93 protein-coding genes, 3 pseudogenes and 1 riboswitch (1 of these 97 running past the window's edge) are annotated in these 115,343 nt (G+C 66.5%); of the genes and pseudogenes, 50 read left to right on the forward strand and 46 right to left on the reverse strand.

The features are described from left to right. Positions 1-685 precede the first annotated feature (685 nt). Positions 686-919 (forward strand): annotated as a pseudogene (locus ACV22V_RS06770) (ISNCY family transposase); the annotation flags it as partial. 53 nt (positions 920-972) lie between these two features. On the opposite strand, the gene ACV22V_RS06775 reads toward ACV22V_RS06770, so the two are convergent. Beyond that, complete coding sequence (locus tag ACV22V_RS06775) at positions 973-13,311, reverse strand: LWXIA domain-containing protein (protein ID WP_448013319.1); 12,339 nt, start codon at positions 13,309-13,311, stop codon at positions 973-975. A 565-nt stretch (positions 13,312-13,876) separates the two neighbouring features. Between ACV22V_RS06775 and ACV22V_RS06780 the strand changes: the two genes are divergently transcribed. From ACV22V_RS06780 to ACV22V_RS06790, 3 genes are all read left to right on the forward strand, one after another. Beyond that, positions 13,877-15,133 carry a porin gene (locus ACV22V_RS06780; RefSeq protein WP_448013320.1) on the forward strand — a complete coding sequence of 419 codons (1,257 nt, stop codon included), beginning with the start codon at positions 13,877-13,879 and terminating at the stop codon, positions 15,131-15,133. A gap of 332 nt (positions 15,134-15,465) precedes the next feature. After that, on the forward strand, positions 15,466-15,957 hold the full coding sequence (gene pal / locus ACV22V_RS06785; RefSeq protein ID WP_448013321.1) for a peptidoglycan-associated lipoprotein Pal: 492 nt from the start codon (positions 15,466-15,468) through the stop codon (positions 15,955-15,957). Positions 15,958-16,195: 238 nt separating this feature from the next. Beyond that, entirely contained in the window at positions 16,196-16,366 is a 171-nt protein-coding gene (locus tag ACV22V_RS06790) for a hypothetical protein (RefSeq protein ID WP_448013322.1), read from the forward strand. Positions 16,367-16,458: 92 nt separating this feature from the next. Here the strand turns inward: ACV22V_RS06790 and ACV22V_RS06795 are convergent, their stop codons facing one another. From ACV22V_RS06795 to ACV22V_RS06805, 3 genes are read right to left on the reverse strand one after another with little or no spacing between them, the layout of a single operon-like run. Next, positions 16,459-17,721: a c-type cytochrome gene (locus ACV22V_RS06795; RefSeq protein WP_448013323.1), complete on the reverse strand. Its 1,263-nt coding sequence runs from the start codon at positions 17,719-17,721 to the stop codon at positions 16,459-16,461. Beyond that, entirely contained in the window at positions 17,718-18,404 is a 687-nt protein-coding gene (locus ACV22V_RS06800) for a (2Fe-2S)-binding protein (protein ID WP_448013324.1), read from the reverse strand. Before ACV22V_RS06800 ends, ACV22V_RS06795 begins: the two co-directional genes overlap by 4 nt. Next, entirely contained in the window at positions 18,401-21,277 is a 2,877-nt protein-coding gene (locus tag ACV22V_RS06805) for a xanthine dehydrogenase family protein molybdopterin-binding subunit (RefSeq protein ID WP_448013325.1), read from the reverse strand. The genes ACV22V_RS06800 and ACV22V_RS06805 overlap by 4 nt, the downstream gene beginning before the upstream one ends. A 499-nt stretch (positions 21,278-21,776) precedes the next feature. Between ACV22V_RS06805 and ACV22V_RS06810 the strand changes: the two genes are divergently transcribed. The 11 genes from ACV22V_RS06810 (at position 21,777) to ACV22V_RS06860 (ending at position 32,860) form a co-directional block, all read left to right on the forward strand. After that, on the forward strand, positions 21,777-23,327 hold the full coding sequence (locus ACV22V_RS06810) for a diguanylate cyclase domain-containing protein (RefSeq protein ID WP_448013326.1): 1,551 nt from the start codon (positions 21,777-21,779) through the stop codon (positions 23,325-23,327). A 268-nt stretch (positions 23,328-23,595) separates the two neighbouring features. Continuing rightward, on the forward strand, positions 23,596-23,871 hold the full coding sequence (locus ACV22V_RS06815) for a hypothetical protein (protein WP_059525528.1): 276 nt from the start codon (positions 23,596-23,598) through the stop codon (positions 23,869-23,871). A gap of 231 nt (positions 23,872-24,102) precedes the next feature. After that, a complete protein-coding gene (locus ACV22V_RS06820) occupies positions 24,103-25,137 on the forward strand; it encodes a succinylglutamate desuccinylase/aspartoacylase family protein (protein WP_448013327.1) in 1,035 nt (344 codons plus the stop codon). A gap of 27 nt (positions 25,138-25,164) precedes the next feature. After that, entirely contained in the window at positions 25,165-25,332 is a 168-nt protein-coding gene (locus ACV22V_RS06825) for a hypothetical protein (protein WP_448013328.1), read from the forward strand. Between the two features lie 2 nt (positions 25,333-25,334). Next, entirely contained in the window at positions 25,335-25,736 is a 402-nt protein-coding gene (locus ACV22V_RS06830) for a type II toxin-antitoxin system MqsA family antitoxin (protein WP_059525531.1), read from the forward strand. Between the two features lie 299 nt (positions 25,737-26,035). Continuing rightward, positions 26,036-26,596 carry a GNAT family N-acetyltransferase gene (locus tag ACV22V_RS06835; protein WP_059525532.1) on the forward strand — a complete coding sequence of 187 codons (561 nt, stop codon included), beginning with the start codon at positions 26,036-26,038 and terminating at the stop codon, positions 26,594-26,596. Between the two features lie 63 nt (positions 26,597-26,659). Continuing rightward, complete coding sequence (locus ACV22V_RS06840; protein WP_059525535.1) at positions 26,660-27,601, forward strand: ABC transporter substrate-binding protein; 942 nt, start codon at positions 26,660-26,662, stop codon at positions 27,599-27,601. A gap of 38 nt (positions 27,602-27,639) precedes the next feature. After that, complete coding sequence (locus ACV22V_RS06845; protein WP_448013329.1) at positions 27,640-28,689, forward strand: LLM class flavin-dependent oxidoreductase; 1,050 nt, start codon at positions 27,640-27,642, stop codon at positions 28,687-28,689. Positions 28,690-28,696: 7 nt separating this feature from the next. Next, positions 28,697-30,055 (forward strand): LLM class flavin-dependent oxidoreductase, encoded by a 1,359-nt coding sequence (locus tag ACV22V_RS06850; protein ID WP_059525539.1) that lies wholly within the window; start codon positions 28,697-28,699, stop codon positions 30,053-30,055. A 59-nt stretch (positions 30,056-30,114) separates the two neighbouring features. After that, positions 30,115-31,896: an amino acid ABC transporter permease/ATP-binding protein gene (locus ACV22V_RS06855; RefSeq protein WP_448013330.1), complete on the forward strand. Its 1,782-nt coding sequence runs from the start codon at positions 30,115-30,117 to the stop codon at positions 31,894-31,896. Positions 31,897-31,930: 34 nt separating this feature from the next. Beyond that, positions 31,931-32,860: an ABC transporter substrate-binding protein gene (locus ACV22V_RS06860; protein WP_448013331.1), complete on the forward strand. Its 930-nt coding sequence runs from the start codon at positions 31,931-31,933 to the stop codon at positions 32,858-32,860. A gap of 115 nt (positions 32,861-32,975) precedes the next feature. On the opposite strand, the gene tssJ is transcribed toward ACV22V_RS06860, so the two are convergent. From tssJ to tssB, 15 genes and pseudogenes are all read right to left on the reverse strand, one after another. After that, positions 32,976-33,503, reverse strand: coding sequence for a type VI secretion system lipoprotein TssJ (gene tssJ, locus ACV22V_RS06865; protein ID WP_448013332.1), 528 nt, complete (start codon positions 33,501-33,503; stop codon positions 32,976-32,978). Positions 33,504-33,515: 12 nt separating this feature from the next. Then, positions 33,516-34,637 (reverse strand): type VI secretion system baseplate subunit TssG, encoded by a 1,122-nt coding sequence (gene tssG / locus ACV22V_RS06870; RefSeq protein ID WP_448013333.1) that lies wholly within the window; start codon positions 34,635-34,637, stop codon positions 33,516-33,518. Then, positions 34,634-36,448: a type VI secretion system baseplate subunit TssF gene (gene tssF / locus ACV22V_RS06875; protein ID WP_448013334.1), complete on the reverse strand. Its 1,815-nt coding sequence runs from the start codon at positions 36,446-36,448 to the stop codon at positions 34,634-34,636. Before tssF ends, tssG begins: the two co-directional genes overlap by 4 nt. Before the next feature lie 12 nt (positions 36,449-36,460). After that, positions 36,461-38,041 carry a type VI secretion system protein TssA gene (tssA, locus tag ACV22V_RS06880; protein WP_448013335.1) on the reverse strand — a complete coding sequence of 527 codons (1,581 nt, stop codon included), beginning with the start codon at positions 38,039-38,041 and terminating at the stop codon, positions 36,461-36,463. Then, positions 38,041-41,589: an ImcF-related family protein gene (locus ACV22V_RS06885; protein WP_448013336.1), complete on the reverse strand. Its 3,549-nt coding sequence runs from the start codon at positions 41,587-41,589 to the stop codon at positions 38,041-38,043. The genes tssA and ACV22V_RS06885 overlap by 1 nt, the downstream gene beginning before the upstream one ends. Continuing rightward, the gene (locus ACV22V_RS06890; RefSeq protein ID WP_448013337.1) at positions 41,586-42,824 is read right to left on the reverse strand and encodes a hypothetical protein; all 1,239 of its coding nucleotides are present in this window, start codon (positions 42,822-42,824) and stop codon (positions 41,586-41,588) included. Before ACV22V_RS06890 ends, ACV22V_RS06885 begins: the two co-directional genes overlap by 4 nt. A gap of 3 nt (positions 42,825-42,827) precedes the next feature. Next, on the reverse strand, positions 42,828-43,085 hold the full coding sequence (locus ACV22V_RS06895; RefSeq protein WP_448013338.1) for a PAAR domain-containing protein: 258 nt from the start codon (positions 43,083-43,085) through the stop codon (positions 42,828-42,830). Next, complete coding sequence (locus ACV22V_RS06900; RefSeq protein WP_448013339.1) at positions 43,082-43,477, reverse strand: hypothetical protein; 396 nt, start codon at positions 43,475-43,477, stop codon at positions 43,082-43,084. Before ACV22V_RS06900 ends, ACV22V_RS06895 begins: the two co-directional genes overlap by 4 nt. 387 nt (positions 43,478-43,864) lie before the next feature. After that, entirely contained in the window at positions 43,865-44,554 is a 690-nt protein-coding gene (locus ACV22V_RS06905; protein WP_448013340.1) for a hypothetical protein, read from the reverse strand. A 541-nt stretch (positions 44,555-45,095) separates the two neighbouring features. Next, the gene (locus ACV22V_RS06910; protein WP_448013341.1) at positions 45,096-45,581 is read right to left on the reverse strand and encodes a hypothetical protein; all 486 of its coding nucleotides are present in this window, start codon (positions 45,579-45,581) and stop codon (positions 45,096-45,098) included. 3 nt (positions 45,582-45,584) lie between these two features. Beyond that, a complete protein-coding gene (locus ACV22V_RS06915) occupies positions 45,585-46,538 on the reverse strand; it encodes a glycoside hydrolase family 19 protein (protein WP_448013342.1) in 954 nt (317 codons plus the stop codon). Positions 46,539-46,727: 189 nt separating this feature from the next. Further along, positions 46,728-47,678, reverse strand: coding sequence for a hypothetical protein (locus ACV22V_RS06920; protein WP_448013343.1), 951 nt, complete (start codon positions 47,676-47,678; stop codon positions 46,728-46,730). Next, positions 47,672-49,024 carry a glycoside hydrolase family 19 protein gene (locus tag ACV22V_RS06925; protein ID WP_448013344.1) on the reverse strand — a complete coding sequence of 451 codons (1,353 nt, stop codon included), beginning with the start codon at positions 49,022-49,024 and terminating at the stop codon, positions 47,672-47,674. Before ACV22V_RS06925 ends, ACV22V_RS06920 begins: the two co-directional genes overlap by 7 nt. A gap of 170 nt (positions 49,025-49,194) precedes the next feature. Continuing rightward, positions 49,195-49,461, reverse strand: a pseudogene (locus ACV22V_RS06930) (type VI secretion system contractile sheath large subunit); the annotation flags it as partial. 73 nt (positions 49,462-49,534) lie between these two features. After that, a complete protein-coding gene (gene tssB / locus ACV22V_RS06935; protein WP_059700463.1) occupies positions 49,535-50,047 on the reverse strand; it encodes a type VI secretion system contractile sheath small subunit in 513 nt (170 codons plus the stop codon). 573 nt (positions 50,048-50,620) lie between these two features. On the opposite strand from tssB, the gene tssK reads away from it, so the two are divergent. The 6 genes from tssK to tssE all read left to right on the forward strand — a co-directional run bounded on the left by tssK (position 50,621) and on the right by tssE (position 58,302). Next, positions 50,621-51,973 (forward strand): type VI secretion system baseplate subunit TssK, encoded by a 1,353-nt coding sequence (tssK, locus tag ACV22V_RS06940; protein ID WP_448013345.1) that lies wholly within the window; start codon positions 50,621-50,623, stop codon positions 51,971-51,973. Next, positions 51,970-52,710, forward strand: coding sequence for a DotU family type IV/VI secretion system protein (locus tag ACV22V_RS06945; RefSeq protein WP_448013346.1), 741 nt, complete (start codon positions 51,970-51,972; stop codon positions 52,708-52,710). Before tssK ends, ACV22V_RS06945 begins: the two co-directional genes overlap by 4 nt. Further along, entirely contained in the window at positions 52,707-54,434 is a 1,728-nt protein-coding gene (locus tag ACV22V_RS06950) for an OmpA family protein (RefSeq protein WP_448013347.1), read from the forward strand. Before ACV22V_RS06945 ends, ACV22V_RS06950 begins: the two co-directional genes overlap by 4 nt. Positions 54,435-54,528: 94 nt before the next feature. Further along, complete coding sequence (locus ACV22V_RS06955; RefSeq protein ID WP_059690140.1) at positions 54,529-55,014, forward strand: Hcp family type VI secretion system effector; 486 nt, start codon at positions 54,529-54,531, stop codon at positions 55,012-55,014. A gap of 134 nt (positions 55,015-55,148) precedes the next feature. Beyond that, positions 55,149-57,854 carry a type VI secretion system ATPase TssH gene (gene tssH / locus ACV22V_RS06960; RefSeq protein WP_448013348.1) on the forward strand — a complete coding sequence of 902 codons (2,706 nt, stop codon included), beginning with the start codon at positions 55,149-55,151 and terminating at the stop codon, positions 57,852-57,854. Positions 57,855-57,867: 13 nt separating this feature from the next. Beyond that, positions 57,868-58,302, forward strand: coding sequence for a type VI secretion system baseplate subunit TssE (gene tssE, locus ACV22V_RS06965; protein ID WP_059700474.1), 435 nt, complete (start codon positions 57,868-57,870; stop codon positions 58,300-58,302). A gap of 42 nt (positions 58,303-58,344) precedes the next feature. On the opposite strand, the pseudogene ACV22V_RS06970 reads toward tssE, so the two are convergent. Next, positions 58,345-58,446: pseudogene (locus tag ACV22V_RS06970) on the reverse strand (ABC transporter substrate-binding protein); the annotation flags it as partial. A 146-nt stretch (positions 58,447-58,592) separates the two neighbouring features. On the opposite strand from ACV22V_RS06970, the gene ACV22V_RS06975 reads away from it, so the two are divergent. The 3 genes from ACV22V_RS06975 to ACV22V_RS06985 all read left to right on the forward strand — a co-directional run bounded on the left by ACV22V_RS06975 (position 58,593) and on the right by ACV22V_RS06985 (position 61,859). After that, on the forward strand, positions 58,593-59,510 hold the full coding sequence (locus ACV22V_RS06975) for an alpha/beta hydrolase family protein (protein WP_448013349.1): 918 nt from the start codon (positions 58,593-58,595) through the stop codon (positions 59,508-59,510). Continuing rightward, positions 59,507-59,938: a MarR family winged helix-turn-helix transcriptional regulator gene (locus ACV22V_RS06980; protein WP_059690144.1), complete on the forward strand. Its 432-nt coding sequence runs from the start codon at positions 59,507-59,509 to the stop codon at positions 59,936-59,938. The genes ACV22V_RS06975 and ACV22V_RS06980 overlap by 4 nt, the downstream gene beginning before the upstream one ends. Positions 59,939-60,398: 460 nt before the next feature. Next, positions 60,399-61,859 (forward strand): sialidase family protein, encoded by a 1,461-nt coding sequence (locus ACV22V_RS06985; RefSeq protein ID WP_059525551.1) that lies wholly within the window; start codon positions 60,399-60,401, stop codon positions 61,857-61,859. Positions 61,860-61,928: 69 nt separating this feature from the next. On the opposite strand, the gene adhP is transcribed toward ACV22V_RS06985, so the two are convergent. Beyond that, on the reverse strand, positions 61,929-62,957 hold the full coding sequence (gene adhP, locus ACV22V_RS06990) for an alcohol dehydrogenase AdhP (RefSeq protein WP_059819131.1): 1,029 nt from the start codon (positions 62,955-62,957) through the stop codon (positions 61,929-61,931). Between the two features lie 460 nt (positions 62,958-63,417). On the opposite strand from adhP, the gene ACV22V_RS06995 reads away from it, so the two are divergent. The 3 genes from ACV22V_RS06995 to otsA all read left to right on the forward strand — a co-directional run bounded on the left by ACV22V_RS06995 (position 63,418) and on the right by otsA (position 69,339). Continuing rightward, on the forward strand, positions 63,418-65,445 hold the full coding sequence (locus ACV22V_RS06995; protein WP_448013350.1) for a TonB-dependent receptor: 2,028 nt from the start codon (positions 63,418-63,420) through the stop codon (positions 65,443-65,445). A gap of 372 nt (positions 65,446-65,817) precedes the next feature. Then, positions 65,818-67,455 carry a methyl-accepting chemotaxis protein gene (locus ACV22V_RS07000; protein WP_448013351.1) on the forward strand — a complete coding sequence of 546 codons (1,638 nt, stop codon included), beginning with the start codon at positions 65,818-65,820 and terminating at the stop codon, positions 67,453-67,455. Between the two features lie 477 nt (positions 67,456-67,932). Then, positions 67,933-69,339, forward strand: coding sequence for an alpha,alpha-trehalose-phosphate synthase (UDP-forming) (gene otsA / locus ACV22V_RS07005; RefSeq protein WP_059525559.1), 1,407 nt, complete (start codon positions 67,933-67,935; stop codon positions 69,337-69,339). Between the two features lie 22 nt (positions 69,340-69,361). Here the strand turns inward: otsA and ACV22V_RS07010 are convergent, their stop codons facing one another. Both ACV22V_RS07010 and ftsH read right to left on the reverse strand, forming a co-directional pair. Continuing rightward, positions 69,362-69,829 carry an OsmC family protein gene (locus tag ACV22V_RS07010; RefSeq protein ID WP_059525561.1) on the reverse strand — a complete coding sequence of 156 codons (468 nt, stop codon included), beginning with the start codon at positions 69,827-69,829 and terminating at the stop codon, positions 69,362-69,364. A gap of 125 nt (positions 69,830-69,954) precedes the next feature. Continuing rightward, positions 69,955-71,922, reverse strand: a complete 1,968-nt coding sequence (ftsH, locus tag ACV22V_RS07015) for an ATP-dependent zinc metalloprotease FtsH (RefSeq protein WP_448013352.1) — start codon at positions 71,920-71,922, stop codon at positions 69,955-69,957. Positions 71,923-72,335: 413 nt separating this feature from the next. Here ftsH and ACV22V_RS07020 point away from each other — a divergent pair, with 413 nt between their 5' ends. Further along, positions 72,336-74,000: an acid phosphatase gene (locus tag ACV22V_RS07020; RefSeq protein WP_448013353.1), complete on the forward strand. Its 1,665-nt coding sequence runs from the start codon at positions 72,336-72,338 to the stop codon at positions 73,998-74,000. 102 nt (positions 74,001-74,102) lie between these two features. On the opposite strand, the gene ACV22V_RS07025 is transcribed toward ACV22V_RS07020, so the two are convergent. Together ACV22V_RS07025 and ACV22V_RS07030 are read right to left on the reverse strand one after the other, a co-directional pair. Further along, a complete protein-coding gene (locus ACV22V_RS07025; protein ID WP_448013354.1) occupies positions 74,103-75,599 on the reverse strand; it encodes an FAD-dependent oxidoreductase in 1,497 nt (498 codons plus the stop codon). Between the two features lie 294 nt (positions 75,600-75,893). Further along, the gene (locus ACV22V_RS07030; protein ID WP_059525742.1) at positions 75,894-76,103 is read right to left on the reverse strand and encodes a hypothetical protein; all 210 of its coding nucleotides are present in this window, start codon (positions 76,101-76,103) and stop codon (positions 75,894-75,896) included. 452 nt (positions 76,104-76,555) lie between these two features. Here ACV22V_RS07030 and ACV22V_RS07035 point away from each other — a divergent pair, with 452 nt between their 5' ends. From ACV22V_RS07035 to ACV22V_RS07055, 5 genes are all read left to right on the forward strand, one after another. Beyond that, the gene (locus ACV22V_RS07035) at positions 76,556-76,972 is read left to right on the forward strand and encodes a nuclear transport factor 2 family protein (protein WP_448013355.1); all 417 of its coding nucleotides are present in this window, start codon (positions 76,556-76,558) and stop codon (positions 76,970-76,972) included. A 3-nt stretch (positions 76,973-76,975) separates the two neighbouring features. Then, positions 76,976-77,833, forward strand: a complete 858-nt coding sequence (locus tag ACV22V_RS07040) for an SDR family NAD(P)-dependent oxidoreductase (protein WP_448013356.1) — start codon at positions 76,976-76,978, stop codon at positions 77,831-77,833. Positions 77,834-77,874: 41 nt separating this feature from the next. Further along, positions 77,875-78,633, forward strand: coding sequence for an SDR family oxidoreductase (locus ACV22V_RS07045; protein WP_059525573.1), 759 nt, complete (start codon positions 77,875-77,877; stop codon positions 78,631-78,633). A 37-nt stretch (positions 78,634-78,670) separates the two neighbouring features. Then, positions 78,671-79,507, forward strand: a complete 837-nt coding sequence (locus tag ACV22V_RS07050) for an SDR family NAD(P)-dependent oxidoreductase (protein WP_059525575.1) — start codon at positions 78,671-78,673, stop codon at positions 79,505-79,507. Between the two features lie 78 nt (positions 79,508-79,585). After that, positions 79,586-80,491: an NAD-dependent epimerase/dehydratase family protein gene (locus ACV22V_RS07055; RefSeq protein WP_448013357.1), complete on the forward strand. Its 906-nt coding sequence runs from the start codon at positions 79,586-79,588 to the stop codon at positions 80,489-80,491. A 130-nt stretch (positions 80,492-80,621) separates the two neighbouring features. Here ACV22V_RS07055 and ACV22V_RS07060 read toward each other — a convergent pair whose 3' ends face one another. From ACV22V_RS07060 to ACV22V_RS07080, 5 genes are all read right to left on the reverse strand, one after another. Next, positions 80,622-82,487, reverse strand: coding sequence for a phosphoenolpyruvate carboxykinase (GTP) (locus ACV22V_RS07060; RefSeq protein ID WP_448013358.1), 1,866 nt, complete (start codon positions 82,485-82,487; stop codon positions 80,622-80,624). A gap of 524 nt (positions 82,488-83,011) precedes the next feature. Then, a complete protein-coding gene (locus tag ACV22V_RS07065; protein ID WP_059690153.1) occupies positions 83,012-83,788 on the reverse strand; it encodes a glucose 1-dehydrogenase in 777 nt (258 codons plus the stop codon). Positions 83,789-83,885: 97 nt separating this feature from the next. Continuing rightward, a complete protein-coding gene (locus tag ACV22V_RS07070) occupies positions 83,886-84,641 on the reverse strand; it encodes an SDR family NAD(P)-dependent oxidoreductase (protein WP_175909955.1) in 756 nt (251 codons plus the stop codon). Positions 84,642-84,650: 9 nt separating this feature from the next. Continuing rightward, positions 84,651-85,517 (reverse strand): SDR family NAD(P)-dependent oxidoreductase, encoded by an 867-nt coding sequence (locus ACV22V_RS07075; RefSeq protein ID WP_448013359.1) that lies wholly within the window; start codon positions 85,515-85,517, stop codon positions 84,651-84,653. A gap of 52 nt (positions 85,518-85,569) precedes the next feature. Further along, complete coding sequence (locus ACV22V_RS07080; RefSeq protein ID WP_448013360.1) at positions 85,570-86,070, reverse strand: nuclear transport factor 2 family protein; 501 nt, start codon at positions 86,068-86,070, stop codon at positions 85,570-85,572. 210 nt (positions 86,071-86,280) lie between these two features. Here ACV22V_RS07080 and ACV22V_RS07085 point away from each other — a divergent pair, with 210 nt between their 5' ends. Together ACV22V_RS07085 and ACV22V_RS07090 are read left to right on the forward strand one after the other, a co-directional pair. Next, the gene (locus tag ACV22V_RS07085) at positions 86,281-86,802 is read left to right on the forward strand and encodes a nuclear transport factor 2 family protein (RefSeq protein WP_448013361.1); all 522 of its coding nucleotides are present in this window, start codon (positions 86,281-86,283) and stop codon (positions 86,800-86,802) included. A gap of 50 nt (positions 86,803-86,852) precedes the next feature. Further along, on the forward strand, positions 86,853-87,569 hold the full coding sequence (locus ACV22V_RS07090; RefSeq protein WP_448013362.1) for an EthD domain-containing protein: 717 nt from the start codon (positions 86,853-86,855) through the stop codon (positions 87,567-87,569). Between the two features lie 53 nt (positions 87,570-87,622). Here the strand turns inward: ACV22V_RS07090 and ACV22V_RS07095 are convergent, their stop codons facing one another. Then, a complete protein-coding gene (locus tag ACV22V_RS07095) occupies positions 87,623-89,209 on the reverse strand; it encodes an isocitrate lyase (RefSeq protein ID WP_059525594.1) in 1,587 nt (528 codons plus the stop codon). Positions 89,210-89,621: 412 nt separating this feature from the next. Here ACV22V_RS07095 and ACV22V_RS07100 point away from each other — a divergent pair, with 412 nt between their 5' ends. The 4 genes from ACV22V_RS07100 (at position 89,622) to ACV22V_RS07115 (ending at position 92,186) form a co-directional block, all read left to right on the forward strand. Further along, positions 89,622-90,143, forward strand: coding sequence for a YbaK/prolyl-tRNA synthetase associated domain-containing protein (locus ACV22V_RS07100; protein WP_448013363.1), 522 nt, complete (start codon positions 89,622-89,624; stop codon positions 90,141-90,143). After that, the gene (locus tag ACV22V_RS07105; protein ID WP_448013364.1) at positions 90,140-90,778 is read left to right on the forward strand and encodes a helix-turn-helix transcriptional regulator; all 639 of its coding nucleotides are present in this window, start codon (positions 90,140-90,142) and stop codon (positions 90,776-90,778) included. Before ACV22V_RS07100 ends, ACV22V_RS07105 begins: the two co-directional genes overlap by 4 nt. Positions 90,779-90,832: 54 nt before the next feature. Next, positions 90,833-91,807, forward strand: a complete 975-nt coding sequence (locus ACV22V_RS07110) for a threo-3-hydroxy-L-aspartate ammonia-lyase (protein WP_059690160.1) — start codon at positions 90,833-90,835, stop codon at positions 91,805-91,807. A 130-nt stretch (positions 91,808-91,937) separates the two neighbouring features. After that, positions 91,938-92,186: a hypothetical protein gene (locus tag ACV22V_RS07115; RefSeq protein WP_448013365.1), complete on the forward strand. Its 249-nt coding sequence runs from the start codon at positions 91,938-91,940 to the stop codon at positions 92,184-92,186. A 45-nt stretch (positions 92,187-92,231) separates the two neighbouring features. On the opposite strand, the gene ACV22V_RS07120 is transcribed toward ACV22V_RS07115, so the two are convergent. The 5 genes from ACV22V_RS07120 to ACV22V_RS07140 are packed head-to-tail and all read right to left on the reverse strand — an operon-like array spanning position 92,232 to position 95,989. After that, positions 92,232-93,056: an SDR family NAD(P)-dependent oxidoreductase gene (locus ACV22V_RS07120; protein WP_059450361.1), complete on the reverse strand. Its 825-nt coding sequence runs from the start codon at positions 93,054-93,056 to the stop codon at positions 92,232-92,234. 1 nt (position 93,057) lies between these two features. Next, the gene (locus ACV22V_RS07125; protein ID WP_448013366.1) at positions 93,058-93,933 is read right to left on the reverse strand and encodes an SDR family NAD(P)-dependent oxidoreductase; all 876 of its coding nucleotides are present in this window, start codon (positions 93,931-93,933) and stop codon (positions 93,058-93,060) included. A gap of 42 nt (positions 93,934-93,975) precedes the next feature. Then, positions 93,976-94,968: an NADP-dependent oxidoreductase gene (locus tag ACV22V_RS07130; RefSeq protein ID WP_448013367.1), complete on the reverse strand. Its 993-nt coding sequence runs from the start codon at positions 94,966-94,968 to the stop codon at positions 93,976-93,978. Positions 94,969-95,022: 54 nt separating this feature from the next. Further along, complete coding sequence (locus tag ACV22V_RS07135) at positions 95,023-95,655, reverse strand: Dabb family protein (RefSeq protein WP_448013368.1); 633 nt, start codon at positions 95,653-95,655, stop codon at positions 95,023-95,025. Beyond that, positions 95,645-95,989: a hypothetical protein gene (locus ACV22V_RS07140; RefSeq protein ID WP_448013369.1), complete on the reverse strand. Its 345-nt coding sequence runs from the start codon at positions 95,987-95,989 to the stop codon at positions 95,645-95,647. The genes ACV22V_RS07135 and ACV22V_RS07140 overlap by 11 nt, the downstream gene beginning before the upstream one ends. 169 nt (positions 95,990-96,158) lie before the next feature. On the opposite strand from ACV22V_RS07140, the gene ACV22V_RS07145 reads away from it, so the two are divergent. Together ACV22V_RS07145 and ACV22V_RS07150 are read left to right on the forward strand one after the other, a co-directional pair. Next, a complete protein-coding gene (locus ACV22V_RS07145) occupies positions 96,159-97,202 on the forward strand; it encodes a helix-turn-helix domain-containing protein (protein ID WP_448013370.1) in 1,044 nt (347 codons plus the stop codon). A gap of 109 nt (positions 97,203-97,311) precedes the next feature. Beyond that, a riboswitch (cobalamin riboswitch) is annotated at positions 97,312-97,504 on the forward strand. Between the two features lie 316 nt (positions 97,505-97,820). Beyond that, entirely contained in the window at positions 97,821-99,749 is a 1,929-nt protein-coding gene (locus ACV22V_RS07150) for a TonB-dependent receptor domain-containing protein (RefSeq protein ID WP_059690168.1), read from the forward strand. Positions 99,750-99,783: 34 nt separating this feature from the next. Here ACV22V_RS07150 and ACV22V_RS07155 read toward each other — a convergent pair whose 3' ends face one another. Then, entirely contained in the window at positions 99,784-100,422 is a 639-nt protein-coding gene (locus tag ACV22V_RS07155; RefSeq protein WP_448013371.1) for a LysE family translocator, read from the reverse strand. A gap of 114 nt (positions 100,423-100,536) precedes the next feature. Between ACV22V_RS07155 and ACV22V_RS07160 the strand changes: the two genes are divergently transcribed. Both ACV22V_RS07160 and ACV22V_RS07165 read left to right on the forward strand, forming a co-directional pair. Further along, complete coding sequence (locus tag ACV22V_RS07160) at positions 100,537-100,998, forward strand: Lrp/AsnC family transcriptional regulator (RefSeq protein WP_059700540.1); 462 nt, start codon at positions 100,537-100,539, stop codon at positions 100,996-100,998. A 63-nt stretch (positions 100,999-101,061) separates the two neighbouring features. Then, positions 101,062-101,472 carry a VOC family protein gene (locus tag ACV22V_RS07165; protein WP_448013372.1) on the forward strand — a complete coding sequence of 137 codons (411 nt, stop codon included), beginning with the start codon at positions 101,062-101,064 and terminating at the stop codon, positions 101,470-101,472. A 12-nt stretch (positions 101,473-101,484) separates the two neighbouring features. On the opposite strand, the gene ACV22V_RS07170 is transcribed toward ACV22V_RS07165, so the two are convergent. Genes ACV22V_RS07170 through ACV22V_RS07180 form a run of 3 tightly spaced genes read right to left on the reverse strand, consistent with a single transcriptional unit; the run spans position 101,485 to position 103,304 of the window. Next, the gene (locus tag ACV22V_RS07170) at positions 101,485-101,832 is read right to left on the reverse strand and encodes a copper-binding protein (RefSeq protein ID WP_059525618.1); all 348 of its coding nucleotides are present in this window, start codon (positions 101,830-101,832) and stop codon (positions 101,485-101,487) included. Positions 101,833-101,871: 39 nt separating this feature from the next. Beyond that, positions 101,872-102,663, reverse strand: a complete 792-nt coding sequence (locus ACV22V_RS07175) for a DUF2182 domain-containing protein (protein WP_448013373.1) — start codon at positions 102,661-102,663, stop codon at positions 101,872-101,874. Then, positions 102,660-103,304 carry a DUF1326 domain-containing protein gene (locus tag ACV22V_RS07180; protein ID WP_059700548.1) on the reverse strand — a complete coding sequence of 215 codons (645 nt, stop codon included), beginning with the start codon at positions 103,302-103,304 and terminating at the stop codon, positions 102,660-102,662. The genes ACV22V_RS07175 and ACV22V_RS07180 overlap by 4 nt, the downstream gene beginning before the upstream one ends. 317 nt (positions 103,305-103,621) lie before the next feature. On the opposite strand from ACV22V_RS07180, the gene ACV22V_RS07185 reads away from it, so the two are divergent. After that, entirely contained in the window at positions 103,622-104,785 is a 1,164-nt protein-coding gene (locus ACV22V_RS07185) for an MFS transporter (protein ID WP_448013374.1), read from the forward strand. A 23-nt stretch (positions 104,786-104,808) separates the two neighbouring features. Here the strand turns inward: ACV22V_RS07185 and ACV22V_RS07190 are convergent, their stop codons facing one another. From ACV22V_RS07190 to ACV22V_RS07215, 6 genes are all read right to left on the reverse strand, one after another. After that, on the reverse strand, positions 104,809-105,057 hold the full coding sequence (locus tag ACV22V_RS07190) for a hypothetical protein (protein ID WP_059690174.1): 249 nt from the start codon (positions 105,055-105,057) through the stop codon (positions 104,809-104,811). 230 nt (positions 105,058-105,287) lie between these two features. Next, positions 105,288-105,818: an acyltransferase gene (locus ACV22V_RS07195; RefSeq protein ID WP_448013375.1), complete on the reverse strand. Its 531-nt coding sequence runs from the start codon at positions 105,816-105,818 to the stop codon at positions 105,288-105,290. A 3-nt stretch (positions 105,819-105,821) separates the two neighbouring features. Further along, positions 105,822-106,754: an electron transfer flavoprotein subunit alpha/FixB family protein gene (locus ACV22V_RS07200; protein WP_448013376.1), complete on the reverse strand. Its 933-nt coding sequence runs from the start codon at positions 106,752-106,754 to the stop codon at positions 105,822-105,824. A gap of 16 nt (positions 106,755-106,770) precedes the next feature. Beyond that, positions 106,771-107,520, reverse strand: coding sequence for an electron transfer flavoprotein subunit beta/FixA family protein (locus ACV22V_RS07205; protein ID WP_448013377.1), 750 nt, complete (start codon positions 107,518-107,520; stop codon positions 106,771-106,773). Between the two features lie 38 nt (positions 107,521-107,558). Next, positions 107,559-108,347 (reverse strand): SDR family NAD(P)-dependent oxidoreductase, encoded by a 789-nt coding sequence (locus ACV22V_RS07210; RefSeq protein ID WP_448013378.1) that lies wholly within the window; start codon positions 108,345-108,347, stop codon positions 107,559-107,561. 62 nt (positions 108,348-108,409) lie between these two features. Continuing rightward, positions 108,410-109,255, reverse strand: coding sequence for an alpha/beta fold hydrolase (locus tag ACV22V_RS07215; RefSeq protein ID WP_448013379.1), 846 nt, complete (start codon positions 109,253-109,255; stop codon positions 108,410-108,412). A 138-nt stretch (positions 109,256-109,393) separates the two neighbouring features. On the opposite strand from ACV22V_RS07215, the gene ACV22V_RS07220 reads away from it, so the two are divergent. From ACV22V_RS07220 to dmpG, 6 genes are all read left to right on the forward strand, one after another. Next, positions 109,394-110,173 (forward strand): SDR family oxidoreductase, encoded by a 780-nt coding sequence (locus ACV22V_RS07220; RefSeq protein WP_448013380.1) that lies wholly within the window; start codon positions 109,394-109,396, stop codon positions 110,171-110,173. A gap of 149 nt (positions 110,174-110,322) precedes the next feature. Further along, positions 110,323-111,888: a DUF1302 domain-containing protein gene (locus tag ACV22V_RS07225; RefSeq protein ID WP_448013381.1), complete on the forward strand. Its 1,566-nt coding sequence runs from the start codon at positions 110,323-110,325 to the stop codon at positions 111,886-111,888. Positions 111,889-111,929: 41 nt separating this feature from the next. Beyond that, positions 111,930-113,312 carry a DUF1329 domain-containing protein gene (locus ACV22V_RS07230; protein WP_059537769.1) on the forward strand — a complete coding sequence of 461 codons (1,383 nt, stop codon included), beginning with the start codon at positions 111,930-111,932 and terminating at the stop codon, positions 113,310-113,312. Between the two features lie 98 nt (positions 113,313-113,410). After that, positions 113,411-114,193: a 2-oxopent-4-enoate hydratase gene (gene dmpE / locus ACV22V_RS07235; protein ID WP_059697650.1), complete on the forward strand. Its 783-nt coding sequence runs from the start codon at positions 113,411-113,413 to the stop codon at positions 114,191-114,193. Between the two features lie 13 nt (positions 114,194-114,206). Beyond that, positions 114,207-115,106, forward strand: coding sequence for an acetaldehyde dehydrogenase (acetylating) (locus ACV22V_RS07240; RefSeq protein WP_124613932.1), 900 nt, complete (start codon positions 114,207-114,209; stop codon positions 115,104-115,106). Between the two features lie 16 nt (positions 115,107-115,122). Beyond that, on the forward strand, positions 115,123-115,343 hold the start of the coding sequence (gene dmpG, locus ACV22V_RS07245) for a 4-hydroxy-2-oxovalerate aldolase (RefSeq protein ID WP_059691330.1). The gene runs 820 nt beyond the window's last position; 221 of the gene's 1,041 nt are visible here — the first part of the coding sequence; it begins with the start codon at positions 115,123-115,125; the stop codon falls past the right edge of the window.

The following is a 115,343-nucleotide window of genomic DNA, read 5'->3' on the forward strand; positions in this document are numbered from 1 at the left end:
GAACACGCGGCAGATGCAAACAACAGTGAGCATGAAAGACAGTGAGGTGATTGGTGCTGGGCGCAAGACACGGATAGCCACAACAGTCCCGGCTGGTTGTCGCGCTTCCTCGGGTGACCGGAGCTTGTCGCAGGGCCGTAGGAAAGTGCTGTTGGTGTTGCAGGTGCTTCTGATTTAATTCTTGTCGACCACACTCCAGCCACGGATGTAAAGTGCGAAGCCGCGTCGGCTTGAGAGATAATGCAGCGCGTGTCCGCCAACCCATGCGAGCATTTCGTCGGGTGGCACATCGGGCGCGTTTGGATCGGCCGGGATGTTCGCTTCGATGGCAGACGCGAATCGGGGCTGTGTGTGTCTGGTGTTGTTGGCGTGGCGGGCTGGTTGGCATTCGAGCGAATGCAGGCGTAACACTTGCACCTGGTGCGACGGGATGGGCGAACGCCCAGTGAGGTAGTTGCGGATGGCGCGCGTGCAGCAGCGTAGGATTTCGGTGATGCAGATGATGGACGGTTTTGTTATCAACTATATTTTACATAACGTGAATTATCGATAAATTTTGTTGTAGTGGCTAAGTTGTAATGTCCGCTTCTAGCCAAGTTCAAATGTCCGCTTTTCGACTCATTGTAAGCTTGCCGGCTCCCCGTCAGATCATGGAGCTGGCGATGCACCGAACAGCTCTGGTGACATTGAACATGCGAGAACTCGACCGTCTGAAGGCCTGACGGTCCGGCAGATCGAGCGGCTGGATTCGGAGTTGGCCCAACGAGCGCTGACGATCATCCGCGATCCCTACGCGGACTTCGGCCCGACGCTGGCCTGCGAGAAACTGTACGAATCCCACGACATCCGGCTCGCCAAGGAAACGGTCAGGAGGTTGATGACGAGCGCTGGCTTGTGGCTCCCACGTCGACAGCGACCGCATATGCGCCGTGCGACGGCAAGACACCACCCGCGTTCCACCCACCCGCCCCTTCACCCGACAATCACCTGCTGCCCCGGATTGATCTCCCCCGGATTACTCGCCAGGTTCCGGTTGAGCTGCAGGATCTCGTTCAACGCGACGTTGATCCGCTGACCGTCCGACATCCGCTGCTGTTCGTCGGACGGTATGCGAGCGGCGGCAAGCAACGATCCTTCGTGAGTTTCCGCAATGGTCCACAACGAATCGCCGGCGACGACGTTCACCGTCAGCGGTGTTGGCGTCGGGCTCGGCGAACCCGTCGACGGCTGCGCGGGTGAGGACGGCGTCCCAGACGGCTGCGCATTCGGCGTCGATGACGCGGACGGACTCGGCTGAGCCGCCGGCGCCGTCGTCGCCCCGGGCGTCGGTGAGATCGAGGCCCCGGGCGTCGGCGTCGTGCTGCTGGAACCCGAAGGCGACGGCGACGGACCGGAACCAGGATGCTTGTTCTTATCGTCCGATCCCGTCAACGCCGAGATCACGCCGTACCCCTGCATGATCCCGAAGATCGCCACCGGGAACAGCGCGATGCCGGTCGGCAAGCGCGCGAGCCATGGCGTGGCATTCGGGAATTGCGTATGCAGACGCCCGGCGCCCAGCAATGCGCCGGACATCGCACCGAGCATGCCGGTCATCCCCTCGCCGAACGTATGCGCGGCCATTGCGCCGTGGATACCGCTTGCCAGGCCAACGGCCGATGTCACGTAGTCGCCGGTCGCGCTCGCGATCCGCGCCAGCTGACTGCGATTCTCCGCATTCACGCCGCGCGAACCACCCTTGTAGACGATGCCGGTAGAGATGGCGCTGATGATTCCGCCCAAGGCCTGCCCGCCGGCCAGCCCGTCGCCATGGAGGAACTTGGCGCCGTTGATCGTGATCGAGCCGCCGTACCCTCCCAGTGCGAGCAGCCGCCCGACCCGGCCAACCGAGTGCCGCGGGCTGCCATGGTGCAGCAGTTTCAGCGACGTCCCGCCGACCACGCCCTGCATCTGCGCGAGCATGTCGGCAGCGATCGCCTGCGTGTGCGTCGCGGTTTCGTCGAACGACAGCGTCCCGTCCTCGTTGAGCGCGCGCAGCTGCGCGGCGGCGGCCTTGCCTTCGTGTGCAATCTGTTCGAGCTGCGTGCCGCGCGCGGCGGCGTCGAACCCGTTCGCCTTGAGTTGCTTCTGCAGCCCGCGCACGAGGCGGTCGACGGCCCGATCGAACGCGCGCGGATCGCCGTTCTTCAGGCTGGCGACCGCGCCGTGATGCAGCGCCTGGAACACGCGACCGACCCGCAGGCCGGCGTACAGCGAATTCGTCGCGGTGCCCACGAACTCGTTGCCCGTCGCGACGAGCGCACCCGCGGCGGTCCCGCCGGTCAGCGTTGCCGTGGTCATTTCGCCGGCAATCCGCCGTCGCGACGGCGGGCGTCGGGTCGTGCCGATCGGCTCGTCGTGCACGCGCAGTGCGTGCAGCTCCGCCTGCGCGCGCTTCGCGTCGGGAATCTCGACCTTGGCGAGCTGCGCGGTCTCCCGCCGGCTTGTACCGATCGGCTTGGTGCCATCGTTGATCAGCGCGGGATCGCGCACGACCGCGCGCCAGTGTTCGGCCGGGTCCGCGGCGGATGGCTGCGCGCGCGTGGTCACGCGGTCGGGCACGCTGTCGCCGTATTGCTTCAGCCAGCGTGCGGCGAACGTGCGCGCGCCCTTCTCCGTCTTGTTGCCGGGCCCGTTGCCGTCGCCCTTCCAGTGTTCGGTCGCATGCTCGATCGTCGCCTTGCGCGCCTGGTTCAGCCACACGGTCGTGTTGCCTTCGTAGAGCTTCTTGCGCAGCGCGGCCACTTCGGCGGGCGTCATCCCTTGCGCGGCACCGATCCGCTCGACCTCCGCGAACAGCAGCTGATGCTGGTTCGCCAGCGTCTGCCGGTCGACGCGCTCGAACACGCGCGTGAGCGCATCGGCACCGTGCAGGCGATCGATGATTTCCGGCCGCGCGCGGTTCTCGACGATCAGTTTCGCGAGCGCGCCGGTCAGGTCCTGGTTGCCGATGAAGTCGGCGCCGTGCGTGCCGAGCGACAGCCCGACGTGGACCCATTCGAGCCCTTCGCGCTCGAGCACGGCGCGCAACAGCTTCTCGTGCCCAGCGCCCGGCACCGATTCGGGCACCGCGTCCCAGCCGTGAAACGTGACCATCACGTTGGGCGCCGTCGTGTCGGGATGTTCGTTCGACCACTTCTCGAGCGCCGTCATGACGCGCACGTAGTCGTGATATGCGTCGTTGGTGCCCGACTGGTAGCGGTAGTCGGTGCCGGACACGAGCGCGCGCGACGGCGCCGTTTCGAGTCGGATCGCGAAGCCGGTGCGCGCCGCCTCGTCGAGCCAGCGATTCAGATGTGCGAGATGATCGAGCGCGAGCGCCGTCCCGTCCGTGCCGGGCGCCGGATGAATCATCCCGTTCTCGCCGTCGAACACGGCGTGCTTCTGGTCGCCGAGCGCCTTCACCGCGCGCAGGAAATCCGGATCGTGCGCCTTGCCGAGCACGGCCGCGAGCAGATGCGGATCGACCACGAGCGTGACGACCGGCGTCACACCGCCGTATTGCTCGACGATCTTGCGCATCAGCGCCGGATCGTCGCTCAGCGACAGCGAACGTGCCATCGGCACCATGCGGTCCTGCAACGCTTCGCTCGAGCGCGTGAAGAAATAACGGATCCGCTGATCGGCGACGGTGGCCGCGCCCAAGCGCCGGGTGCGCGCGCGCAGCTTGCCCGGCACCGGCAGGAAGCGCGACGCCGACGTCGACACGTCGCGCCCGACATACAGCTTGTTGAGCAGCGTGCGCCACATGCCCGGGTCGACCATCACGGCCTGCGGCTCGCCCTTCAGCACGAGATTCACGTTGCCGGCGCGCTGCGCCTGCTTGTTATAGGCCTCGATCTGGTCGTGCGTCGCGAAATAGTGCTCGGTCTTCGCGGCACCGTTGCGCAGGTTGAACGCGACGACGGTCGACGACGACAGCCCGGGCTGGTACGGCTCGATCGACAGCGGCGCGGGTGCGGTGCCGCTGCGCCGCAAGCGCTGCAAGTCGTTCAGCACCTCGTTGTAACCGTGCCGCGTCCGGGCCGCGAGCGCCCTGAACGGCGCCGAATGCTGGCCACGCGCTTCCGCGTCGGTCAACTGCTCGCGCAGCGCCTTCGCGCGCGCCTCGAGCGCCGCGACACGCGTCGGCCGCGCACTCCGCATGAACGCGCGCGGCGGCAGTTGCGTGAGCAGGAAATGCACGTCCGTGCCGAACCGGTCGTTGCCGATCGGCATTTCGTCGAGCGGCACGCCCTGATGATTCGGGTTGTTGGCGTGCCGGACCGCGTCGAACCACCGCATCTCGCCGTTGCGCGCGGCGATCACGCCGACCGGATCGTCGAGCGCCTCGGCCACGGCGCCGTCCGTCCTGAACACGTAGATCACGTGCTGGTTGCCGTCGACCGCACCGTTCCGGATCGCGGTCAGCAGGTGCGGCACGCTGTTGCCGCTGAAATCGACCGCGTTGAGCGCGGATGTGCTCGACGGCAGCAAATGCGGATCGACCGGCGGCCGCGTTGCCGTGTTGCTTTCACTCCCCTGCTCCGCCTGCGTGAGCGGCCGGCGAAGCGGCACCTTCGACTGGAAAAGATCGCCGAGCGAACGGTGCGGCGGTTTCTCTGCCGCGGTGGCTTCCTTCGCCGGCCGGAAGCCGCCGATTCGATCGACGGTTTCCGGCTTGACGTCGCTGACGACGAACCGGATGCCGCGTCGCGGTGAGCGCAAGACCGGAATGCCGCCCCTGCGCCGTCGCCGGAACACTGTGCGCAGATCCTGCTCGGGAATCTCGGTATCGCCGAGCGGCGCCTTCTCGTAGTACTTCCATTCGTGGTTCGTGTTGCGCTCCGCGTAGCCGAGCACCTTGCCCGTCTCGTCTTCGACCACGTGAATCCAGCGCTGCTCTCCCTCGACGGCACGCACGGCCTGACGCGGCCGCTTGAAACCCGGTGCGTCGTGCAGTTTCGCCACGTCCGCGGCGAGCGCGGTGTCGACCGGATGCCCCGACGCGGTCACGGACCACGACGACTTGCCGTCCCGCGTCTCGATCTTCGACGCGCCGCCGAACTGCATCAGCTCGTCGTGCGCGACCGGCGACACGAAGAAATCGAACTGACGGCGCGCCGTGCGCCCGCTGCTGCCGGTCTTCACGAGCGCCTTGCGCAGCGCGCGCGGCACGCGCTTGCCGTCCAGCATCCGCACGGGGCCGAGCGCGCCGTGCTCGTCCGTCTCGAGCACCGCGACGAACGCCGGCGCCGCGTGTTCGGCGTCGGCGGCGGGCGCGTCGGTATGCGCGGTGATCAGCACGTGCGCGTTCGGGCCGAGCTGGCGCCCCAACCCGTCGAGCGTCGGCGCGCGCCGGCCGTCGACGCGCGTGAGCGTGCGCCGGCCGAGGCTGTCGAGCCACGTCGCGGCGACCGCCTGCGGATCGCTCGCTTCGGCCACCGCGGCGCCCTCCGGCACGGCCGGCGGGTTCGCATGACCGGATACGGCGGCAGGCGCCGCCGCGCCGGACGATTCGCCGGCCGTACCCGCAAGGCGGCCGGCCGCCGGCCCCGCGTGGCCGATCGTCGGCCAGGTCGGACGGCCGTCGGTCGCCCCGACCGCACGCATGCCGCCCGCGTGGACGGCCGTATAGCCTTCCGGCAAGCCCGAGCGATCGATGCCGACGAGCCGGTACGACACCTCGCCGGTCGCCGCGTCGCGGGTACGCACGACGTACATGTCGACGCCGGCCGGCTTGACCAGTTCGCCGCCATCGGGCGTGGTGATGCGCAGCGCGCGAGCCGGATCGTGGCCGAGCGCCGACAGCAGCACCACGTCGGTCGGTGCCGCCCCCTCGACCGCGGCGAGGTTCGCGGCTGCGCCGGCCGCGACGCGCTCCTGCGGCGTCAGGTCGCCTCGTGCGAACGCGGTGCCGTCCGGCAACGCGTCGGTTTGCACGTAGGCGTGGTTCCGGGGGCCGGTATGCGCGGCATCGATTGCGTGCCCGAGATCGTCGTGCGCGGCCGTCCGCGCGCCTTCCGGCAACGCGAGCCGGGCATCGGCCGCCGAACGGGCCGGTGCGTGCGTGGCGGCGGTAGCCGGTGCATCGGGCACCGTGCCGCTGAACCGGAACCAGCCGCCCTCGGGATCGAGCGCGCCGAAATCGGTGCCGCTGCCGAGTTCGATGCTGCCGTCGTGCGTCACGAATTCCACGCGCAGGTGGGTCAGCCCGGCCGCGTCGAACGCCTGCATCACCCCGTCGATCACGCGGGTCGGTTCGGGGCCGTCGAGGAAGTAGCTCGGCCAGCGCTGGCTCACCGTGCCGCCGGGTTGCGTCACGCGCGCCGCGTCGCCGATCACGCCGGGCCGGTCGGCCAGCGCGGTGCGGAACGGATGATCGAGCGTGACCGATTCGAACGTGTCGTCTGGAATCGCGGCGAAATCGTAGTCGGGATCGGCAAACGTCGGATCGGCCACGCGCGGCACCGTCGGGCGTGGCGGCGGATCGCCGAGCGGGCGCGACGCGGTACGGGCGGTCGTCGCGGCAGGCTCCGCGTCGCGGCCCGCGGGGAGCGCCGGCCGGCCCGCGCGTGCCGGATCGCCGCGGAAGCTTTGCATCGGCAGCCGATCCTTGTCGACCTGGCCGGTCAGTCGCGTGCCGCGTACCGTGGTCGAACCGTCGGGCTCGACGAGCAGGATGTCCGGCGGCGCCCAGACCGATGTCGGCCGTCCGGTCAGCTCGGACAGGCGCTGCGCGAGTGCCGCCGCGAAGGTCGTGCTGGCCGCCCGTACTTGCCCGGGCGCGATGCGCAACGGATCGTGCTTGTTCGATCCGCCGAAGCACGAATACAGCGTGACGTCCTGCCCCGGTTCGAGATGCGGCGCCACGCGCTCGGCCACCTCGTCCGGCGTGAGCGGACGGCCTTCGGGGCCCAGCATCGCGTCCGCCGATATCCCGTGGCCGAACACGACGTGATGGCCGGGCGGCGACATCAGCCCGCGCGCGCCGATCGGATGGAGCGGATCGTCGGGCGGCATCAGCAGCGTATCGGCCGGACGCAGGAACTCGGGATGTTGCGTCGCGTCGACGCCGGTCACGTCGTCGAACCCGGGCTGCAGCACCGACTGTCCATGAACCGTCGTCGTGATGACGCCGTCGTTGGCGATCCGGCGGTCCGTATAGACGCGGCTGGTCTTCGGATAGATTTTCTGCGTTTTCCCCGACAGGCCGTCGTCGGCCTCGGCTTCGGCGACCTGCTCGACGCGCGCGGCCCATTCGTCCGCCGTGAAGATCTGCCCCGGCCCGACTTCGACGAGCGGAGTCGTCTCGTAGACGGGCGGTTCGCCGGGTTCCGCATCCGGAGCGAGCCGCGGATGCGCGGGCCCGCCCGGCGTCACGCCCCGGCGTCCGGCATCGCCTTGCGGACCGCCGACGCCGCGGCGGCCGCTGTCCGAGTCCGGATCGATCTGCGCGTCGATCGGATGCACGGGCTCGACCGGTGCATCGCCATGCACGGCCGTGCGCGCCGCCGGTTCGCCACGCTGGGCGAACACCATCGGCGGATCGCTCGCGTCGGGCGCCTCGGGCAGATGCAGATAAAGCCGCGTCGCGACGTCGGGATCGTTTGCCGGCAAGATGATCTTGTCGTCGATCGGATGCAGTTCCAGCGCACCGGTGCCGCGCACGGAGTTGGACGTGATCGACGCGATCACGGGCACCTGCAGTTCGTACGCGAGCTCCTGCGCGAACGAATAACCGCCGGCGCCGAGATAGCAGCCCGTCAGCAGCACGCCATTGCCTTCCGTATAGGCCGGATCGTCGAGCAGCTTGCGCGCGAATTGCCGCGGCGAAATCGTCTTGCCGCCTTCCGTGACGGCGGCCGCGCTGTCCAGCGTCACGTCGCGCGGCGCCGTGCCGTGCGACTCGGCGATGTCGAACCCCGACACCTTCAGGAACTGGCGCGCGGTCGCATGGCCGAGCAGGTTCACGACGTTCGAACCCGGCACGGGCCGCAGTTCCAGAGGATTGATCCGGACCGGCTGCGCGCCGCCCGGCGAGAACTTCCCGTTCACGTCGGGCTCGATCTCGAAGCGCGCAAGCCGGCGGCCCGGATTGGGGAGCGCGCGCCGCCATCCGGCCGCGTCGTCGTCGCCCAGCCGGCCGAATACCGGCGCCTGGATCAGATCCGCGAATTCCTGCAGCAACTCTGGATTGGCGCCGCTGTGCGGCCCCTCCAGCGCGATCGGCGTGCCCGGCGTATAGCCTTTCCACGCCAGCTCTTCCAGCGCGTGCGTCATCTCGAGCGCGCTGGCCGACCGGCCGCTGCGCGGATTGATGATCGAACCGCGCTTCGTCAACAGGCGCCACACGTACACGCCGATCGGCACGCGCGCATCGCCCGTGGTGGCGCTGCCGCCCCACTGGTTGGATACCGGGCGCGGCGCGACGCTGCTCCAGTTGACCGGATGCGCCCCCTGGTCGATGACCGCCAGCGCCGGCGAGAACCGGTACGTACGCGGTTCGCCGCTGACCGAATGGTCCGGCACGCCGGCCTGATCGGGCGCGCCGGGCTCGATCAGGATACCGCCCGTATAGCCGGAGTCGGGGCTGCCGTCGGCCCGATAGCGCGGCGAACGCCATGCGACGAAACCGCTTGCGCCGTACACGTCCACGCCCAGCACGTTCGCGAGCAATTGCGCGAGCGGACTCACGCGCGTGCCGGCGCCGCACGCATAAAGAATGACCGGCGACTTGCCGTCCCAGCCGCTCTGGCGAATCAGCGCGGCCATGTCTTCGGCGCTCATCGCCTTGCCGGTCGCACTCGCGAAGGCGTCGGCCCATGCATGCGCGTACACGGCGAAGTAGCCGGGCGGCACCGGCATCAACGGCCGCTCGCCCGCCGGCAGCCGGTTCTCGGGCTGGCTCGGGTTGTCCGAATAGATCGCGAGGTCGGCTTCGCGGCGCGGATACGCGGCCCACTGCGTTTCGCGCATGCCGAATGGCGCGTTGATCACGTCGACGCGCCGGCCGCCCTCGTAGCGAATCAACGGCTTCTGTGGATCGAAGCCGCGTGGGTACACGACACGCAGCGTGCGGTCGTACGCATCGTTCATCGACAGCATGAACGCATCGCCGGCGTCGGTCAGCCCGACGTGGCCGACCACCGCTTCGGGCGGCACCGAGCCGTCCGCGGCGAGCGCCCCGTGATCGACCAGCGCGATCCGGTAGCGGCCGCCCGCCACGCCGTCGGCGCCGACCATCAGCGCGTCGTGATACGTCGTGTAGCGCGTCACGCCGATCGTGCCGCCTTCGTCGGGCGCAACCGCCGCCCGCGCCTTTGCATCGTCGGCCGCGTTCGCGCGCCGCTGGTCCGCCCGCGCCGCGCTCAGGTCGTCGACGATGTTGCCCTTTTCGGTCGCGGGCAGCCCGTGTTCTTCGGGGTTGCGTACGTTGCCTTCCGGGTCCTCCAGCGCGTACACGTAGTACTCGACGTCCTCGAGCCGGTTGCCGCTCTCGATGATTCCACCGACCACCTCGCTCAGCATCGCCGGATCGGCCGCCACATGCGCGGGGATCTCCCAGGACGCCGGATGCGCGCCGTTTGCCGGCATGCCGGCCCTGGCCGTCGACGCGGCGTCGCCAGCCAGCGCATCGGCGACGGCCGGCGTCGCTTCGCCGTCGGGCGCGAGCCGCGACACGATCGCGGCGTCGTCCGGCGTGCCCTGCATGCGGTGCGCGCGAAACCACGACGCGATACGCGCCCGCAGCCCCTTGTCGGCCGGCGCGACCGCGCCGCCGTCGTCGATCGGTTCGCCGAAGCTGTTCGCCTGCTCCTCCGCGTGCTGCCACGGATTGCCGATCTCGCCGACCGCGAGACGCTGGTTCGCCAGCCCGTTGCCGTACAACGTATCGACGACGTTGATCGCGACCGGCCGCGACATCGTCGTCGGCGCGGGCGTCTTCGTGATCGCGCGAATCGGCCGCTCCATCAGCGTGTGCGAGCCGAGCCCCATCTGCGCGATGCCGATGCCGAGGTTGAGCAATTGCTGCGCGCGATCGGAATCGGACATCGCGTCCCAGTTCTTGACCAGCGACACGCCCTGGTCCGCCATCTGGTAGCCACCGATCACGCCGCCCGTGACATTGAATACGCCGGCGGTCTTGCCCGTCGTCTGCGCGAGCGACTGGAACGCGTCGGCTTCCTGCGTGAAACGGCCGAGGCCTGCCACGTCGGCCGCGGCGCCGTCGCCGCGCGATGCGACCGTCAGCAGGTCGGAGACCCGCCCCGTCGTGCGCAGCAGCGACGATGCCTCCGCGAGCGACTTCGCCGCCACGCCGAGCCCGCCGCCGGCGATGCCCGCGCCGCTGCCGATCAGGCTGATCCAGTCGCCGCGCGCCTGTTCGTTGCCGAAGCCGATCGACTGGCCGTGATCGCTCAGGTTCTTCAGGTCGCCGATCGCGGCAGGCACGCCGACGGCCATGCCCGCGCCGACGGCCGTCCACGCGGCGCCGAGCATCAGGCCGCCGACCGGCGCCCCGATGCCGCTCGCGACCAGCACGACGCCGCCGGCCGCGGCAAGAATGCCGGCGCCCATTTCGAGGATGTGTTCGGCGTGCTGGTACCACTCCGTCTTGTGCGCGTCGATCGGCTGGTATTGCGAGAAGCCGCCGGACGCCGGACCGTTCGTCAGGCTTTTCGGCACGTACAGCTTGCCGTCGTCGGACAGTGCATTGTTGTGCTGATAGTCGTCGACGGAGTCGTACTTCCAGCCGCGATCGTCGATCAGCTTGTACTGGTCCGGATGCCCCTCTACCTGCACCTTGAACAGCGCGCTCGGCGCGGTGCCGGTCCCTTTCGACACGTAGTAGATCGGCACCAGCGACACGACCGCGTGGTCGCCGCCGACCTTGCGGATCTGATCGACGACGGTCTGGATCATCTGCGTCGCGGCCGAATTTCTCGCGTACAGCGACTGATTGTTAACCGCCGTGCCGCTCGGCAACTGCCCGTTGCCGACGATCAGTTGCTCGAGCATCGCCATCGACGGCACGTCGTTCCGATCGGTCGGCGTCACGCCCGGGTCGTCCGGCTGAATCCCGAGCCCGGCGCCGACGAAGTTCGTCATCTGATTGGAGCCGGTGGTGAACGTATAGGACTTGTCGTCGAAGTGCTTCTGGAAGTCGTCGAAATACGCCTTCAGCTGCTTGTCCGGATCGGCCTGGAACAGCTTGTAGCTGGCGTTGGCGGTGTCCTTGTTCTGCTTGTCCTGGGCATTCTTCGTGCCCTGGTCGTAACGCAGCTGGAAGTCGTTCGCGAAGCCCGAACGGAACCGGTCGTCGTTCTGCATCTTCGACAGCAGCGCCTTCGACAACGTCGGATCGACGCCCGACGACAGCGCCTGCCGCACGCCGTCGAACCCGTAGCCGGCGTCGCCGCCGCGCAACGTATAGATCATCGTCTTCGCGTTGCCGTTGGCGTCGAGCAGCCAGCTCGCGACGTCGTCCTCGCGATGTACGGGCGCGCCGCTCGCGGTCGGCTGCTGATCGGCGAGCCCGACCGCCGTGCTGAGGCCCTTGTAGAACTCGATGCCGTCGCCGTAAGGCTGCGGCCTGCCCGTGTTCGACTGCGTCCACTTGTTGCCGAAATCCTTCTCGACGGTATCGAGCACGACGCCCGCGAATTCGGGCGGCGCATTGGCGAGGATGTCCTGCATCCACTTGCCGGCCTTGTCGGCATTCATCCGGCCGTCGACACGTGCCTGCATGCTGGCCTGGTCCGTCGCTTGCGAATCGGGCTTCTGCATCAGCGGATCGATCTGCGAATGGATGAAGTTCGCGTTGAAATGCGGCTGGCCCGCCTGCGTCCACAGCGTCTGGCGTTCGTCCAGCGAGAACGACGCGTTCATGTTGGTCTTCAGCACCTGAAGCGCCGCGCCCGGATTGCTGCCCGGATTCTCCATCAGCCGCGCGACCTGCTGCTTCGTGTACTGCAGCCGCACCTCGGGCGCCGCCGCAAGCAGCGTCTGAATCTTCTGATAACCGGGGTTGTTCTTGTCCGCCTGCGCCTTCGCCATCGCATAGGCAAACACACCGCCCGCCTGGTTGATCTGCGCGTTCAGTGCGTTGGCGTCGGCGTCGCTCAGGCCGTCCGTGCCGACCTTGATACCCGTCAGCTTGACGAACGCCTCGGCGAGCGGATTCTGCTGGGCGAGGAGCTTCTCCTGCGGCGACAGCTTGGGATCGTTCGGATCGACGGTCACACCCGTGTCCTGCATCAGCGCGAACGTGACCGGGTCGGACTGCGCGAGCTGTTTCATCTGCGGCGACAGCGACGGATCGTCGGGATTGATCGTCGCGATCGTGCGCTTGAGCTGGCTCTCCTCGCCCAGCGCGTCGACGAGGCCGGTGTACCACATGCCGTCGTGATTCTGCTTCACCGACGCGACGACCTGCTTCTGCTCGTCGGCCGTCACGTAGGTCAGCGCGGTGTCGTCGCCGCCCGTCACGACCTTGTCGTACTGGCTCTGCGCCTGCGACAACGCCTGCGTGATGTCGGCCTCGTCGGCGCGGCGCAATCCGCCGGGCTCCTTCTGCCACGCCGCATAGTCGGCCTTCGCGTCGTTCAGGCGCAGCGTCGCGGCCGACGTGCTGTACTCGTGGCGCAATGCGGTGGTGAGCGCCGTGTAGGCGTCGTTGGCGTTCGTGTCGGCCGTGGTGGCCGCCTGGCGCAATTGCGCGCCGGCGTCGGGATCGGCGCGCCGGATGCCGCCCGGCAACGCGTTGTAGCGCTGCACGTCGGCGTTCGCGTCCTGATCCTTCTGCATCGCCACCGCGAACTGGAACGCCTTCACGTTGGTCGCCCGCTCGGGCACGGATTCGGCCGACACCGCCTTTTGCGCATCGTCGAGCACCGAGCCGAGTACCGGATCGTTCGGCGACGCATTGCGCAGATCCGATGCCACGCCCGCGATCGCCTTGTTCGTGTCGCCGCCGCCCTCCGCCGCGACGCGCATCTGGTTCTCGACCGCCGCCTGCACCGAGCCCCATGCGGCTTCGGCCTTCTTCACCTGGTTGTCGAGATCGGCCTGCGACGCGCCCTGGTCGTGCAGACGCTTGAGCGCCGCCATTTCGGCCTGCGCGAGCTGCAGCAGGCGCTGCGTCTCGGCCTGCGCGGCCGCGAGGGCCTGCTGTTCCGCCGTCTGGGCCGGCGGAGCGCTGCCGGCCCCGTTCGTCGGTGCCGGATCGTCGTCATTCTGCGGCTGCGGCACGTTCACCGGTCCGCCCCCGCCCACAGCCATCAACACCATATTCGTTCTCCCGCGGCATGCGTGACGTGCCGGCACAGCGGCAGGCGGGCCACGCGCAATAGTCCATTGTGCAGAACGGCCGCGCGTGAAAAAGTCGCGCATTACGTAGTCGCCGGCCGGGTTGCGGCGGCACGGGAAGGCGCCTGCTACGAACGCAATGAGCCCAATGCGGCGATTCGGCCCTTGCCGTTTCTGGCGGAAAATTTTGCTGGTCGCCGCGCGCGACGTCAGAAATACATGCCGCCTCCCACCGGAAACGCGGCAATGCACGACCTTGCGCGCTGCAACATCACGCGGACGGCTCCTGAAAATACCGACGCTCACGCTGAACCGCCTCGCAAATGCCGAATCCTTCCGCACACGCGATGGTTCCATTCCGTGCCGATTCGACTAAAACACCCTGCGTCGAACCGCCGCGATTCCACGCGATTTCGCAGAGGACCTTTCCTGTGCAGCGCCTTAATCGACGGTCGCGCGATCTCCAATAATGGCCGCTCGATCCGTCGGCCGGCGCGCCGACGCGACCCACCGGCGATCGGGCCGGAGACCAACGATAAAAAATCCTATGCATTCCTATAAAACCATCCAGCCCGCCAACGCGCGCGTTGCCACGCCGCATGCCGTCCGTCGCGGCCGTCGCACCGGCGCGCTCCCGGGGACCGTGCTCGCCGCCTGCGCGGCCGGCCTGATTCCGTGCGTCGCGCACGCGCAGAGCAACGTGACGCTGTACGGCCTGATCGATACGTCGATCACCTACGCGACCAACCAGCGTTCGCAAGGCGCCGGTTCGCCCGGCAGCGGCAGCGTCGGGCTGACGAGCGGCGCGTTGAACGCGTCGCGCTGGGGGCTGCGCGGCCGCGAGGATCTCGGCGGCGGGATGGCGGCGGTCTTCACGCTCGAGAACGGCTTTTCGGGCACGACGGGCAAGCTGTCGCAGAAAGGCGTCGACATGTTCGGCCGTCAGGCGTGGCTCGGCGTAAGCTCGCGCACGGCCGGCACGCTCACGTTCGGCCGCCAGTACGACCTGATCCTCGATTTCGTGACGCCGCTCGGCGCGTCGGGCCCCGGCTGGGGCGGCAACCTCGCGGTGCATCCGTACGACAACGACGACTCGAACCGCAACCTGCGCATCAACCACGCGGTGAAGTACACGAGCCCGACGTATCGCGGGCTGACGTTCGGCGCGATGTTCGGATTCTCGAACACGGCCGGCGCGTTCTCGAACAACGCCGTGTGGAGCGCGGGGCTCGGGTATGCGAACGGGCCGCTGAAGCTCGGCGCCGGCTACCTGAAGATCAGCCGCGACCGCAATGCACCGAATCCGGACGGCGCATTGAGCACGGTCGACGGCTCGGCGACGATCACGGGCGGCAACCAGCAGATCTGGGCCATGGCCGGCCGCTATGCGTTCGGCCCGCATTCGGTCGGCGCCGCGTGGTCGCATTCGGCCACCGACGGCGTGAGCGGCGTGCTTCAGGGCAGCGGCATCACCCCGCTGAAGGGCGAATCGCTCGTCTTCGACAACTTCTCGGTCGATGGCCGCTACTTCGTCACGCCGGCATTCAGCGTGGCCGCCGCGTACACGTATACGATGGGCCGTTTCGACACGCGCACGGGCCAGACGCGCCCGAAATGGAACCACGTGGTCACGCAGGCCGACTACGCGTTCTCGAAACGCACGGACGCGTATCTCGAAGCCGTCTATCAAAGCGTGAGCGGCGGCAACGGCAATCCCGCGTTCAACGCGACCGTCTGGACGATGACGCCTTCCGCCAACAGCAACCAGCTGGTGGTCGCGCTCGGGTTGCGGCACAAGTTTTGACGCCCCCGCGATGCGTGACACGCCCGCACCGGCATCGCACATCACGCATCGCCGCGCATGCCGCGGTTTCCGCGCAAGCAAGAATGCGTCCTGCGTCGTTCCCGTGTGAAAAATGAGAGAAACTGGTCACGCTGTGACATTTTTCCTAATCTAATTGCAGCGGCGCCGTGCTTCGGCGTTCCGGCCGAGACAATCTTTCATATGGCGCATCGCCGGCTTACGAAAGCGCATCGCGCACGGAAGCCGGCACTTTCGCGCCGTCTCGCCGGATGCGTGACGCGGCAGTTCGCGCGCACCACGCTTTCCTCGCAGTCAACCGCAGGAGACGCACGATGAGCAAAACGAACCGATTTGCGGTCATGGCAGCCTTCGCGCTGCTGGCGGGTTGTCACCACGCGACGAAAACGCCCGAGAATGCCGAGATGGCGCCGGCGCCATCGAGCGAAGCGGTCGCGACGGTGGCGGCCGACGATCTCAACAATCCGAACAGCCCGCTCGCGAAGCGCAGCGTCTACTTCGATTTCGACCAGTACTCCGTGAAGCCGGAATACCAGACGCTGCTGCAGGCGCACGCCGACTACCTGCGCAGCCACCCGTCGCGCCGCGTGCTGATCCAGGGCAACACCGACGAACGCGGGACGTCCGAATACAACCTCGCGCTCGGCCAACGCCGGTCGCAAGCGGTGATGGGCGCGCTGGAAACGCTGGGCGTGCAGGCCTCGCAACTCGAAGCGGTCAGCCTCGGCAAGGAAAAGCCCGTCGCGCTCGGTCACGACGAGGATTCGTGGGCGCAGAACCGCCGCGCCGATCTCGTCTATCGTTGACCGGAGGCCGCCGCGACGGCGGCATTCCGGCTACGCATCCCGTGATGTAGCGAATTTGCGGGGGCGCGCCGCGCCCCGGCGGCGTGCGCGTGCGAACGCGTGCGCCGCTCCGTTTCGCCCTGTGCCGAACGCAAAAAGCATGGAATAAACCGCCCGCCGGAAACGTTTCGTCATCGCGCGGTCGCCGGTTCACGCGAACCGCCCTGCCGCGCGGCCTTCTCGGCGAAAGGAGAGTGAAATGAGTTCCGCAAGATTGGCCGCGGTGCTGCTCGCGGCGCTGATGCTGGTGCTGTCGGCCGGATGTACGTCGTCGGGTGGCGGCATGTCGCAAGGCCCCGGCATGAGCCGGTATGGCGGCGCGGGCGGCAGCGGAGGTGGCGGTGGCGGCGGAGGGGGCGGCGGCTACTGAAGCGCCGCCGGAAAGGCTCGAGCGGGGCGTCACGCACGCGCGCAGCCGGAAGCCGGCCGCCTCGCGCGCGACGCCCCGCTTCGTCGCACGACTTACCGACGCATGGCCTTCACGTCGGCCGGCGTGACGCTCGCGGGCTGGCCGCCCCACGTCGCGCGCAGGTAATTCGCGAGCTGAGCGAGTTCGTCGTCGCTCAGCGTGTGCGCGAAACCCGGCATCGGCTGGAGGTTCTCGAAGCCGGCGAACTTCTGCTCGTCGATGCCGTCGAGCATCGCGACCAGCAGGTTGCGCGCATCGCCCTGACGCAGCGTCGAATTGCCGTTCATCGGCACCGCCACGTGCGGCTTGCCTTCGCCGTCGAAACCGTGACAGCCCGCGCACACCGCGAGATACACCGAGCGGCCGGCCGCGAGCTGCGCGGCATAGGCCGACACCGGCTTCACCGGCTGCGGCGCCGGCGGCGTATCGCCGAGCAGGTACACGGACAGCGCGCGCAGATCGTCCTTCGTCATGTACTGCGTGCTCAGATGCACGACCGGATACATTTCGCCGAACGCCGAGCCTTGCGGCGCGATGCCGACGCCGAAGAACGTCTGCAGGTCGGTGCCCGTCCAGCCGCGCGAGGCAAGGCCGGCCGGCGTGATGTCCGGCGCGGCCACGCGGCCGAGCGCGGCGCCCGCGAACGGCTTCGCGCCGTCGAGCTGCCCCGTGAACGCACGCGGCGTGTGGCATTCCGCGCAGTGGCCGAGCGCGCCCGCCAGATAGCGGCCGCGCTGCCAGTCGGCGGACCGGCCGGTCGATGCGTCGGGCAGGCTGTCCTTCAGGAACGCCATGTCCCAGAACACCATGCCGAAGCGCAGGTTGTACGGGAACTTGAGTTCGTGCGCGCGGTTTTCCTGCGCAACCGGCTTCACCGTCTTCAGGTAAGCGTACATCGCGTCGGTATCGGCGCGCGTGAGCTGCCGGTACGACGTGTACGGCATCGACGGATACAGACGCTTGCCCGGCGCCTTGCCGTCGTGCAGCGCGGCGTAGAAGTCGTCCGCGCTCCAGCCGCCGATCCCGTGATCCTTGTCGGGCGTGATGTTCGAACCGTAGAACGTGCCGAACGGCGATTCGAGCGGCGCACCGCCGGCGAACGGCGCGCCGTCCTTCGCGGTGTGGCACGCCGCGCAGTCCGCGGCCTTCACGAGATAGCGGCCGCGCGCGATCTGGTCGGCGCCGGGTGCGCCGGAAGCCGCGTTCGAAGCCGGCACGTCATGGCCGCCGCAGGCGGCGAGCAGCAGCGCGCAGGCGGCCGCGAGTGCGGGCAGGCCCGCGGCCCGCGCGGCACGATGGGCGAATGTGCGTTTCATGCGGCGTCCTTCACGAGTCCCGGCGTCGTCAAAATCACGTCTTTCACGGCTTCGTAGTAGCGGACGTAACCGGTGCAGCGGCAGATGTGCGCGTTCAGCGCGTCGGTGATCGTGCGCTCGACGTCGACCTTCGCGACCGGCTCGCGCTTCAGGCGTTCGATCAGCACCGTCGCCGCGTTGACGAAGCCCGGCGTGCAGTAGCCGCACTGGAAGCTGAAGTGCTCGAGGAACTTCTGCTGGATCGGCGACAGCTCGACCACTTCGCCGGCTTCGTTGCGCTTCGCGTGGCCTTCGATCGTGCGGATCGAACGGCCGTGGAAGAAGTGCGCGCCGGTGATGCAGGTGCGCATTTCCTCGCTCGTGCCGTCCGGCTTGTCGACGATCACGACGCACGCGTGGCAGATGCCCTGCCCGCAGCCGAGCCGCGAACCGGTGAGGCCCGCATACTCGTGCAGGAACTCGATCATCATCAGCCCTTCGGGCACCTGCATCGGGCCGACGGACTTGCCGTTGATGTTCACCGACAGCGGTTTCTGCTGAAAGCGGACGAGCGGACGCTCGACGGCGGCCGGTGCGGCAGCGGGTGCCGATGCCGGGGCGGCCGATGCCGCATTCGGCGCGGATGCGCCGGTCGCGGCCGCGCTGGCGCTCGCGGCCGACGCGGTGGTTTGGGCGGTCGTCATGCGAGCACCTCCTGAATCTTTTGCGGGGTCACCGGCAAGTCGGTGAAACGATGGCCGATCGCGTGCGCGATGCCGTTCACGATCGCGCCGACGACGGGAATCATCACCACCTCGGCGACACCCTTCGGCGGATCGGTCTCGGACAGCGGCGGCAGGATGTCGCCCGTCTGCGACCATACGGCGACGTCGGTCGCGCGCGGCAGCTGGTAGCGGTTGAAGTTCCACGTGCCGTTGCCGGGGCCGTCTTCGTAAAGCGGCAGGTATTCGTGCAGCGCATGGCCGATGCCCATCGCGAGGCCGCCCTGCAACTGGCCCGACACGAGTTGCGGCGAGATCTGGTTGCCGCACTCCATGATCGAGTGATGCGTGAGCAGCTCGACCTTGCCGGTCGCTTCGTGCACGGCCAGCTCGACGAGCGTGCCGACCGCCGTGTAGTACGTGACGGCCGCGTTGTTGCGGCTCGTCGGCGGGATGAACACGCGCTTGCGGTCCAGCACGCGATAGCCGTTCGCGGTCGGCGCCAGCGTGCCGTGCATCGCGGTCGCGCCGGCCGGCGCGGCGGTGCCCGGCATCGGGCCGTCGTCGCCGGTCTTCGGCGCGCCGACCCGCAGCGACAACCCGTCGATCGGCAGACGATCGACCGCGCCGCCCACGTCGAACTCCGCGTCGGTCCATTGCCAGCGGTTGAACACGTGCACGACGGCGCCGGTCGGCAGGCCGAGCGCATGCGCCTGCTTCGCGAGCTGCTCGAACGTCAACGGCTCCAGGCCGTCGGCGGTCAGCTTGCCGTCGACCCAGCGCGCGTCCTCGATGCGGATCGTGTACGGCGCGGCCTGGCCGCCGCCGAGACCGCGCGTCCAGATCGACATCGCGGCCGGCCACAGCCCGTAGCGGAACACCGCGCGCGCGGCTTCGCGCGTGCTGTGCGTGAAGTAGTACGCGGAGTTCGTCGCGCTCGACGGCGACGCATAGCCCGGCGACCAGCGCGGATTCGCGCTCAGCCGGTCCTGGTCGGCCTGCGACATCAGGTACGGATCGCCGCTCGTCTCGACCGGCAGATCGGGCCATTCGGTCACGGCAACACGCACCTCGGTCGCCGGGCGGCCGAGCCACTTCGCGACCGCGACGGCCTGCGACGTCGACATCCCCGTGCCGATCTCGGCCGCCGTGTGATGCAGCGACACCTTGCCGTTCTCGTCGAATTCGACCTTCGCGAACGATGCCTCGGCACCCGTGCCGAAATCCTTCTGCACGCACGCGAAGCCGACGCCGTAGCGCTTGCCCGGGTTCGCCGCCTCGAATTCGGCCTTGCGCGCCGCACGGCGCGTCCACAGCGGATGCTGCCTCGCGCGCTCCAGCACTTCGTCGACGCGCAGCGCGCCGGCGGGAATCGCGCCCTGCGTGTTCTTCATCCCCGAACGCAGCGCGTTGCGCAGGCGGAACTCGATCGGATCGAGGTTCAGTTGCGCGGCGATCTCGTCGACCGCCATCTCGGTCGCGGCCATGCTCTGCAGCGTGCCGTAGCCGCGCGCGGAGCCGGCGTCGATCGCGCGCGACGCGATCGCGACCGCAGCCAGGTCGCTCTTCGGGAAGTAGTAGATCGATTGCGCGGCCGTCGCGCCGACCATCGCCACCGACGGCGAGAAGTTCGAGCGCCCGCCGCCGTTCGCCTCGAAGTCGCCCTTGAACGACTGCATGAGGCCCGTGTTGCGATCGACCGCGATCCGGTAATGCATCTTGAACGCGTGGCGCTTCAGCGACGTCTGGAACTGCTCGTAGCGGTCGTTCGCGAACCGCACCGGGCGGCCGTCCGCGTACAGCGCGCAGACGAGGCCGTAGAACGGCACGTTGCAGTGATCCTTCGAGCCGTAGCCGACCGTGTAGCACGGATGCACGAACAGCTTCTTCACCGGGAAGCGGCATTTCGCGACCATCGCGGCCGCGTTCTCCGCCACTTCGAGCGGCGACTGCGTCGGCACGACGAGGTGCATCGACTGCGTCGCGGCGTCGTACCAGCAGTTCGCGTTGTCGGGTTCGAGCGCGGCGGTATCGACCGACTGCGTGCTGTACTCGCGATCGAACACGAGCCAGTCGGCCGACGGACGATCGAGCTCGGCGGCGATCTGGCCGGCCAGGAACATCCCCTGCTCGTCGAGCCTGCCGTGCTCCTTGCCGTCCGGCCAGACCGGCAGGTGCTTGCGCATCATGCTCGGGAAGATCGGCGCACCCTTCAGGCTCGAATAGACATCGTCGTCGTAAGCCGTCTTGCCGCCCACCCGCACGTAGCGGAACGTGCCCCACGGATCGCGCTCGAGCGGGCCCGTGATCGCGCCGTAGCGGATCACGTCGTCGCGGAACTTGAGCGCGTTCTTCGCGAAGCGGAAGCGCGCGAAGTCGTGATAGATGAGGATCGCGACCGCATGGCCGAGATACGCGGGGGTCTTGCCGGCGGGCAACAGCATGTCGTCGCCGTAGAACGTCGGGAACGCGACGCCGTCGCGTGCGAGATCGTCGGCCGTGACCACGCGGTCCGGCTTCAGTTCGTCGCCGAGCAGCGACAGGTCGAAGCCTTCGTAGATGCGGTCGGCCTGCGTGGCGCGGAGGATCAGCGCGTGCGACTGCTGCTGCGGCCAGTGCGGCATGTCGGCTGCGCGCACGTCACGGGCGAACACTTTCGAGCCCGTGACCTTCGCGATGCCGTCGATGCGGAATTGGGGGATGCCGGTGACGCTATCCCATTTGACGGGGGTGAGGAGTTTTTCTTCGAAGAGCGCCGCGAACGCGCGGCTGCCGATGGGCGCGACGTAGACCGCGACGCCCGCCAGCACGCTGGCTTTCAGAAAACCCCGCCGTGACAGGCCGTGGTTTTTCATGTGGGGGGAACCTCCTGATGCGGCTCGGACGGCGATCGGATGTCGCGGCGTTCGGAGCGGCGCGCATTCTGGCATTGTTTTCGATATATCGCCTATAGTATTTCCCGCATGAATTACTTATTGAATTTCTTATAACGAGATTCAGACGGGCTGCGGCGTCCGGTCGCGGGCGACATACGGGCGCGATTGGGCGGTGTCACGGCGGGCGCATTGATCGCCGCGCGCCGATCGCCACCATGGGCGAGCCATGTGCCGCGTGCTGAAACCGGTCCGCGAGCGGCCGCCCGAGATCGTCCCGCGGGCAACGACGCGTGCCCCGCGTCGGCGAATGCGCAAGGCCCGCGCGGCGTGGTCGACGACGACTCACCGCCGCCCCCGCACGACACGCGCGGCCGACGTTTCATGGTAATGTCGTGCGCATCCGGCTCGCCGGTCACTCCGCCACGTGCCGTGCGGGGCGGCCGGCAATGCGCCGCATCGTGTCGAGGTCAAAATAGCCATGGCAGTCAAGGCAAGCCTCCTGAATGCCGTTCTCGCCACTCCCCCCTGCGGCAATCACCGCGTGACGGCCGCGCTGCGCCCGTCGATGCTCGTCACGCTGTTCGAGGACGTGCGCCCGATGGCGCTGTCCGGCCTCGCCAGCGCGTTCGTCGCGGCGATCGCGCTGATCCGGCTGCAACAACTCTGGTGTTTCGTGTGGCTCGTCGTCGACGTCGGCCTGCTCGCCGCGCGGCTCGCGATCGCGCGCGCGTATGCCGTGCGCCGTGCCGCCGGCGACGATCGCGCCGAATACTGGGCGCTGCGCTATGCGCCCGTGTCGCTCGCCGCGTGCTTCGTGCTCGGCCTCGGCGTGATGGGCTGCGTGGAGGCGCCCGACGCCGAGCTCGGCACGCTGTCGGTGATGGTCGCGGGCGGCGTGTTCGGCGGGATCGCGTCGCGCAATTCGGCGCTGCCCCGGCTCGCGATGACCCAGGTCACGCTCGGCGTCCTGCCGATCGGCCTCGGCGCGGTGCTGGTCGACCGACCCGGCGCCTGGCTGCTGCTGCCGCCGCTCGCGATCTATCTCGCGGCCATGCGCACGGTCGTCCAGCGTCATTACCGCGTGCTGGTCGCGCTGATCGCCGCGCGCCAGCGCAACGCCGAGCTCGTCGCGCGCTTCGACGCCGCCCTCACCTACATGCCGCACGGCCTGTGCATGATCGACGGCGAGAGCCGCGTGATCGTCGCGAACCGCCGCACCGCGCAATTGTTCGGCTCGCCGCGCGAGATCATGCTCGACACGCCGCTGCCCGACGTCGTCGCGGCGCTCGGCGCGAACGCGGTGACCGATTCCGACGGCGCAGGTCTTGCCGCGCAATGCGACGTCTGGCTGAACCATGACGAACCGGTGCCGCTCGACATCACCCTCGCCGACGGCCGACAGCTGGAACTGACGCGCCATCGCGTGCCGGACGGCAACGCGGTGATCATCGTCGAGGACGTCACCACGCGCCGCCGCAGCGAGCAGCACATCCGGCACCTCGCGCGGCACGACGCGCTGACGGGTTTGCCGAACCGCCACGAACTGCATGCGCAACTCAAGCGGATGCTCGCGCACCGGCCGCGCCTGCCGAATTCCACGCTCGCCGTCATGTATCTCGACCTCGACGGCTTCAAGGCAATCAACGACCGGTTCGGCCACCAGGCCGGCGATGAAGTGCTCATGCAGGTCGCCGAGCGGCTCGGCAAGACGCTGCCGCCCGGCGAGCTGGCGGCGCGGATCGGCGGCGACGAGTTCGTCGTCGCGCTCGACGCCACCACGATGCACGCCTGCTCGCTCCTCGCCGCGCGGATCATCCGGCAGATCTCGGCGCCGTACACGTTGTCGATCGGCGAGACCGTCAGCTTCGGGATCAGCATCGGCATCGCGCTCGACGACGGGCACGGCTCCCCCGACGAACTGATCCGCCAGGCCGACAGCGCGCTGTACGACGCGAAGTCGGCCGGCAAGGGAATCTACCGCTTCTATTCGGCCGGAAGCAGCCGCGTGACGCCCGCGACCACGAGCTGAGCGCGCGCCGTTCGCGTTGACGCCGGCGGCCTCCGCGCGTCCCTTCGCTTCCCGCGATTCATTCCCGAAACGCTTCGCGTGACTCCGCGCATACGCGCAGGTGTTCCGCCGCGCGCGCCCGTGTCACGTGACGTGTTCCGTAACATCGGCCCGCGCCGCGCGTCACGTTGGCCGCAGAAGCCCGCACGATCGGGGCGGCGCGCGGTATTTCATGGCTGGCACCCTTATTGCTCCTTGACTGGGAAACAGGATGTCAGGGAGCCCAAACATGAATACCGTCGAAGTCCTCAGCCATGCGGAAGCGAGCGATCAACTGGACGTGATCGACGGCGCCTCGCTGATCCGACGGCTCGTTTCCGAGCACCGCGCGCCCGCCGCGCGTGAAGCCGCGTGCGTCGACAATCCGCCGCTGACGCTGTACGGCGCATATCGCCAGGGCGTCACCGATCACGCGGCGCGACGCGCGAATCCGTATCGCGCCGGCAGCCGTTTCTGGGCGCTGTGGGAAGAAGGCCGTATCGAAGCTGAAACCTCCGGTCGCTGACGCGATCGCGCGCGCCGGCCCCGTCGCGACAAGGGGCCGACGCGCCGCACGGCATGCGCGTGCCGGCATGCGTTTCAGCGCTGCAACGTCGCGTGCGGCTGCTCGCGTTGCGGATGTCGCGGGTTCGCACGCGGGCCGGTTGACGGCGTCCGGCATTGCCCGCACCGCGCACGCCGCGCGGCGGTCGTTTCCCGATAAGATGGCAGATTCCGTTCATCGAACGATGCCGCCATGACCGCCTCCTCCTCCCACCGAAATCCCATCCGCTGCGAAATCGATCTCGATGCGCAAGGCAAGCATGCGGGCTATCTGCGCCTGCCGCATTCCGTACATCGCTCCGCATACGGCTGGCTGCCGATCCCGATCGCGTCGATCCGCAACGGCGACGGCCCGGTCGCGCTCGTGATGGCCGGCAATCACGGCGACGAATACGAAGGCCAGATCATCGTGTCGCAGCTGATGCGCGAGATCGATCCGGAGATGGTCAGCGGGCAGTTGATCCTGCTGCCGATGGCGAACTTCCCCGCGGCCGACGCCGGCTTGCGCGTGTCGCCGCTCGACGAGGGCAACCTGAATCGCAGCTTCCCCGGCGACCCGGCCGGCACGCCGACGCAGATGATCGCGCATTACATCGAGCATGCGCTGCTGTCGCGCGCGCAGTATCTGGTCGACCTGCATTCGGGCGGCAGCTCGCTGCTGTACCAGGGCGGCAACATGCTCGCGATCGACCCGCTCGACGACGACGAGGCCGCGAAGCTCAACGGCCTGCTGGTCGCGTTCGGGCTGCCGAACGCGCTGCTGCACGCGCCGAACCCGGTGCACTCGGCATCGGCCGCGCGCCGGCAGGGCGCGATCTCGATCGTGACCGAACTCGGCGGCGCGGGGATGGCCGATCCGTCGCTGATCCGGCTCGGCCGCCACGGGCTGCTGCACTACCTCGGCCATATCGGCCTGCTGCACGGCGCGCTTGTGCCCGACGCGCCGCCGACCGTCACGCGCTTCCTGCGTGTCGACGGCGATCGTCACTTCGTCTACGCGTACGAGCGCGGGCTGTACGAACCGCTCGTCGAACTCGGCGACCAGGTGAAGGCCGGCCAGCCGGCCGCGTGGGTGCACTTCCCCGATACGCCGCTGCGCGAACCGGTGCTGCACCGCTTCAACGGCGACGGCGAAGTGGTGTGCAAGCGCGTGCCCGCGCAGGTGCGGCGCGGCGATTGCCTGTTTCAGTTGGCGGAGGCGTCGACGCCGCCGCGCGTTGGCCGATAGGCCGAGTTACCGACCCGTATCCTTTCCGTGCAGTCTGCCAAGGATGGCGGACCGCATGCGTTCGCCATTAACCAACTTGACAAATTAACTCTTTTGGTTAAGATCGCGGATGGAAATGAACGCGCCTCATTGCAAGCTGATCTGAAACTGACCGTGATCGACGACGTGCTGATCGTGTCGTTCAAGGAGCGATGAAAATGAAGTGTCCTGCGTGCGGTGGCGCGAAACTGGTCCGCGATACACGAGACATCCCTTACACATACAAGGGTCGCTCGACCGTCGTTCGCGATATAACCGGCGACTTCTGTCCGGCCTGCGGCGAATCGGTGCTGGATATCGACGAGGCAACCCGGCTCGGTGAAGCGATCGGCGAGTTCAACAAGCAAGTAAATTCGACCATCGTCGACCCGAAGTTCATCGCGAAGGTGCGCAAGAAGCTGATGCTGGATCAACGCGAGGCGGCCGAGATATTCGGTGGCGGCGTCAATGCTTTCTCGCGCTACGAAACCGGCAAGACGAACCCGCCGCTTGCCCTCGTGAAGTTGCTCAAGATTCTGGATCGTCATCCGGATCTGCTCGCGGAAGTTCGTGCAGCCTAGCCATACGCCCCTCCGGCATTGCGCATGCGACGAACCTTCGACGCGTGCGCCCCCCCACCCCACTCCCCCTGCAAGCCTTCTGACGTTCCCCGCGAAATCCTTATCGAAATTGCTTCGTTCGTCTTTGCCGGCCGCGCCGCTAACGTGTTCGAAACGGCGGCGGCACGCCGGATGCAACGCAGGAAGCACCGCGGCCGCCGTCATCACGACAACCGCGTCGCGATAACGGAGCAGACCGGACGGGCCGTGTGGCAGGCCCCCGCCAGGAACGTCCGCATCGCGCGCCCTTCGCGATGCCCATGGCCACGAACGACCGCCTCATCGACACGACACCGCTCGACGTCCGCGCCCAGCCGCTGGTCGACGCGCTGATCGACGAATACGCGACGCGCTACGACGCGTATCGCCCCGACAGCCGCGCGTCCGCACGCGACGAACTCGCGCGCTACCCGGCCGAGCTGTTCGCGCCGCCCGAAGGCGCGTTCGTGCTGCTGCTGCGCGACGGCGAAACGATCGGCGGCGGCGCATTCAAGCGCTACGACGCGCAGACCGCCGAACTCAAACGCATCTGGACCCGCGCGGACCTGCGCCGCCAGGGGCTCGCGCGCCTGATCGTCGATGCGCTCGAACTGCGCGCCGCGCAGCAGGGCTATCGACGCGTGTACCTGACCACCGGCTTTCGCCAGCCCGAAGCGTGGGCGCTGTACGACCGCACCGGCTATACGCGGCTGTTCGATTCGTCGATCGATCCGGAAGCGTATTTCCACCTGCGCTTCGGCAAGGATCTCGCCGATCCGTCGCGCACGTCGACGCTCGCCGACCTGTGGGCGCCGCTTCCCGAAGCCGTGCTGCCGCGCTGAACGCCCCGCGCCACCCGATTCCGCTCTTCCGTTCCCCAAGACACGAAACGACAGGACCCATCCATGCAACGAGCCGTACCCTTCACGCCGCGTGCGCTCCGCACGCTGGCCGCCGCGCTGATCGGCGTGACCGCGATCGCCGCGGCCGCCGCGACCTTCGACCTCAGCCCCGAGCAACGTGGCCGCCCGCGCGGTGCGGCCGATGCGGCCGTCGAGCGCGCGGTGCCCGCGTCGTTCAGGTTCGCCGAAGCCGGCACGCTGACGATCGGCGTCGCGCCGAGCCTGCCGCCGATCAGCTCGTATGCGACCGACGCGCGCACGGTGATCGGCTTCGACGCGGACGTCGGCCAGCTCGTGTCCGACAGCCTCGGCCGGAAGCTGAAGATCGTCCCGCTCGCATGGGCCGACTGGCCGCTCGCGCTCGAATCGGGGAAAGTCGACGCGGTGATCTCGAACGTCACCGTCACCGAGGAGCGCAAGCAGAAGTTCGATTTCTCGACCTACCGCAAGGACCAGGTCGGCTTCTACGTGCGCAACGACAGCAAGATCCAGTCGATCCGCGAGCCGAAGGACGTCGCGGGGCTGCGCATCGTCACCGATGCCGGCACCAACCAGGAAAAGATCCTGCTCGCGTGGGATCGCGAGAACGTCGCGCACGGCCTGAAGCCCGTGCAGGTCCAGTACTACGACGACCAGGCGATGCGCATCGTCGCCGTGCAGTCGGGCCGCGCCGATGCCGTGTTCAGCGTGAACTCGGTGCTCGCCTACCAGAGCGCGCAGCAGGGCAAGACGCGCCTCGTCGGCGCGATCAGCGGCGGCTGGCCGCGCACGGCCGACATCGCGATCGCGACGCGCCGCGGCAGCGGGCTCGCCGAGCCGCTGACGGTCGCGCTGAACGGACTGATCCGGAACGGCCGCTATCAGCAGATCCTCGACCGCTGGAACCTCGCCTCCGAAGCGATCGACCAGTCGCGCACGAATCCGCCGGGCTTGCCGAAGAGCTGAGCGCCGCCCGTCCACGCCCTCGCAGGAACGCCGACACCATGTCTTATTCGCTTTCATTGCTGGACAAAAGCCCGATCGCCGACGGCGCGACCGCCGCCGACGCGCTGCGTTTCACGACGACCCTCGCGCGCCGCGCGGAACAGCTCGGCTACGAGCGCTTCTGGGTCGCCGAGCATCACGGCGCGCCGGGCTTCGCGAGCTCCGCGCCCGAGATCGTCGTCGCGCACCTGCTCGCGCACACGTCGCGCATTCGCGTCGGTTCGGGCGGCGTGATGCTGCAGCACTACAGCCCGTTCAAGGTCGCCGAGTCGTTCAAGCTGCTCGCCGCGCTCGGGCCGGGCCGCGTCGATCTCGGCATCGGCAAGGCGCCCGGCGGATTGCCGCTGACCACGCGCGCGCTGCAGTGGTTTCACGACAAGGCGAAGAAGCCCGACTTCGCGGGCCAGCTCGCGGAACTCGACGCGTTCCTCGGCTGGGGCGTCGCCGAGGATCATCCGCTCGCCGGCGCGGTCGCGATGCCGGTACCGCCGCACGCGCCCGAACGCATCCTGCTCGGCGGCTCGCCCGACAGCGGCGCGCTCGCCGCCCGCCACGGCTGGCGCTTCTGCTACGCGGGACACTTCAACGGCGACGACGCGAACCTCGAACGCTCGCTGGCCGCGTACCGCGACGCGGGCGGCACACGCCCGATCGTCGCGCTGTACGCCGTCGCCGCGCCGACCCGCGACGAAGCCGAGCAACTGATCGGGCCGCTGAAGATCTTCAAGCTGCAATTCGCCGGCGGCCAGAGCTTCAATCTGGCGAGCGCGCAGGCCGCCGCCGAATTCGCGCGGCAGAGCGGCGCGTCCGACTACCGGATCGACGAGCTGCGCCCGACCGTGCTGGCCGATACGCCCGAACGCGTGCACCGCGCGCTCGACGCGCTGAGCCGGCGGCTCGACGTCGATGCATTCGTGATCGACTCGCCGGTGACCGACTACGCGGCGCGGCTCGCGTCGGCCGAATGGCTCGGCGGCGCGCAGTCGATCACGCCCGTGCAGGCGGCCCTCGCCGCCGAACGTTTTCCTTCCCCCGACCAGAACGCGTGACGCTCCCATGACGACCCGACGATCGATTCCCTTCGGCCTGATGCTGCAAGGCGCAGGCAGCCACATGAACGCGTGGCGGCATCCGAGCAACCCGCCGGACGCGAGCATCAACCTCGACTTCGCGATCGGCATCGCGCGCAAGGCGGAAGCCGCCGGCATCGCGTTCGCGTTCGTCGCGGACGGCCTCTACATCAACGAGAAGTCGATCCCGCACTTCCTGAACCGCTTCGAGCCGCTCACCGTGCTGTCGGCGCTCGCGGTCGCGACGAAGAAGATCGGCCTCGCGGGCACGATCTCGACGTCGTACAGCGAGCCGTTCACGGTCGCGCGCCAGCTCGCGTCGCTCGACGCGATCAGCGGCGGGCGCGCGGGCTGGAACGTCGTCACGACGCCGCTCGAAGGCACCGCGAAGAATTTCGGCAAGGCGCATCCCGATCACGAACTGCGCTACGAAATCGCCGACGAATACCTCGACGTCGTGCAGGGGCTGTGGGACAGCTGGGACGACGACGCGTTCGTGCGCGATCGCGCGAGCGGGCGCTTCTTCGATCGCGACAAGCTCCATACGCTCGATCATCACGGCCGCTTCTTCCAGGTCGCCGGCCCGCTGAACATCCAGCGCTCGCCGCAGGGGCAGCCGGTGATCTTCCAGGCCGGCTCGTCCGACACCGGCATCGGGCTCGCGGGCAAGTACGCGGACGCCGTATTCACGCATTCGCCGTCGCTCGACGAAACGGCCGCGTTCACGCGGCGCGTGAAGCAAAGCGCAGTCGAGCACGGGCGGCAGCCGGGCGACGTGAAGATCTTCCCCGGCGTCGGGCCGATCGTCGGCCGCACGGCCGCCGAGGCCGAAGACAAGTACCAGGCGATCCGCGACCTGCTGACGATCGACGAGGCGCTCGCGTATCTCGGCCGCTATTTCGATCACCACGATTTCACACAGTACGCGCTCGACGCACCGTTCCCCGAACTCGGCGATATCGGCCGCAACAGCTTCCGCTCGACCACCGACCGGATCAAGGCCGACGCGAAGCGCAAGCACCTCACGCTGCGCGAGACGGCACTCGCCGTCGCGACGCCGCGCCCGAACTTCATCGGTACGGCCGAGCACGTCGCCGACGAGCTGATCCGCTGGCACGACGCCGGAGCCGGCGACGGCTTCATCCTCGGCTTCCCGGTGCAGGCCCAGGGCGTCGACGACTTCGTCGAACTCGTGATTCCGGTGCTCGAGGCGCGCGGCCGATACCGCCGCGACCTGCCGGGCAGCACGCTGCGCGACCACCTCGGCCTGCCGCGCAAGGCGAGCCGCCACGCGGCGCCCGGCGCGGTGCGCAAACAGGGCGACGCGGCCGAAGCGCACGCCTGACGCCTGCGCGCCGCCTCGCGCGGCGCATCCGGCCAACCCGATCGAGGACCCTCACCGACATGAGCGACACGACCCATCTCGGCGGCACACTGCCGCCGCTCACTTCCGCCCCCGCCCGCGACGCCGGCACGCGCCCGCGCATCGTGCCGGCCCGGCACCGGTCGCGCACGGTCGGCACCGTGCTCGCGCTCGTGCTGATCGCGCTCGCGCTGCATTCGATTCTCGGCAACCCGCAATGGGGCTGGCCGGTGTTCGCCGAATGGTTCCTGTCGCCGCCGGTGCTGTCCGGGCTCGCGCGCACGCTGGTGCTGACGCTGCTCGGCGCGGTGTTCGGCTTCGCGCTCGGCGCGCTCGTCGCGCTGGCCCGGCTGTCGCGCTCGCGCCTGCTCGCCGCGAGCGCGTGGACGTTCGTCTGGTTGTTCCGCTCGATTCCGCTGATCGTGCTGCTGCTGATCCTGAACAATCTCGGCTACCTGTACGAACACGTGCGGCTCGGCGTGCCGTTCACCGACATCGTGTGGTTCGACACGCCGACCACCGACCTGATCAGCCCGTTCCTCGCGGCCGTGCTCGGCCTCACGCTGAACCACGCGGCGTTTTCCGCGGAAGTGATTCGCGGCGGCATTCTCGCGGTCGACCAGGGGCAGCTCGAAGCGGCCGCCGCGCTCGGCCTGCCGCGCGGCCGCCAGACCACGCGCATCGTGTTGCCGCAGGCGATGCGCGCGATCCTGCCGACCGCGTTCAACGACCTGATCACGCTCGCGAAAGGCACATCGATGGTCTACGTGCTCGCGATGCCCGAACTGTTCTACACGGTGCAGGTGATCTATCGCCGCAATCTGGAAGTGATTCCGCTGCTGATGGTCGCGACCGTCTGGTACCTGATCATCCTGACCGTGCTGTCCGCGATCCAGGTGCAGGTCGAGCGCCACTATGCGCGCGGTGCGCTGCGCAATCCGCCGCCGTCGGCGCTGACGTTCGTGCTGGCGCGCATCGGTGCGCTGCGGCGGCGTGCGGCAACGCACAGCGCAACGGCCGATGCGACGTTTCAGGGCAACGCTGACGCGCCAGTGCCGCGCACCGGCGGCGAGGTCGCCGTGCACAACGTGTCGAAGCAGTTCGGCATGCAGCGCGTGCTCGACAACGTGTCGTTCGTCGCGCCGCGCGGCAGCGTGACGGTGATCGTCGGGCCGTCCGGCTCGGGCAAGTCGACGCTGCTGCGCACGATCAACCATCTCGAACGCGTCGACGACGGCTTCATCGACATCGACGGCGAGCTGATCGGCTATCGGCGCGACGGCGACGTGCTGCACGAGCTGAAGGAGCGCGACGTGCTGAAGCGGCGCACGGCGGTCGGAATGGTGTTCCAGAACTTCAACCTGTTTCCGCACCTGACGGTGCTCGAGAACCTGATCGAGGCGCCGGTCGCCGTCGGCGGCGTCACGCGCGAGGCCGCCGAGCGCACCGCGCGCACGCTGCTCGCGCGCGTCGGCCTCGCGGACAAGGCCGATGCCTACCCGCGCCAGCTGTCCGGCGGCCAGCAGCAGCGCGTCGCGATTGCGCGGGCGCTCGCGTTGCGCCCGAAGGTGCTGCTGTTCGACGAACCGACGTCGGCGCTCGATCCCGAACTGGTCAACGAAGTGCTCGACGTGATCAAGGAGCTGGCGCGCTCGGGCACCACGCTCGTGATCGTCACGCACGAGATCGGCTTCGCGCGCGAAGTCGCGGACAACGTGCTGTTCATGGAGCGCGGCCGCATCGTCGAGTCGGGCCCGCCCGCCGTCGTGCTCGACGCGCCGGCCCATCCGCGCACGCGCGCGTTCCTGTCGCGGGTGCTCTGATGCACGCCGCTCACGACCTCCGAGGCAACCGACGATGATCGACCGACGCCAGTTCATGAGCGCCGCGCTCGCGGCCGCCGCCGGCCTCCGGTGGCACGCGGCCGACGCGGCCGCGACCGCCGATCTCGATCCGCGTCAGGCCGGCCGGATCCGTGCGTCGCGCGACGATGCGGCGATTCGCGCGGCAGGCAACTATCGCTGGGTACGCGACGGCGCGTTCACGGTTGCGATTTCGCCGCACGCACCGCCGGTGTCGACCTATGCGACCGACGCGCGCACGGTCGTGGGCGCCGATCCCGACTATGCGCAGCTCGTCGCGGACGCGCTCGGCCGCACGCTGGTGCTGGTGCCGATCGCGTGGGCCGACTGGCCGCTCGGGCTCACGTCGGGCAAGTACGACGCCGTGATCTCGAACGTCGGCGTGACCGAGAAGCGCAAGGAGAAATACGATTTCACGACCTATCGGCTCGGGCTGCACGGCTTCTACGTGCGCACCGCGAGCCCGATCGCAAAGATTGCCGAGCCGAAGGACGTCGCGGGCCTGCGCGTCATCACGGGTGCGGGCACGAGCCAGGAGCGCATCCTGCTCGAATGGAGCCGACGCAACGTCGCGCAAGGGCTGAAGGCGACCGAACTGCTCTATTTCGACGACGATGCGGCAGCCCGCGTCGCGTTGCTGTCGGGCCGCGCCGACGCCGAGCTGAACCCGAACGCGTCGCTGGCTTACGAGGCCGCGCGCGACGGCAGGATTCGTCGGGTCGGCGTCGTCAACGCGGGCTGGCCGGCGAATGCGGATGTCGCGATCGCGACGCGTCGCGGCAGCGGGCTCGCGCCGGCGCTGACGCTCGCGACGAACGCGCTGATCGGCAACGGCCGCTACGGGCAGGCGCTGGCGCGCTGGGGGTTGCAAAGCGAGGCGGTCGCGCGCGCGGAGACGAATCCGCCGGGGTTGCCGTCGTTTTGACGGTGCGGCGTCATGGCGGGCACGCCATGCGGTGCCGAACCTGTCACGGACAACGTTGCGCCCGGCCAGTTTCACGTCCGTCGTCGCCACCTGATTGCCGTTCACATGCAATTGATCACCGGGATGCATTCTCAGATGCCCCGGCAGAAAGCAGAAGCTGATCGACCAGTTCGAGCTTCAACGGCTTGTCTGCGTCGAGCTTCTTCTTCTCGATCACGACCTTCCAGTCATCGCCGCTTCCAGGGTTGCGGTAGAACGCAACGATCGCGACATACTTCGTGTCGGCCTGTATCGGCTGCGAGAGGCTCGCGGCCGCGCCCGGATTCAGGACCGTCGCCATGTTGGCCTGCAGATCCTGCACAAGCATTGTCCGATCGTTCTTCAGCAGGTCGTTGTAGGACGCGCCATCGAACATCTTGCGGTCCTTCAATTGATACACGCGCACCGCAACCGACGTCGGGCGGCCGGCGTCGTCCGGATTCAACGCCTCGCGTGCCGACAAATCGATGTTGAGCACCTTGACCTGCTTGAAGAAGACAGTGCGGTAGGCGCTCGACGAGGCATCGGAGACGGTTTGCCATGCGCCGCATGCCGACAGCAGCAGAACGGATGCAAGGGTCGAAACGGCGAAGCGGATAGTCATGGTCTTCTCTGGTCAAACATGTTGTGTCAGGTGTGGATTGGTCCCGGGCGCAGGAAACGCTTCATAGACGCCGAGCGCGATGTTGATCACGCGCTCTTCGTCGGCGGGCAGCACGGTCGTCCATCCGAGGCGCGGCGCCAGATCGGCATGTGCCGGACCGATCGTCGGTTGCGGCGCATGACGCGACGACAATTCCATGCGCAGGTGCACGTCGGCCTTGACGCCAACATACAACTGCACGAACGCCATCAACTCACGATGCAGCCACGCGCCAGGCAGGAGATCGCGGGCCCGCTGCACATCCGCCGGCCGCAGCGTCACACGCACCCCGCGACTGCGATAGGCCATCCGTTTGCCCAGCACGTAGCCGCCGCCGAGGCCCCGGCGCCTGCCCTCTTCCGATGAACCGGCAAACTGGCCGGCCGACGTCAGCGGCTGCGCTTGTCCGACGCGCATAGCCACTGGAAAGAACTCGTCGACGCGCACCTCGATACCGGGTACGGCCAGTGCGATGACGCCGGTCAGACCTTCGGGCGTGCGCGTGTGCTGGATCAGCAGCCCCAGCAGCGAGAGCAATCGCGAATCCGGCAGGCCGGCGCGCCGCGGCTTGTCGCCCCACCCGAAGCCGGCCAGGCACAGCAGGTTGCGCGAATGCGCGTCGCTGCCGCCCGGGCGGAAGCTTTCCGGGTAGCGGTATTTCTTCCACGCGCGGTACAGCAGCGTGACGTAGCGGTGATTGAACTGGTCAAGAAACGCTTCGACGACCTCATGCCCCTCCTCGCGCAACACGATCTCGTCGATCATGTGCGGCGGCATCGCCGCGTCGACACCATACAGGCCCATGAACGTCGTGCGTACGGTCGGCGGCGCATCGGGACGCTCGTCGTCAAACTCTACCGCCGAGATTTCTCCCGCCGGAAAGCCGACGCGCGGCCGCGGCCGGAAGCGCACGCGCTCATGCTCGGCCGTGTCCTGCGTGCCCAAGCCCGGCAAGTCAGGCACCCGCACCTCGAGCAGCCTGCAAAGCTGCATGAAGTTAATGCGTGGCGCGCGGGCCAGCAGCGACGCGACCAGCGGCTCGAGATTCGGCAATGCGTCCCCCAAGGGGACTTCCTGCGGGGCGTGCGGCTTCATAGCGGTGCCCGTTGCGCCTTGCTGCGCGGCCAAACGGTCCGGGCCTGCGACGGCAGGCTGATGATCGACAGCTTCGTGAACAGGTTGATCTCCGCGTATTGTGCAAAGAAGCGATGCAGCAACTCGCCGAACAGCATCACGTCACCCTCGCCCGCGAACGCATGCGAATCGAGCGTCACCTCGATCAGTACGCCGCGCTCGACCGAGCCGCCGGTTACTTCCTCGAGCAATTCCTGCGAAACCCACAGAATGCCCGCCAGCCGCCGGCGGTTCAGCTCATCGTCGGTCCAGTCATACAGCGCGAGCGCCCCGCGCAGCACTTCCGCGTTCATCATCGACAGAAAATTCGGCGCAAGATGCGACAGCACGCGCCACTGGAAGCGGTCCTCCGTCGGCGGATACAGCGGCAGCGTCGGCGACACGAGATTGCGCACGCCCGCGACGTTCGGCGTGCTGGCCGCGAGCTCGTTGAGACTGGCTTCACGCAGCCCCTTGCGCGGCAACAGGCCATTCGTTCCCGTCACGCGCAGCGACAGGCTTTCTTCCGGCAGCGTGTCCATCGTCTCCCACGCGTGTCCGCCGAGAATCACCCAGGTTTCATGCAGCCCCGACACCCCCGGTCGCACGCGCGTGTGGAAATAGCGCTCCGGCGCCTCGTGTCGCAGCATGCCGCCGCGGTGCCGGAACGTCGCGAACGGCACATATTCGTAGCGTTCGGCCGAGTCGTGGTCGAACGTCGCGATCGCGTCGACCGAATAGGTTTCGACGTGCTCGCCTTGATGGCCGGCCGGCACCACGCGATATTCGGTTTCGTGATGGTCGATCTCGATCGGCTCCGCATCCAGTTCGAACAGGTTGATCACGGGCGAGCAGAACAGTCGCACGTTCTCCGCGGTGAAGCGCTGGTCCGACGGATAGGCATGCGTCAGTACGATCTCCAGCTCGAAGCGGGTCGAACTTTCGGGCAGCTTCGCGATGTCCAGTCCGCACAGGTCGACGAACAGAAATTTCTCGCGGAACGTGAAGTATTCGAGCAGCATCTGATAGCCGGAAAAGGCCGCATCGGCCTTGGGCCACAACCGCTCTTCGGCCGAGAAACCGGCCGGCTCGATCGTCACGCCGGCGAGCGGCACCGCTTCGCCGTCGCGGACTTCCGGAATGCGCCACTGGATCGCATCGACCTGCCGCGTGAGCGCGAGATGCATCGCGAACGCGGTCGGCAGATCCGCATTCAGGTGCAGGCGCAGCCGCGACAAATCCGTTTCCTTGCGAAGTGCCGAGCCGTCCAGCGCAAAGCCAAGCCGGATCACCGACCGTCCGTCGTAACGGACGAACGGTCCGGCGTGCGTAATGGCGACCGGTTGTAGCGCGACAGCCTGCGTGGTTCGGTACAGGCACTGCACGGTTCTCGGTGCCGTGCCCTCGGCACCGGGTGCAAGCGGCACGGCAATCGGCGCGGCACGCACCGGCACGCCGGCCGGCACCACCTCGGTCTTCTGAAGCTTTTCCGCGAGCGGGATCAGTTCGACCACCGACAGCGACGGAATCATCCGCAGATAATGCGGCCAGAGCAGGCTCACGAGCCCTTCGGTGAGTTCCGGCAGTTCGTCGTCGAGCTTCTGCCGAAGCCGACCGGTCAGGAATGCAAAGCCTTCGAAAAGCCGCTCGACATAGGGGTCGCGATCGCCGACGCGATCGAGGTTGAGCAGGCGTGCGCGATCGGGATGCGCCTTCGCGAATTCCTTGCCGGACTCGCGCAGATAGCGCATTTCCGCTTCGTAGTAGCGCAGGATCGGGTCGTCGTTTTGCATTGATCTTCGTTCTTATGAGAGGGTCAGGGCGCGCGCCGGGTCCAGCACGGTCAGTTCCGCCTGCAGTTCGCCGATGCGGCGCGCAAGTGCCGGTTTGTCGGCGTCCTTGCGGTTGCTCATCGCTTTCAATGCACGAACGAGCTGTTGCTTGACCTCGAACACGAGCGCCGGCTCCCAGCGCATCAGCGGCAGCGCCCGGGATGACGTATCGAGCTCGGCAAGCAGCGCGAGCGCCGTGTCAGGACGGCCGGCATGATCGGCAACGCGCGCCATCACGAGCCGTTGCAGATAGCGGTGGCGTTCGGTCTTCATGCCCGGCAGCGCTTCGAGCCACGCGAATGCGGCCTCGACGCCTTCACGCGCGGTCGCGTCGCGCGCCTGCGCCTCGATTTCCGGCCAGTCGCCGGTGGCATCGCCCTCGCTGTCGGCCGATACGGGCAGCGGGACGACGGCCTCACCCGCTTCGAGGTCTCGCACAACCGCGTGCCGCGCGATCCATTCGAGCGTCGTGTCGTCAGCGAACGGCGTGCCGTCGTTGAACGCCAGCCGCTCGATGCCCGGCAAGCGTTCGAGGAACAGCGCGAAGTCCGCGCGCAGCAGTTCGCGCCATGTGCTGTACGGCGCACCGACGTGGTCGAGTGCGACATGCTGGAAGTACTGCAGGTCGAACCACAGGTGATTGACGCCTTCCATGAACGCGCCTTCGACGCGTTCGAGCAGTTCGTGCCACTGCTTCTGCAGCACAAGCCGTTTCATCTGCTGCCTCAGTTCGCCACGTGGTGATACGAGCCGCGTATGCGATGCTGCGTCCGCCGGCGGCACCTCGTGCAGCGTGTCCCAGCGGATGCTGCGTACGAGCCGCACCGACGGCAGGTAGCCGTTCTCCTGGCTGCGCAGCCACACCGCCATCGTGCGCGCCTGATCCAGCAAATCGCGTGTCGACGCTATCGCGCCGGACGTCGTCGACGCGGTTGTGGTTGTCGACGCAACCGTCTCGGTTTCCATGCTGCGCGGCGCTTTGCCATTGCGCTCGAAACGAGAGACGAGCGGCTGCAGGTTCGGGCGCGCTGCGTCTGGCCACGCGCCGGTGATGGCGACCAGCACATCGAGCGCGGCGAGCGCCCGCTCGAGATCGGCGGGCGCGAACTCGCCGCGACTTTCCAGCAGCTCGAGCACGCGCGCGGTGGCCAGCATTTCGAGCGCGCCCTTCTTTGCCTCGGCGCGCGCGGGCAGCACCGCTTCTCCGAACCGGTCGACGAGCGCGGCCGCCAGCTCGAGTCCGTCCGCGAAACCGGCGGGGCCGTCCTGCCGCAACCGCGCAAACGCGTGGTAGCCCGCCAGACGCAGATCCTTGCCGGTTTCCTTGAGCAGCTGTTCGCAGGATCGGACGATCAGTCCGTCATCGATACCGGAAAGCTTTTGCGTTTCTTCCCGAAGCGCGAAGAATACGTCCTCGTAGCCGGGATCGCGGCCGACCCCGCCCTCGCCGGCAAGCGGCTGCAACCATGCACTCCATGTGTCGAGCCGTGCACGCACGAGTTGCTCGGCGTCGTCGCGCGCCGGAAAGAGGCTCTTGAACAGTCCACCCAGCATTATTCGACCTCCGAAAACGTACCACGCGGCAAGGGCACCGCGGCGTGTTTCGCCGCCGCGATCATCGATGCCGGTAACGGCGGTGGATTGCTGGACGAAAGCTTCGGCCCCGATTTTGTCGAGCCTGTCACGAAGATTCGCTTCGGTAGCGTGAAGTTGCGCAACTGCAGCACGTCCAGCGGCCCCGCGCCCGTCTCGCTGCGTAGCTGCACCCTGAGCGGAATGCCTTGACTCGTATCCGGCGTCCAGGTCAGCAGATAGCGCGCGCCGTCCTGCTGCGACACCTTCGCACGCTCCAGCAGCCGGATCAGGCCGAATCGGCCCTGCGAATCCAGCGCGGTACGCAAGCCGCCCTGCTCGGTCTGCCATTCGATGTGCGACAGGTTTTCCAGCGACTGGCCCGGCCACTCGAACGGCGTCCACTCCTGCTTCTGGTTGAAGTAGTGCAATTCGCGTCCGGACAGCACGAACCGCATGTCGGTGACGCCCGGTGTCGGCACCGCCTGCAACTCATAGCGCACGCGCGCGTCGCCGGACGGGAACAGCACCGTCGAGATTCGCGTGAGCTTGTTCAGGCTGGCGAGGAAGCCCGGATCGATCGTCAGCGCGCCGTGGTCGGCGCCCTGCGCGGCCACCCACCGGTCGCCCTGCCGCTCGATGACGCCGGCCAGCTGCGTCATGACGAACTGCGTGATCACGCCGTTGTCCGGGCGCATGAAGCGCGCCATTTCGGGTAACGACGCATCGTTGTCGGAGTCGGCGAACGGATAGCGGCCGCCGAATGCCCTGTTCCAGTCGGCCAGGATCGCGGTGCGCCAGATCTCGTTCAGGCTCGCGGCGGCCGGCTGCACGACGACCTGCCACGACTGATCGAACGGCGCGCGGAACAGTTCGCCGAACCCCGACCACTGCTCGCCCAGGCTGGCGGCCAACCGGCTTGCGTAGTCGCGGCTGTCGGCGATGTCGGATGTCTTGCCCTGCAGCACCGACTGCGCAGCCAGACGCGCCATCGCGTCCGGATCGGCACCGGAAACGATCTGCGACGCCTTGAGCCGCATCGCAGTGACCCGCTCGAGGTAGCGCGCGAGACTCAGGTCTCCGGTCGCGGCGAGCTGCGCGGCGGCTTTGCCGTTGCCTGGCGAACCTGACATAAGATCACTGCCGGTCAGGCGCAAGATCGGGCCGAAAACCGTGGCAAGCGGCGCAAGCTGCGGCTGAGCCTGCTTCGACGGGTCCTTCTCGCTGCCGCCGACAAGTTGCTGCGCCTTGTTGATCAGGTTGTCGGCCAGCGACTGCGCATTCGCGCCCGTGCCGGCCTGGTAGACGACTGCGTTCATCAGCGCGACGAGCGGCGAGCGTTGCGGGTCGCCCAACAGCGTCAGCTGGTCGGCCGTGGCCGACAGCGTTGCGGCGGGTTGCCAGCGCAGGCCGTTGAGGAACAGCGCCCAGGCGCGCGCGTAGTCGTCGAAGTAACGCTGGCGCAGGTCGGTTTTCAAGGTCGACGGGGTGGCCTGGGTAGTCTTGACGTCGGATAACACCCAGTCGCCCGCAGCGTTTTGCCGCTCGCTCGCTTCGTCGATCGCCTTCGCGATCCGTTCGTCCCACGCGGCGCGCGTGAACACGCCCGGGACCGTCGCCGTCGTGTTGAACAGGCCGCGGCTGGTCGTATCGCCTAGCAGTGTCGCGAGCGACACGGGCGGATATTTGGCCTTCGCGTCGTCGAGGATCTGCTGGTACACAGCGTCGGTCGAGTTCTGGATGCCGCGCACGCCAATGACCGTCTGGCGGGTCGAAGCAACGAGGCCGAGATCCGGGGTGATTGCCGGCAATCCACCGCGGCCCAAATGGTCAGCGAAGAAGGCAATCGTGTGCTGGCGCAGGTCTTCCCAGGCGCCCGACGATAGCGGCGAGTTGCCAGGTCGCACGGGAGCCGCCGTTGCAGCGAGCTGCGGTGTCAGGAATGACGCGACAGCGCGTTCGGGCTTCGCGAGCATCAGGTAGGCCTTCAGCGTGTCGTAGGCGGCCTGTACTTGCGCATTCCCGCCGCTGGCGATCTCAGCGTCCGACAGGGACGCGAGCTGATGCAGGCGTTCCTCGAGCTTCTGACGGATCGGTGCAACGAGGATGCGGCTCGCCACGTCGGCGTAGCGGGGCCACAGTGCGTCGAGCAGCGCGCCGTCGCGGTTCAGGCCGAAACGGGTCAGCCAGGGGGCGCCGTCGCGCCGATGGACTTCGAGCGTGTCGATCTGCTTGTCGAGACGGTCCAGCGTCAACATCGCCTGGGTGCGATCCTGCGTTCCCGACAGCTTCGTGAGCGTGTCCCCGGCTGCCTGAATCGTCGCACGGTTCGTGAAGCCCGACACCATCGTACCGACGATCCACATACCGATCAGAGTCGTGGTGAGCCACGCGGCCATCGTCGACAGCGAGAAGCCGACCCGGCGGCCGTGGATCTTGCGACTGTGCTCGGCGACCATCTGCCAGATCGTTCGATGTTGCGGGCCGAGCGGCAACTCGTCGTCTTCCGGGGCGCCGGATGCCGGAGGTGCCAGTTCCCGCGCCTTGAACAACGGTGCGAACAGGACGCCATGAACCGCGTGCCGCCAGACGCGGGACTGGGCGGTTTGCAGCACCAATCTCGACAACGCGACGCGCATATCCGAAATATGCCGCGACAGCTCGGCGGGATAGCGGTCACCCGCATCCTTCGTCAAACGCACGACGCCCACGTCCGCGAGGTTGTAGGCGAGGTCGCCCAACGAAGCGTCGATCTCGTCGGCCTTGATGCACGCGTTCACCCACGTGAAGCCGATCGCTTCGTCGGGACTCGACGTTTCGTCGCCGAAATCCGTGACGTTGAGCAGATATGCGGGCGCGGCCCAATGCAGTGCGCGTGCGTGACGGGCGAGCCGCTGCGAGAGGTTGTCGGCGTCGAACGGCGCATGGGCCGTGCTGCGGTTACGCGTCACCGCGACGATCGCGTCGACCGGGCGGCGACGGCGCAGGCGGCGGATCTGGTCGAGCCATTCTGCGTCGAGCGTGTTGCTCGTTTGTTTCGCGTAGAGCAGGACGGTGTCGCCTGTGATCGCGTAGCCGGCGTCGGCGAGGCCTGGTGCCAGGCGCTTGACGAGCGGTTCGTCGCCGGCAACCAGCACCCAGCGATCCCGGTAGCGCCAGCGCCAGCCGTGACGGTCGCGCAGGTTATTACGCAGCATAGCAGCTCCGTCAACTTGTCCCGGTGATTCATCCGGATCGTATTGGTCGACGGACGTGGCGCGCTTGCTGGCGCCATATCGAGCAAACCAACGAGCAGCTCTCAGCGAGGCAATCCAAAGCAGCGCACCCTCTAAGTACTTGACCAGCAGTATCACCACCAGCAAGACCGAAAACAGGGAAAGCTCGGCGATGATCCGGGTATCGCGAGACCACCCGTAACGAGTCCCCTTCACCCATACCGCAATACCGAGCGCAAGGAAGATAATGACAACCGCGATGCCAATAAAGAGGCCTGCCCGTAAGGTTTTGTTATCGTTCTTGTTGTCGTTCATGTCTGCTTTCTGCACATAAGGGCGATGAGTCCCTCGTCTTCGCCACACAGCACCAATTGCGGGTCACCGGTGGTCTGCGCGTTCTCTGCGGCAAGGACCACGGCCAACCACGCCCCCGCGCCCGAACAGTCACCCACCGATGACTCAAGCGCAATCCATCGAGTCTCGTTCGGAAATGATGCGGCTTGCCGAACGGCACTCCCTTTGTCGCCAGTCAGACCATGCGCCCAAACCGTGCGCATACGATCGCACGAGGACCGGCCCCAACGGGCGGCAAGCTCGATAGTCCGGGCAGCAGCATCAAAAGCACCTTTGGCAGGGCGATGCAGCCATAGCCCGACCGGCATGGCCGACGACGTAACGCGTGGGTGCCCAACGAGCAGCGCAACACCCGCTTCGGCAACGCCGTCCGATAAGACGGCACTAATCGCATCGCGAAGCTCAACGGCGATCATCAGATGGGCTATGTTGACGTCTCGCTTGTCATGCCACGCGTCTGTCCGGAAGAGCGGAATCGTGTGCTCACCCGGCACGATGCCCACCTTCAACACGGCCACGCGTTTCGAAAGCACTTCCCGTAGCTGGACCTCGACAGCCTCGGATTTCAACCGGGATCGATGATGCAGTTCGATTTGAAGCTTCGTTTGCGGCGGAAGCCTCTGGAGCTGTGGCAGGAGACGGTCGATCAAGCGTTCGAGCAGCCACGTACAAACGGCGTGATGCCGGATGTGTTCAGCGAGTTCGTTGCCCGGCTGAAAATGCATCTCAGGAATGTCGAGCCAACGTGCATTGATTTCAGTATCCGCGACTGCGCCGCTTGGCCGAAGCTTCGCCGGTTCAGTTCCAGTCAGTATTCCTTCGAGCGAGTTTTCCGAATCGTCTGCGGCGAAACACCAGGCATGGCCCAGTATCGCGAGCGGCCTGCCTGCAACAGCGTGACACCGCTGCTCCGCCTCATCGCTGATGCGGTTAAACGCAATCGCCTGATTGCGACGGACATAGCCATACCCGAGCCAAGCACACAGCAGAAATGCCCACGCCATAAACGGGTAGCCCGCGAGACAGAACCCAAACCATAGTGTGTTCGTCGGCGCGCCCGCAGGCCAGAGCATGATCGCCAGCGCTGCCCCCGCGCCCATCATGAGTACGAGCAGGCTCGTCCAGACGAGCATCGACGGCTGCGGCGCGGACGGTACCGCGACTCGCGGCGGCACGCGATTGAAATCGACGGGCATCGCTTACCGAACCTGCGCCCCGGCGGAAGAAGCCACGAGGACCGCCCCACACCGCGTGTGATCGCCATCGCGCGACAGCGGCGTGGTGCCATCCTTCATCCTGCCGCTGCCTTCGACGATTTCATTGTCGCCGTGAATCGGGCACGACACTTTGTCACCGACACGGGCGGCCCGACGCCCCTTCACCTTGATGCGATCCGAGCCGGTCAGGATCTTGCCGCCGTGGCTCGTTGCGTCACCTTCATATACGAGATTTTTCATTGGGTGTTTTCCCGCGTGAATTGATGAGGTGCCAAGATGGCATTTTTAGGAGCGTAGAATTCCCCTTCACTCGGGTTTCTGACAATATGCCAAATGAGATGTCCATCACTTATCTTCATAACTGCCTTTCCATTCTTTGCACCAAAGAAAGAAGAAAAAATTACGTTTGCCGATTTTGCGGTGCCATCGATAACTCCGTCAATATTTGGGTTTGTTGCATCGTCACAGTCCATTTTTCTGCCGTTTTGCGCCACCGCACAATACTGCCCTTGAAGATTTTTACCCTGCTGCTTTATTTCAATTGAAAAAGTCATCGTGTCCGGAGAGTTATTCCAGCCCCACTCACCAACAAAGAAATCAGTAGAAGACGCACATCCGCAGGCCGAAGTCACAGAGAATATGCACCCCAAAATTAGGCCCCTCAATCTATTCATGGCGTTGACCCATTGAAATTTAGGTATCGATCTCCTCTTTTTGCCCACCCACATATCCGCCTGCTTCTTGCGGATACAGTGATGCCCCGTGAAGATTCGTCAATTGCTCCCACCGCTCTCCGTTCTTCGTCTCGATCCTCTCGATGCCAACGTTGGCCCCCGCGGGCAGAATGCCTATATGTGTGCCATTCGGTGTCTTGCGAGCGCGCAGCCCCTGCTGCGCCAGAATCGGAACCTGCCAGCTTCGGCCCGGATTTGGAGCTGCCGCCGTCCGCGCATGCAACAACGCCTCAGAGCACCGTACACCTTAAGCAAATATTTCACAGAAAATTAAGACTCGACGATTCAATTACCTGTGGAGCACGCATTCACATCTTCACAACGAATCCAGCGCTCGATAATATTTCCGTCCTTCTGACGATATCTTGACGGCACAAATCCCTTCGACAAGCCAGATTCATTCACCAATACTGAATCATCTTGCACAAGGTAGGCTCTAGTAACTTTTGATTTATCGGGCATTACATATAGATATGCCTTCTTTGAAATCACTGTACGTCCGACCCAGGCCCCCGGCTCAACTGGTGCTACATGGATAGGCGCGCCATTCCGGTTGCTAGTCAGGATCTTCTTCAGCTTAGCGGCGTCTTCGGCGTCTCCATCTCTCTGTAATTTGACAAGTAATTTGGAATAAACACTTCTGTTACCTGCACTTGGTGGATCGCACGCAAGCAGATTGTCAAATGTGGTACCTTCCGCCAGATATGCCAGTATTGGTGGCTGTGAAATTTGGTATCCATTTTTGTGTTTCGATGAATAAGCGGCGTAGATGTCGGCTGCATTAGGTGGATTATTGAAGATCGGCTCAATGTTAATGGACCACTGGTGAGGCGATTGCCACTCTCCACCACAGAGCGCATCTTGCGCCACATGCACAACGCAACCATCCTTCATGCGTACGAAGGCACATAGATACTCGGAATGCACCGACACACCGCTGGAATCAGCGAGCTCTCCTTCGGCAGAAAAATTCACGACCGAGTATTGTTTGTCTGGAGACAGACTGTTCGTGCCGGGCTCGTAAAATCTCAATCCCTCATCGAAAGGGTAAAACGTCGTTCCATCTGGCCGCTTAAAGCGAAGCGATCGGTAGGTGTCGTGCCCGCGATTGGTATACTCTAAAATACTTGCTTCACTCGACACATATACCTGGGCCTGAACGCAAGCAGACAGTACTATGAAGAACAAAAATAGGGATCTACGAATCATTTGAAGTTCTACAGCATCCCGCGAAGTTGGTTCGAATCGAATTCAATTAATTCTCCTTCAAGCAAGATCGTTCTTGAGTGACGAATACCTTGCGGGCGCCACACTGACACCGCCAACCCTTGCCATCTCTCTTGTCGGGCCATAAATTTCCAATATTTCAGATTCGTAAGCCGCATGATTATTCCTCCAAGCGCTCGGGTCTTTATAAACCAACGGGAGACGCGAGAAGAAGGTATTCAAGGCCTTGCCAATGTCGGGCCCAACATATGCTGGCCGATTTCTCATTTTTCATGATCGAGCTTAGCTCTTAATGAACACCGATTGATCTATAATCTTCCTTCGTAATTGATTGATACGCACCTGCACGTATTGATGCGTCGTTATTGCATATGAAATTATAAATCTTTCTTTCTCCTTTGTATATTGCGATGCCTGCGGAAAACGTTGGGCCTTCGTCCGTTTTAACGGTCCTGTCGTACAAATAGTATGCGTAGCCAAGCCGAGAGAATCGAATATGAGCCTCCCCGCCTCCCGCGTACGGAGCGCTGGAAAAATAAAATACACCCCTTTTTATTCCTTCGCCATCTGAAATCTGCAAATTTATTTTTCCATTGATTCCATTTCGATAGGTCAGAGTTCCATTTTCCGTCGATTGACAAAGCGATGAAACAGTCTTTTTAAGTTCACAGTTGAAGATTGCCACTTCTTTTGTGGTGCACAAACCTTCAGCGTGTGCGGCCACCATCGAAACAAAGGCAAGGACCGAAACTGAGATTGCTCGACAAACGTTCATAAATTAATCCTCCGAAAGGCCCAAGAGGGGTGCCACCTTATTGTAGCGGCGACGCCGATCCTCATAACCATTTTGTCCGCCGTTTACGATCTGCGTCACGTCGGCGACAGTTCCGTTATCAGAGGTCGAATTTAGATTTTTTCTTTCCCAAAAAACGAAGGCAGACTCAACGGCATATTCCAATCGAGACGCTACCAGATCGGGATTATTCACAAAGTCCTGCTGGTCAACGGGAAATCGTCGGTTATGCTTGTTCTGAAACGATTGATAGTCATCCTTTCCCGTAACTTGTATAAACCCGCGCCCGCGATATTTGTACCCATCACCACTATCTTCATCGCCATTCCCCATCCGGTTCGCGTATACGTAATTCGCAAGACGTTCTGGGTTATGGGAGTAATATGCCTCTTGACTCCAAAGCTTTTCCCGAAGCCGACCACGTTTGCAATCGTCGCATTTTTCGTCGTAGTACTTTTTGCCGCCCTTGCACCCGAATGTTTTTCGCATGTTCGTGGGCTTGTAGTCCAATCCTTCCTCAGAATCCCGCAAATGGCTCTCGTGTGCCGACTGCGAAATAAAATGCGCAATTCTTTTCGGTTTATTAACTCGATAAATCAAGGCATACTTATTTAGATAGGGCAAGATACTTTGATAGTATTTTGTCGAATTCGATGGCTCGACCGCTGTCAGCATGGCGAGCGTGATCAACTGACTTCCAAAGTGGAAGTTTGCGGCTAAGCCAATTGGGTGAATATGAAAAACCTCCGGCGCCGGAAAACCCGGCACCCCGGCCTTCACGTCATTCCACCATGCGAGCTTCTCGATCCGCTTCTGCTCTTCCCCATGTTGAGGCTTGGATCCCGTCTTCTTTTCCAGCTCGGCAATCAGTTGCGTCCATTTCGACGGGTTCGCCCACTCGCTCTCGTGCTTGACGATCAGTCGGGACGCGGCCTGCATCAACCACGGATATCCCCCGCGCCCGGCCTGCGCCAGCGTGCATAGTTCGTTAGCCGCCCGCTTGCCATCCCCTCATTTGGTGTTTTCCCTCGTTAATTCCAGAAAAAATTAATTACCTTCCGTAAACCACGAACGGTCCTTTTGGCGGAACCCCAACCCAAACTCCCTGCATTCCATTTCTAATTCGATTCAACACGAAGGCTCCACTGGAGACTCGGTCGGCACCCATTTCCAATAGGTAGCGCATCGCATCGGACACATTTCCTTTGAATGTAATTTTCTGATTTTTTTGGCATAACTGTAATTTCCGTTTAGACATTTTCCAGTCACCCCAATGGAATAATTAATGCCAAGATTGGCGCCGATTTTAGCAGTGCCAACAGCGGTATCGGACACATTTGATTCAATCGCATAGCACGAAAAATCACCCTTAAACAACACCGCGTCATTTTTCAGATTTGCCATCAAAAAGAAATCAGAGCTACTATTCAACGGGATCAGTTCATACCCGGTGGTTGAGAAGAGCAGTTCATTCTGTTGATCAAGCGCGACAATTTTTTGCTTGCTTGTCTCCGATGCCCCTTCAGGGCTACATCTAGCAATTCTGTACGAGCCGGCCTCAACACCCACAGCGTTTGCGCAGGATCCAGGGGGCAATCTCTTAAGCCAATTGTGGTTCGCAGTATAAATATTTAGGTTGACGGTATTAATGGAGGCCGAGACATCAAACTGATGCAGCTCTTGTCTTTGACAAATTGCGCCAACCGACCGTGTTTCTTCGACGGAGTCGTAGACATTCTTGTACAAACATTCAATATACAAAATTCCGCCAACAAACTCTATTGGCGCAAGAATCTCGTATTTATTTCGCGACCCTTCCGATTCTATTTTTAGCGCAATTCCAGATCCAATTACAGGTACTAAGCTGGATGATAGCGATGAATCATTCACGATAAGGTTATCGTATGTACCAAGTGGCTTGTCATCTTGGTAGAAAGAAACGGAATTGGCGTGCTTATTCGAAGTTATCCGCGCTTCGTATGTGTGGCCGTCGCGCGCAGAAAAGAACTTCAAAATTTCGGCGCAGGCGTCTAGTGGCAGAGTAACGGCGATAAACGTGCATACTATAAATTTCAGCATTTCACAGCCTCAAGAATCGACTTGAATCGAATTGCGAAAGAAGCAATTGCGTCGGCCTGATCAAGGCCATTAATAATCCTTCTGGCGTTGACGTAATCCTGTGCATCATCATTGACATAATCCGACAGTTTCTTGCCAGTGAATATGCCCCTTTCCATCCCGTACACAGTCGCCCACGCAGCGATTTCAGGTTCGAGCATCCGATCGGGTTCGTGAACGAGATCGACTCCGATCTGCTCTCCGATCGCCCGATAGTTATTTTTCCACGTTACCTGAACATACCCTCTTCCGCGGTAAGTGTAACCATCTCCTTGCTCTGTATTCCCGTTATCCTTTGCACGCTGCCGACGCTTTTTCGTATCAGCCAAAATAGGATCGTATTTGTTAAAGTAGCTTTCTCCTCCGCCCTCGGTCGTAGGTTCAAAATATATAAACTTTTTTACGTCCTTGTGATATTTTTTGGTCTCGAGTCTGGCTGTTCCTAGCATATAGGCAATATACGGAATATTGCACTCTTTATTTTTATACCTCTCGTAATAGTCGAAAATTCCTTGGATGAGAACCCTTAAGTTTTCCTTTGACGTGGCATCAAGTGGCTGAGTGCCACTCTCAAAAGAAACGTGTTGCTCTTCATATGTTTGCAAAAATACATCTACATTAATGCAATTGCAGTTACACTTGAAATTGCCCACTAACCCAATAGGATTGACGTGATAGACATCCGGCCCAGGGAAACCCGGTGTGCCGGCCTTGACCTTATCCCACCATGCGAGCGCCTCGATCCGCTTCTGCTCTTCCCCATGTTGAGGCTTGGATCCCGTGTGCTTCTCCAGCTCGGCGATCAGCTGCGTCCATTTCGACGGGTTCGCCCACTCGCTTTCATGCTTGACGATCAGTCGAGACGCGGCCTGCATCAACCACGGATATCCCCCGCGCCCGGCCTGCGCCAGCGTGCATAGTTCGTTAGCCGCCCGCTTGCCATCCCCTCTCGTGAACAGAGTGTCGTACACCTTGAGCATCAACGGGCTGAGATTCGAACGCGAAGCGATGTCGGCAACATTGGCGCCGCGCTCACAGTCGACCCACTTTGGGGTTGTCGCAAAGATCGTATGCGCCGGATCATGGGTATCCTCTATACACTCGAAGTCGATCCACTTGTGCGCGAATTCCCGCGTCACCCGCCCACTTGCATGATTGAAGTCACACACCCAGCCGTCGATTGGTTGACCTTGTGCATTCACGCCGTCGACGTGCCACCAGTTCACCGGGTAACCCGGATTAGGATTCGGATGCGGCTCGGGGATTCGTCGCTTCGGGTCACGCGCCAGTTCGGCGAGCGAATACACCTGAACCGCGTCCGTCTTTCTCGACTGCGGATCAGCGCCTGGAACGAACTTGTTATTCTGGGTACGTTGATACAGCACCGTGCCTGGCGCGATCCGCAGGATTGTTGGCTCGGATGGCAGGCCCAATGCCGCCCAGTCCTCTTTATGCGCTCCGTGCTCGTTGACCCATGACCGATATGGAAATCGAGTAACGACTTGTCGAGACGGTCGACCGGCTTGCTTTCCTTCGCGATCAGGTTGAGCAGCGCGTCCATGCCGCGCGCGACGCGTTCGTCGGCCGATGCCTCCGACAGCGTGTCGTTATCGCGGAACGCTTCGAGCGGACGCGCCTCGGCGACCGTCTTCAGGTTGATCTTGTTGCACAGCGCGGCGTAGACGCTGTCGTTCTCGAGCACAACGGTCTCGGCTGCCCCCTGACGGGATTCGTTCTGTTTCATTGCTTGTCCTGTCTGCGTATGTAACGCGATCTGGTTGCGGAATGCGGTAAAGGCTCGCTTGGGCCGGCCGCGTTCAGGCATGGCCTTCCGGTTGCGTCGCGGCCGTCGCGATCTGCGACAGCTCGCCGCGCAGCTTGTCAGACAGGCGCTTGTCCTTCAGGATCTTCTCGAACTCGCGGCGGAACGTGCCGTTGTCGAGCAGGTTGCTCTTCAAATCGCGCATCAGATTGCGCATCGCCAACATCGCCTGCAGTTCCGGGATCTGGCGCGCAACCTGTTCCGGCTCGAAGTCCTTCATCGAGCGGAACGACAGATTGACCGGCAATTCCGAGCCATCGCCGGCCAGGGTGTTCTCCGCGGCGATCTTGAGATCGGGCGCATAGTCCGCCAGGACCGCATCGAAGTTGTTCTTGTCGATGTTGACCTTCTTGCGCTCGGCCAGCGGCGCCTGCTCGCGGCCCGCGCTGAAGTCGCCCGCCACGAGCAGCTTCAGCGGCAGCTCGATCTTCTTCTGGGCGCCGCCCGTATGCAGATCCAAGGTAATTGAAACGCGACTTTTCGGAATTTCTCTCTGGAAGCTATCCATTTGCAATCCTTAATTGTTAATGGTCGAGCACGGCGCAGACGCACATCGCATCCGGCACGATATCGACGTGGTCGCTACCTTGCGCACGTGTGCCAAGCACCTGATGCAGGGTGTGTCCCGATCGATTATTCATCGTGTGGTCTCCGTTCGTACGGCGAAATCGAACGGGACTTATACATGGGAAACACGGCACACGTCAAAGCCTGTTGCGTATTCGCCTCGAAATAAAATCTTAATAAAACGTCAAATTACGTGTCTAATTTTTTATATTTAACGTTTATCAACATCAATTCAGACAAATCCTAGCGAAATCGCACCAGCGATCAATTATCTCGGTATTTCACATCGCAACTTATGCCCGTCAGGCAACGCCCACACCACTATCTCCAAATGGCAATAATTCCGTAATCTCAATAAGAAAAATCCAAACAAATGTGCCTTCACTGTTTTTCCGCCTCACCCACCGCCACGACTCCAATTAGTAAACCAAACTACTTGGCTATTTCACTACGCGATGAAGATCATGTATAGGCTTACGCCCTTGACCCGATAACGAACAAACAGACCATACTCATGCGGATCGATAAACCGCTGTTCCACGAGGGGCTCATCCTGACGCAGCAGCATTTCCAACAGCAGCAGCGTTGGGCCGAATTTGCGCTCCATCAATTCGCGACGGCTGCGCTCGCGCAACCGTGGGGCACACTGGGCGTCGAGGTCGACGAGGAAGCGCTGGCCACTGGCCGCATCAAGCTCACGCGACTCAAGCTTCGGTTTACGGACGGCACGCCGATCGATACGACCCTCGCCGATCCATTGCCTTCCGCGCGCGATCTGACTCAAGGCGTCCCCGCCGATCTGCAGAGCGTTGTCGTGCTCGCCGCGCTCGCACTGCCGAATGCGAACGGCAACAACTGCCGCTTCGACGAGGCCACACTCGCGCGCCCACGCCGCTCGTACCGGGAGTTCGTCAAGGTCACGGACCTGAACGGGACGGGAGAAACGGAGATCGCGGCCGAGCGCCACGCTGTGCGCCTGCTGTTCGACTTCGAGTCGCATGCGGACGACACGGTTTGCGCGATCGCACGGCTTACGCGAGGAACAAATGGCCAGTTCCAGATCGATCAGCGGTTCGTGCCGCCGTGCCTGACGCTCGGCAGTCATCCACTGCACCTTGAGCGCATCAATCGCCTGGCGGACATCCTGCATGCCAAGAGCCTCGCGCTCGGCGCGTGCCGCAGCGAGCGCATCGATCAGGTCGCCGAATACGGTGTCGCCGATGTGCAGCTCTTCTGGCTGCTTCACTGCATCCATGCCGCCTGGCCGCAACTGAGGTTGTTCGCCACCCACCCCGGCCGATCGCCGGAGCACCTGTACGCCACGCTCGCGCAACTGGCCAGCGCGCTGATGACCTTCTCGACTTCGTCTGATCTCACGGACATTCCGGCGTACGACCACGCGCGTGCCGACAAAGTGTTCACGAAGCTCGAAGCGATGATTCGCGACCTGCTCGACGCGATCATTCCGTCGCGCGTCGTGCCGATCGGCCTCACCCGCCAGAGCCCGACGACGTGGACCGGGCAGTTCCTCGACGAGCGGATCGTCGAAGACGCTGCCGACTGGTACCTGTCGGTCAATGCGCCGACACCCGCCTTCACGCTCGTCGAGCAGTTCCCGCGGCTCTGCAAGATCGGCGCGCCGGACGAAGTCGAACACATCGTCAATTCCGCGCTGCTCGGCATTCCGCTCAAGGCCGTACAGCGTGTACCGGCCGCGATTCCGGTGCGGCTCGACAACCAGTATTTCGCGCTCGATTCGAATGATCCGGCGCATGCGCGCATGCTCGCCGCGCGCGCCTGTCAGATCTACCTGCCGGCGTCCGTGCCCGACGCCTCGCTCGAACTCTACGCGGTGCTTCGCTCATGAACGCCCTGACTTCTGGCCGTAGTGAAGCGGCCCTCCCGCAGGAAGCGCCTGGCGCAGGCCGCGTGCCGGGTAGCGGTATCCGGGACCTGCTGAGCAATACGGCGCTGCTCGTCACGACGCTTGCGCCGGGCGGCCGGACGCGCGATGCGGACGAATTGCGCGAACACTGCGGACAGCTCATCAACCAATTCTCGACCGCGCTGCAGCAGCGCGGTTATCCGGACGACGTACGCAATGAGGCGCTAATCGCGCAATGCGGCTTGCTCGACGAGGTGGCGCTGCGGCATCTGCCGCTCGATGTAAGGTCCGAATGGGCCGGGAAGCCGTTGCAGGTCGAGCGCTTCGACCTGCACGATGCCGGCGAGCGCGTGTTCGACCGGCTCAAGGAGCGCATGCGAGAAACACCGCCGCAGACCGATCTGCTCGAGTGTTATTCGGCCATCCTCGGGTGCGGTTTCGTCGGCCGCTACGCCCGTGATGCGCTCGAGGGGGAAGCAAAGCGCGCGGCGCTGATCGATTCGTTGGATGCCCGGTTGAACAAGCTCCGCCCATCGTCGGACCGGCCGTTCATCACCGATCGCGCCGGCCTGCGCCTGTCCGACTGGTTCTACCGGCTGTCCCCGTGGGCGATCGCGGGTTTCGCTTGCATAGCCGCGACGATCGTCTGGGGTGCATGGGCCACGGGGCTCGACATGCAGGTTGCGCAACTCGTATCCGCAAAGGTCGCCCGGCCGTGAAATCCGACCTGCCTGTCCTGTCCGCGACATCGGCGCCGGCACCCGACCATCCTCACGAGGGGCTCGGCTACCCGTTCCGAGTGATGACCGTGTTCGCGACCGCGTCGGCGCTTGCGTTGATCTGGCTTGTGCTGCCGCTCGAGCGCGGCATGGTCTGGACGCTCACGGCGATCATCGGGCTCGTTGCCGTCGCGCTTATCGGGTGGCGCAGCCACCAGTTGTTCCGCGTGCGTGAGCAAAGCGCACACATACTAGCGGCGCTCGGTGAGGCGACCGTGGATATCCCCGTCAAACTTCGCACGCGCATGCCGTTGGTGCTCGTGACGGGCGACGGCTTGTCGGCGCTGTTCAACCGAGCTGGAGAGGCACGACATGCGCACGTCGGCGACGGCGGGATCTGGCTGCGCGTCGACCGCGTGCAGGATCTGCCACGGCTGGCCGTGGCGGTCAGGCAGTGGCGCGATGGACGCGCGCCGGACGGCGTCGTGCTGACGGTCGCGCCCGCCCTGCATACGGGAACGGACATGCTGACGCAACAACTGCGTGCCGTACGGCAGGCGTTCGCCGATGCGGCGCGCATGCTTGGCGTGAGATTGCCCGGGTATGTTGCGGTCTATCAGCGGCTTACGACCGGCCCCGCCAGTCCCGCGATACCGCAGTGGTACGGGGTGTCCTCCGCTACCCGCCTGGTGGACGCGGGCCGTTTCGAACCGGTGATCCGTGCCGCCGAGAACGAGATGCAGCACGCGGCCGGAGAACAGACCACGGCGGTTCGCACCGCGGCCCTCGCATCGATCATCGGATGGACGCAGCGGGTCGTGATCGGCGCACTGACGGATCGTCATCATCCGGCGACGCCCTCGACACTGTTCGGCGCCGGCTGGATCGACTGCGGCCCCGAGAGCGGAACGGAGAACCCTTGGGAACGTGATGTCGAGATGCAGACCCGGGTGATGCGGGCCGATGCCAGCGCCTCGCCACTGCCGTGGCCGCTGCCGCAACCGTTGATCGAGGCGATGCCTCACCGGCATTGGATATCGCCACGCATGGCGGCCATCGCTCATGCGCTCGCGTTGCTGGCGTGTGCGGCCGCTGTCGCCTTCTGGGGCGCCGCAAAAAACAACGAGGCGTTGCTGACGCGTATCAGCACCGATCTCGATCGGTATTCGATGACCCCGGCCGCGCACGATGCCGCGAAGCGCGACGCATTGAAGGTCCTCATCGCCGATCGCGACCGGCTCGACTTGTATGCGCGCACGGGTGTTCCGCTGCGCCTGTCGTTCGGCATGTACCGGGGCATGCACGTGATGCCGGCGCTGAACGACGCGATCGCCTCCTACGAACCGCCCCCCGCCCCGCCGCCGCCCGCCGTCATCACGCTGGACAGCATGTCGCTGTTCGACAGCGGCAAGTCCCGACTGAAGTCGGGCACCACGCGCGCGATGGTCGGCGCGCTCGACATGATCAAGGCGCATCCCGACAAACGGATTCTCGTCGCGGGCTACACCGACAACGTCGGCAATCCGGATAGCAACCTCAAGCTTTCGACGGCGCGCGCGCAAGCCGTGCGCGACTGGCTGATTGACGCGTCTGGTATTCCGGCCACGCAGTTCGCCATCCAGGGCTACGGCGTGACGCGGCCGATAGCGGACAACGACACGCCCGACGGGCGCGCGCGAAACCGACGCGTCGAGATCACGCTGATCCCGGACGTCGGCAAATAGAAACAGTTTTACCCCCGGAGCAAACCACTTCGGGATTCTGAGGCTCGGGGGCTGACTCCGGGTATTGGTAGTAGTACGAAAAATGGAGTGAAAGATGGCAATTCCGGCATATATGTGGCTCAAGGACGACGGTGGCGCCGACATCAAGGGATCGGTGACGGTTCAGGGCCGCGAAGGCAGCGTCGAGCTCGTCGAATTCGGTCACGGCGTGCACATCCCGACCGATGGCAACACGGGCAAGCTGACTGGGACGCGCGTACACAAACCGATCACGCTGACCAAGGAAACCGACGCGTCGACGCCGTACCTGTACAAGGCGGTAACAAGCGGCCAGACGCTGAAGTCGGTTGAGATCAAGTGGTACAAGATCGATGACGCGGGCAAGGAAAAGGAGTACTTCAACACCAAGCTCGACAACGTGAAGGTCGTCGCCGTGAATCCGGTGATGCACGACATCAAGAACCCGGACTACGAGAAGCACAACCACCTCGAGAACGTGGAGTTGCGCTACGAGACGATCACCTGGTCGTACAAGGACGGCAACATCATCCACAAGGATACGTGGAGCGAGCGTTCCTGATCCTGACCAAATGGTCGGAACCGACTGGCTCCCTGGCGGTTCCTTTGCCGGCCTGACCGATTCAGGCTGGCCTTTTTATATCCGCGGGTGGCGCGCCCAACGGCTGCCGCCGCCCCAATCCCGACCGCCCTGTCATGACTCTGCGAGACACCACTCACTTGCTCCGCCAGCTCAATCCGCACTGCGCGAAAACACTCGAGGCGGCCGCGAGCCTATGCCAGGGTCGGCTTTCGGACGAAATCACCGTCGAACACTGGCTGCTGAAGCTGATCGAGGCAGGCGACGGCGACATTTCGGCGGTCCTGCGACACTACGGGATCGACATCGATGCCGTCTGGAATGCGCTGATCGCCGCGATCGAGCACCTGCCCCGCAACCTGCGCGGCAAGCCGGCGCTTTCGCCGCAACTGGCAACGATGCTGCAGGACGCGTGGCTTCGCGCATCGCCCGAGGGTGACGATGCGTCGATCCGGTCAGGTAACCTGTTGCAAGCGATCGTCGACGCGCCGCACGTGTTGCGCGCTCAGAATGCATGGCCGCTGCTGTCGGTCAGCAGCGCACAGATTGAGCGGCTCCTGCCGCGTCTCGCGCACCGCTCCTGCGAAAGCAGGCTCGACGGACACGAAGCCGATGCCGGCGAGCCGGTCACGGCGATGTCGAACGATGCGCGTGCAGGCGCGCCCACGGCTACCGAAACGCAAGCGCCCCGACGGACGACCGAGGGCGACGCACTCGCCCGCTTCGCGATCGACCTGACCGACAAGGCCCACAACGGCCGGATCGATCCGGTGTTCGGCCGCGATCGCGAGATCCAGCAGATGGTCGACGTGCTCGCGCGGCGGCGCAAGAACAATCCGATCCTCGTCGGCGAGCCAGGCGTCGGCAAGACCGCGCTCGTCGAAGGCCTCGCGCTGCGCGTCGCAGAGGGAAGCGTGCCGAACGTGATTCGAAATGTACGCATCCTCACGCTGGACCTGGGTTTGCTGCAGGCCGGCGCCGGCGTGAAGGGCGAATTCGAGCAGCGCCTGAAGAACGTGATCGACGAAGTGCAGGCGTCGCCCGTGCCGATCCTGCTGTTCATCGACGAAGCGCACACGCTGATCGGCGCGGGCAATGCCGCCGGCGGCGCCGACGCCGCGAACCTGCTCAAGCCCGCGCTCGCGCGCGGCGAGCTGCGCACGATCGCGGCCACTACGTGGTCCGAGTACAAGGAATACTTCGAGCGCGACGCCGCGCTCGAGCGCCGTTTCCAGATGATCAAGGTCGATGAGCCCAACGACGACACAGCGTGCCTGATGCTACGAGGGCTCAAGAGCCGATACGCGACATACCATAATGTGCACATCAGGGATGAGGCGCTCGTCGCAGCGGTCAAGCTCTCGCGCCGCTACATTCCCGCGCGGCAGTTGCCGGACAAGGCGGTCGACCTGATCGATACGGCCGCCGCCCGCGTACGCATGGGTCTGGAATCCCCGCCGGCGGAGCTGCAGCGAGCACGGGCCGCGGTCTCCGCGCTGGAACTGGAAGTCGACATGCTCGAAGCCGATCAGCAAGCCGGTATCGACGGTGCGGACGCACGCCGAGCCGCGCTTGACGCAGCGCTCGCAAACGCGAAGGCAACGCTGGCTGATTTGCACGCGCGCTATGAGCAGGAGTGCAAGCTCGTTCAGGCGCTGCACGAACAACGCGACCTCGATCCATCCAAGCGCGACGACGCGTCGCTGGCGCACGCACGCCACGCGCTCGCCAGCGTGCAGGGCAAGGCGCCGTTGATCTTCGCCGACGTCGACGCCCAGGCGATCGCGCGCGTGGTCGCCGAATGGACCGGCGTACCGGTCGGCAATCTGGTCGAGGATGAACTGCGGAGCCTGCTCGCGCTCGAAGCTCAGCTCGCCACGCGCGTGGTCGCACAGGACGACGCGTTGGCTGCACTGGCCGAAAGCCTGCGTACCGCGAAAGCGGGACTCAAGAACGAGCATGCGCCGCTCGGCGTCTTCCTGCTCACCGGGCCATCGGGCGTCGGCAAGACCGAAACGGCGCTGGCTCTGGCCGACCTGCTGTTCGGTGGACAAGGTGCGCTTACGACGATCAACATGTCGGAGTACCAGGAATCGCACACGGTGTCGCAGTTGAAGGGCTCTCCGCCCGGCTACGTCGGCTATGGCCGCGGCGGGATCCTGACCGAGGCCGTGCGGCAACGCCCGTACAGCGTCGTGCTGCTCGACGAAGTCGAAAAGGCGCATCGCGACGTGCTCGACCTGTTCTATCAGGTGTTCGACCGCGGCATGATGCGTGACGGCGAAGGGCGCGAGATCGATTTCCGCAATTGCGTGATCCTGATGACGTCCAACCTCGGTAGCGTCCAGATCGACGAGGCGACTGCCGACGATGCCGAAACATCGCAAGCCGACCTGATCCGGGCCATTCATCCGCAACTCGTGTCGCACTTCCAGCCGGCTCTGCTCGCGCGCTTCCAGACACTGGTTTACCGGCCGCTCGACGTGACCGCACTCGCTTCGATCGTACGTCTGAAGCTCGCCAAGATCGCCGACCGCTTGCGCAGGCAGCATGAGGTCGAGCTCACGTGCGACGACTCGCTGATCGGCGCAATGGCCGAGCTGTGCCGTGCTCGCGAATCCGGCGCGCGCAATGTCGATGCATTCCTCAATCAGCGCATTCTGCCCGCCGTGTCCCGTGAGTTGCTGGCGCGTATGGCTGCCGGCAACACACCGGCCCGGATCTTGCTCGCGAGTTCGGCCGACGGCAACGTGACGATCGACTGCGTCGATCGCGACAACGCTGTCGTCGGCCATCCGGCGCCCGCGGCGATGATCGCATAACAGGAGCGACACCGTGCCGGCAGGCCCATCCCTTTATGACATGCTGCTCGGGCAGATCGGTGGCGAACCGCTCGATGCGTACGACGACCGAACGCTGGAATGCCTGAGCGTGCAGCAAAACGTGCGGCGCATCCTGAACACGCGCGCCGGCGCGCTCAAGCATCTGCCTGACTACGGTCTGCCGGACCTGACGAACATCTACAAGGCGCTGCCGGCGTCCGCGCACATGCTCAAGGAGCAAATGGAAGCGACGCTGCTGAAATTCGAGCCACGCATCCGTTCGATCGACGTCGAGATCCTCGAGAACGACGACCCCGGCGTGCTCGTGAGTTTCGAAATGACGTGCCATCTGAAGAAGGCCGGACTCGTTCGGTTCGGCACGTACTTCGAGCCGCCCGGGCGGATGCGGTTGGAGCGAATGCAACAGGCGAAATCCGGCAGATATTGACCGTTCCACAAATCGCGACATCACCGAAGTGTGGCCTGCTTTCAGCAAGGAGCGGCCGAGGACGCCGACGTCAATCGCGTTGCCGTTCAGGCTTTCGCCGACGGGCGTGGCCGCCTGGAAGTGCTTCCACTCAATCGTGTACGGGCCGGTCCTTCAGCACGCCGGGAACCACACCGTCCGCCGGGCTTCACGGCAAGTCGTTCGAATGATTCCTCGACAGATATTTCGTGCACGAAATAAATCCCGGACTATATTTCGCATACGAAATACCTACCCGAACGAGGACGGCCATGACGTCGGAACCTGTCGAGTTTTGCGCCGCCGACGGCTATACGCTGAGCGGCACGCTGTGGTCGCCGGACGCGCCGCCGCGCGCGCTGGTGTTGATCCATCCGGCCACCGCCGTGCCGGAGCGGCTGTACGCGGGCTTCGCGCGCTTCCTGACCGAACGCGGCTTCGCGGCGCTGACCTACAACTATCGCGGCATCGGCGCGTCACGGCCCGCGCGGCTGCGCGCGCTGCAGGCCCGCATGCGCGACTGGGTCGAGCTCGACGTCGGCGCCGCGATCGCGTGGGCGCGCAATGCGTACGCGGGGTTGCCGCTGGTGGCGGTCGGGCACAGCGTCGGCGGCCACGCGATCGGGCTGTCGGCCGGCACCGCGCACCTGCGCGCGGCCGTGCTCGTCGCCGCGCACGCGGGCAGCACGCGGCTGATTTTCCGCGCGGCCGAACGGCTGAAGGTGCGGCTGATCCTGCGCGTGCTCGGGCCGCTCGCATCCGCACTGCTCGGCTACGTGCCCGGCAAGCGGCTGGGGCTCGGTGAGGACCTCCCCGCCGGCGTGTTCCGCGAGTGGAGCCGCTGGACCACGTTGCCGCGCTACTTCTTCGACGATCCGACGCTCGGCGCAGCCGAGCGCTTCTCGAAGCAGCAGTTGCCGATTCTCGCGCTCGGCTTCGACGACGATCCGTGGGCGAATCCGCCCGCGATCGACCTGCTGGTAAGCTACCTGACCCGGGCGGCCGTCGAACGCCGCCAGATCGATCCGGACGCCGCGGGCAGCGGGCCGGTCGGACACATGGGCTTCTTCCGCAGCCGGCCAGGCACCGTGCTGTGGCCAGCAGTCGCCGACTGGCTCGCGCAGGCGCTCGACGCGCCGCGCGCCGCGGGTCGCCCGTCCCTTTCCATTGCAGCCGGGAACCGAGCTTGAGCGAAGACCGACGACTGTTTTTCCTGTTGAACATCGGCCAGCGGCGCGTGCAGCGCTGGGTCGACCGCAAGGCCGAGACCGATGCGCGCGCCAGCGCCGCGCAGGCCGGCGTGCTGTTCTGCCTCGCGAGGCAGGACGGCGCGCTGATCGGCGAAGTCGGCGCGGCGCTGCAACTGGCGCCGTCCGCGATGACGGGGCTCGCCGACCGGATGGCGAAGGCCGGCCTGCTCGCGCGGCACGCCGATTCGGACGACGGGCGGGCAACGCGCCTGTTCCTGACCGACGAAGGACACGCGGCGCTCAAGCGCGCGCGCGTGGTGCTGCGCGAGCTGAACGGCAAGCTGTGCGACGGGTTTTCCGACGAGGAACTCGACGTCGTCGCGCGCTGGCTCCACGCGTTGCAGGACCGCTTTCCGGCCGATCGCTGAACGGCGCCGGCGGTGCGCTGCATCGGCACGATGCCGCGTAATCGATAGCGATTCCGATTCGCGCTTTCGATTCGGTTTCCGAACTTTCAGGCGGCAAATTTTGCGTTCCGGATCCGCTGCTTCGGCAACGCTTTCCGGCTACGTCCTGTTACAAAAAATTGCCTGCCGCGCCGCATATCGATCGCCTACATTGCTATCCACTTCGACGCATTCGTCGTATGCACGGACTGCCTTCCCGTCGCGTCCGTATCCCGGGACGCACCCGACAAGTAACGAAAACGAACAGGTGTCTTGACCGACGTGCTGGCGGCATCCAGCACACGCGGAGTGCGATGACTGAAGCGGCTTCCTGAACGACACGATCCGACGCGTGGCACGGCATCCATTGCCGCCGCGTACCGGCGCGCGACGTGCCGCTGTTCCTTGACATCGCCGCCGCACGTGAACGAGGAGCAGTCCCATGCGACGCACGATGGTGTCCCACTCGCTTGTCACCCGCCTCACCCGCCTGTCCGCCGCGACGGCAATGGCGATGGCCGCCGCCGCGGCCGCGCATGCCGACCCCGTGGTCGTGTCCGGCCCGAGCCCGTTCGCCGCCTGCACCATCGGCGGCCCCGGCACGAACTACGTGAACGCCGAGGTCGAACCATGGCTCTCGGTCAATCCGGCGAACCCGACCAACATGATCGGCGTGTGGCAGCAGGATCGCTGGTCGAACGGCGGCGCCCACGGGCTCGTCGCCGGCTATACGTTCGACGGCGGCGCGACCTGGGCGCGCACGCCGCAACCGTTCAGCGCCTGCGCGCCGGGCGGGCTCAAGTACGAGCGCGCGTCGGATCCGTGGGTGTCGTTCGGGCCCGACGGCACCGCGTATTCGGTATCGATCTCGTTCAACCAGTCGAACAACGGCAATGCGGTCGCCGCCTCGGTGTCGACCGACGGCGGACAGACGTGGAGCAGCCCGGCCGTGCTGATCGCGAACGACGAACCGACGACGCAGTTCTTCAACGACAAGGAATCGGTGACGGCGAACCCGGTGAAGGCCGGCACGGCCTACGCGGTGTGGGACCGCCTCGAGCTGCCGAACGGCAACCCGTACGCGAACCTGCACACGCAGGCATATCGCGGGCCGACGTTCTTTTCGAAGACGGTCGACGGCGGCAAAACGTGGAGCAGAGCGAAGGTCATCGTCAACGTGCCGTCGCGTCAGCAGACGATCGGCAACCAGATCGTCGTCGACCCGAAGACCGGTACGCTCTACGACTTCTTCGACCTGATCCAGCCGCCGTTCAGCAAGGCGGCCGGCAAGGTCGCGTTCATCAAGTCGACCGACGACGGCGCGACCTGGACGAAGCCGCAGGTGATCGCCGGGCTGCAGACAGTCGGCGTGACCGATCCGAACACCGGCGAACCGGTACGCACCGGCGACATCATTCCGGAGCCCGCGATCGATCCGGCATCGGGGCAGCTGTACGTCGTCTGGCAGGACAGCCGCTTCAACGGCGGCAACTACGACGAGATCGCGCTGTCGACGTCGAAGGACGGCGGCGCGAGCTGGAGCGCACCGCTGCAAGTGAACACGCCGACCGGGCGTGCCGCGTTCAATCCGTCGGTGCGCGTCGACAATGCCGGCTCGGTGATGGTCACCTACTACGACTTCCGCGACCTGCAGGCCGGCAATACGACGACGCTGCCGACCGGGTTCTGGCGCAAGATCTCGCATGACGGCGGCACCACGTTCGCCGACGAGCGGCGCGTCGGCGGCCCGTTCGACATGAAGCTCGCGCCGAACGCGGAAGGCTTCTTCATCGGCGATTACCAGGGGCTCGACGTGCTGCCGTCGTCGTCGTTCCACCCATTCTTCGTCCAGACCAACGCGGGCAACCTGACGAACCGCACCGACGTGTTCTTCGCGCCGTGATGCGCGCATGAGCGCAACGCAGCGCTGCCGCGACGTCCCTCGCGTCGCGGCAGCGTGCCCGCATGCGCGTCAATGCATGTCGGTCAGCACGATGCGGCCGTCGACCTTCCCGTCGCGCAGCCGCGCGAATATGTCGTTGATGTTGCCGAGCCGGTCGCGATGGATATGCGCGCGCACCAGTCCGTCCGCCGCGAAATCGAGCGATTCCTGCAGATCGCGACGCGTGCCGACGATCGAGCCGCGCACCGTGATGCCGTTCAGCACGGTCGAGAAGATCGGCAACGGGAAATCGCCGGGCGGCAGGCCGTTGAGCGCGACCGTGCCGCCGCGCCGCACCATCCCGAGCGCCTGCGCGAACGCGCTGCGCGACACGGCCGTGACCAGCACGCCATGCGCCCCGCCGATCTCCTTCTGGATGACCTTCGCCGGATCGTCGGTCGACGCATCGATCGTCAGTTGTGCGCCGAGCTGGCGCGCAAGTTCGAGCTTGGCCGGCGACACGTCGATCGCCGCGACGTGCAGGCCCATCGCGCGCGCGTATTGCACAGCCACGTGGCCGAGCCCGCCGATACCGGAAATCGCGATCCACTGGCCCGGACGCGTGTCGGTGACGCGGATGCCCTTGTAGACCGTCACGCCCGCGCACAGGATCGGCGCGATCTCGTCGAACGCGACCTGCGCCGGCAGATGGCCGACATAGTCTGGATCGGCCAGCACATATTCCGCATAGCTGCCGTTGACCGAATAGCCGGTGTTCTGCTGCCCGTGACAAAGGGTTTCCCAGCCGGTGTGGCAATACTCGCAGTGACCGCATGCCGTGTAGAGCCAGGGCACGCCGACGCGGTCGCCCTCGCGCACGTGCGTGACGCCCGCGCCGACCGCCGCGACGACGCCCACGCCTTCGTGTCCGGGAATGAACGGCAGCGTCGGCTTCACGGGCCAGTCGCCGTCGGCGGCGTGCAGGTCCGTATGGCAGACGCCCGACGCCTTGATGTTGACGAGGATCTGGCCTGCGCCCGGCGTCGGGATCGGCACTTCCTCGATGCGCAACGGTTCGCCGAACGCGTGCACCACGGCCGCTTTCATGGTTTGAGTCATGCGTCGCTCCTGTCTGGTCGATGACCGCGCCAGTATCCGGGCTCGAAACCGCAACGCATTGATACGCATCAACGGGGCAGAAATCCTGCGCGGCGGCGGATTCATCGCGAGACACGGTTCCCCGCGTCGCCGGCCCCGCTGCCGGTTTGACGTACCGCCTCTGTTTTCTCGGCCATTTCGGCAGGTTGTCGGAAACCCCGTGGCCCACCGCCGTTCCGCTTGGAATTCGAAATGATATAACATATCATTTCGCGAGCTCGTCCACCTGCAGCCGTTCCATCCGGGTGGCCGGGTTACGCCGAGTCATATCCAAGCGGGTCACTGCGCGCCGCAGACGCAACAATATATCGTATCTAGACGTGACCCACATGACTCGTTTCCCGATCCGATTCCAACCGATTCACCGACCATGCGCGACCTCCCTCGTCTACCGCTTCGCCCGCTCCCGCCCGTTTCGCTGATGCTGTTCGCCGCCGTCGCGCACGCGCAAGCCGATACGCCCGCCTCGTCGACGCCGACGCATACCACGCCGCTCGCGCCGATCTTCGTGACCGCGAACCCGCTCGGCGACACCGAGCTGATCTCGCCGACCGTGCAGCTGTCCGGCGACGCGCTGACGCGCCGCCAGGCCGATTCACTCGGCGAAACGCTCGATGGCCTGCCCGGCGTGTCGACCACCACCTACGGCCCGATGGTCGGCCGCCCGATCATCCGCGGGATGGACGGCGACCGGATCCGGCTGCTGCAGAACGGCGTCGCCGCCTACGACGCGTCGTCGCTGTCGTACGACCACGCGGTGCCGCAGGATCCGCTGTCGATCGAACGCGTCGAAATCGTGCGCGGGCCGGCCGCGCTGCTGTATGGCGGCAACGCGGTCGGCGGTGTCGTCAACACGATCGACAACCGGATTCCGCGCGAGGCGATCGAAGGCGTGACGGGCGCGCTCGACGCGCGCTACGGCGGGGCCAATTCGATGCGCGCGGGCGCCGCGCAGGTCGAAGGCGGCAACGGCCGCTTCGCGTTCCATGTCGACGCATTCGACCGGGAAACGAGCAAGCTGCGCATTCCCGGCTACGCGCGCAGCAGCCAGCAACGGGCGATCGACGGCCCCGACACGCCGCAACCGTACGGCAACGTGCCGAACAGCGACGGCCGCGTGCATGGCGGCGCGCTCGGCGCGTCGTACACGTGGGCCGATGGCTTCGCGGGCCTGTCGTACAGCGGCTACGAGTCGAACTACGGCTCCGTCGCCGAGGACGACGTGCGCTTGCGGATGCGCCAGGAACGCCTCGCGCTCGCGTCCGAGGTGCGCAACCTGAGCGGCCCGTTCACGAAGCTGAAGTTCGACTTCGCGTACACCGACTATCGCCACAAGGAAGTCGACAACGGCGCGACGGCCACCACCTTTCGCAACCGCGGCTACGAGGCGCGCATCGAGGCGCGGCATCGCCGGATCGGCCCGTTCGAAGGCGCGATCGGCGTGCAGTTCGGCCAGAACACGTTCTCGGCGCTCGGCGACGAATTGCTCGTGCCGTCCACGCGCACGAACAGCGTCGCGCTGTTCGGTCTCGAGGAATGGCAGGTCGCCCCCGCGCTGAAGCTGAGCCTCGGCGGGCGCTTCGAGCACGTGAAGGTCGATCCCGATCCGGCCGGCGTCGAGAAATTCGCGCTCGCACAGCCGCGCGACTTCAATGCCGGCAGCGTATCGGCCGGCGCGCTGTTCTCGCTGACGCCCGTGTGGTCGGTCGCGGCGAACGTCGCATACACGGAACGCGCGCCGACCTTCTACGAGTTGTACTCGAACGGCCCGCACGACGCGACCGGCCAGTTCCTGATCGGCAACCCGAACGCGTCGAAGGAAAAGGCCGTGTCGACCGATCTGTCGCTGCGCTATGCAAGCGGCCCGAACCGCGGCAGCGTCGGCGTGTTCTACAACCGCTTCTCGAACTATCTGACCGAGTACAACACGGGCCGCATCGTGAACGAAGACGGCGAACCGGTCGCCCCCGGCGCCGGCGATACGCTCGACGAAGCAATCTATCGCGGCGTGCGCGCCGAATTCTACGGCGTCGAACTCGACGGCAAGTGGCGCGCGTTCTCGCGGCGCGGTCACACGGTCGACGTCGAACTGACCGCCGACTACACGCATGCACGCAACGTCGACACCGGCCAGCCGCTGCCACGCATCGCGCCGCTGCGCGCGACGCTCGCGGCCGATTATGGCTACGGCCCGTTCGGTGCGCGCGCGCAGGTCACGCACGCGTGGTCGCAGCACCGCGTGCCCGACAACGACTTTCCGACCGACGGTTACACGTCGCTCGGTGTGATGCTCACGTACAAGTTGCGTGTCGGCGCGACGCACTGGCTCGCGTACCTGCGCGGCGACAACCTGACGAACCAGGAGATCCGCTATGCGACCTCGGTCGTGCGCGGCTTCGCGCCGCAAGGCGGCCGCAGCGTGATGGCCGGCCTGCGCACGACGTTCTGATCGCCGGACGGCCCGCGGCGCCGGCCGCGGGCCGAATCGGGCGTTCCCCAACGTCCGACCGTAAATGCGCGATTCACCCGTAAATCGAGAAACATGCCAATCGGACGATTTGAGAAACCGACCGGCACTTATTAACTTTCTGCAAAAAAGTGGATATTTATATCCGCGTATGAACGCGACGATCATCGACGATTCCCGAGCGTTTCTCCGGATCGAGAACGCCCGACCGGCGGGGGATTCCAGCAAAAAAGAATAAATATCAGGGTTTTCGATGGGTAAAGAAATATCCGGCATTCCCGTTAATGACGGCACGGGCCTGCACGCGGTCGAACAATAAATTCCCATCACCAACCACTCGCACGGGGGCGCATCGTGAAAATCGCCAGAATAACCATCAAGACAAAACTGCTTGGCGGCTTCGGTTTGCTCGCCGTGGTCGTCGTGATCGTGTCGGGCATGGCGCTGAAAGCGCTGTCCGATACGAACGACGAGTTTTCCCGATACATGAACGGCGTCAACGCGCGCGCAAACTTGTCCGCGCAAATCCGTACGGCGGTCGACCGGCGCGCGATCGCCGCGCGCAACCTGGTGCTCGTGACCACGCCTGCCGACATCCAGATCGAACTGGCCGAAGTGCAGCAGGCGCACAAGGACGTGCAGGACCGTCTCGCGAAGCTGAAGGACATGATGGCGAACGCGACCGACACGACCGATCGCGCGCGCGAACTGGTCGCCGAGATCGGGCGCATCGAAGCGAGCTACGGGCCGGTTGCGCTGAATATCGTCGGGCTCGCGCAGGCCGGCAAGAAGGACGAGGCAACCGCCGATATCGACAATCGCTGCCGTCCGTTGCTCGCGCAACTGGTTCGCGCAACCGATGCGTACGCAACCTATACGCACGAGCGCGAAGTCGCGATCGCGCAGGCATTCGCGGATCGCTACGCGATCGAGCGCAATCTGCTGCTGGCCATCTGCGCAATCGCGATCGTGGTGGCGGCCGGCGGCGGCCTGTGGCTGACGCGCAGGATCACCGCACCGATCGTCGCGGCGGTCGACGTCGCGCGCACGGTGGCCAACGGCGATCTCGGCAGCCGGATCAGCGTGAGCGGCAACGACGAGACGCGCGACCTGCTCGACGCGCTGCGCACGATGAATGCGCGGCTGATCGACATCGTCGGTCGCGTGCGCGATTCATCGAACAGCATCGCGCATGCGGTGGGCGAAATCGCATCGGGCAATCTCGACCTGAGCCAGCGCACCGAGGAACAGGCTGCATCGCTGCAGGAAACCGCCGCGACGATGGAGGAATTCACGTCGACGGTGCGCCTGAACGCGGAGAACGCGCAGCAAGCGAGCACGCTCGCCGCGAACGCGTCGGACGTCGCGCTGCGCGGCAGCGCGGTGGTCGGCCGCGTGGTCGATACGATGACGGAGATCGGCCACAGCTCGTCGAAAATCGCGGACATCACCGGCATCATCGAAGGCATCGCATTCCAGACCAACATCCTCGCGCTGAACGCGGCCGTCGAGGCGGCACGCGCGGGCGAACAGGGCCGAGGCTTCGCGGTCGTCGCGAGCGAGGTGCGCAGTCTCGCGCAACGTTCGTCCACCGCCGCGAAGGAAATCAAGGAACTGATCTCGGCATCGGTACAGACGATCCAGGACGGCTCGGCGCTCGCGGGCGAAGCCGGCAAGACGATGTCGGAGGTGACGCGAGCCGTCGCGCGCGTCACCGACATCATGGGTGAAATCGCGGCCGCGTCGGCCGAACAGAGCCGCGGCATCGATCAGGTGAACCTGACGATCACGCAGATGGACGAGACGACGCAGCAGAACGCGGCACTCGTCGAACAGGCCGCGGCCGCGTCGAAATCGCTCGAGGCGCAGGGGCGCGATCTGTCGGAGACGGTGTCCGCGTTCCGGATGCCGGCCGGCGAACATGCAGTGTCGGCACGCGCACGCACGCATGCGGCCGACGGCGCATCGCGCCGGCAGGCTGCCGCCGCGTAACGCGTCACGCATCACGCGTCGCTCGAAACTCGATGCGCGGCCGCGCGGTACGCGGTCCGGCCGCGCATCACCCCCGCCTGCCGGCGACGGTCGTCGTGCTCGTTCGAACCTGAAACGCCAGGTGTCGCGCGGCACGCATTCTCTGGCGCGTCGACCACGCGCATCGCGCTCGATCGAAGCAATGTCGATCGACGCGGAATACGATCCCCTTTCTCCGGGACCGCAATTTCCGGTCCCGCCCCGTACGCGACACGGCAAGTAATGAACCGACGTGCGAATTCGCCGATCGCGGTCATGCACTTTTAAATCAGCCGAATGACGAGTATGCTTAAAAAAGCACTCCGCGTTCGAACGGCGAATCGCATGCCCTGATTCCCGTCCGCTCGTATCGCGGCCCCATCGCGCCACGCGTCGATGGCGGCGTCCGCCTCGCGCCCTGGCCGCACGAACCTTCCCCAACCATTCGCAGGAGAGCTGGTGAGCCGACTCGTCGTCGTATCCAATCGTATTGCAGATCCCCGTAAAGCCGCGGCAGGCGGGCTTGCCGTGGCCGTGAAAGACAGCCTGCAGGAATCGGGCGGCGTCTGGTTCGGGTGGAGCGGCAGGCTGCGTGGCGAAGGCGAACGCCCCGCGCACGGCGACGACGTGCAGATCCAGAATGTCGGCGGCATCCAGCTCGCGACGATCGATCTCGATCCGCAGGATTACGACGCGTATTACCTCGGCTACTCGAACAACGTGCTGTGGCCGGTGTTCCACTACCGCCTCGATCTCGCGCAGTTCGACCGCCGCTTCGCGGACGGCTACCGGCGCGTGAACCAGCTGTTCGCGCGCAAGCTGAGCACGCTGCTGCGCCCCGACGACGTCGTCTGGGTCCACGACTACCAGCTGATTCCGCTCGCCGCCGAACTGCGTGCGACGGGCTGCACGAATCCGATCGGCTTCTTCCTGCACATTCCGATGCCGCCGCCGCCGATCATGGCCGCGATCCCGGAGCACGAGTGGCTGATGCGCTCGCTGTTCGCCTACGATCTCGTCGGCTTCCAGACCGAATCGGATCTGCTTCACTTCGAGCATTACGTCGAGGCCGAAGCCGGCGCCGCGCGGCTGCCGGACGGCCGTCTGCACGCGTTCGGCCGCACGCTGTCGGCCGGTGCGTTCCCGATCGGCATCAACGTCGACGAATTCGCGGCGCTCGCGGAGAATCGCGACGGCATCGACATGTTCGAGCGGATGCGCGACGAATATTCGCGCCGCCAACTGCTCGTCGGCGTCGATCGGCTCGACTACACGAAGGGGCTGCCGCAGCGCGTGCACGCATTTCGTCAGTTGCTCGAACAATATCCGGAGAACCGCGACCGCGCGACGCTGATCCAGATCGCCGCGCCGAGCCGCGAGGATCTCGGCGCATACGACGACCTGCGGCGCGAGATGGACAGCCTGTGCGGCGCGATCAACGGCGATTACGGCGAACTCGAGTGGATGCCGATGCGCTACATCCACCGCACAGTCGCGCGCAAGCGCTTGCCGGGCCTCTACCGCGCGAGCCGCGTCGCGCTCGTCACGCCGCTGCGCGACGGGATGAACCTGGTCGCGAAAGAGTTTCTCGCCGCGCAGGACGAGGCCGATCCGGGCGTGCTCGTGCTGTCGCGTTTCGCGGGCGCGGCCGAGCAACTGAAGCCCGCACTGCTCGTCAATCCATACGACACGCAAGGCACCGCGCAGGCGATCCAGCGCGCGCTCACGATGCCGCTCGACGAGCGCCGCCAGCGTCACGACGCGCTGATGGCGATCGTGCGCAAGACCGACGTGCATTGGTGGCGCACGCGCTTTCTCGACGCACTCGCCGAAGCAGCGGAAGTCGCCGCCGCGACCGCGTCCTGACGCATCACGTCCTGACGCACGCTCACACGCCGGTCGTCTCGCGGTCGAGCACCGCGCCGTTCACATCCCGTACCGCCACCGAGATCGGAATGCCTTCGCGCATGCTCTCGGTCACCACGCAATACGCATCGAACCGGTCGAGCATGCGCGTCGCCGCCGCGAGATCGGCCCACGCCTTGCCGACCGACAGCGTCACGGCCATCGCGCCCACGCGCACCCTGCCCGCTTCGTTCTGCACCATGTCGACGTCGATATGCGCGGTGACCGGCTGCGGATCGACGCGCTGTTTCTCGAGCGCGAACAACAGGCTCGCCGCGAGGCAGCTCGCGACCGCCGCGGCCAGCAGCCGGACGGGATTCGGACCGCGGCCGGCGCCGAGCGGCGGCGGTTCGTCGGTGAGCACCGGCGAAAGCTCCGTGCCGGCAAACGTGACTTCGAAACTGAAACGCGCATGCTGCGCGACATCGACCGATACGTGCGCCTCGCTCATGGCGACTCCGTGACTGGAAAAAAGGGAAACGAAACGCCGGCGCAACGCCACGCCGGCGAGATTGAATCGCAGCGACGGCGCGGCACGCTCGTGGCCATCCGCCGGCTGCGCGACAGGCTCGCACTTCAGCGTTCGGGTTCGCGCGGCGGCCCGTATGCGACGAAATCGCGCTCGATCGCCGACGCCCGCTCCGGCGCATTCGCGCCCGCGCCCGGCCCGAGATCGGTCGTGGATGGCGCGGCGCCAGGCGCCTCGCGCCCGTCGATCAGCGCCTGCAACGCATCGCGTTCGAGCACCTCGCACGCGAGCAGCCGTCGTGCGATCCGCTCGAGCGCATCGCGACGTTCTCCGAGCGTCGACGCGACGCGCGCATGCGCATCGGTCAACAGCGTATGCACCTCGTCGTCGATCATCCGTGCGGTGTGCTCGCTGCAGCGCGCCTCGCCCGCATGCCATGCGCCGGGTATGCCGGAGCGCGCATCGCCGTCGTCGAAGCTCACCAGCCCGATCTGCTCGCTCATCCCGTATTGCATGACCATGTGGCGCGCCATCGCCGTCGCGCGCTCGAGATCGTTCTGCGCGCCCGTCGACACGTCGCCGAACACGAGTTCTTCCGCGACACGCCCGCCGAGCAGCGCGTCGATCCGGTCGAGCAGCTCGCTGCGGCGCAGGACGTAGCGATCCTCGGTCGGCACCTGCTGCGTATAGCCGAGCGCGGCCACGCCGCGCGGAATGATCGACACCTTCTTCACCGGATCGCAATGCGCGCGGCTTTCCGCGACAAGCGCATGGCCGGCCTCGTGATAGGCGATCGTCAGTTTCTCCTGCGCGTTCATCACGCGGCTCTTGCGCTCGAGGCCGGTCAGCGCGCGATCGATCGCCTCGTCGAAGTCGTCCATCCCGATCGCCGGCTTGCCGAGTTCCGCCGCATGCAGCGCGGCCTCGTTGACGACGTTCGCGAGATCGGCGCCGACGAAGCCCGGCGTGCGCGACGCGAGTTCGCCGAGGTCGACGTCGGCCGCGAGCTTCACGCGCTTCACGTGCACGCCGAGGATCTGGCGGCGGCCGTTCACGTCGGGCCGGTCGATCGCGATGTGACGGTCGAAGCGGCCCGGGCGCAGCAGCGCCGGATCGAGAATCTCCGGCCGGTTGGTCGCGGCCATGATGATCACGCCGGAGCCGGCCTGGAAGCCGTCCATCTCGACGAGCAGCTGGTTGAGCGTCTGCTCGCGCTCGTCGTTGCCGGACATCGGGCCGACACCGCGTACCTTGCCGAGCGCATCGAGCTCGTCGACGAACACGATGCACGGCGCCTTCTGCTGCGCCTGCTCGAACAGGTCGCGCACGCGCGCCGCGCCGACGCCGACGAACATCTCGACGAACGCCGAGCCGCTGATCGAGAAGAACGGCACGGCCGCCTCGCCCGCCACCGCGCGCGCGAGCAGCGTCTTGCCGGTGCCGGGCGCGCCGACGACCAGCACGCCCTTCGGAATCTTGCCGCCGAGCCGCTGGTAGCGATCCGGATCGCGCAGGAACGAGACGAGCTGCTGCAGCTCGGCCTTCGCTTCGTCGATGCCCGCGATGTCGTCGAACGTGATGCCGGTTTCCTGCTGCACGTATACGCGTGCGCGGCTCTTGCCCATTCCGGTGAAATCCTGCAGCCCGCCGCGCTTGCGCAGCATCAGGTTCCAGATGAACACGAACGCGACGAGCGGCACCAGCCACGATGCGAGCGACGCGATCCAGCCGGTGTCGGACGCGCCGTGAAAGCGGATGCCGGCGGCGCTCAGCGTGTCGATCAGCTGCGGGTCGGTCACGCGGTTGGTGGCGAAGCGCGGCGGCGTGCCGCCCGACTTCACGGCCGCGACATCGGATGCCGGCAGCATCGCGCCGGCCTGCGGCATCGTCAGCGTGCCCGTGATCGTCGTCGATCCGATCTCGAGATCGTCGACGAGCCGCGCTGCGACGAGCCGATGGAAATCGCTGTACGCGATCAGCGTCGACGCCGGACGCAGCATCAGCAACTGCGCGGCGAACAGCACGAAGAAGCCCGCCGCGATCAGTAATCCTGCGAAGTCGAATTTCCTGTCCATGGCATCGGGCCGGCCGGTCGCGCCGCTGCGCGCTTATGCGTGCCCGCGCGCCGGGCCGGCACGCGGCATCGGGAGCCACACGCATACGGTATGCATCCGCGTCATCGTCGCCTCGTTTCGTCGCATGAATGACACCGCGAAGGCGCGCCACGCGCCGTTCGCGCGGACGACGCACGGCAATGCGCCGCCCGTGATTCAAGTCTAGTTCGCGCGCGGGCGTCCCGCATCGTCCGACAAACAGCTTTCGTCGCGGCGGCCAGGCGCGTTATAGTCGCGCTCATGACATTTTTGTGACAGCCGGCATCGCCCCGCCCGGGCGCGACGCCGGCCGTTGCGTCCCGTCCCGCGTCGCGGCAGGCCGCGCGACGCTGCCGCGCATCGATCGACAACCGCCCACCCGAGGAGCTCACGACGTGAACGACACCCCCGATCGCCCCGACGACCTTCCCGTTGATCCCGACCGCCGCCGCATGCTCGGCGGCCTCGCCGCGCTCGGCGCGGGCGTCGCGCTCGGCGGCTGCGAGACCACGCCGGGCAGCGCGCCGCGCTCCGCCGCCGACCTGCGGCTCGACGAAGCGCTGCGCCGGCAGGTGCGCCACATCGTCGTGATCTATGCGGAGAACCGCAGCTTCGCGAACCTGTACGGCGACTTTCCCGGTGTGCGCTACCCGCTGAGCGAGGTGCGGCCCGAGCATGCGCAGCAGCTCGATCGCGACGGCAAGACGCCGTTGCCCGTGCTGCCGAAAATCTGGGGCGGACTCGTGCCGCAGGCGCAGGAAGTGGACGGCAAGCGCTACGCGATCGCCGAGCGCGACATCGACAAGCTGCCGAACGCGCCGTTCCGGATCGCCGATGCGCAGGGCAAGCCGCTGCCGAACGGCGTGATCACCCGCGACCTGTGGCATCGCTTCTATCAGAACCAGATGCAGATCGCCGCGGGCCGCAACAACCAGTTCGCCGCGTGGGCCGATTCGGGCGGCCTCGTGATGGGCCATTACCGCAATTCCGCCGACACGCTGCGGCTGTGGAACCTCGCGCGGCAATACACGCTGTGCGACAACTTCTTCATGGCGGCCTTCGGCGGTTCGTGGCTGAACCACATGTTCCTGATTTCCGCGCAGCCGCCGATCTATCCGGATGCACACAGGCATCCGCACGCGGCGAAGCTGCTGTCGAAGGTCGACGGCGACGATCCGGCCGGCACGCGGCTGACGCTCGCCGCCGATTCGCCGGCGTCCGCGCTCGAGGGCCCGCCGAAGTTCGCGGTCGACGGGCCGCTGACGCCCGACGGCTACGGCGTCAACACGATGGCGCCGCCGTACCAGCCGAGCTACGTGCCGCCGGCCGATCCCGGCAACGCCGCATACGCGGATCCGGCCGACCATCGCGTGATCCCGCCGCAGGGCCATGCGACGATCGGCGACCGCCTGTCGGAGAAGAGCGTCGACTGGGCGTGGTACAGCGGCGCGTGGCAATACGCGCTCGAGCACCGCGATACGGGCATGGTGCCGGATTTCCAGTACCACCATCAGCCGTTCAACTACTTCGCGAACTACGCGCCCGGCACCGACGCGCGCCGCAAGCACCTGCGCGACGCGGGCCTCGGCGACGAGCCGTCGACCAACCACTTCATCGCCGACATCGATGCGGGCCGCCTGCCGGCCGTCGCGTTCTACAAGCCGCAAGGCAACCTGAACATGCACGCGGGCTATGCGGATGTCGAATCCGGCGATCGCCACATCGCGAACGTGATCGAACGCATCCGGCGCGGCCCGCAGTGGGCGAACACCGTGATCGTGATGACGCACGACGAGAACGGCGGCTGGTGGGATCACGTCGCGCCGCCGGTCGGCGATCGCTGGGGCCCCGGCTCGCGGATCCCCGCGCTCGTGATCTCGCCGTTCGCGAAGAAGGGTTACGTCGACCACACGATGTACGACACGAACTCGATCCTGCGTTTCATCAGCCGCGTGCACGGGCTCGCGCCGCTCGACGGCGTCGCCGCGCGCGACAAGGCGTTCGCGTCGCGCGGCGCGACGCCGCCCGGCGACCTGACGAACGCGCTCGATCTCGGCTGACGGCCTGTCGACGCGTCGCCGACGTCCGCCTGAAACGACGACGCCCCGGCGCAACCCGGTTGCCCGGGGCGTCGTGCTTTCTCGTAAAGGGTAAAGGCGACGCTACGCGGCGCTGCGCAGCGCCTCGCTCGCCGAACGCGCGGCGTGACGGCCGGCCTGCCGGCCGAAGAACGTCGCGTCGGCCAGCGACAGCCCCGAGCTGTACCCCGCGCCCCAGCGCGGCAGCCCGCAGCTCGTGCGGCCGGCCGCATAGAGGCCCGCCACCGGCACGCGCGCGGCGTCAAGGACCTGCCCGGTCGGCAGCGTATCGAGCCCGCCCAGCGTGAAATGCGGATAGAACGCGTAGTCGATCCGGCAATCGAGCGCGACGAACGGCGGCTCGATCAGCGGCTTCAGCCACTTCTTCGCCTTGTGGAACAGCGGATCGACGCCTTCGGCCGCGTGGCGGTTGTAGACGTCGACGGTCGCCGTCAGCGTGCCGGCCGGCATCTGCAGGTCGCGTTCGACTTCCTCCCATGTCTCGCCCGCCGCCGCGATGCCGATCCGCGCGATCGCGGGCGGCTCCTGGTAGGTCGCCTCGTCGACCAGCAGGTAGATCCGGTCGTCGGCCTGGTGGAACGCGTGATGGCCGGTGCGGCCGTGATAGCCGTCCTCGTTGATGAAGCGCTGGCCGCGCGCGTTCACGAAGATCCCGTGGATCAGCGATTCGGGCGCGTAGAACGGCAGGCTGACGAAACCCTGGTCCATGTGGATCGCGGCCCCGCCCGCGCTCTGGCCGAGCAGGATGCCCGAGCCGTCGTCGCCCGGGCTGCCGATCGGTTCGTCCGAGCGCAGCAACTGCGGCGCGTGCCGACGCACCATGTCGCGGTTCATCGCGAAGCCGCCCGCGCACAGGATCACCGCGCGGCGCGCCCGCACGCATGCCGTCTCGCCGTACGCGCGCAGCACGACGCCGCGCACCGCGCCGGCATCGTCGACGATCAGCGCCAGCGCGCGCGTGTCGTAGCGTGTCGACACGCCGAGCGCCTGCACGCGCTCGGCCAGCACGCGCATCAGCATCTGCCCGCCGCCCCAGCCCGGCCATTGCGGCGTGTGGCCGCGCGGGCACGGCTTCGCGGCCTCGCTGAACGGCCAGGCCTCCTCGCTGCCCGACCAGATCAGGCAGTCGTCGGTTTCCGGTTCGACGATCCGCTCGGCGATGAACGTGTTCTTGTACATGAGGCCCTGCGCGACGAGCCAGTCGTGATGCGCGAGGCTCTCGTTCGCGTAGAGACGCACCTTCGCCTCGTCCGCGTCCCGGCCGCCCGCGAGCATCAGGTAGCGGTACAGGTCCTCGGTATCGTCGCTGAAGCCGGCCTGCCGCTGCGCGGGCGTGCCGCCGCTGCCGCCGAGGTAGATCTCGCCGCCGGACAGCGCGCTCGTGCCGCCGTAGCTCGATGCGCGCTCGACGATCAGCGTGTCGGCGCCGGCGCTCGCGGCTTCGATCGCCGCGCACGCGCCGGCCGCGCCGAAGCCGACGATCACGACGTCGTGTTCGGCATCCCAGCGAGGCACGTCGCGGATGTTCAGGGGGCGGGTCAGGGAATAGTCGGATGACATCGCGTAATGGTTCTGCGTGAAGGGAATCGATGAAAGACGGTGGTCGCGGCGAGCACCGCGGGAAGGCACCCCCGACACGGACCTCGGCGCGTTGTCGATGCGAGCATTCGAGCGTGCGCAGGCGAGCCGCGCGTGGTATCGCGGTCGGGAGATTCGAACGACGACGGAAAACCGGATGGGCGCCACGCGACGCATGTATCGCGGTGCTCCACCCGGTCGTTCCGCCAGGACGCCGCCGCATCGCGACGGCTTCCGGGCGACATCGAAGCGGCGCGGCGCACGGCCGCGCCGGCGTCACATGCCGCGCAGCGCGGCGAAGCCGAAGTGCGACGGATCGATCGGTACGCAACCGGTCGGCAGGCCGTTCGAGTCGACCGAGCGGCATTGCAGGATGCCGGCCGCATACGGCGGCGACGGGACCTGCTCGGCGCCATATCGCGCCATTGCCATGGCCGCGAACGTGCCCATCGCCAATACGCACAGCTTGCGAATCGTGAGTCTCATGATCGTCGTCCCCTCCGGTTGGCCGCTATCGCGGTTCGTGTCCGGCGACCGGCCACATGCAGCGGCACCGGATGACTGCACGGTAGCCAGCGCCGGCTCGCCGGCCATCGTCCGTTTCGACTAGGGACAAACGCGAAGCGGGCTGCGTGCGGCGTGCCGCGTTGCAGCATTGACGCGCGGTCGGTTCGACCGAAGGACCCGCAAACCGTCTGCCCCGGCTCGTTGCGACGAGCCGCGTCACCGTCGGACGAATGCCATGCGTCAGCCGCCGCAACGCAACATCGGACGCTGCGCCACCGCCGATCCCGGTGTTTTCCCCGATCCGTACCCTGCTCCGTATGGATGATGAGGATCGATCGGTCCGATGCGAACCTGCGCGTCGACGTCGCAATGCCGCCGCGTCCGCGCTCGCGGCGCGGCAGACGCTTTCCGTTCACTCACGGGAGTACCGCATGAACGATTCGAATCCCCGCCACGCGCTGTACGAACTTGCGTGCCGTTACGCGCAAGCCGTCGACCGGCGCGACTGGCCGCGTCTCGCCACCCTCTTCACCGCCGATGCGCAGCTCGACGGCCCCGGTTTCCGCTTCGACGACCGCGATGCGATCGTCGCCGGAATGAGCGTGATCGAGCGCTACGAGACCACCCAGCATCACGTGCACAACCAGCTCGTCACGCTCGACGGCGGCGAAGCCGATGTCGAGACCTACGGCGTCGCGTGCCACGTGTATGTCCGCGACGGCGTGAAGCGCAAGCTCGACTGGGGGCTGCGCTATCGCGACCGCTGCGTGTTCGACGGCGGCACGTGGCGCTTCGCCGCGCGCACGCTGCACGTCGACTGGTCGCAAGACCTGCCGCTGGAGGGCTGAACGATGCGCTCGCCCCTTCCCCTCGCCGGCCGCACCGCGCTCGTCACGGGCGGCGCCGGCGGCATCGGCGCGGCCTGCGCGCATGCGCTCGCGGCCGATGGCGCGGCCGTCGTGCTGATGGGCCGCCGCCGCGACGCGCTCGAACGCACGCAGCGGCGCCTTGCCGACACGGTGCCCGGCAGCCGCGTCGCGATCCACGCCGGCGACGCCTGCGACGACGCCGACCTGCAGGCCGCGCTGGATACCGCGTGGGCGCTCGACGGCCGTCTCGACATCGTCGTGCCGACCGTCGGCGGTGCCGGGTTCCGCCCGCTGCTGATGCACGACGCCGACACCTTCCGCGCGGAAATCGACCTGAACCTGCACAGCGCGTTCGCCGCGATCCGTCACGCCGCGCCGCGGCTCGCCGATAGCGGCGGCGGCTCCATCGTTTGCATCTCGTCGACGGCTGCGCGGATCAATTTCCGCTGGCTGTCCGCGTACTGCACCGCGAAGGCCGCGCTCGAGGCGCTGGTGCGCGGCGCGGCCGAGGAACTGGCCGGCGCGAAAATCCGCGTGAACGCGGTGCGGCCGGGCCTCACGCGCTCCGAAGCCACCGCCCCGATGTTCGACAACCGTGCGCTGGTCGACAGCTTCCTCGAACAGATTCCGCTCGGCACGCTCGGCGAACCGGATGCGATCGCGCATGCGGTGCGCTACCTCGCGGGCCCCGAGTCGGGCTGGGTCACCGGCCAGAGCTTCGCGGTCGACGGCGGCCACGAGTTGCGCACCAACCCGCGCGTCGACGACACGATCGCGCAGATCTACGGCGCGGCCGCGCTCGATGCGGTCAAGGCCGGCCGCGCGCCGGGCGCCGCATGAGCGCCCGCCTTCTTTCAACGTCACAGGAAATCGACCCCAAGATGAATCGAGTCGCAAACAAGGTCGCGCTGATCACCGGCGCGGCGAGCGGCGTCGGCCGCGCCGATGCGCTGCTGCTGGCCGCCGAGGGCGCGCGCGTCGTGCTCACCGACATCGACGAGGATGCGGGCCGCGCGCTCGCGCGCGACATCGGCGATACGGCGCTGTTCGTGCGCCAGGACATCGCCGACGAGGACGGCTGGCGGCACGCGATCGCGTCGACGCTCGATCGCTTCGGCCGGCTCGACGTACTCGTCAACAACGCGGCGATCTGCCCGGTCGGCTCGATCGAGGACACGAGCCTCGACACCTGGCGGCGCGTGCTGCGCGTCAACGCGGACGGTTATTTCCTCGGCTGCAAGTACGCGATCGGCGCGATGAAGCACAACGACACACCGGGCTCGATCGTGATGATGTCGTCGGTCGCCGCGCTCGGCGGCCTGCCGATGATGTGCGCATACACCGGCTCGAAAGGCGCGGTGACGGCGCTCGCGCGCAGCGTCGCCGTGCACTGCAAGCGCAGCGGCTACCGGATCCGCTGCAACTCGATCCACCCGGACGGCATCTGGACGCCGATGACGCAGGCGCTGATGCCCGGCCTCGATCCGGCCGAACTCGGTATCGGCAACGATCCGATGGCACGCATGTGCGACCCGCAGGACGTCGCGAATCTCGTGCTGTTCCTCGCATCCGACGAGTCGCGCTTCGTGAACGGCGCGGAGCTGCGGATCGACAACGCGCAACTCGTTTCGTCGCTGTGATGCGGATCGCGGCTTTTCCGTTCAAAGGAGTGTTGTGATGATTTCATTTACCGGCAAGACGGTCCTGGTCACCGGCGGCGGCGCGGGCATCGGCCGCGCGTGCGCGGAAGCATTCGGCGCGGCGGGCGCGCGCGTCGCAGTGGCCGAGCTCGACCCCGCTCGCGCGCAGGACGTGCGCCAGGCGCTCGAAGCCGCGGGCGTCGACGCGCTCGTCGGCGCCGTGGACGTCACGCGCCGCGACGAGGTCGACGCATTCGCGCGAACGATCGACGCACGCTTCGGCGGCCTCGACGTGCTCGTCAACAACGTCGGCGATTTCCTGCAGATCGCGAAGCCGTTCGACGACCATACCGACGACGACATCGCGCGGCTGTTCGACGTGAACCTGCGCCAGGTGTTCGTCGTCACGCGCGCGATGCTGCCGTTGTTGCGCAAGCGCGGCGCGGGCGGCAGCATCGTCGGCGTGTCGTCGATCGAAGGCTTCCGCGCGATTCCGAACTGCAGCGTCTATGCGTCGTTCAAGGCCGCGCTGACCGGCTTCACGAAAAGCCTCGCGCTCGAACTCGGGCCGGCCGGCATTCGCGTGAACCAGATCGCGCCGGAGACCACCGAGACGCCGCAGGTGCCCGTGAGCGCGATGGTCGCGGCCGAGCATCGCGCGCACATCCCGCGCTGGATTCCGCTCGGGCGCTTCGGTGCGGCCGGCGACATCGCAGGCGCCGCGCTGTTCCTCGCGAGCCCGCTCGCCGCGTGGGTCACCGGCACGACGCTGCACGTGGACGGCGGCGCGCTCGCGGCGGCCGGCTGGTATCGCGACCCGAACGGCTTCTGGACCAACATGCCGGTCGTCACGGGCAACGGCTTCAATTTCTGAGCGCCGATCCGCGCGGCTTCACCCGTTCAATCGTCGGTTCAATTCATGCGGCGCGCCTGCGCCGCCCTCGGAGACACCATGAAAATCCTGATCATCGGCGGCACCGGCCTCATCGGCGGCCACGCCGCGCTGCATCTGCACGCGCAAGGCAACGACGTGACGCTCGCCGCCCGCAAGCCGCCCGCGCCGGGCAGCGCGCTCGCGCAATTCGACGTGCTGCTGCGCGACTACGTGGCCGGCACCTTCACGCGCGACGATCTCGCGCCGTTCGACGCAATCGTGTTCGCGGCAGGCAACGACATTCGTCACCTGCCGCCTGGCACCGACGAAGCCGCGCACTGGGAACGCGCGAACGTCGACGCGGTGCCGCGCTTCTTCGCGCTCGCGCGCGATGCGGGCGTGAAGCGCGCGGTGCTGGTCGGCAGCTTCTATCCGCAGGTCGCACCGGCACTCGTCGACACGGTGCCGTACGTGCGCTCGCGCCATCTCGCCGACGAACGCGTGCGCGCGCTCGCGTCGCCTTCGTTCGCGGTGTGCAGCGTCAATGCGCCGTTCGTCGTCGGGTCGGTGCCGGGGCTGCGCAACGAGATGTTCGCCGCGTACACGGGCTATGCGCAGGGCAAGCTCGCCGGCCTGCCGGTATACGGGCCGGCCGGCGGCAGCAACTTCATCTCGACGCAATCGCTGTCGGAAGCGATCTGGGGCGCGCTGCAACGCGGCGCATCCGGCAAGGCGTATCTCGTCGGCGACGAGAACCTGAGCTTCGCCGACTACTTCGCGGCCTTCTTCCGCGCGGCCGGCAATCCGCAGCCGGTGCCGTCGCTCGATCAGGAGCATCCGCTGCTGCCCGATATGGCGATCTACACGGGGCGCGGCAACGTCGTGTCGTACGAACCCGATCCGGCCGATATCGCGCTGCTGCGCTACCGGCGCGGCGACGTGCAGCGCGCGGTGAACGAAGTGGTCGCGCATTGCGGCGCGTAGGCGCACTGCCGGCGCAACACGCGCAACGCTGAAACGAAGCAGAAACGAAACGTCCCGCCGCCGGCGATGCATGCCGGCGGCGGGACGTTCATGCCACCCCGTCGTTACTTCGTTGCTTCGACTCCGATCGTCAGCCGCCGATGCGCTGCTCGATCTTCTTCATCGTGTCGGTCAGTTCGGCCGGCAGACGCAGCTTCAGCGTGTCGAACAGCGCCGCATGCAGCTTCAGTTCCTCGCGCCATTCGCCGGCGTTCATCGACGTCACCGCCTCGAACTGCTCGCGCGTGAAGTCGAGCCCGTCCCAATGCAGGTCGTCATAGGCCGGCGACACGCCGAACGCATGGTCGCCGCCGCCGCCGTTGCCCTCGAGGCGATCGAGCATCCATTTCAGCACGCGCATGTTCTCGCCGAAGCCCGGCCACACGAACTTGCCGTTCGCGTCCTTGCGGAACCAGTTCACGCAGTAGATCTTCGGCAGCGTGGCGCCGGCGCCTTCGATCTGCTTGCCGAGCTTCAGCCAGTGCGCGAAATAATCGCTCATGTTGTAGCCGCAGAACGGCAGCATCGCGAACGGGTCGCGGCGCACGACGCCCTGCTGGCCGGCAGCCGCGGCGGTCGTCTCCGAGCCCATCGTCGCGGCCATGTACACGCCTTCGATCCAGTCGCGCGCCTCGGTCACGAGCGGCACGGTCGTCGAGCGACGGCCGCCGAAGATGAACGCGTCGATCGGCACGCCGGCCGGATTTTCCCAGTCCGCGTCGATCGACGGGCATTGCGATGCCGGCGCCGTGAAGCGCGAGTTCGGGTGCGCGGCCTTGCGGCCGATTTCCTTGCCGATCTCCGGCGTCCACGGGTTACCCTGCCAGTCGGTCAGCTTCGCGGGCGGCGTGTCGGTCAGGCCTTCCCACCACACGTCGCCGTCTTCCGTCAGCGCGACGTTCGTGAAGATCACGTTTTCCTTCAGCGTCGCGATCGCGTTCGGGTTGGTCTTCACGCCCGTGCCCGGCGCGACGCCGAAGAAGCCGGCTTCCGGATTGATCGCATACAGGCGCCCGTCGCGGCCCGGCTTCAGCCAGGCGATGTCGTCGCCGATCGTCGTGACCTTCCAGCCGTCGAAACCCTGCGGCGGGATCAGCATCGCGAAGTTGGTCTTGCCGCACGCGGACGGAAACGCCGCCGCGACGTGATACTTCTTGCCGGCCGGCGACGTCACGCCGAGGATCAGCATGTGTTCGGCGAGCCAGCCCTGGTCGCGGCCCATCGTCGACGCGATGCGCAGCGCGAAACACTTCTTGCCGAGCAGCGCGTTGCCGCCGTAGCCCGAGCCGAAGCTCCAGATCTCGCGCGTATCGGGGAAATGCACGATGTACTTGACCGGGTTGCACGGCCACGGCACGTCCTGTTGCCCTGCTTCGAGCGGATGGCCGACGCTGTGCACGCACGGCACGAATTCGCCGTCCTCGCCGAGCACGTCGTAGACATCGCGGCCCATGCGCGTCATTATCCGCATGTTCACGGCCACGTACGGGCTGTCGGACAGCTCGACGCCGACGTGCGCGATCGGCGAGCCGAGCGGGCCCATCGAGAACGGCACGACGTACAGCGTGCGGCCGCGCATCGAACCGCGGAACAGACCGTTCAGCGTCTCGCGCATTTCTTCCGGCGCGATCCAGTTGTTGGTCGGGCCGACGTCGTCGGGCGAGTCGGTGCAGATGAAGGTGCGGTCCTCGACGCGCGCGACGTCGGACGGATCGGACTGCGCGAGATACGAGTTCGGGCGCTTCGCCGGATTCAGGCGCGTGAGCGTGCCCTGGTCGACCATCGCCTGGCACAGCGCGTCGTTTTCTTCCTGCGAGCCGTCGCACCAGACGACGCGGTCGGGCTCCGTGAGCGCCGCGATACGCGACACCCAGTCGATCAGTTTGCGATGCTTGACGAATGCCGGGGGAGCGATCAGCGGGCCGTGCGTCGCTTCGGCCAGATTGTTTTGCGACATGGAAATGTCTCCAGACTATTGGGCGGGGATGGGGGATGCGGGACGCGCCCGCGAGATGGGGAATGCGGTCGGAGCGCAGGAAGCAGCGACGCGCAAGGCGGGACACGCGAGCGGAGCGCGTGTCGATGCCGCGATGCGGGCGAGAGAATGTGATGTCTCGTATGAGCGTGCGAACGCGAGTTTCGCCATGCAAGCAACCTGCCGTACAACTCCATGCCGGCCAGCATACCATCGCCGTTATCGTGCGGGCGTTGCGTTGCAACAAGAAACAACTGTGACGACGTGCCGGCATGCCGCTTGCCGGCGCGTCCTTTTTATTGCCCCGACGCGTGAGCTTTGGGGACGAAACGGCTGGAACGTCCGTCCTGCAAGGGTTTCGCGAAAACGGAAAAATCGCGCGACAGGTTCGCATGCGATGCGCGCGAACGGTCGCGGCGCAGATTCGTGTTTTCGCTACTCAGGCAAACCCTGAATTAGGTTGCGCACACAAACATCCATCTCGCATGCGTCGTGTGCGCCACCGCTCAAAACGGCGCGCCCGGCAATCCGGGGTAATACGCGCCTGCCGCCATCCCGCCGTCGACGGACAGTTCGGCACCGTTGCAGTACGACGCTTCGTCGCTCGCGAGAAACAGCGTCGCGCGCGCGATTTCGTCAGGCAAGCCGACGCGCTGCAGCGGCACGTGCGTGTAGTGCTTGTTGATCTCGTCGAGCGGCGCGCCGGTCGGATTCGACATCGCGGTGTTGACGCCACCGGGATGGATCGAATTCACGCGCACGCCCTGGTGGCCGAGTTCGAGCGCCGCCACCTTCGTCAGGCCGCGCACGCCCCATTTGCTCGATACGTAGGCGGCCAGCGCGTTCACGCCGCGCAGCCCGTCCACCGACGAGATGTTGACGATCGACCCGCTCTTCTGCGCGATCATGCGCGGCGCGATCGTGCGAATGCCGACGAACGTGCCGACGAGATTGATCGATACCGCGCGCTCGAAATCACGTTTCGACAATTCGGTGATCGCGCCGAACATCAGCACGGCCGCGTTGTTCACGAGCACGTCGATGCGGCCGAACTGCTCGACGGTCGCATCGGCGACACGCGCCCAGTTCGCCTCGTCGCTCACGTCGAGCCGCATGAAGCGTGCCGCGTCGCCGAGTTCGCGCGCAAGCGCCTCGCCTTCCGCGTCGAGCACGTCGCCGATCACGACGCGCGCGCCCTGCTCGACGAACAGCCTGCATGTCGCGGCGCCCATCCCGCGCGCGCCGCCCGTGACGATCGCCACCTTCCCTTCCAGTCGACCCATGTCGCTCTCTCCTCGATGCTTTCCGATTCCGGTTTGCCGGCCGCAACGCGCTGCCACGCGCATCGGTGCCGGCCCTCGATGTGCGTCGCGTTTGCCGTCAGCCCCAGTACGCCTGCCCGCCGTCGAGCGGCAGCGTGGCGCCCGTCAGGTACGCGGCGTCGCGGCTCGCGAGAAACACGATCGCGCGCCCGATGTCCTGCTCGCAGTCGCCGACGCGGCCGAGCGGGATCGTGCGGAAGAACGCGGCCGCTTCGTCCGGATTCGCGTCGATCCAGCCCTTCAGCCCCGGCGACAGCGCGTGCGGCGCGACCGCGTTCACGCGAATGCCGTCGGCGCCCCATTCGCATGCCGCCGCACGCGTGAGCGCGCGAATCGCTTCCTTGGTCGCCGCGTAGGCGCCATAGCCCGACGCGTCCCAGCGCACCGCGGCCGACGACGCGAAATTGACGATCACGCCATCGCCCTTCAGATGCGGATGGCACGCGCGCATCATTCGCAGCGTCGCGATCGGCCCCGACTCGAGACCCGCGAGAAAATCCGCGTCGGTCACGTCGAGCAGGCGGCCGAGCGGCACGACCTGCGCGTTGTTGATCAGGATCTGCACGCCGCGAAACCGCTCGACGACCGCATCGACGCAGCGCGCAATCTGCGCGGCGTCCATCACGTCGCACACGAACGGCTCCGCGATACCGCCGCGAGCGCGGATCGCGTCGCAGGTCGCGACGAGCTTGTCGCGCGTGCGGCCGACCACGGCCACCTGTGCGCCTTCGGCCGCGAGCGCGTGCGCGACGCCTTGCCCGACGCCCTGCCCCGCGCCCGTCACGAGCGCGACCTTCCCTTCGAGGATGCCCATCTGCACTCCTTAGGCGACGATCGCCGGATGAGCCTGCACCGGCCCGCCAAGCAGTTCGCGATACGACGGCGGCTGCTTGCCGTCGACGTCCGCGATGCCATACTGCAGCGCGGCTTCCGCGCCGACCAGCACCTGACCCGACAGCGCCATGCGCTGCGGATCGGCGTGGATCGCATGAATCACGCGGCCGGTGAATTCCGGGCTTTCGGCAACGAGCGAGAATTCCTTGTACAGATCCGGATGCTCGTCCCACACGCGCGTCGTGCGTTCGGTGCGCAGCGGCCCCATCCAGATCGACACGGCCGCGACGTCGAACGGTTTCAGGTCGACGGCCATGTCCTTCGCGAACTTGTCGACGCCGGACTTCTGCGCGCCGTACGCGGCGCCGTGCATGTAGCAGCTCGCGCCGAACGACGACGTGAACGCGATCAGCCCGCTGCGGCGCCTCGCCATCAGCGGCGCGGCGTGCCAGCTCGCGACGTACGCCGAGCGCAGCCCGACGTCGAGGATGTTCACGAGGTCGAGCGACTTCTCCCAGAACGGGCCCGGCAGGATCAGCTGGTCGTGCAGGTAGGTCGCGTTGTTGACGAGGATGTCGAGCCGCCCGCTGTCGTGTTCGACGCGCTCGAACAGCGCCTTCACCTGCGCGTCGTCCGCGTGGTCGCACGCGACGGCGATCCCGCGGCCGCCGAGCGCGTCGATCTCGCGCGCGGTTTCGTGGATCGTGCCGGGCAGCGGCGCGTCGCCTTCGTTCTGCGAGCGGCCCGTCACGTAGACGGTCATGCCGGCCGCGCCGAGCGCGCGCGCGATGCCCTTGCCCGCGCCGCGCGACGCGCCCGTCACGACGGCGACCGGCGCCTCGTTGTTCTGTGCCATGTTCGATGTCTCCTAAGGATTGCTTTTCAACCTGCGTGGGTAGTGCGCGTCGTCACGCGGCAGGCGGTTGCGCGCCGGCGAACAGCACGCCCGGTGCGTCGCCGTCGTAGCGGGCGGACAGCGTCGACGTGACGACGCAGCGCGTGCTCACGATCTTCCATTCGCCGTCGACCTTCCGGTATTCGTCGTCGTAGGTCGCGCCGAGCTGCGTGAGCGTGCGCGCGTTGGTGTCGAGCATCTGGTAATGCAGGCCCCACGTGCCGCGCGCATGCGTGTCGTCGAGCACGGTGATGTCGGGATTCACGCCGTGGTGCATCTCGACGATGTGCGGGTGGCAGCCGAGCCGCTCGAACACGTCGACGAGCGCGTCGCGGTGGTCGAACGTGCCGATCCGGCCGTAGTCGATGTGCACGGTGCCGGGCGCGAAGCAGTCGCGCATCCCTTGCGGATCCTTCCGGTCGCAGCACGTGAAGTAGCGCGCCTTCAGGCGGCGGATCGCGTCGGCGTCCTCCAGCCTGCGCACGCGCGCTTCCATTCGTTCGATCGGGGTCATGCCGTCTCCTTGGTCTCGTGTGCGCGGATCGAAGCCGCGTCGACGCCACGTTACAGGCGCAAGGAACGCTGGCCATCACCTGTTTGGATGAACCCCGATGCCGTGTATCGGCGAGGTTGAACGCAGCCCCCGCGGCGTTCGTCCGAACAGACGATGTGATGCAGGCGGCTTCGTTCCTACCATCGAACGACACCACCACGAGACACGGCGATGGACGAGACGACCCGCACGCTCCACGAGTACGAGCAGATCCGCCAGCTGAAGTACCGGTATTTCCGCGCGGTCGACACGCACGACTGGTCGCTGCTCACGCAATGCCTGACCGAGGACTGCGAGGCGCGCCTGTACGGCGGCCGCTATACGTACGACGGCCGCGACGCGTTCGTGTCCAGCCTGCGCGAACTGATCGGCAAGCCCACCTTCCTGACGATGCATCACGGCCACCACCCCGAGCTCACGCTGGTGTCCGCCGATCACGCGTGCGGCGTGTGGTTTCTCGAGGATCATGCGATCAATCTTGAGGATAACTACCTGCTGCACGGCACCGCGTTCTACGACGACCAGTACGTGAAGCGCGACGGCGTGTGGCGCATTCATGCGACGCGTCACGAGCGCTTGTTCGAAACCGTCACGTCGCCGATTCCGCCGTCGTTCACGCTGACCGCCAACCGCTTCGCACCGGGCGCGCACGACGCATCCGGTGCGATCGATCCGGCCGTCAGCGCTTCCTGAAACCCGGCGGCAGCGCCGCCGACCTCGTCATTCCCTTTGGAGCCGGAGCAATGGAGAAAGTCATTTACGTGTTGTGGCGCGATGCACAGGCCGCGCCCGAGCAGTGGAGCCGCAGCGTGCGCGCGCAGCTCGCCGACAAACTGCTGTCGCTAGGCGCGCACGGCGTTCAAGTGAACGTTGCCGACGCCGATGTCGCGCCGGCCGCCGGCCTGAAGCAGACCAACACGCACCCGGGCATCGACGGCATCGTCGCGATGTGGATCGACAGCGCGAACCCGATGTTCCGTCAGCCGTTCGACGACGCGGTGCGCGCGATCGTCCCGCACATGGCTGCATATCTCGTCACGGAGTCTCAGCCGATTCCGAACACGCGCTTTCCTGCGCGGCCCGGCGAGCGCACGAGCGGCTTCTCGCAGCTCGCTTTCCTGAAGCGCCCGCCGCGCCTCACGCACGAAGCATGGCTCGACGTATGGCACGGCCATCACACGCGCGTCGCGATCGATACGCAGGACAATTTCCTGTACGTGCAGAACGTGGTCGTGCGCGCGCTCACGCATGCGGCGCCCGGCTACGACGCGATCGTCGAGGAATGCTTCCCGGCCGCCGCGATGACCGATCCGTACGCGTTCTTCGATGCGGTCGGCGACGAGGAGAAATTCCAGCGCAACGTCGCGGAAATGATGGACAGCTGCGGACGCTTCATCGATTTCGACAAGATCGACGTGGTGCCGACGAGCCAGTACATCGTGAAGGCCGTGCGCGGATAAAAAAAACGCCAACCCGTCGTGAACGGGTTGGCGTCGTGCCGCGGGTATGACGATTACGAGAACTGGTTCATCGTGTTGTCCTTGCCCGCCGCCTTCAGCGCTGCTTCGCCGCTGAAGTATTCCTTGTGGTCGTCGCCGATATCCGAGCCGGACATGTTCTGGTGCTTGACGCACGCGATGCCCTGACGGATTTCCTTGCGCTGCACGCCGGCCACGTAACCGAGCATGCCCTGGTCGCCGAAGTATTCCTTCGCGAGGTTGTCGGTCGACAGCGCGGCGGTGTGGTACGTCGGCAGCGTGATCAGGTGATGGAAGATGCCTGCTTCACGCGACGCATCGGCCTGGAACGTACGGATCTTCTCGTCGGCGAGCTTGGCCAGTTCGGTCTCGTCGTACTCGACGCTCATCAGCTGCGCACGGTCGTATGCCGACACGTCCTTGCCCGCTGCCTTCATCGCGTCGTACGCCTGCTGACGGAAGTTCAGCGTCCAGTTGAACGACGGGCTGTTGTTGTACACCAGCTTCGCGTTCGGGATGACCTTGCGGATTTCGCTGACCATGCCGCCGATCTGCGCGATGTGCGGCTTTTCCGTTTCGATCCACAGCAGGTCGGCGCCGTTCTGCAGCGACGTGATGCAATCGAGCACGCAACGTGCTTCGCCCGTGCCGGCGCGGAACTGGAACAGGTTGCTCGGCAGGCGCTTCGGACGCAGCAGCTTGCCGTCGCGCTTGATGACGACGTCGCCGTTGCCCAGCTGGTCGGCCGACAGCTCTTCGCAGTCGAGGAACGCGTTGTACTGGTCGCCCAGGTCGCCCGGCGCGTTGGTCACGGCGATCTGCTTGGTCAGGCCGGCGCCGAGCGAGTCGGTACGGGCGACGATGATGCCGTCGTCCACGCCCAGCTCCAGGAACGCGTAGCGGATTGCGCGGATCTTCGCGAGGAAGTCCTCGTGCGGCACGGTCACCTTGCCGTCCTGGTGGCCGCACTGCTTCTCGTCGGACACCTGGTTCTCGATCTGGATGCAGCACGCGCCCGCTTCGATGAACTGCTTGGCCAGCAGGTACGTCGCTTCGGCGTTGCCGAAACCGGCGTCGATGTCGGCGATGATCGGCACGACGTGCGTCACGTGGTTGTCGATCTTTTCCTGGATGGCGGCTTTCGCAGCGGCATCCTTGGCGGCATCCAGCTCGCGGAACAGGCCGCCGAGTTCACGTGCGTCGGCCTGGCGCAGGAACGTGTACAGCTCGCGGATCAGCGCGCTGACCGAGGTCTTTTCGTGCATCGACTGGTCCGGCAGCGGGCCGAACTCCGAGCGCAGCGCGGCGACCATCCAGCCCGACAGGTACAGGTAACGGCGTTCGGTGCTGTTGAAGTGCTTCTTGATGGAGATCATCTTCTGCTGGCCGATGAAGCCGTGCCAGCAACCCAGCGACTGCGTGTACTTGGCCGGATCGGCATCGTACGCGGCCATGTCGGCGCGCATGATCTTCGCGGTGTACTTGGCGATGTCGAGGCCCGTCTTGAACTTGTTCTGGGCACGCATGCGGGCGGCATACTCGGGGCTGATGGCATTCCACGCGCTGCCGTGGTTTTCCTTCAAGCCAGCCACTGCCTTGATGTCGTCTTGATATTGGGACATGTCAATCTCCTGGGAACGAAGCGCATTTGAGTAAAGGGTTCAGCGTGCCCGCTCCGTGTGACGAAGCGAACTGCATGGACTCAATGGTAACGCCGCCCGATGCGCTTTCGGTGAAGTCTTATATAAGACATAAGATATAAATTTCACTTGTTTTTCAATGAGATAAGCAATGCGTTTTGCGATGCAAAACAGGTTTTCAAGCGGCGGGACGGCCGTGCGGCGGGAATTCTCCACGCATTCCGCGATATGAAACGGCCTTTCGGCAGTTGGTGGGACGACAAACGCGGCGGCCCATGCTTCGGGCCTTTGCCCCGCGCATGACAAAACGTCTATACTTGGACAATTCATCGACGGCAAACCGAAGCGCGCCGTCCCCGCGTACCGCGATACGCCCCCTCCTGCCCGGATCGACATGAGCGACTATCCCGTTTTCGACGCGCTGTGCGAACTGCTGAACACCTCCGGCGCGCGGTTCCGCGTGCTGGACCACCCGGCCGAAGGCAAATGCGACGTGATCGCCGCGATTCGCGGCACGCGTCCCGAACAAGGCGCGAAGGCGATGCTCTGCACGTTCAAGGACGGCGGCGACATCACCGCGCTCGCGGTCATCCCAGGCCATCTGAAGATCGATTTCCGCAAGGTCGCCGACGCGGTCGGCCGCCGCAAGGCGACGCTCGCGCCGCCCGAACTCGCCGCCACGGTCACGCGCTGCGTGATGGGCGCCGTGCCGCCGTTCGTGTTCGACCCGAACGTGACGCTCGTCGTCGACCCCGCGCTGATCGAACTCAACGACGAAATCGCATTCAACGCGGGCCGCCTCGACCGCTCGGTCGTGCTCGACGCGTCCGACTACGTGCGGATCGCCCGCCCGCTGATGGCCGACATCACGCGCCCGGAAACGACCGACGCGCCCGCGCGCGAGGCCCATACATGACCACGCCCCGCCCCAAGCCGCAGTCGGAACAGGCGTCGCTGATCGAGCAGGTGCTGCGCATCGCCGAAGGGCTCGGCGCGATGTTCGCGCCGTTCACCGAAGTCGTCGTGCACGACCTGCGCACGCCGGAGCACGCGATCCTCGCGATCCACAACAACCTGTCGGGCCGCGCGATCGGCGATCCGGCGACCGAACTCGGGCTCGCGCGCATCGAGGACGACGACTTCCCGCAAGTGCTCGCGAACTACGCGAACCGCTTCGCCGACGGCCGCACCGCGAAAAGCACGTCGATCGGCATCAAGGATTCGAGCGGCCGCTATGTGGCCGCGCTGTGCCTGAACGCGGACGTCACGCTGTTCCGCGGTTTCCAGGGGATGCTGAACCAGTTCTGCAGCACCGAAGGCGTGCCGGTCGCCGAAACGCTCGACCCGGCCGGCGCGGACGCGATCCGGCAGCGCATCGACGCGTTCGCGACGCGCCTCGCGACCACGCCGCGCGAGCTGAAGACCGACCAGCGCCGCGAGCTGATGCAGACGCTGAAGGCCGATGGCTTCCTCGAGGTGCGGCGCGCGATGGAAATCGTGTCGCAGCACCTCGGCGTGTCGCGCGCCACCGTATACAACGATGCGAAATGACCCTGCGCGTGACGGACGCGCGCCCTGTTGACCGACTCTTCCGACGAGCGACTCATGAACACTCCGACCCTCCCCACCTACGACGACGTCGCGGCTGCCGCGGCACGGCTCGACGGCCACGCGCACCGCACGCCCGTGATGACGTCGCGAACGATCGACGAAGCGCTCGGCGCGCAGGTGTTCTTCAAGTGCGAGAACCTGCAGCGCATGGGCGCGTTCAAGTTCCGCGGCGCGTTCAACGCGCTGTCGCGCTTCGACGCGACGCAGCGCCGCAACGGCGTCGTCGCGTTCTCGTCCGGCAACCATGCGCAGGCGATCGCGCTGTCGGCGCGCATTCTCGGCATCCCGGCGACGATCGTGATGCCGCAGGACGCGCCGGCCGCGAAGATGGCCGCGACGCGCGGCTACGGCGGCAACGTCGTGACCTACGACCGCTATACCGAGGACCGCGAGCAGATCGGCCGCGCGCTCGCGGAGCAGCACGGGCTCACGCTGGTGCCGCCGTACGACCACGCGGACGTGATCGCGGGCCAGGGCACGGCGGCGAAGGAACTGTTCGACGAAGTCGGGCCGCTCGACGCCGTGTTCACGCCGCTCGGCGGCGGCGGCCTGCTGTCGGGTACGGCGCTCGCGACGCGCGCGCTGTCGCCGCAAGCGAAGCTGTACGGCGTCGAGCCGGAAGCCGGCAACGACGGACAGCAATCGTTCCGGTCCGGGTCGATCGTCCACATCGACACGCCGCGCACGATCGCCGACGGCGCGCAGACGCAGCACCTCGGCAACCTGACGTTCCCGATCCTGCGGCGCGACGTCGACGACATCCTGACCGCGACCGACGCGGAACTGGTCGACTGCATGCGCTTCTTCGCGACCCGTATGAAGATTGTCGTCGAGCCGACCGGCTGCCTGTCGCTCGCGGCCGCGCGCCGGATGAAGGACGAACTGAAAGGCAAGCGCGTCGGCATCGTGATCAGCGGCGGCAACGTCGATCTCGAGAACTTCTGCGCGCTGGTCGCCGCATCCGCGTGACCGTCACGGCGCGCGGCTGACCGCATGAACATCCTGTCATCCGCGCGCCGCTGCTCCTTCACGCCGCGTTAAGTTTCGCGCCCTAGACTGAATGCGTTGTCCCGCAGTCAGTCGTGAAGAAGGAGTTGCCATGAACACGCACGCGATCGTCGCCGCCGCCCTCGCGGCAGCATCCCTCACGGCGTTCGCTCAACCGGGCGCGACGCCATCCGTTTTTTCCGCCACGTCGCCGCACGACCCGGTCGCGCAGGCCGCCCACCGTTCGCCCGCCGCGCTGCCGCATGCCGGCCTCGTGCTCGCGAAGATCGATCAGAACAATACGCCGCCCGACCGCGGCGGCGATCCAGGCGGCCGCACGCGCGCCGGCACGCACATGTAACCTTGCGCGAGCCGGCCGCGTCGGTCGGCCGGCCCGCGCCCCCCATCACAACGACGGCAGCGACGGATCGCGCGCGGCGAGGATGTCCGCGGTGCGCCGCTGCAGCGCGCCGTCGATCGTCTCCGGCTGCGGAATCAGCCAGTAACGCCCGTCGCGAATGCCGTCGAACGCCCGCGCCGCGAATGCGTCGGGTGTGAGCCCGTGCGCGTTCAGCATCGCGCGCATCGTGTCGACGAAGCCCTGCACTTCGGGCCGGTCGTGCGCGGCGCCGAACGGGTCGTTGAAGATGCCCGTCTGCACCGGGCCCGGCGCGAGCAGCGACACGCCGACCGGCGCGCCGAGCATCTTCAGTTCGCCGTACAGCGATTCGGTCAGCGCGACCACCGCGAATTTCGTCGCCGAATAAGGCGACATCAACGGGCTCGGCAGGAACCCGCCGACCGACGCGGTATTGACGATGCGCGCGGGCACGTTGCGCTCGAGCATGCGCGGCACGAAGCTGCGGATCCCGTTGAGCACGCCGTGCACGTTGATCGCGAAGCTGCGCTCGAACCGTTCCGGCGTGATTTCCCAGCTGAAGCCGGTCGCCATCACGCCCGCGTTGTTGAACAGCAGGTCGACGCCGCCGAAGCGCCGCCATGCGGCGTCAGCCAGCGCGTCGACGGCTTCCGGGCGGCTGACGTCCGTCGGCACGCACAGCACGTCGGTGTCGAGCGTCGCGGCGAACGCGTCGAGCTTCGCCGGGTCGAGATCGGCCAGCACCACGCGCATGCCGAGCCCGGCGGCATGGCGCGCGAGCCCGCTGCCGATACCGCTGGCCGCGCCGGTGATCACGGCGGTACCGCCGTCGAAGCGAATCGAAGTCGTCATGTCAAAGTCCTGTCGGATCGATGCGCGGATGCGCGTACGCGGGAATCACGGGCGGCGGCAACGGCGAGCGGCCGTCGAGCGAGCGCACCGCGAGCCCCTGCGACAGCGGGAAATGCAGGCTGTGCGCGACGAGGCCCGTGCGCTCGCTTGCCGGCAGGCTGCACAGCGCGAGCGCGGTTTCCGCGAGATACGCGACGTCCTCGGTCGGATAGCCTTCGGGGATGTAGCGGGCCGCGCCCGGCGTGCGGATCGCGGTGCTCGGCGCGACCAGGTTCACCGCGATGCCGTCGGCTTCGAGCTCGGCCGCGAGCCCTTGCGTGAAGCGCGACAGCGCGGCCTTGACCGCCGCATAGACGGTCGCGCCGCCCGCGCGCGAGAAATCGTCGAACGGCCGCGGCGGCGCGAGCGCCGTGACCGAGCCGACGTTCACGATCCAGCCGGCGCCGCGCGCGCGCATCAGCGGAATCGCGGCCTGGCTCAGCGCGAACGGGATGCGCAGATAGTGCTCGATCGTCGTGTCGAACATCGCCATCGGCATCGCGTCGACGCGCGCGTAGTCGGCCACGCCCGCGTTGTTCACGAGGATGTCGAGGCCGCCGGCCGCCTGCGCCGCGCGTCCGACGAGCGCGTCGCGCTCGGCCGGGTTCGACAGGTCGGCCGCCAGCGCGATCGCGCGGCCGCCCGCCTGCTCGATCAGCGCGACCGTTTCGGCGAGCGTGCCGGCGGTCGTCGCGGATTGCGTGAGGCTGCGCGCCGTCACGACGACGGTCGCGCCTTCCGACGCGAGGCGCTGCGCGATCGCGCGGCCGATGCCGCGGCTCGCGCCGGTCACGAGCGCGCATTTGCCCGCGAGCGTCGCGGTTCGGGGGTCGGTCATGATGTCTCCGGTAAAGGGGTGTCGTGCGCGGACCGTTCCGTGTCAGCCCGCGATATCCGCAACGTGCAGCACGAACTTGGTTTTCGCGTCGCCCGTTTGAACGAGATCGAGCGCGCGCGCCGCCTGTTCGAGCGGGAAACTGTCGAAGCGCGGCACGCGCAGCACGCCCCGGCCGAGCCGTTCCGCGATCGCCGCCAGCGTGGCGCCGCTCGGCATCCGGCTGTACGTCATCGCTGTGCGCAGGCCGCGCCGCGCGGCTTCGGCGCCCGTCGCGGCCAGCCGCTCCGCATCGCCGGCCGCGAGCGTCATGATGTTCACGAGCGTGCCGCCCGGTGCCAGCAGGTCGAGTGCATCGGGCAGCGTGTCGCCGCCGACCGCATCGAGCACGAGATCGACGCCGCCGGGCGCCCACGCCCGCACGGCCGCCGCGATATCCTGCGCGCGATAGTCGATGCTCGCCGCCGCGCCGAGCGCCTCGACGCGCGCGCGATTGCGGGACGAGCACGTCGCCGCGACGCGCGCGCCCGCCTGCGCGGCAAGCTGGATCGCGAACGTGCCGACCGCGCCCGCGCCGCCGTGCACGAGCACGGTCTGCCCGTCACGCAGCGCGCCATCGTCGAACAGGCCGGCCCACGCGGCCAGCGCGGGCGTCGGCGTGGCGGCCGCTTCCGCGAAGCCGACCGTGTCGGGCAGGCGCACGACCGAGTCGTGCCGCACCGCGACGTATTCCGCATACGCGCCCCAGCGCCCCGCGCCGACGTCGGTCTGCGCGAACACGCGCATCCCGGGCGCGAAACCTTCCACGCCCTCGCCGACCGCCTCGACCACACCGGCCGCGTCGAAGCCGATCACGAACGGAAACGTGATCTGCATGAACGCGCCGAGATAGCCTTCGCGGCATTTCCAGTCGGCGGGATTGACGCCCGCGTACGCGACGCGGATCAGCACGTCGCCGGGGCCCGGCCTCGGTGCGGGAACGTCGGCCATTCGCAGCGCGTCGGAATGGCCGACGCGGTCGATCAGCAAGGCTCGCATGGTGGTGTCTCCAGGGTTGTCGTTTGCATGGCGGCGGCTCGCGTGCGCCGTGCGTCACGCGGCCGTGTCGGCCAGCAGGCTCGACGCGAGCGGACAGAACGCGTGCGAGATCGCATCGACCGTCCAGTTGGGGCTTTCGGCGTCGAAGCGGCGGTCGACCCAGCCCCAGTGATACGGATGCAGCAGGTATTCGCCGAGCAGATCGCCGGCGTGCGCGAATTCCTGTTGCCAGACGTGGGTCCACGCACCCGGCGTCACGATCCGGCTCAGCCGCCAGTTGCGGATGCCGGGCATGAACGCGGGCATGCGCAGCAGTTCGCGCTCGAGGTCGCGCACCTGTGCTTCGTCGGCCTTCGGCCGCACGCGCAGCATCAGCGTGCGCCATACGCCGTCGCGCAGCGCCGGCTCGCGCAGGCCGCCGCCGATTGCCCGGCATGCGGCGCCGTCGATCCGCACGACGCCCGGTATGCGGGCCAGCGCGGTGAAGTCCGGCGCGTGGTCGGCCGCCCGTTCGTCGCGCAGCACGTCGAGCGTGTAGTCGCCCGCGTTCCAGCAGCCGTCCAGATTGCGCGCGAGCGCCACGCGGGTCGCGCCGGGCAACGCTTGCGCGGCGTCGCGCAATGCACGTTCGAACGCGCCGGCATCGTCGGTCGCCAAAGCGAATATCTGCGCCGTGTCATGCCGCATGCTCGACCTCCGCCAGCGCAGGCAGCGGCGCATCGGCCTCCGTCATCACATGGCGGCGGCGGACGTCGCACAGCGCGTCGACGGCCATCCAGAACGCGACCACGTCGCCGTCGGTCAGCGCGCGCATCCGGTAGTACGCCGCCGCATCCGCAACCTGCCAAGTCAGCCACAGCGTGCTCGGCTGCCCCGGCACCGCGACGGGCGGCGACACCCAGCGGCCGGCCGCCGTCAGTCCGCGCGCCGCGTGGCCCGGCAAATAACGGTCGCGCAGCAGCGCCAGCACGTCGGGAATGCGCTCGGGCGCGAGGGTGATTTCGTCTACGATCTGGATCATTCGCGGGTCGTCTCGGGAGGTTCGTGGCGCAATGCGATGCCGGTCGCCTACGCCGTTCCGGCGAGGCCGGAAGCGGCCGGCGTGGATAGCATTCTTGCGTGGCGACGGCCGGCGAACCCCTACCGGCCCGCTCAACGGCCCCTGTCGTAACGCTCAGATCGGGAGAGAGATGAAACAGCGCGCAATGCCGGCACGCGGCCGCATGCTGCCGGGCCTCGGCGCCCGCCTGCTGGACGAGCTGACGCGCAGCGGCGCACCGCCGGCGGAACGACCGACGACGCCGGCCGCCGACGTCGCGTCGACGACGCCCGGCGGCTTCGTCGCGCTGTACCGCGACGCGATCGAGCGGCTCGAGGCGCAGGTTGCGCGCGGCAACGGCCATCCGCCGATGCGCAAGCAGGAAGTCGACCTGATGTGCCGCTGCCTGCTCAGTTGCGCGACGCTCGCCGACGCGATCCGCTGCGCGGCCGAATTCTGCGAGATGCTGACGCCGCGCGCCGGCGCGCTGTCGCTCGCGGTGCGCGACGGGCGCGCGACGTTCCGGATGGATTCGCTGCGCCGCACGCGCAGCCCGGCCGCGTGCCTCGTCGACCTGACGGGCTTGTTCTGCTATCTGCAGCTGTTCGGCTGGCTGATCGGGCAGCCGCTGCGACCGGACGAAGTCTGGCTCGGCCATCCGCGCCGCGACGACGCGATGCCGCTGCTCGGGCTGTTCAACGCGCCGGTCGATGTCGGCCGCAAAACCTATGGTTTCGCATTCGACGCCGCGCGGCTCGATGCCCGCGTGATCCGCCAGCCGGGCGAGCTGGCCGCGTTCCTCGTCGATTTTCCGTTTCGTCTGATCGATGCGGCGCCGGCCGTCGTGTCATGGGCGCAGCAGGTGCGCGGCTTTCTCGACGCGGCGCTCGCGCGCGAGCAGGCGCTCCCCGCGCTTGCCGAACTGGCGACATGGCTCGGCGTCAGCGAGGCGACGTTGCGACGGCGGCTGGCGGCCGAAGGCAGCGGCTATCACGCGTTGCGCGAGCAGTGTCTCGCCGACGTCGCGCGGCGGTGCCTGCGCGAGTCCGATTGGCCGGTCGCGCGGATCGCCGCGCATCTCGGGTTCGCGGGCGAGGAAGCATTCCGGCGGGCGTTCGTGCGATGGACGGGCGTCGCGCCGAGCCGGTTCCGCCGCGATTGCCGCGCGGCCAGCGCGCCCTTTCCTCAGATGTAAAGGGGTCCTCATGTCTCGCAAGCGAGGATTTGGAAAAGAATCCGGCGAGCACTGACGTTTTTTCGCATCCCCGCGCGCTTCGCCGATTGACGCGCCGGAGCGCTCGCCATTACGCTTGCGCGCTGATGGTTCCCGGAGACGGGATCAAAAGGGAACGCAGGAGAGGCAGCGCCTCGAATCTGCGGCTGCCCCCGCAACTGTGAGCGGCGAATCCGCACTACTCCAAGCCACTGGGAAACCGGGAAGGCCGGTGCGAATAGCGACCCGCGAGCCAGGAGACCTGCCATCGACCCGAGGTCCAAGCAGCCGCGCCGGGCGGGGTGTCCCGGAGCGCCAGGCACCGCCTTTGGCGGTCGCCCCCGTTGCATGGACGGCCCGACCTCAGGACCCTTCAGATGTCCAGTCTTTCCGCCTCCGCTTCCTCGCCGGAAGCGTCGTGCCGTCGCGCCAGCCATGGGCGCGGCGTGTCCGCACGCGTGTGCCGTGCCGTGTCGTTCGATCCGCGCGACGACCGCCCAAGCCGTCCGGTCTCGCGATAGACCGATACGAATCCGGGCGGTACGCACCGCCACCCGCTTACGCTCGCCGTACCCGCAACACGATCACGCTCATTGCCTCATGAATCTTCGCCACTTTCTCGCCACGTCCGCCGCCACGGCGCTGTTCGCCCCGATCGCCCATGCCGCCGGCGACACGGCGCTCCCGCAGCCGCCCCAACCCGCCGCAGCCGCCGACCTGCCGACGATCAGCGTGACCGACACGCGGCACCTGCCCGAATCGTTCGACCAGCGCTATGCGACGACACAGGTGCTCACGCGCGCCGATCTCGATCGGCTGTCGCCGAGCGACCCGAGCATCACGCAGGCGCTCGCGACGCTGCCGGGCGTGACCGTCTCGCAAAACGGCGGCCCCGGCTCGTCGGCGTCCGTGAGCATCCGCGGCTCGTCCGCCAATCAGGTCGCGGTGTTCATCGACGGCATCCGGATCGGCTCGCCGACGACCGGCATCGCGCCGTGGGCCGACCTGCCGACCGACGCGTTCGAACGCGTCGAGGTGATCTCGGGGCCGGCCGCCGCATCATTCGGCGCGAACGCGATGGGCGGCGTCGTGCAACTGTTCACGCGCCGCGCGGCAGGCCAGCCGAACCAGACGACCGTGTCGTTCGGCGGCGGCTCGAACAAGACCTTCGACACGCAGGTGCGCACGTCGGGCACCGTGCCGTCGACGGGGCCGCTCGCCGCGCTCGGCGGCCTCACCTACACGCTCGGCCTGCACAGCTACAACACGGCCGGCATCGACGCGACGCGGCCGTTCGCCTACGGGCACGAGGACGGCCGCAATCCGTATCACGCGCAGGACCTCGATGCGCGACTCGGCTACGCGCGCGACAACTGGTCGATCTCGACGTTCGCGCTGTATCACCGCTCCGACCTGTCCTATGACAACGCCGGCTTTGCGAATCGCGAGCTCGATCATCAGCTGACGACCGGCATCGCGTTCCATCTCGACATCACGCCCGACACCCAGTTCGACCAGTCGTTCGGTTATGCGAACGACCGCCAGTTCCTGTATGCGAGCGACCCGACCATTCCGACCGACCAGATCAACTCGCAGCGCATCAGTTCGTCGACGTCGCTGACCCATCAGGAACACGGCTTCCGGCTGTTCGGCCTGCCGCTGTCGGGCGAGACGAAGGTCGCGTACGACTTCACGCGCGAACAGGCCTTCCTGCCCGTCGACGTGCCGGACGGCGTGCCCACGCGCAACGACTCCGCGTTCTCGTTGCATCAGTCGGCGACGCTCGGCAGCGTCACGATGTTCGTCGCGGGGCGGCACGAGATCATCGCCGGGAAGGCCGTGAACACCGGCAACGCCGCGCTGTCGTGGGCCATCACGCCGGTCTATACGGCGCGCGTGTCGTACGGCAACGCGTTCCGCCTGCCCTCGTTCAACGACCTGTACTACCCGGGCTACGGCAACCCGGACCTGAACCCGGAACGCAGCGATTCGGTCGAGGCCGCGCTCGATGCGAACACGGCGTACGGCACGTTCAGCGCCGCGATCTACGACACGCGCATCAACAACCTGATCGCCTACAACCCCGCGACGCGCTCGCCGATGAACATCGGTCGCTCGCATATCCGCGGCATCGACCTGTCGTACAAGGGCACGATCGGCCGCTATACGCCGGTGAGCGTCGCGGTCGGTTTCCTGAATCCGCAGGACGAAACCAACGACAGCTGGCTCAACCGCCGGCCGCGCCAGACGGTCAGCGTCAACGTCGACCACACGTGGGACGAATTCAACCTGCACGCATTGAGCACGGGCGCGTCGCTGAACTACGGCGGCACGACGTTCGACGACCCGGCCAACACGACGTATCTGCCGTCGTACCTGACCGTGAACCTGCGCGCGTCGTACAGGATCAATTCGCACCTGACGGTGTCGGCGACGCTGTCGAACCTGTTCGACCGTCAGTACATGACCGCGTACGGCTACAACACGCTCGGCCGCACTGCGTTCGGCAAGGTCAGCTACACGTTCTGACCGCGCACGCGGTGTGCCGGTGCCGCGGCGCGCGTCATGACCAGACGACGCCGCGCATGCCCGCAATCAACTGGATCGCGCCGAACACCGCGATCACGACGGCCGACACGCGCGACAGCCCGTGCATGAACGTGAGCGGCATCTTCGCTCGCAACGCGGCGGTCGCGCCGCTCAGGCACAGCCACCACGTCGCGGATCCGAGGAACACGCCCGCGACCATCGACGCCACGGTCAGCCCCATCGTGCCTTCATGCGTGCCCGCCAGCGGGCCGAGCGCCGCGAAGATCCCGACGAAAGACAGGATCGTCATCGGGTTCGACAGCGTGAGGCCGAAGGTCGTCAGGAAATCGCGCAACACGGTCGTGCGCGGCACGTCCTGCACCGCCGCCGACGCGGCCGGCGCCTGCCGCGCGATGGACCAGGCCAGCCACACGAGGAACGCGCCGCCGACGATTTTCAGCGCGACGGTCAGCACCGGAAACGCGGTGACGATGCCGGCGACGCCCAGCGCGCCGAGCAGCCCGTAGATCGCATCGGCGCACGCGGCGCCGATGCCCGTCGCGAACCCCGCGTGAAAGCCGCGGCTCAGGCTGCGCTGGATGCAGAGCATGCCGATCGGGCCGACCGGCACGGCGATCGACAACCCCATCACGACGGACTTGATGAACAGCATGGCCGGCTCCTCGCGACATGCAATGACATGATCCGCATCGTAGGGAAAGTCCGGTCGCCGCTGAAGACGGTTTTTAAGGAAAAATGGGGCCTTCACCTTAAAAACTCCGCCGCGATGGACGAACTCGACTGGAAGATACTCGCACTGCTGCAGGCCAACGGCCGCATCAGCTACACGGAGCTGGCGCGCCAGGTTCACCTGTCGGTGCCGGCGGTGACGGAACGCGTGAAGCGCCTCGAATCGGCCGGCGTGATCGACGGCTACACGGCGCGGGTCAATCCGGCCGCGGCCGGCTACCCGGTGAGCGCGCTGATCGGCATCACGGTGCCGCAGCCGGCGAAGGCGAAATTCCTGAAGCTGCTGGAGACGATTCCCGAAGTGGTCGAGTGCCATCACGTGACCGGCGCGGATTCTTACGTGATGCGGTTCGTCGCCGTCAGCATGGCGCACCTCGAGCAACTGATCGAGCGCATCAACCTGTACGGCGAAACGCGCACGTCGATCGTGATGTCGACGCCGCTGCCGGCGCGCGGGCTCGCACGGCCGGCCGCGTCGGTCAAAGGCATGCGGGGGTGACAGGACGCCCCGCGTTGCGCGATGCTGTGCGCGACGCACCTTGCACGAACCGGACAACCTGCCATGTCAGTGATCGGACTCAATCATTACAACCTGCGCGCGGATCGCGCCACGCTCGATACGCTGCGCGATTTCTACGTGAACGTCGTGGGCCTCCAGCCGGGCTATCGACCGCCGTTCCAGAGCAACGGCTACTGGCTCTACGCAGGCGCGCAGGCGATCCTCCACCTGTCGGAAGCGCGGCCCGGCGAGGTTCGGCCGGCGCACGTCGTCAATACGTTCGACCATATGGCGTTTTCATGCGAGAACGCCGCCGACATGGAACGGCGCCTCGCCGACGCGCAGGTCCGGTACTCGCGCACGTACGTGCCGCTCACGCGCCAGCTTCAGCTGTTTTTCACCGATCCGGCCGGCAATGGCGTCGAGTTGAATTTCGCTGAAGCCGAGGGTGACTCCGGCGACGGACCGGGTTAGCACCGGCGATCGCTACTGCCGTTGCACGAGCTTCACGATCGTCAGCGTGCCCGCCACGCGCTCGACCCGCACCTTGACCTTGTCGCCCACGTGCAACGACTCGATCATCGCCGGGTCGCCGGCCTTGAACGCCATCGTCATCGGCGCCATCCCGACGTTCTCGAGCGCGCCGTGCTTCAGCGTCACCATGCCGTGCGCGGCATCGATCCGCTTCACTTCGGCATCGGTCAACGCCGAATCCGGCGCCGACATCTTCATGTCGCCCATGCTCATGTCGGACATGCTCCCGCCCGCACGCACCGGCGTCGCGACGACGGCCATCGCGCCGAGGACGGTGATGGCGAGGCATCGGATTTTCATCGAGACACTCATCTGTTCAGCCAAAAACGAACGCGCCCGCTACACCAGCAACGTCGCGACCGCCCACGCGATCAGCACGATGCCCAGTGCGCGGCCCATGCGCTCGCCGCCCGGCAGCACCTTTTCGACGAGCACGAACAGCGACAACGCGACGATCCACACGACGTTCATCACGCCGCCGACGAACAGCAGCGCCATCAGCAGCCAGCAGCAGCCCACGCAATACGCACCGTGCCGCACACCGAGCAGGAAGCTGCCCGCGACTCCCGGGCGCCAGTACGTCGTGAGAAACCGGACCGGCGACCGGCATTGCCGCAGGCACGCCTGTTTCAGCGGCGAGAATTGATAGGCGCCGGCCAGCGCGAGGACGATCGCGGACAGCGCGGCGCTCTTCGACCACAGCATCATTCCGGAGATCAGGCCGGCAGGCTGCAGCAGCATCTGCAGCACGGCGGCGGCGACCGAGAACGCCAACCATGCGGCCAGGTAGCCGGCCAGCAGGAACGCCGACGTCACGGCCGCCCCGTCGCCCTGCGCACCGCGATGCCGCAGTACGCGCCGGTACAACAGCACGAGCGGCGCCGCGCCGGGCGTCATCATCGCGATCATCATCACCCACCACATCAGGACCACGGTCGCCAGCGACGGATCCATGGCCCCCATGTCACCGGCCAGCCGATGCGGAAACAACGCCACCGCCGTCATGTCCAGCGCCGACATGCCGGTGCCCGCGCCCGTCCACAGGTAGACCCAGCACGCGCCGACGAGCGCGGCCATGCCGAGCAGCGTGACGACGCGCTCGCGTCCGAGAAAATCGCCGACGGGGATCATGCCGCGACGCGATGCCGGATCAGCCCATGGTTGTTCAGGTGCAGCCGCGCGAACTGCGCGTAGCTCCGCTCGAGATTCAGCTCGATGTGCCCGCGCGACCGGCCGGTGCCCGAACCGATCTCGGCCAGCTCGTATTCGAAGCCGTGCGGCAGGTCGATCCGCACGCGATGCTCGGCGCCCGTCACCGGATTGCGGATCGGTTCGCCGACGATGTCGAACACGCCCTCGACGCCGATTCGGCCGCGCCGCGCATCGACATCGACGTCGAAATCGATCTTCGCGAAGATCGGATCGTATGCGTGCTCGAGCGTCGACGCGAACACGGAGAACATCGTCGCGAACGGATCGGTGTCCTGACCGGTCATGATCTTCAGCACGGCCTCGCACTGCGCCGGACTCGCGCGCTCGTCGACGATCGGCTGGCATCGTCCGTGGCCTTCGTGAATCGGCCCCGGCCACTGGAACACGACCGCGATCCGGACGCCATCGAGCACCACGTCGCCGTAGTGGCCGCTTTCGATCGAAATCGCACCCATCGCTTCGCAGTTGCCGTGCGTCGGCAACGAATTGAACTGGCAGGGGCAACCGTATGAGCAATTGCAGTTCATTAGTTCGGTTCCCTGAATCTCCCAAGGCGTCATGGCTTCACCTCGCGCGTTCGGTGGCACGTAATGCTTCGAATCTAGTGCAGCGCACAGGGGAAAGCAAAGGCCGCGCGAGACGCGCGAACGAGCGAAGTAAATGCCGCCGCCGGCGTCGTGCGACGACGCTGATCGGACGAATGCGTTGTCGTCGTGCGGGGCCTCCGGCGCGTCCGGTGGACCATGTTCGAGCCATGTCCGACAGGAGCCGATGTCGCGATCACGTCATCGCAAATGCGGGCATCCCGCATCGTCCTGGTCCATACTGTCTCGCATTCGACGATTTCTGACCGTCTCTGCCGCCCCGGATGGCTGTCATGCGCGTTCAAACTGCGTTGCTCTTTCTCGTCGGCACCCTGCTCACCGCGGGCGGCTACGGCGCGACCTTCCTGCTGTCGATGCGTTTTCGCGCGATCGGCGGCAGCGATCTCGATACCGGAGCCGCACTGGCCGCCGCGACCGTCGGCACCTTCGCCGGTCTGGCGGTGGTCGGCTGGTTCTCGCGGCAGATCGGCGCCGCGCGGATCGCCGCGCTGTCGTCGCTGTGCATCGGCGCCGGCATCGTCGGCTTCGCACTCGTCGGGCGCGCGCCGGCCGCCGATTTGCCGTCCGGCTTCCTGGTCGGCTTCGGCTGGGGCGCGTTTCACCTGGCCGCGCCGATGTCGCTGGCCGAGCGGACCAGCGGCGCCGCCCGGAACGTGTGGTTCTTCCGCTCGGCGACTTTCCAGATGACGGGGATCGGCGCATCTCCCGCGTTTGCCTCGTATGCGATGCGCATGCTCCACTGGTCGATCGACGACACGCTTTATGCGGTCGGCGCGCTGTGCGCGCTCGCATCGCTGCTGTTCGAAGCGTTCGGTCGCCTGTGTCCGCACCCGCCCGCCGCGGCATCCGGTGGCCGCTGGGTGCGCGAACTCCGGGCCATCTCGCGCACGCGCGCGGCCGCGCCGATCGCGATGATCGCGCTCGGCACCTGCGTGTTCTCCGGCCTGATGACGTTCCAGATGTCGTTCATGCAAGGCACGCAGGCGCGCGCCGGCACATTCTTCAGCCTTTACACGATGACGGTACTGAGTGCGCGCTGGCTGCTTGGGAAATGGGTCAGGATGGCGCGCCCCGAAACCGCGACCAAGGGGTTGCTCACGATGATGATGCTTGGTGCGCTCGCCATGTTCGGCGCCGCCCAGCATGCATCGCTACAGGCCGTCGCGGCCGTGCTGCTCGGCGCCGGCTACGGGCTCATGTATCCGGTCATCCAGGCACAGGCGCTCAACGATTGCGCGGATACGCAACGGCATGGCGTGCTGACGTGGTTCGTCGCGTCGTATTTCATCGGCACGTTCGGCTTTCCGTCGGTCGGCGGCTGGGTCATGGTGCATGCCGGCAAGGGCGCGTTGCTGATGCTCATCGCGAGCAGCGGTCTCGCGGCGCTGTCGCTCGCGTTCCTGCACGACCGGCCGGCGCCGGTGCGCACGCAATAGGCGGCTGCGCGGCGCCCGCTCGGCTAACCGGGTTTCTTCGGCGCGCGGGCGACGGCGAACCATCCCATCACCGCGCCCGCGACCCACGCGCAGGTCAGCAGCAGGTCGAGGTCCATCATTCCTTCGAAATTCGCACTGTTCTCGAAGCTGCAATGCCGGCTGCCGAGGAACGCGATGCAACCGCTGGCGACCCACTGGACGTGCATGAATATGTGATAGACGGCGAAAGCCGAAGCGATGATGGCGACGCGCAGGCGTGTGGTCGTTTTCATTCGGCGCCGGAGGCGGAGGGATGGTCTGACGCCGATCTTAAGACAACGACGCCGCATCAGGCAATCGATCCCGCGTGAACGTCACGACCGGCATGCGCGAAGGCGAATCGCCATCCGCACAAACCCCGAGAAAAACCGTCGCTCCGTGCACGGAGACGCACCATTCACGCCGCCCGACGACGGCTTTCTCGCCGGCAAGCAGCCGCCGCCGGATCGATGACGCGCATCGCCTACGCGCCGTCGATCTGCTTGAGCGTCCTCAGGCAATCCACCGCGAGCTGCTGATAGACGCGCGTGCCGTTCGCCTTCGCGTCGATCTCCGCTGCGCTCAACCGCCGCACCACGCGCCCCGGCACGCCGGCGAGCAGCACGCCGCGCGGCACGACGTAGCCGGCCTTCACGAACGCGCAGGCCGCGACGATCGTCGTCGCGCCGATCGTCGCGCCGTCCATCACGACCGCGTTCATCCCGATCATCGTGTCCGGCTCGAGCGTCGCGCCGTGCACGATCGCGCCGTGGCCGATGTGGCTGTTCGCGCCGAGCCGGCACGTCTCGCCGATGCCGACGTGCAGCACGCAGCCGTCCTGCACGTTGCTGCCGTCATCGACGACGATCGCGCCGAAGTCGCCGCGCAGGCTGGCATGCGGGCCGATGTAGCAGCCCGCGCCGATCGTCACGTCGCCGATCACGACCGCGCTCGGATGAACGTACGCGGACGGATCGACGCGAGGCCGCATGCCGTTGAATTCGAACAGCGGCATCGCTCAGAGCGCCGCGGCCGCTTCGGGAACGAGCGTAAACAGATCGCCGACGAGGCCGTAGTCGGCCACGCTGAAGATCGGCGCTTCGGGATCCTTGTTGATCGCGACGATCACCTTCGAATCCTTCATGCCGGCCAGATGCTGGATCGCGCCCGAAATGCCGACCGCGATGTACAGCTGCGGCGCGACGATCTTGCCGGTCTGGCCGACCTGGTAGTCGTTCGGCACGTAGCCGGCGTCGACTGCCGCGCGCGATGCGCCCAGTGCTGCCGACAGCTTGTCGGCCAGCGGCTCCAGCACCTTCGTGTAGTTCTCGCCGCTGCCCAGGCCGCGGCCGCCCGACACGATGATGCTCGCCGACGTCAGCTCCGGACGATCCAGCTTCGTTACTTCACGGCTCACGAACTGCGATTTGCCTGCATCGGCCGCCGCTTCGATCTTCTCGACCGATGCGCTGCCGCCTTCCGCTGCAACCGGATCGAAACCCGTTGCACGCACCGTGATCACCTTGATCGGATCGCTCGACTGCACCGTCGCGATCGCATTGCCCGCATAGATCGGACGCTCGAACGTGTCGGCCGAATCGACCGCCGTGATGTCCGAAATCTGCGCGACGTCCAGCTTCGCGGCGATGCGCGGTGCGACGTTCTTGCCGTAGGCGGTTGCCGGCGCGAGGATGTGCGAGTAATTCTCCGCGATGGTCAGCACCGTCGCTTCGATGTTCTCGGCGAGACCGTCGGCAAGCTGCGGCGCGTCGGCCAGCAGTACCTTCGACACGCCTGCGATCTTCGCTGCCGCATCGGCCGCGCCCTGCGCGTTGTGCCCCGCGACCAGCACGTGAATGTCACCGCCGATCTTCGCTGCCGCCGCCACCGTGTTCAGCGTCGCGGCCTTGATCGACGCGTTGTCGTGTTCTGCAATCACCAGAATCGTCATTTCTTTCCGCTCCCTCTTACAGCACCTTGGCTTCGGTCTTCAGCTTCTCGACCAGCGTCTTCACGTCCGGCACCTTCACGCCGGCCGCGCGCTTCGGCGGCTCGGCCACCTTCAGCGTCTTCAGACGCGGCGCGACGTCCACGCCCAGGTCTTCCGGCTTCACCGTTTCCAGCGGCTTCTTCTTCGCCTTCATGATGTTCGGCAGCGTCACGTAGCGCGGCTCGTTCAGGCGCAGGTCCGTGGTCACGACTGCCGGCAGTTGCAGCGACAGCGTTTCCGCGCCGCCGTCGACTTCACGGGCGACCGTGGCACGGCCATCGGCGATCGTGACCTTCGATGCGAACGTCGCTTGCGGCAGGCCTGCCAGCGCGGCCAGCATCTGGCCCGTCTGGTTCGAATCGTCGTCGATCGCCTGCTTGCCGAGAATCACGAGTTGCGGCTGTTCCTTGTCGACCAGCGCCTTCAGTATCTTCGCGACGGCCAGCGGCTCGACGCTGTCGTTCGACTCGACGAGGATCGCGCGATCCGCACCGATCGCCAGCGCCGTGCGCAGCGTTTCCTGCGCTTGCGTCACACCGACCGACACCGCGATCACTTCCGCCACGATGCCGGCCTCCTTCAATCGCACGGCTTCTTCGACGGCGATTTCGTCGAACGGATTCATCGACATCTTCACGTTCGCGATGTCGACGCCGGTGCGGTCGGACTTCACGCCGACCTTCACGTTCGCGTCGACCACGCGCTTCACTGCCACGAGCGCTTTCAACTGCGTGTCTCCTGTTTCGTTTCGACCGCCGCGGCGCGTCAGCGCGCGGTGTATCCACCGTCGATCACCAGCTCCGCACCCGTCACGTAGCGCCCCGCCGGCGACACGAGATACAGGATGCCGGCCGCGATGTCGCGCGGGCTGCCGATCTTCGCCATCGGCACGTGCGTCTGCATGTATTCGAACGCGCGGTCCGGATCCTGGCCCATCTGGCGGAATGCGTCCTCGAGCATCGGCGTGCGGATATAGCCCGGATGCACCGAGTTCGCGCGGATGTTCTTCGCCGCATACAGCATCGCGTCGACCTTCGCCATCATCCGCACCGCCGCCTTCGACGCGTGATACGCGGGCACGTCGGGACCGCCGACGATCCCGTACATCGACGACAGGTTCACGATCGAGCCGCCGCCGGCCGCCTCGATGTGCGGAATCGCGGCGCGCGTGCACAGGAACACGCCGTTGACGTTCACGTCCTGCACGCGCTGCCATTGCGCGAGCGTGAGTTCGTGCGTCGGCACGTTGTGCCCTTCGATGCCCGCGTTGTTCACGAGCACGTCGAGGCGCCCGAAGCGCGCGACGATCTCGTCGAACACGCGCGCCACGTCGGCCTCGCGCGTCACGTCGAGCGACCAGAACGCGGCCTGGCCGCCCTGCGCGCGGATCTCCTCGACGAGTGCTTCCGCCGGTTGCGACAGCACGTCGAGGATCGCGACGCTCGCGCCGGCCGCGGCCAGCGTGCGAGCCGTTTCCGCGCCGATGCCGCGCGCGCCGCCGGTGATCGCGGCCACCTTGCCGCGCAGGTCGAACAGGTCTTCGATGAGTTTCATTGTGTCTCCGTGTAGTCAGGCGAACCGGCCTCGAACGGGCCGGTCATCAGGGGCATCGGGCGTTATCGTGAGGCGGCCGCGGCAGGCGCCGCCAGGAAATCGAGGCATTCGCGATTGAAATACGCCGCGTGTTCCACCATGACCCAGTGGCCGCAACGGTTCAGCAGTACGAATCGTGCGTCGCGGCAGCGTTCGAGGAACGTCAGCGCGCCGCCGACCGGATTGAAGCGATCGTCCGTGCCCCAGAAGCCGAGCACCGGGCAGCGCAGGTCGCCGAGCGCCCCCGTCAGGTTCGGCACGCTCATCGTCGACAGCACTTCGGTCGGCTGCTCGACGCACACCGTCATCCGCTCGGCGACGAGCGCGTCGGTGACGATCGCCGGATCGTGCACCAGCAGCGTCAGCAGCTCGCGCATGGTGTCGTCATTCATCTGGCGATTGGTGAACAGCTTCACCATTCGCTGGATTCCTTCCATCCGGAAATAGGTGTCGCGATCCTCGACGCCGCCCGGCGCCATCATGATCAGCCCGTCGACTTCGTCGGGATAATCGAGCGCGTATTTCAGCGCGATCGCGCCGCCCAGCGAATTGCCGAGCAGCACGGCCGGCCCGATGCCGAGCGCGGACAGCTGCGCGTGCAGCGCATCGACGAAGAAATCGAGCGTGTAGGCGACGTCGGACGGCTTCGACGACTGCCCGTAGCCCGGCAGGTCGACGACGATCGCGCGATGGCCCGCAGCCGCGAATGCCGGGTAGTTGTGCTTGAAGTTGCTGAAACCGCTGGCGCCCGGGCCGCTGCCGTGGATGAACACCACCGGGCGGCCATCGCCCGCCTCGAAGTGATGCAGGCGCAGGCCGCCCGGTACGTCGGTGAAGATGCCGGCCGGCGGCGTCGTGGGGGTCGTCATCGCGGGTTGTCTCCTTCATCGGTCGATGGATGCCTGCCACGATGATTGCGCCGCCGGCGCCCGCCGGCATCATCCTTTCAGACTACGAAACCGCGCGCGCTTGTTCCTATCATCGGGCCACCGAAACGGAGGCAGACGATGAACGGATTCGACTACAGCGGCAGGACGGTGCTCGTGACGGGCGGCACCAAGGGCATCGGGCGGCGCATCGCCGAGCGGTTTCTCGCGGCGGGCGCGCGCGTGTTCGTGTGCGGGCGCAGCGCGCCCGACACGCCGCCTTCCGGCGGCGGCCGCACGGCCACCTTCATTGCGGCCGACCTGCGCGACATCGAGCAGGTGGACGCGATGCTCGCGACGATCCGCGACGCCACCGGCTGCCTCGACGTGCTGGTCAACAACGCGGGCGGCTCGCCGTTCGTGCTCGCGGCCGACGCGTCGCCGCGCTTCACCGAATCGATCGTGCGACTGAACCTGATTGCGCCACTGCAACTCGCGCAGCGCGTGAACGCGATCATGCAGCCGCAACCGCACGGCGGCGTGATGCTGTTCATCGCGAGCGTCAGCGCATCGCGTCCCTCGCCCGGCACCGCCGCCTATGGCGCCGCGAAGGCGGGCCTCGTCAACGCGGTCACGTCGCTCGCGGTCGAATGGGCGCCGCGCGTGCGCGTGTGCGCGATCAGCCCGAGCCTCGTGCAGACCGAATCCGCGACCGAAGGCCACTACGGCGACGACGCCGCGCTCGACGCGATCCGCGCGACGATTCCCGCGGGGCGGCTCGCGACGCCCGACGACGTCGCATCGGCGTGCCTGTTCCTCGCGTCGTCCGATGCGTCGTACACGTCGGGCGCGAACCTGCGGCTCGACGGGGGCGGCGAACGGCCGGCGTTCCTCGCGGCGGCACGAACGGAACCACGCTGACGCGCGAACGCGACCGGCACGCCCCGATCGTTTCCAGTCCTAGGGAAGTCATCTAGTTCATTTCGACGATTCCCTGCTACCGCGATCTCCCTACTCTGCCTCTCACGACAACCACAGTCGACCGTCGTCGATACCCCAGAGGAGACACCATGCATCAACGGATTTCGCGCCGTACCGACAAGCGGGCCGCCGCCACGCTGTCGACGCTGGCCGCCGCGCTGCTGACGTGCGCCGTTCCCAACGCGCACGCAGGCAGCACGATCGAGCTTGGCGCCGACACGACGCTGGACTACACGTTCACGCTGAGTTACGGCCTCGGCATGCGCACGCGTGCGCCGAGCGGCAATCTGCTGACGCCCGCGAACATCAATGGCGACGACGGCGATCGCAACTTCGCGAAGAACAAGCTGATCGAGAATCAGGTGAGCCTGCTCGGCGAAGTGAACCTGAAGCACGACGACTGGGGTGTGTTCGTCCGCGCGAGCACGTTCTACGATCAGGCCTATCACCGCCCGAACTACAACGACGCGCCGGGCACCGTGAACCATTCGGGCCAGTACAACAACTTCACGAGCGATGCCCGCTACTGGTCGGGCGGCCACACGACGCTGCTCGCCGCCTACGCGTACAACACCTTCAAGATCGGCGCGACGAGCTTGAACGTGAAGGTCGGCGACCAGGTGGTCGCGTGGGGCGAAAGCCTGTTCTTCCCGAACATCGCGGGCGCGCAAGGCCCGGCCGACGCCACCAAGTCCTATGTCGCGGGCGCTCAGGTGAAGGACATCCTGCTGCCCGTGCCGCAGATCTCGACGCAGTGGCAGATCACGCCGAACTTCAGCCTGCTCGGCTACTACCAGTTCTCGTTCCAGCAGAACCGCCTGACCGCGCCCGGCACGTACTGGAGCTATTCGGACGTGGTCGGCCCGGGCGCGCAGTTCATCATCGGCCCGGGCGGGATGATCATTCCGCGCGGTGCAGACGAAAAGCCGAGCGCGCACAACCAGTGGGGTATCGGCGCACGCCTGCGCGTGTTCGGCGATACCGAGCTCGGCGTGTATCACCTGCATTACAACGACATGAACCCGAGCGTCGTCACGTCGTTCTATCCCGTGCTCCAGTACCGGCAGACCTATTTCAACAACATCAAGCTGACCGGCGCGAGCTTCTCGACGCAGGTCGGTCCGGTCAACGTCGCGGGCGAGGCGTCATACCGCCAGGGCGCGGCCGTGCTCGTCAACACACCGACCGGCGCGCAGGCGACGCGCGCGAACGTCACGCAGCTCAACCTGTCCGGCATCTACTCGATCGGGCCGAGCTTCCTCGCGAATTCGCAGTCGCTGGTCGGTGAAATCACGTACGTGCACGCGGGCGGCATCTCGGCCGTCGACGGCTCGACCACCCTCACGAACTCGCGCAACGCGCTCGCCCTCGAGCTGGCCTGGACGCTCAGCTACAAGAACGTGTTCAACGGCTGGGATCTCGACGTGCCGCTCACGTACACGCACGACCTGGCGGGTACGTCGCCGCTGGCCGGCGCGCTCGGCTCGCTGACGGGTCAGGGCGACCACCGCGTGACCGCCGGCGTCACGTTCACGCGCCTGAGCAACCTGTCGCTGTCGCTCGTCTACGCGAAGTTCCTCGGTTCGCCGAATCCCGTCACGCGTCCGCTCGCCGATCGGGACTACGTGCTGGCCACGGCGACCTACCACTTCTGAGCGGCCCGGCCGCTCGTCACTCAGCAAGAAGAGGATTTGTCATGAAACGAACTCGTCTCCCCCTCCTGCGCGCGTCGGTGATGGCCGCGTGCGCACTCGTCGCGACGGCGTCGTTCCCGAAGGTCACGCCGGACGACCTGAAGGCGCTCGACGGCCCGCTCACGCCGATGGGCGCCGTGCGCGCCGCGAGCAAGGACAGCGGCGTGCCGGAGTGGTCGGGCAAGTGGCTCGGCACGCCGCCCGACGTGCAGTACAAGCGCGGCGGCCGCTACCCCGATCCGTTCGCGAGCGAGAAGCCGGTCGCGACGATCACCGCGGAGAACATGGCGCAGTACGCGGAGCACCTGACCGATGGCCAGAAGGCGATGTTCAAGCGCTACCCGGCCACGTTCAAGATCAACGTCTACCCGAGCCATCGCGACTTCCGCTACGCGGATTCCGTCTACAAGGACATCCGCACGTACGCGCCCGACTCGACGATGACGCCCGACGCGAACGGGCTGACCAACGCGCCGCCGCAAGTGCCCTACCCGATTCCGAAGACGGCCGCCGAGCTGCTGTGGAACCAGCGCTTCTCGTCGGCGATCGGCACCGAGCAGGCGACCTACGATCAGGCGGTCGTGTACTCCGACGGCAACATCGCGTGGGGCAAGGTGCGCTACGACATCTACTCGCCGCGCAACGTCGGCAAGTACGACGTGAAGAGCGACCTGAACAACCGCACGTTCTACCGCAACGCGACGGAGCTGCCGCTGTCGGACCGCGGCTCGCTGATCGTCGGCTTCACGAACTGGGACAAGGCCGGCGCCGACAACTCGTCGCGCACGTGGATGTACAACCCCGGCACGCGGCGCGTGCGCCAGGCGCCCGAATACGGCTATGACCAGCCGCAGGGCCCCGGCGGTTTCCGCACCGTCGACGACGACCGCCTGTACAACGGCCCCGGCGACCGCTACGACTGGAAGATCGTCGGCAAGCGCGAAATCTACGTGCCGTACGACAACTACAAGGCGATGGACAGCTCCGTCAAGTATGCGGACCTGCTGACCAAGGGCCACGAGAACCCGTCGTACATCCGCTACGAGCTGCATCGCGTATGGGTGCTGCAGGCGACGCTGAAGAGCGGCTATCGCCATCAGTATGCGAAGCGCGTCCTGTACATCGACGAGGATTCGTGGATGACGCTGCTCGCCGACAACTACGACGCACGCGGCCAGCTGTGGCGCACCAACGTCGCGACGACGCTGTACGCGTACGACGCGAAGACGTTCTACCCCGGCGTCGTGTTCTTCCACGACCTGATCTCCGGCGCGTACATGGCCGACCGCCTGACCAACGAAGGGCCGATGCCGAAACTCGACAGCAGCCCGCAGTTCAGCGAGGCGTACTTCTCGCCGGACGCGATCCGCAGTTCGGGTAACTAAGCATCCGGCGCGGCACGCCCGCGCCCCACGCGCCGGAGCCGCGCTCCGGCGCCCGACGCCGCCCGGGACGGCGGCCTTTTCCATTCGAGGGCCCTTTCATGTCTTCCCGCTTGCATACGACGCTCGGCGACGAGCTGTACGCCGCGTGGCACGCACGCGCACCGGTCGCACCGCTGTCGAGCCGCCCGCGCCGGCTGTCCCTCGACGATGCGTACCGCATCCAGCAACGCTTCATCGAACGCCGCGTCGAGCGCGGCGAATCGGTGGTCGGCAAGAAGATCGGCGTGACGAGCCAGGCCGTGCAGGACATGCTGAACGTGCGCCAGCCCGATTTCGGCATCCTGCTGTCCGGCATGCACTACGCGGCCGGCGAGGCGATCGCCACCGAATCGCTGATCGCGCCGCGCGCCGAAGGCGAAATCGCGTTCATCCTCGCGCGCGACCTGCGCGGCCCCGGCATCGACCGCACCGACGTGATCGCCGCGACGGCCGCCGTCGCGCCCTGCTTCGAGATCGTCGATTCGCGCATCCGCGACTGGGCGATTCGTATCGAGGACACCGTCGCCGACAACGCGTCGTGCGGCGTGTACGTGCTTGGCGATGCGCGCGTCGACCCGCGCACGCTCGACCTCGCCGCGTGCGAGATGACGATCGAGAAGAACGGCGAGCGCGTCGCGCAAGGCCGCGGCGACGCGGCGCTCGGCCATCCCGCCGACGCCGTCGCGTGGCTCGCGAACACCCTCGCCGAATACGACGTGCCGCTGCTTGCCGGCGAGATCGTGCTGTCCGGCTCGCTCGCGAAACTGATTCCGGTCACGGCCGGCGACGCGCTGTCGATGCACATCTCCGGCATCGGCAGTTGCGACGTCCGCTTTATCTAAAGGAACGAACCTGATGAAGAAAATCAAATGCGCACTGATCGGGCCCGGCAACATCGGCACCGACCTGCTGTACAAGCTGCGCCGCTCGACGGTGCTCGAACCCGTGTGGATGGTCGGCGTCGATCCGGCATCCGACGGCCTCGCGCGCGCCCGCGAATTCGGCCTGAAGACCACCGACCAGGGCGTCGACGGGCTGCTGCCGCACGTCGCCGCCGACGACATCCGCATCGCATTCGACGCGACCTCCGCCTACGTGCATCGCGACAACTCCGATAAGCTCACCGCGCTCGGCGTGAAGATGATCGACCTGACGCCCGCCGCGATCGGGCCGTATTGCGTGCCGCCGGTGAACCTCGACGCGCACCTCGACAGCGCGCAGATGAACGTGAACATGGTGACCTGCGGCGGCCAGGCGACCATCCCGATGGTGTACGCGGTGTCGCGCGTGCAGCCGGTCGCGTACGGCGAGATCGTCGCAACGGTATCGTCGCGCTCGGTCGGCCCCGGCACGCGCAAGAACATCGACGAATTCACGCGCACGACGTCCGGCGCGATCGAACAGGTCGGCGGCGCCCGCAAGGGCAAGGCGATCATCGTGATCAATCCGGCCGAACCGCCGCTGATCATGCGCGACACGATCCACTGCCTGACCGACGGCCCGCCCGACGTCGATGCGATCACCGCGTCGGTGCACGCGATGGTCAAGGAAGTGCAGCGCTACGTGCCCGGCTACACGCTGAAGAACGGCCCGGTGTTCGACGGCAACCGCGTGTCGGTCTTCATGGAAGTCGAGGGGCTCGGCGACTACCTGCCGAAGTACGCGGGCAACCTCGACATCATGACCGCCGCCGCGGCCGCCACGGCCGAACGTTTCGCCGAACAGATGCTGGCCGCGACGGCCGCCACCGCTTGAGTCGAGGAGTCACACGATGTCACTTGCAGGCAAGAAGATCACCGTCCACGACATGTCGTTGCGCGACGGAATGCACCCGAAACGTCATCAGATCACGCTCGACCAGATGCGCAACATCGCGCGCGGGCTCGATGCGGCCGGCGTGCCGCTGATCGAGGTCACGCACGGCGACGGGCTCGGCGGCGCATCGGTCAACTACGGTTTTCCCGCGCATACCGACGAGGCGTACCTGAGCGC

Source organism: Burkholderia sp. AW33-5, from assembly GCF_053427615.1.

Excerpts from the sequence above, each read along its gene's own strand:
- pal (WP_448013321.1), top strand. The coding sequence starts at position 15,466 with ATGAGCAAAACGAACCGATTTGCGGTCATGGCAGCCTTCGCGCTGCTG.
- ACV22V_RS06805 (WP_448013325.1), bottom strand. The coding sequence starts at position 21,277 with ATGAAAAACCACGGCCTGTCACGGCGGGGTTTTCTGAAAGCCAGCGTG.
- ACV22V_RS06790 (WP_448013322.1), top strand. The coding sequence starts at position 16,196 with ATGAGTTCCGCAAGATTGGCCGCGGTGCTGCTCGCGGCGCTGATGCTG.
- ACV22V_RS07090 (WP_448013362.1), top strand. The coding sequence starts at position 86,853 with ATGGAGAAAGTCATTTACGTGTTGTGGCGCGATGCACAGGCCGCGCCC.
- ACV22V_RS07010 (WP_059525561.1), bottom strand. The coding sequence starts at position 69,829 with ATGAGCGAGGCGCACGTATCGGTCGATGTCGCGCAGCATGCGCGTTTC.
- ACV22V_RS06920 (WP_448013343.1), bottom strand. The coding sequence starts at position 47,678 with ATGCTGAAATTTATAGTATGCACGTTTATCGCCGTTACTCTGCCACTA.
- tssF (WP_448013334.1), bottom strand. The coding sequence starts at position 36,448 with ATGCAAAACGACGACCCGATCCTGCGCTACTACGAAGCGGAAATGCGC.
- ACV22V_RS06840 (WP_059525535.1), top strand. The coding sequence starts at position 26,660 with ATGCAACGAGCCGTACCCTTCACGCCGCGTGCGCTCCGCACGCTGGCC.
- tssK (WP_448013345.1), top strand. The coding sequence starts at position 50,621 with ATGCGGATCGATAAACCGCTGTTCCACGAGGGGCTCATCCTGACGCAG.
- ACV22V_RS06910 (WP_448013341.1), bottom strand. The coding sequence starts at position 45,581 with ATGAACGTTTGTCGAGCAATCTCAGTTTCGGTCCTTGCCTTTGTTTCG.
- ACV22V_RS06975 (WP_448013349.1), top strand. The coding sequence starts at position 58,593 with ATGACGTCGGAACCTGTCGAGTTTTGCGCCGCCGACGGCTATACGCTG.
- ACV22V_RS06845 (WP_448013329.1), top strand. The coding sequence starts at position 27,640 with ATGTCTTATTCGCTTTCATTGCTGGACAAAAGCCCGATCGCCGACGGC.
- ACV22V_RS07185 (WP_448013374.1), top strand. The coding sequence starts at position 103,622 with ATGCGCGTTCAAACTGCGTTGCTCTTTCTCGTCGGCACCCTGCTCACC.
- ACV22V_RS07050 (WP_059525575.1), top strand. The coding sequence starts at position 78,671 with ATGATTTCATTTACCGGCAAGACGGTCCTGGTCACCGGCGGCGGCGCG.
- ACV22V_RS06915 (WP_448013342.1), bottom strand. The coding sequence starts at position 46,538 with ATGCAGGCCGCGTCCCGACTGATCGTCAAGCACGAGAGCGAGTGGGCG.
- adhP (WP_059819131.1), bottom strand. The coding sequence starts at position 62,957 with ATGACTCAAACCATGAAAGCGGCCGTGGTGCACGCGTTCGGCGAACCG.
- ACV22V_RS07170 (WP_059525618.1), bottom strand. The coding sequence starts at position 101,832 with ATGAAAATCCGATGCCTCGCCATCACCGTCCTCGGCGCGATGGCCGTC.
- ACV22V_RS07140 (WP_448013369.1), bottom strand. The coding sequence starts at position 95,989 with ATGATCCAGATCGTAGACGAAATCACCCTCGCGCCCGAGCGCATTCCC.
- tssH (WP_448013348.1), top strand. The coding sequence starts at position 55,149 with ATGACTCTGCGAGACACCACTCACTTGCTCCGCCAGCTCAATCCGCAC.
- ACV22V_RS07150 (WP_059690168.1), top strand. The coding sequence starts at position 97,821 with ATGAATCTTCGCCACTTTCTCGCCACGTCCGCCGCCACGGCGCTGTTC.
- ACV22V_RS07240 (WP_124613932.1), top strand. The coding sequence starts at position 114,207 with ATGAAGAAAATCAAATGCGCACTGATCGGGCCCGGCAACATCGGCACC.
- ACV22V_RS07115 (WP_448013365.1), top strand. The coding sequence starts at position 91,938 with ATGAACACGCACGCGATCGTCGCCGCCGCCCTCGCGGCAGCATCCCTC.
- ACV22V_RS06795 (WP_448013323.1), bottom strand. The coding sequence starts at position 17,721 with ATGAAACGCACATTCGCCCATCGTGCCGCGCGGGCCGCGGGCCTGCCC.
- ACV22V_RS07225 (WP_448013381.1), top strand. The coding sequence starts at position 110,323 with ATGCATCAACGGATTTCGCGCCGTACCGACAAGCGGGCCGCCGCCACG.
- ACV22V_RS07130 (WP_448013367.1), bottom strand. The coding sequence starts at position 94,968 with ATGCGAGCCTTGCTGATCGACCGCGTCGGCCATTCCGACGCGCTGCGA.
- ACV22V_RS06860 (WP_448013331.1), top strand. The coding sequence starts at position 31,931 with ATGATCGACCGACGCCAGTTCATGAGCGCCGCGCTCGCGGCCGCCGCC.
- ACV22V_RS07035 (WP_448013355.1), top strand. The coding sequence starts at position 76,556 with ATGAACGATTCGAATCCCCGCCACGCGCTGTACGAACTTGCGTGCCGT.
- ACV22V_RS07060 (WP_448013358.1), bottom strand. The coding sequence starts at position 82,487 with ATGTCGCAAAACAATCTGGCCGAAGCGACGCACGGCCCGCTGATCGCT.
- ACV22V_RS07080 (WP_448013360.1), bottom strand. The coding sequence starts at position 86,070 with ATGACCCCGATCGAACGAATGGAAGCGCGCGTGCGCAGGCTGGAGGAC.
- ftsH (WP_448013352.1), bottom strand. The coding sequence starts at position 71,922 with ATGGACAGGAAATTCGACTTCGCAGGATTACTGATCGCGGCGGGCTTC.
- ACV22V_RS07120 (WP_059450361.1), bottom strand. The coding sequence starts at position 93,056 with ATGACGACTTCGATTCGCTTCGACGGCGGTACCGCCGTGATCACCGGC.
- ACV22V_RS07105 (WP_448013364.1), top strand. The coding sequence starts at position 90,140 with ATGACCACGCCCCGCCCCAAGCCGCAGTCGGAACAGGCGTCGCTGATC.
- ACV22V_RS07210 (WP_448013378.1), bottom strand. The coding sequence starts at position 108,347 with ATGAAACTCATCGAAGACCTGTTCGACCTGCGCGGCAAGGTGGCCGCG.
- ACV22V_RS06895 (WP_448013338.1), bottom strand. The coding sequence starts at position 43,085 with ATGAAAAATCTCGTATATGAAGGTGACGCAACGAGCCACGGCGGCAAG.
- ACV22V_RS07230 (WP_059537769.1), top strand. The coding sequence starts at position 111,930 with ATGAAACGAACTCGTCTCCCCCTCCTGCGCGCGTCGGTGATGGCCGCG.
- ACV22V_RS07075 (WP_448013359.1), bottom strand. The coding sequence starts at position 85,517 with ATGGCACAGAACAACGAGGCGCCGGTCGCCGTCGTGACGGGCGCGTCG.
- ACV22V_RS07160 (WP_059700540.1), top strand. The coding sequence starts at position 100,537 with ATGGACGAACTCGACTGGAAGATACTCGCACTGCTGCAGGCCAACGGC.
- ACV22V_RS07055 (WP_448013357.1), top strand. The coding sequence starts at position 79,586 with ATGAAAATCCTGATCATCGGCGGCACCGGCCTCATCGGCGGCCACGCC.
- ACV22V_RS06810 (WP_448013326.1), top strand. The coding sequence starts at position 21,777 with ATGGCAGTCAAGGCAAGCCTCCTGAATGCCGTTCTCGCCACTCCCCCC.
- ACV22V_RS07095 (WP_059525594.1), bottom strand. The coding sequence starts at position 89,209 with ATGTCCCAATATCAAGACGACATCAAGGCAGTGGCTGGCTTGAAGGAA.
- ACV22V_RS06830 (WP_059525531.1), top strand. The coding sequence starts at position 25,335 with ATGAAGTGTCCTGCGTGCGGTGGCGCGAAACTGGTCCGCGATACACGA.
- ACV22V_RS07135 (WP_448013368.1), bottom strand. The coding sequence starts at position 95,655 with ATGCGGCATGACACGGCGCAGATATTCGCTTTGGCGACCGACGATGCC.
- ACV22V_RS06780 (WP_448013320.1), top strand. The coding sequence starts at position 13,877 with ATGCATTCCTATAAAACCATCCAGCCCGCCAACGCGCGCGTTGCCACG.
- ACV22V_RS07070 (WP_175909955.1), bottom strand. The coding sequence starts at position 84,641 with ATGGGCATCCTCGAAGGGAAGGTCGCGCTCGTGACGGGCGCGGGGCAG.
- dmpE (WP_059697650.1), top strand. The coding sequence starts at position 113,411 with ATGTCTTCCCGCTTGCATACGACGCTCGGCGACGAGCTGTACGCCGCG.
- ACV22V_RS06850 (WP_059525539.1), top strand. The coding sequence starts at position 28,697 with ATGACGACCCGACGATCGATTCCCTTCGGCCTGATGCTGCAAGGCGCA.
- ACV22V_RS07190 (WP_059690174.1), bottom strand. The coding sequence starts at position 105,057 with ATGAAAACGACCACACGCCTGCGCGTCGCCATCATCGCTTCGGCTTTC.
- ACV22V_RS06985 (WP_059525551.1), top strand. The coding sequence starts at position 60,399 with ATGCGACGCACGATGGTGTCCCACTCGCTTGTCACCCGCCTCACCCGC.
- ACV22V_RS07125 (WP_448013366.1), bottom strand. The coding sequence starts at position 93,933 with ATGACCGACCCCCGAACCGCGACGCTCGCGGGCAAATGCGCGCTCGTG.
- ACV22V_RS07220 (WP_448013380.1), top strand. The coding sequence starts at position 109,394 with ATGAACGGATTCGACTACAGCGGCAGGACGGTGCTCGTGACGGGCGGC.
- tssG (WP_448013333.1), bottom strand. The coding sequence starts at position 34,637 with ATGAAGCCGCACGCCCCGCAGGAAGTCCCCTTGGGGGACGCATTGCCG.
- ACV22V_RS07040 (WP_448013356.1), top strand. The coding sequence starts at position 76,976 with ATGCGCTCGCCCCTTCCCCTCGCCGGCCGCACCGCGCTCGTCACGGGC.
- ACV22V_RS06815 (WP_059525528.1), top strand. The coding sequence starts at position 23,596 with ATGAATACCGTCGAAGTCCTCAGCCATGCGGAAGCGAGCGATCAACTG.
- ACV22V_RS07175 (WP_448013373.1), bottom strand. The coding sequence starts at position 102,663 with ATGATCCCCGTCGGCGATTTTCTCGGACGCGAGCGCGTCGTCACGCTG.
- ACV22V_RS07085 (WP_448013361.1), top strand. The coding sequence starts at position 86,281 with ATGGACGAGACGACCCGCACGCTCCACGAGTACGAGCAGATCCGCCAG.
- ACV22V_RS07045 (WP_059525573.1), top strand. The coding sequence starts at position 77,875 with ATGAATCGAGTCGCAAACAAGGTCGCGCTGATCACCGGCGCGGCGAGC.
- ACV22V_RS07110 (WP_059690160.1), top strand. The coding sequence starts at position 90,833 with ATGAACACTCCGACCCTCCCCACCTACGACGACGTCGCGGCTGCCGCG.
- ACV22V_RS06955 (WP_059690140.1), top strand. The coding sequence starts at position 54,529 with ATGGCAATTCCGGCATATATGTGGCTCAAGGACGACGGTGGCGCCGAC.
- ACV22V_RS07155 (WP_448013371.1), bottom strand. The coding sequence starts at position 100,422 with ATGCTGTTCATCAAGTCCGTCGTGATGGGGTTGTCGATCGCCGTGCCG.
- ACV22V_RS07025 (WP_448013354.1), bottom strand. The coding sequence starts at position 75,599 with ATGTCATCCGACTATTCCCTGACCCGCCCCCTGAACATCCGCGACGTG.
- tssJ (WP_448013332.1), bottom strand. The coding sequence starts at position 33,503 with ATGACTATCCGCTTCGCCGTTTCGACCCTTGCATCCGTTCTGCTGCTG.
- tssA (WP_448013335.1), bottom strand. The coding sequence starts at position 38,041 with ATGCTGGGTGGACTGTTCAAGAGCCTCTTTCCGGCGCGCGACGACGCC.
- ACV22V_RS07165 (WP_448013372.1), top strand. The coding sequence starts at position 101,062 with ATGTCAGTGATCGGACTCAATCATTACAACCTGCGCGCGGATCGCGCC.
- ACV22V_RS07195 (WP_448013375.1), bottom strand. The coding sequence starts at position 105,818 with ATGCCGCTGTTCGAATTCAACGGCATGCGGCCTCGCGTCGATCCGTCC.
- ACV22V_RS06800 (WP_448013324.1), bottom strand. The coding sequence starts at position 18,404 with ATGACGACCGCCCAAACCACCGCGTCGGCCGCGAGCGCCAGCGCGGCC.
- ACV22V_RS07065 (WP_059690153.1), bottom strand. The coding sequence starts at position 83,788 with ATGGGTCGACTGGAAGGGAAGGTGGCGATCGTCACGGGCGGCGCGCGC.
- ACV22V_RS07200 (WP_448013376.1), bottom strand. The coding sequence starts at position 106,754 with ATGACGATTCTGGTGATTGCAGAACACGACAACGCGTCGATCAAGGCC.
- ACV22V_RS06835 (WP_059525532.1), top strand. The coding sequence starts at position 26,036 with ATGGCCACGAACGACCGCCTCATCGACACGACACCGCTCGACGTCCGC.
- ACV22V_RS07100 (WP_448013363.1), top strand. The coding sequence starts at position 89,622 with ATGAGCGACTATCCCGTTTTCGACGCGCTGTGCGAACTGCTGAACACC.
- ACV22V_RS07215 (WP_448013379.1), bottom strand. The coding sequence starts at position 109,255 with ATGACGACCCCCACGACGCCGCCGGCCGGCATCTTCACCGACGTACCG.
- ACV22V_RS07030 (WP_059525742.1), bottom strand. The coding sequence starts at position 76,103 with ATGAGACTCACGATTCGCAAGCTGTGCGTATTGGCGATGGGCACGTTC.
- ACV22V_RS06775 (WP_448013319.1), bottom strand. The coding sequence starts at position 13,311 with ATGGTGTTGATGGCTGTGGGCGGGGGCGGACCGGTGAACGTGCCGCAG.
- ACV22V_RS06995 (WP_448013350.1), top strand. The coding sequence starts at position 63,418 with ATGCTGTTCGCCGCCGTCGCGCACGCGCAAGCCGATACGCCCGCCTCG.
- ACV22V_RS07145 (WP_448013370.1), top strand. The coding sequence starts at position 96,159 with ATGAAACAGCGCGCAATGCCGGCACGCGGCCGCATGCTGCCGGGCCTC.
- ACV22V_RS06890 (WP_448013337.1), bottom strand. The coding sequence starts at position 42,824 with ATGCCCGTCGATTTCAATCGCGTGCCGCCGCGAGTCGCGGTACCGTCC.
- ACV22V_RS06945 (WP_448013346.1), top strand. The coding sequence starts at position 51,970 with ATGAACGCCCTGACTTCTGGCCGTAGTGAAGCGGCCCTCCCGCAGGAA.
- ACV22V_RS06885 (WP_448013336.1), bottom strand. The coding sequence starts at position 41,589 with ATGAACGACAACAAGAACGATAACAAAACCTTACGGGCAGGCCTCTTT.
- ACV22V_RS07180 (WP_059700548.1), bottom strand. The coding sequence starts at position 103,304 with ATGACGCCTTGGGAGATTCAGGGAACCGAACTAATGAACTGCAATTGC.
- ACV22V_RS06820 (WP_448013327.1), top strand. The coding sequence starts at position 24,103 with ATGACCGCCTCCTCCTCCCACCGAAATCCCATCCGCTGCGAAATCGAT.
- ACV22V_RS06855 (WP_448013330.1), top strand. The coding sequence starts at position 30,115 with ATGAGCGACACGACCCATCTCGGCGGCACACTGCCGCCGCTCACTTCC.
- tssB (WP_059700463.1), bottom strand. The coding sequence starts at position 50,047 with ATGGATAGCTTCCAGAGAGAAATTCCGAAAAGTCGCGTTTCAATTACC.